The organism is Clostridium sp. RTP31139st1_H3_RTP31139_211217, from assembly GCF_040227035.1.
Classification (GTDB): domain Bacteria; phylum Bacillota; class Clostridia; order Clostridiales; family Clostridiaceae; genus Clostridium; species Clostridium saudiense.
Window position 1 is genome coordinate 1 of sequence record NZ_JBCOAB010000001.1, and the last position, 115,343, is coordinate 115,343.

Here is a 115,343-nt window from a genome sequence, read left to right on the forward strand (position 1 = left end):
TTTCAAACTCTTTTGTGGTTGTAACCTTAACTATAAATTTTCTCATTTTTATTTCTCCTTTTACTAACTCGCAATAACTTCAAATTGCCTCCTAACTATTTAAATAATTGGCTCTATCCCAAGCTATAAGGCTACGTATTGCTTCTATATTGCTTCTCTCATTTCTTAGCCTATCTTTGCATATCTCATATTCAATATCTGCTATATCTCGCTTATATCTTAATTCTGCTTCTTGTCCTCTAGCTATATCATATACAAGGTTTGCTGGATAGTTATTGCCTCTTCCTCTTAGTTCTATTTCCTTCTTTGCTAAAGCCATTCTATACTCTCTCTCCGCCATAGCCTTAGCATAGCCACGTTTCCTTAACTCTATTGTTAGAGAGTCTAAAGTTTTCTTAGACTTCTCCAACAATTCTAATTTCTCTGCTATATCCATATTAGTTTTCCCTGAAAGTAAAGACTGCTTGTAATTCAGCTATTTCTCTTTCAAATTTCTCTAATTGCTCTTTCTTATAAATTTCTACTGCAGCTAGATCTTTAAATGTGATGTCTTCTCTTGTAACTCCATTTTCATCAGCAATATATTTACCAAACTCACCCTCAAGTTCTCTTGAAACAACTTTTACAACCTCATTAATGATTTTTAAATTACTCATTTTCTTCTCCCTTACTACTTTATTAAACTCTTTTAAAAATTCTGCTCCTGCTTTTCCCACTTCAACTATAGCTTCTTTAACTTTTTCTTCTGGTTTCTGTTCCTTTTTAGCAACTTCTTTTTTAGACTTTCTTTTTTCAGCTGCTCTCTTATCACTTTCAGAACCAACATAAGGAACATTAGTATAATCTTCATACTTTGGTTTCATGAACTCATCTTTCCCTAATATGAATAAGCCCCTTAAATCGCTATCTGAAATCTTTGGATATTCAATTTTAAGTAAATTTATTATTCCTTCTGACTTTTGATTGTCATTTAAATACTTGCTTATTTTCTCAATTATTTCTGGTTCAACTTCTTTTATATAATTTTTATAATTTTCATAAGTTCTTTGGTACACATTATTAATTTCTGGCGATACTAATCCTACACCTTTATAATCTTCTCTGATTTGTTTAATTATTTGAATCTTGCTTTTACCTTCAGTAATCCAGTTTTCTATTTTCCCTACTATTTCCTTTTCTAATCCTTGTAACATTTTTAATCTCTTCTCCTTCCCATATTTACTAACCACAAATCTATACTCTGCATAATATTTTCCAAATGCTGAATTAAACTCGAATGACTCCTGCCAATCCATATCAGTTCTTTCAAATAGAACTCCTGTTAATATCTTGTCTACTGCTTCAATACACTCTATTTCTGCATCTACTTTAGCTTCTCTTAACATTGTGTCTATAACCTTCTTTTGCCAAGGAAGTAAAGTATCTAACCATTTAGTTTGTGCATTATATTGAGCTACTTCTTTACCTTGCTCTCTTTCTAACTTTCTTCTTTGACTTCTATTCATCTGCTAACCTCTCAATAATAAAGTTTTTAAACTTGTCCAATTTTCTTCAACTCTTACATCAATATTGTTATCTGCTAATATTGCCCCTATATTGAATGATTCTCTATAATCAACACCCTTGTAAGTTACAACAATCACTCTATTTGTTACATCTGTTATAACTCCATCTTTAGCGTTTAACTTACTTCTTTTATCACCTGTAAAAACTCTTACTTTTAATCCTTTAAATAAATTTAATTTATTCATGCTCCACCTCATATAATTCAACTTTAATCAAGGGCTTATCCGCATAATGCTTGTCTATTCTTAAGCTAACAACTTGGCTATCATCTTTGTATGCTAGTCCATTTAAACTATCTAGGACAATCTTAGCAATGTTATCTAGATCAGGTTTTTTAGTTGGTCTCAACTTGCCATGATAAACCTTTTCTCTATTAGATTTACTCATACTTTTAGGTATTCCATAGTAACAAGTAATTCTTGCTTCAACTTATTTTTCTGTATACTTGTCACCAACTAATGCTTGATATTGCATCTTAACTAAATTTTCATAATTAATAGTATCTCCTGGTGTATAAGTTCTACCTGTTTTTGTATTAAATCTCGGTCTACCTTTACCTTTTGGTTCACCTGGAACTATAAATGCTACTCTAAATCTCTCCATTATTTCCTCCTAATTATTAAATTGAATCTGACTATTAGCACCGGTAATCATGTATCCTAGTTCTTTACTAGGCTCCCACTTCTCAATGTACTTAATTGCCTCTTCATAATCCTTCTTAGCTGTATCTTTATAACTTGCAACATGAAATACTTGCTTGTACCTTTTCCAAAGGTTAGAAAACACTTTCTTACTAAGTTCTCTATATGCTGGAGTATCTTTTCCACCTAAAACTTGTACCATTCTTTCCTTAGCAATTCTATGAATTACTTCTTGTTGTGAATAATCAATAGTCATTGTATTACTTAAAACTTCTAACTTTTCATCTACTTCCTCAAACTTCTTATCATGATCCTTTAGAACCTTAAATTGTAGTTCCATCATTTCCATTGGTGATAATTGCTTTTGTGGTTCTCTCAATGCCTGCTCCATTTTATTAAATGCTTCTATATATTTAAGCTTCCATTGAAGTGCTTTACTACCTGTAAACCCCATTACTAATAAACTGAATCCATCTCTTGTTAATAAAAACTCTTTTCTTTTTTCACCCTTTGCATCAACATAGAAACTATTAATAAAGTAACGAGCGGAATTTTCCGTTAGTTCTATTTCTCTGATTAATCCACTAATTTTATCTAGTACATCACTATGTCTTTTTTCAAAATCTTCTGCAACTTGTCTACTTGTTACAACTAGCTCTCCATTATTATTTCTTGTTACTACAACATCTTTATGTTGATGCTTTTCAATTTTATTTTCCATTTTTACCTCTCCTTTTATGATATTGAGTTTCATATGAGAATGAGCACCTAAAACCACGCTGCAATAACTGCTCATTCTCCCCCTATTTATTTATTCAATGCTTTTATACAAACTTTACAAACTTCCTTACCTTGCCATTTAACTGTATTTTTAGAACTTCCACAGAAAATACAACCAGTTACTTGTGGTTCATATTTCTTTAAAATTATTTGTTCATCCTCTGTATATATTTCTAGAGCATCCTTTTCATTTATATCTAGAGTTCTTCTCAACTCCTTAGGTATTACTATTCTCCCTAACTCATCTACTTTTCTTACAATTCCCGTTGCTTTCATTTCTTATTCCTCCATCCTTATATTTATTTCTATTGCTTTAATATCATTCTCTAGCATTACAACTAGCTTTCCAGTTGCACTTTGATAATTCTTAACCGCTTCAAAATTATCAAATATTTCTATAATCTTATCTCTCTTAGAGCTTGTTATAATTCCATATCCATAGGCTTCATCAATTGACTTAATATCTGGATAATCATTCTTTAACTCTTCTATTTTTTTATTATGCTTTTCTATCTCTGTATTAAGTTTCTTCTCATACTTAGCTTTAAGCTTTTCTAATTCTGCTTTATACATTTCTAAAGCTTTTTTATTCATTTTCAAAGCTCCTTTCCGGTTTCTGGATCATACCCTAACTTATTTCTTACACTCGCAAATCCCCAAGCACACTTTCCAGTTCTATCTTGATATTCATCTGCTACACACTTCTTATATATCCATACATCATGTGCTGTAATATCTGTACTACCTAATGTTTCATTTGCTATTTTAGCAATTTCCCTATTAAGCTTTTGCTTACCGGCTTTACTTCGTGCATTAAAGAAAATATCAGTTTTATCCCTAGTAATAAATTCAGTTCTTATAGCTGCTCTTATTGCTCCAAGATGATATTTTGTATACTTCTTAGTGCCTCTAGCATTCATATAAGCTAAAATATTATCTGCTACAGTCATAACTATTCCTCACTTTGAACAACTTCTAATATTTCAACTGCATCATAATTATCTGCATACCACTTACCCAAATCTTCAAATCTATAAAATATTAATCCTTGTTTCTTACAAGTATCCTTATCAATAAAATCTACTTGAATTTCTACTAAACCTTCTGCTAAATTTCTAACCTCTTCTACTCTTGACATATGAATCACTCCTTAAATCTATTTAATGAAAATATTTATAATCTTTTTTTCTTTCCATCCTCTGTTTACTAGTTTTTTATTATGTCTACTAAATAATTTGTTGATGTCAAAACCTTCTTTTGCTAATAAAATTAATCCTCTAATAACTATCTGTTGTACATCTAACAACTCCTCAGCTATGTGTAGCTTGTCAGAACGCTCTCTAATAGCTTCTCGTACTTCTAGGTATTCTTCTTCAAGCTTGTTAGAAATCTTCTCCCAAGAGTCGTTATCGTTGTTCTCTGATGTCTTTACATTCCTATCAAGTATCATTAACTTTAATTTCATGCTAAAACCCCTTTACTTGACTAATATGAACTGATAATTTAACACTATCTTCAGCAGGTACTCCAGTTTCATTAAGCATTACTGCAACTTCTGCTAAATCATTAATTCTTCTATTCATTCTTCTTAGATTTCTTATTATCTCTTCAAGTTTTGCTATTCTATATTCTTTAGCCTTAACTACTTGCTTAAGATATATATTTTCAACTATTGGATCTTTGAGCATTTCAGCTAAAACTTCTTGGTCTAACTCTTCACTTGCTGCAATAGTTTCTTTTGCATTTAATCCTAAATTATCAATGCAATGATACATCTTATCTTTATTCACTTTTACATCCCCCTTTAATCAAACTATCTAATAAGTTTTTTCAATATATCAACTTTTTCCTTACCCTTTTGAGCCCTTATACTCTTACCATCACTAAGTACTGGTGTACACATCTCCATTAATCTGTCATAAGTTCTTTTGTGATACATTTCCTCTAAATCAGAAACTTTGATATTTGTTGTAACTATTATAGGTAACTCGTTTCTATACCTAGCATCTATAATGTTGTATATCTTAGCTTGGCTCCATTCACTAATTTGTTCGGTCCCTAAATCATCTATTATAAGTAAATCAGCGTTAGAAAAGCTTCTTAAGACTGTTTCTTCGCCCTCTTTTCCATAAGAGTTATAAGTTTCTTTTATTCTTTCTAGCATTTTACTTATACTTACACAAACTACTGGTACCCCTTTTTCTAATAAATAATTAGCAATACAAGATACAGCATGTGTTTTTCCGTTACCAGGTTCTCCATGTATTAGTAATCCTAAGTTATTATCTTTAGCTATTTTGAAGTTATCTGCATATTTACTACATATTTCAAAAACTTTTTCTGAACCTTTATTGTGGTCCCAATTTTTAAAAGTACACTTTAAAAACTTTTCATCAAGTAAACTATTTTTAAATATGCTATTTAACCTTATTTGCTTTTCTTTATTTTCATCTTCAATAGCTTTTTGTTCTAGTTCTTTCTTTCTACAACTACAAACTATAGGAACTCTTCTAAGAACATTTAGAATTACAATATCTTTTTGAATTGGATCTCCACACTTTTCACAAGTTTTTATAGGTACATCATAGGCCAATCCATTCTTCAGATTCTTCTCTATTGTTTTTGCTAGTAGCTCCATTTCCATTACTTTCATTCCTTCCATTTGAAGTCCAATTCTGTAATATACCTAACACATACTTATAATTATTAATCTTTCCTCTATTCATCGCTTCAGTTGCTGCATCCATTAACCATTTAGCTGTATAAACTTCTATATCTGCTGATATTTGTTCCATTAATATTGCTGTTACTATGAATCCACATTTTTCAAAATGTTTAAATATATCAAGATTAGAAAAATTACTACTACAATTGCCATTCTCTTCTTGTCTACTCTTATCTATACTATTCTCTTCTAATCTATTCTTATCTAATCTATTCTGGGTATCCAATTTGTCACCCGTTGGTATACCATTTGACATACCATTTTGAGACAAACTTATTAATGGTGTACAATCCTTATTTTCTACTAAAAGTGAATAAGCTTTATTTTTCTCAATTCCTAACATTGATTTTTCTTCTATATAATTAGTTTCTTTATATCTATCAGTTCTTATATAGTTGTGTATTCTCCAATGCTTAATTACTACTATTCCACTTTCAAATGGTATTAAGAATTTCTTTGCCATCAACAATTTTAGATCATCATCTCCGCATCCTGTTAACCTTTGAATTTTTTTTGGATTATTTACAAATCCATCATCATCTGCTCGCATGCTTAAATGAAAATACAAAGCTTGACTCGATAAAGGCATATCTAAAAAAGCATCTGAATCAATTATCGTTTTTGAAAACATTCTTTTTTCAGCCATCCCTAATTCCTCCTATGATAGCAAGGAGCCTAAGCTCCAAGCTTATTTGTTTAATATTAATTCTGCTGCTCTCCTCATAATTCCATCTTTGGTGTTGTTATATATCCATTCAATATACTCAGGCTTTTCCTCATAAACTTTCCCCATATTCTTCCCTTTATGAGCTCCAAATCCTATAATTACTTTCTTAGCCTCATCAATATTCATATTAGCTGCACCTGCATTTTGCTCTTGCTGTACAAACTCTTTCATATCCTCTATATCTTGTGTAAATACATCCGATAAACTTGCGACTTGTAATACTGCATCAATAAACGCCCTCTTCTTAGCCATTTTCAATATAGTATTTACTAAATCTGCTATCTTTGGATTAGGTATTTTATATTGAATCTTTCCATATTTAGTTGTTTTCTTTTCAAATACCATGCTTTCATCAAATCCTTCTGGAAGTTCATAAGCATTTATATAAGCATATTTACTTTCTTTTGAATTACAGTTGCCTACACCTTGACTTACCGGATTTCCATTTCTATAAAGAGTACACTTTATGTTATAAGCAAAGAAGCCTTCTTTATAATCTTCTGTCTTTTCCAAAAAATCATATTCTGGATTAAGACCAAACATCATGCAGATTTTCTCACCACCTGGTTTTAATAATGTTGGCTTACTTCCTGCACCTGCTATAACCCCAAAATCATGATCTTGTTTTAAATTCTTTTGAATAACAGTTTGGAATGTATTTATTTTTTGCATTGTTCCTGCAATTGCACCAATATCTACACTATCAATAAGACTAGTCACACTATTTTGTTGAACCATAATTTCATTATCCATCTTAAACTCCTCCTTCAACTTTAACTGTAATACTATCAATTTCTTCTATAGTTATTCCTGGTATATACTCTCCTGTTTCAGTATTAATACCATCTTTGAAAGTCTTTTTAATTGCAGCTTTATCTAATTCTTCTTTAATTCTTATAAAAGGCAACTCTTCATCTTTAACATAAGCTTTAACAACCTCTTCATCATAAGTCCATTTTTTTATCTTTCTAGATGTTACCTTTCCGTATGGAGTACTTAATTTAAATTTTCTATCCTTAGCTCTTTCCTTAACATAATAATCATTAAGTAATCCTTCAAAATATGCTTTATCTTCCTCTAACGATTTAGTCTCACCTGCAAGCCATGCAGTAACTCTATCAATTTCTATAGCTGCTACACTTGTAACTTCCTCAATCTTTTCCTCTATTGCTCTCAATTTTCTGAAACACCATGTTGCTCCTTGTAAATCTGAAACCTCAAATCCTTCTTTAACTGCATACAAATCATTTTCTAGTAAAATATTACTCATTTACATTCCTCCTACCTTGATTTTTTAATACTATTTGTTATACTATACTTGAATGTTTTTCTATTGTTATTACCTCATTAATGAGCGCCAACTCGAGGTAATAACATTTAAAAATCTTTTTTAACTTTGAATTGGTCTACATATTCATTTATACAGTTTTCACATACACACTCATTAGTAAATACATAGTGGTCTTGATGTGTGTAAATTGTTTCTCCACATTCTATACAAGTACCTGCGACTACTGGTTCATCGTCCTTTTCATATCTATAAGATAAATCTTCTCTATAGTCATACATACAATCTGGTAATTCATTCATATTTACGATTCTCCTTTTTTAAAATTTCTTTTAATTTCTTTTATACTTACTAGCATTAAAGTTATACTTCCAACTAAAATTGCAACTACCATCGGCATTACAAAAAAGAATATTCCCCAATAATTAACCCCCATAATTAACCCTCCATACATTCTATTAATGAACCTAAAGCATTTTGTGCTTCTTCAGCTCCCCAGTATAAGTTTGACTTACCAGTTCCCTCTATACTTTCTTTGAATCCTTTCAAAAGTTCATAAAGTTCGTTAGCTTTTGTTAATATTTCCTCTTCCATTCCCCATCACCCCCTTTACAGAAGTAAATTATGTTAAGTTAACTTGTAAAGGCAAATTCGCCTATTATCATCTGTATTAATTATTATTAAATCCCAACAACTTTTGCGCTTTCTGATAATATATTTGAAAGCACTGCTCGTAACTTTTCATTTTCGGCTCTTAATTTTTCAAGTTCAATTTCTAACCTCTTACGTTCTAAAGGTGAAAATTGATTAAGGTTTTTAATTCCTTCTATAGATTGTATGTGCTCTACAGAATATCTAGGGGTAGGAATGCCATCTATCCTTTGGATGACTTTATTCTGTTCCCACTTATCAATTGTTCTTACATCAACACTCCATCTTTCAGCTAATTCAGCTTTTGTTAATACTGTTTTCATTGAATCCTCTCCTGTAGTTCTATAAATTAAATCTAGTTTGTTCGTAAGGTCTTTCCATTTTTATTACACGTATACTTTCGTCTATAATATCTATGGATTCTTTAAATGTATCAATGTCTATATCTTCCCATTTGGTAACATTAAGTAATAGAAATACTCTATCTTTAACTTGATGATATTCATCATTAGCTTTATTAATGCCCAGCCTTCTTTTTATATACTGGCTTACATCATACTTCTTAGCCGCATTGATTTTATAAAATTCTGAACATTTATCTTCTACTTCATTTATTTTTTCAGATACTATATCATTTACCATCGCTATTACTTGACCCTTAAATTCTGACAAAGCAAGTTGATTATTAGGTGAATATCCACCTGTTTTTCTTATCTGTGGTAATACTTCTGCTGTTACCCATCTTTTAAACTGTTTTGCTTTTGGCATCTCACTTCTAAGTATTAACGAATAAAATCCACTTTCATTTATTAAAATAACTTCCCTATTTTGACCTGACAGAACGATTCGTTCACTCAGCTTATCTTCAATATCAACATGATCCCTAATAGCTTTTGCAGTATTTGAGTATCCTAAAACTTCTGCAACATCTTTACCAACTAACCACCCTTCTCCATTAATCTCTATTGCTCTTACTTCAAGTTCTAATTCTTTATTAATAAATAATTGAACATCTTTTCTTCTTTGATGTTTTTTATTCTCCATTCTCCCACCATCCTATTTTTTAAATAAAATTATTTAGTTTACTTTTTAAGTTTTCTATTATTTCTTCCCAACCAAGTAATTCATTAGGTGTAATTCCAAGCGCTAAACTTAATCGAATTATTTTACTTTCAGTAGCTTCATATTTACCCTTTTCAAGTTCACTTAAGTAACTAGTGCTTATACTTGAAATACTACTTAGTTTTGATAATGTTAATCCCTTTTCTTTTCTTATGTTTTTAAGATTCATATTTCCCAACTCCTTTATTCTCAAAATGAGAACATTTTACTTAAAAAAAATTTCATCTATTGTATGCTTTGGATTGTACTCTTTAAAAATATTAGTAAGTTCAATCATCTCAGTTTTATTCCAATCTTTCTTACCATTTTCTTTTTCTCTTACAGATTTTCTAGAAGTTTTTAGCTTTTTAGCTATTTCTTCTTGTGAAATTCCATAACCTCTTCTTAAAAAAAGCACCTTGTTCATTTTGTTACCTCCTCTCGTTTTGTGACTATATTTATATAATAATCTCATAATGAGAATATGTCAACGCTTTTTGATAAAAAAAATCTCTTTTTGAGATTAAATTAATTTTAAAGTTCTCAATTTGATATACTAATAACGAGGTGTGATTAATGGATATAAAACAATTAGATACAATTGGTAAACGTATTGCTTTTATTTTAGATATTAAAAATTTAAAAAATATAGATTTAGCAAAAGCAATAAATAAAGCTCCAAATACTATTAGTAATTATATAAATGGTGAACGTACGCCAGATGCATTTACTTTAAGAGATATTGCAGATTTTTTAAATGTTAATCTCGATTTTCTTTTAATGAGATCTGATAATTATCAAACTTATATAAAGAAAGAAATAGATGGAGAAGTTTTTGAAATTGAATTTGATGATGAAAAATTGCATTTGTCTCAAAAAGATATAGAAGACCTATTTAAAAAATTAAAAAATGTTGGTTTTGATGTAAAAAAACTTTTATAGGTGAAAGGATTGAAAATTATCTTTCAAAATCGGCTAAGGGAAATGTTGACATTGTTGATATTTTCCATATTTTTTACACCTCTATCGAACATATGTTTTATTTCGGCATACCGAAAAAAATAAGAACGTGTGTATACTAAAGATAAAAAATATAATGGGATCAAAGGAAAAGGGGTTAATAAACGTGATTGATAAAATTGCTTCAATCAAGAAGAATGGAAAGGAAATTTATACTAAGGAGGGAACCAAAAATGGATCTGCAATACAATATAACTTATCGTCAAAAGGATAAGGGCTGGCAGTACATTATATCTTATAAAGTAGACAGTAAATGGAGGCAAAAAGCTAAACAAGGATATAGAACTAAGCAAGAGGCAAAAAAAGCTTCTGATAAAGCTTTAAGCGAGTTAAAAGAGTACTTACTAGAAAATCGTGTGATTAATCATGATTATAACAACATAACATTTAAAGAATTTTATGAAATATATAATTATGATAATAAATTATATATAACAGCATCTACAGCTGAAAATCTGAAATACAGTGTTAATAATTTCAAACTTATACATGATAAAAAATTAAAAGATATTACAACAAGTGATATACAAGTTGTTATAGATAATATGTATAGAGAAAATAGAAAACAAACTACAGTAAGATCTAGACTTGCATATATTAATATTCTATTTAATGCTGCAGTAAATAAATACAATATTATAACTGAATCTCCTGCAGCTGATGTAAAGTTAAAAAAGAACATTGATAAACCAGAGCGTAGAGCTCTTGACAAAAAAGAAGTTGATGATTTATTAGAAGCTTTAAAGAATGATAAGCTAAGTTATTACATAGTTGCATTAACTGCAAGCACAACTGGCATGCGTATTGGTGAGATTCTAGGATTAACTAAGGGGGATATTGGAGAAGATACAATTAACGTAAATAAGCAATATAAAATGATTGGAGATAATGTTTTCGGCTTAGGTCCTCTTAAGTCAAAAAATTCTAATCGAATAATACCAGTTCCAAAAACAACAATAGATGCTATTAACTCTTTTATGGTTTTATACTCTCCTGCTCCAGATGGAAGAATATTCAACTTTGGAGTTAAGAGGAGTTTTCAAACTTCTTTAAATCGCAGACTAAAAGAACTAGGATTTAATGTGTGTATGCATGAATTAAGGCACACTTATGCTACCAATTTAATTGCGAGTGGTGTAGACCTAAAAACTGCAGCTTATATTTTAGGACATGATATGAAGATGACAATGAATGTTTATAGTCATGTTAATAATTCAATGCTGAATGATGCTAAAGATAAGATTAATAATTTATTTAAATAGTTTTTGACGTTTTTTTGCCGAACGGCATAAACAAACGTATAAAGTATTGATTTTACTAGGAATAAGGGGTATATGTTTCATCATCGGTGTCAATGCCATGATAGTTACCTCCATTAATTATATTATAAAGCCTATTTTTTAGCTGTTTATCATGTATTATACAACATATTTTTAATATTATAAAGTAAGAGTATAGGTAAGATAAAATAATTAAGATTTAAGAGATTTTGATTAAAACCACAGCTTTTCTTAACTTTTACTTCCTATATTATATTTATAATTCTATAGACGTTAAAATAAGGATAACTCTAGTATTAAGAGCTATCCTTATTGTACTTATTTTACTACTTCACCAACTAATGAGAAGTTTTGTGCTTTAGTAACTTTAACATTTACTATATCACCAACTTTTACATTATCTCCAGTAAAGTTAACTAATCTTCCGTTTCTAGTTCTTCCAGAAAGTTTACTTTCATCATTTTTACTAGTACCTTCTACTAATACTTCAACAATCTTACCATCATAAGCTTTGTTTTTAGCTATAACTCCAGCATTAACTGCTTCAACTAATCTATTAAATCTATGATGTTTATCTTCTTCAGAAACTTGATCTAACATCATATCAGCTGGTGTATTATTTCTTCTTGAATATATGAAAGTAAATGCTGAATCATATTGAACTTCTTTTACTAATTCTAAAGTATCTAAGAAGTCTTCCTCAGTTTCACCAGGGAATCCAACAATTATATCAGTTGTTAATGAAACATCTGGGATTTCCTTCTTGATTTTATTAACTAAAGACATATAGTATTCTCTAGTATAATGTCTATTCATTTTCTTTAAGATTCTATCAGAACCACTTTGAACTGGTAAATGAATTTGTTCACATAGCTTTCCACATTCTTTAACAGCCATAATAACATCATCATTTAAGTCTTTTGGATGAGAAGTCATAAATCTTAATCTTTCTAATCCTTCTATTTCATTAATCATTCTTAAAAGATCTGCAAATGATACTTCCTCTTCTAGACCTTTACCATAAGAGTTAACATTTTGACCTAATAAAGTTATTTCTTTATATCCTTGAGATACAAGTCCCTTTATTTCTTTAATTATATCTTCAGGTTTTCTAGATCTTTCTCTTCCTCTAACATAAGGAACTATACAATAAGTACAGAAGTTGTTGCATCCGTACATAATAGTTACAAATGCTTTAACATCACTTTGTCTATCAATTGGTAATCCTTCAACAATTTCTTCTTCCTTATTGAATATTTCTTTTATTTGAACACCTTCAGTTCTAACTCTATTTAAATACTCTGGGAACTTATAAGCATTATGTGTACCAAATATTATATTAACATAAGGGAATTGACTTAATATTTTATCAGCCATTCCTTCTTGTTGCATCATACAACCACAAATACCAATTATTAAATCAGGATTTTTTTCTTTTAATTTTTTTAATTGACCTAAGTTACCAAATACCTTATTTTCAGCATTTTCTCTTACACAACAAGTGTTAAATAAAATTATACTTGCTTCATTTTTATCTTCAGTTCTAGTATAGCCTAATCTTTTAAGCATTCCAGAAAGTTTTTCAGAATCCTCTTCATTCATTTGACAACCATATGTATGAATATAATAGTGTTTCATTTCTTTAGTATCAGTTTCTTTCATATTATCTAATAATTTATAATCAAATTCTTTAGCCATTACTAATTCCTCCATTGTTATTTATGTAAAATCAAATCTCAATGTATTATAACATAAAATTTTGTAAAAAATAAAGAGTAAAAGCTTTAATAGCTTATACTCTTTTACTCATAATTAAAAAAAATAATTAAAATCATATAATTTTATCTATCTTTCCCACTTATTAATAATAGATTTAGATTTAAATCCTATCCAATTATACAATTTTAGGGCACTATAATTATTTTCTTCTACTCTAATAAACAATTCATTAATTTGCATTTTTTTTGCGGCATTAATCAATTCATTTAATAGTATTTTACCAAATCCATATCCTCTAAATTCTTTAAGTATTCCAAAATTAACTACAGTATACATATCACGATTAAATATTATTTGGCCATAACCTATTGCAATATTATTTAATTTTATAAACAAAGATAAGTCTTCCATATAATAATCTTGTTCAATGTCATTTTGTATATCCTCTACTTCTAGAGGAATCCTTGTTGTAGCTGAAAAAACTGAATTTTGAATTTTACATCTTAACTCTTCATCTCTATCTAATAGTACTTTTTCAGTAGTAATATTAATGTTTCTTATATTCCCATTATATAAGTTATTTAAAGAGTTAATTACATTAGAATTATGTTCTAAGCTATTTTTTAAAAGAGCAACTTGAGCTGCTTTATTATAATTACTTAATTCAATATTCATTAATAAAGAGGGTTTAACTTTTTTAAATCCTAAATTTATAAGCATTCTATTAGTATCTTCATCATTACATGTTTCATAAGAGAGAATAGTATTGTTAAAGCTTTTTAAAATTTCTGGACTTAACAAATCAATATATTCAGGTTTAATATATAAAGACCAAACTCTCACTGGCATTTCTACTGGAATTTCATACCATATATAACCTATAACTTCTTTTCTATAAATAAATAGCTTAACAAATTTCTTTAAAAAAATTTTTAGAAAAAATTTTTCGTTTTCATAGTATTCAAAAAAGTTTTTATCATAATTTTCTTTACTAAATCTCTCTAAATTTAAGTTTTTAAAATTCTCAAAATTATTACTGGATAACCTTTCTAATAATACCATACATAACCCCTAAACTTAACTTTCTAATAATCCCCTTATAGATAAAAAGATTACACTTATATATATGTGTAATCTTTCTTTATATTGCTAAAATTATTGTGCATCTTTAATGCTTAAAGCAATTCTTTTGTTTTCTTTATCAATACTTAATATTATGCATTTTACTTCTTCGTTAATGCTTAATACTTCAGATGGATGTTTAATATGGTCATGACTTATTTTTGATATATGAACTAATCCATCAATACCTGGTTCTAATTCTACAAATGCACCAAAATCATTGATTCTTACAACTTTTCCTAAAACAGCTGAATTTACAGCATATTTTTCATCTACTACGCTCCATGGTTCTGGAGTTAAAGCTTTTATACTTAATGATAATTTCTTTTCAGCCTTATCTAAGCTTAGTATTTTAACATCAACAATTTCACCAATTTTTAATACTTCTTCACATGAGTTAATATGTTTCCAAGAAATTTGTGATAAGTGAATTAATCCGTCAATTCCGTTGATTTCAGCAAAAGCACCAAATTTTGTAAATCTCTTAATTTCTGCTTTTACTATATCTCCTTCATGTAATGATTCCCATGCTGCAGCTTCTTTTTCTGCTTTAGCTTCTTCTAAAATTACTTTTCTTGAAGCTACAATCTTTGAAAGATTATCTCTTGAAAAGTCTATTAATCTTACATTTAATGTTTTTCCAACTAAGCTTTCTTTATCTTCAACATATTTAATATCTATTTGTGAAGCTGGTATAAATATTCTAACAACATTATAATAAGCAACTAAGCCTTTTTCTTTAGCATCTTTTATAACAACTTCAAATTCAGCTTTTGTATTGAATAGCTCTTCAAGCTTTTCTAAAGTAGATTCCTTTTCATATTCTAATCTTGATAATACAACGTAATTATCTTCATTTTTTAATTTTATAACTTTGGCTTTAATTTTGTCGCCTACTTTTAAGTTTTCTAAAACTGAATTTATTCTGTCCTCAGATGCTAATTCTTTAAAAGGAATAACACCATCAGATTTATATCCTACTAAAGATATTTGTAATTGACTATCTTTAATTGAAAGTATTTCACCTTCAACTTCATCACCTATACGAAATCTTCTATCCATTTCATTCATTAAAATTAATTGTTCTTCCATTTTTAAAATCCCTCCATAATATTGATTACTTCTTTTATAATCCAATCTGGAGTTGATGCTCCAGCTGTTACCCCTATAGTTTTTATATCTTTATCTTTTAAAATATCTTTTGAGATTTCTTTAGCATTTTCAATGTGAATAGTATTTTCACAATTTTTCTTAGCTATTTCATATAACTTTGTTGTGTTTGAGCTATGTTTTCCACCTACTACAACCATAAAATCAACTTTTTTTGATAATTCATAAACACTTTTTTGTCTTTCTTCTGTTGCTGCACAAATAGTATTAAATGATTTTAAATCATCATAAGTATTTATTGATAGGTTATTAATAGTTTTATCCCAATTTTCTTCTTTTTCGGTAGTTTGAGATACAACACATACTTTTCCAGATAATTTTTCATTAAAACTACCATCTTTTGTAATGATAGCAGAATCATTACACCAGCCATTAATTCCTATTACTTCTGGATGATTTTCATCTCCTAAAATAACAATTTTGTAACCTTCACTTGAAAATTTATTTACTTTCTTTTGAATATTAGTTACGAAAGGACATGTTGCATTAATAACAATAAGTCCTTTATCAGTTAAATAATCAAAAACTTTTTTTGATACACCATGAGATCTTATTAAAATAACATCTCCTTCATTTAGTGTATCAACATCGGTAATATCTATAGCATATATATTATTTTCTTCTAAATAATTAACTACATCACTATTGTGAATTAACGGACCTAATGTATATATTTTTTTATTATACTTATTTTGAGTTTTGATTGCTTCATCTACAGCAAGCTTAACTCCAAAGCAAAAACCAGCATTTTCAGCTAATAATACTTTCATAATATTTCTCCTATGTTTAAAATATTCTTCTTATCTATTGTAAGGCATTTTCTATAAAATTACAAATTATTTCAGTTACTTCATTAATATTATAGTTTGAACTATCAATTTCTATTGCATCATCAGCTTTTCTTAAAGGGTCTACTTCTCTATTACTATCAATATAGTCTCTTTTGATGATATCTTCTAGTAGCTTGTCATAACTAACGTCTAAACCTCTATTAACTAATTCTATAAATCTTCTTCTAGCTCTTTCTTCTGGTGTTGCAGTTAAGAAAAATTTGAATTTTGAGTTTTTAAGTACTACAGTACCAATATCTCTACCATCCATAATTACATCATATTTTTCAGACATCTTTCTTTGTAAGTTTACAAGCTTAGCTCTTACTTCAGGAATAGAAGCATATTCAGAAACAATTTCACTTATTTCTGGAAGTGTAATTTCATCTTGAATATTAACGCCATCTAATATTAAATCGTCATTTTCAAAATGCATCTCCATTTTATCAATCATATTCATTAACGCATCAACGTCAGTTGTTTTAATATTGTTTCTTTTAGCTAATAAAGCCACAGCTCTATACATTGCACCTGTATTTATATACATTAAATCGAATTTTTTACCTACTAATTTTGCAATTGTACTTTTCCCCGCTCCTGCTGGTCCATCTATCGCTACAGATATTCTCATAATAATTATCCACCTTTCAAACATTTACATCTATCTTATGTACTAGTACATTATAATATTAAAAATAAAATTTCTCAATAATAAAGGAAATTAGACTCACTTAATTGGAATTTTAAGTAAGTTTAATTTAATAAGTTAAAGATTTAAAATCTAGCTTAAATGCTACTTCCTGCTATATATCCTGTTGATAATGCGATTTGCACATTATATCCTCCAGTAAAGGCATCAACGTCAATAACTTCACCTGCAAATGATAAATTTGATATTATTTTTGACTTCATCGTTGATGGATCAATTTCTAATGTATTTACACCACCGGCAGTCACTATTGCTTCTTCTATAGGGCGAAGGCCTTTAATTTTAGCTTTAAGATTTTTAAGAAGGTAAACAAGATTCTTTCTTTCTTCTTTTGTAATTACATTGACTTTCTTATTTTCAGGTATATTTGAGAGTTTAATAATTAAAGGAATCATTTTTTGTGGTAATAAATCATCTAAAGAATTTTTAAATTCTTTATTTTGATATTTTAAGAAATCCTTTTGTAATCTCTTATCAAGTTCACTTTCATTTAAAGCTGGCTTTAAATCTAACGAAACTTCATAATTACCATCATTTTTTACATATCTTGACCCACTTAATACTAATGGCCCTGACATTCCGTAATTAGTAAACATCATTTCACCTTGATTTTTATAGACTACTTTATTATTTTTTAAAATACTTAAAGATATATTTTTAAGAGATAATCCCATTAACTCCTTAAGCCATGGCTCATTTAGTTCAATTGGAACTAAAGAAGGTTTTAAATCTATAATTGTATGTCCAAGAGATTTAGCAAACTTTTGCCCTTCACCTCTAGAACCTGTTAGTGGATAAGAAGCACCACCAGTAGCTAATATGAAATGATCTCCATTTAACTTTGTGGTATTATTTATCTCTACTCCAGTTATTTTATCATTATTATAAATGATATTAGTTACTTTTGAATTTAATTTAACTTGTACATTAGCTTCTTTTAAGCCAATTGAAAGTCCCTTAATTATGTCAGAAGATTTATCTGACATTGGGAAAATACGACCACCACGTTCAGTTTTTAATTTAATTCCTGCATTTTCAAAGAAATTTATAGTATCTTCATTTGTATATGAATATAAAGCACTATATAAAAAATGAGGATTACCTGGAATATAGTCGAAAAATTCACTTATATCCTTTGCATTTGTAACATTACATCTTCCCTTTCCAGTAATAAATAACTTTTTACCTATTCTATCATTACCATCTAAAAGAATTACATTATGTTTTTTTGATGCGTGAATTGCTGCCATTATTCCAGCAGGACCAGCACCTATAACTATGACTTTTGCCATTTAAAGTCCTCCTATATTATTTGTTTATAATAACTAAAGGAATTAACAAATGTTAATTCCTTTTTATTGAAATTTAATCATCACCAACATTACGATTATTGTATGAATAAACATTATATTCTTGCCATATTTCTTCAAGACTGTTAAACGTTGATGAAATATTATCTTTTTCTCTCATTCCCACTGCAATTATTAATGCATTTATTACTGATAATGGAGCAACTAATGAATCAACAAAAGATGCCATATTACTTTGTGCAATTAGTGCATAATCTGCTCTAGTTGCTAGTGGAGATAAAAAGCTATCAGTAACTGCAACTACTCTTGCACCTCTATCTTGTGCAAAAGCTAATGCATCTATAGTTCTGCTTGCATAACGTGGGAACCCTATTCCTATAACTAAATCGCCTTCACCTACATTAATCATTTGTTCAAAAATATCGGAAATACCATATCCAACAGTTTTTACATTTTGTAGGATAATATTTAAGTAAAACCCTAAAAATTCAGCTAATGCCATAGAACTTCTTAATCCTATAATATAAATTCTTTTTGCTGCAAAAATATTATTTACTACATCTTCAAATGTATTATAATCTATTTTTTCCATTGTAGCTCTTATATTTTCCATGTCAGCTTTTAATACACCTTTTAAAGCATGACCTTCAGTAATATAATCACTAGATAATTCTAATCTTTGTACTGTAGTTAATTTATTTTTAATTAACTCTTGAAGCGATTTTTGAAGTTTAGGATATCCTGAAAAACCTAATTCTATTGCAAATCTTACTACAGTAGATTCTGAAACTCCAACTGAAACACCTAGTTTTGCGGCAGTCATAAATGCTGCTTTATCATAATTTTTTAATATGTATTCAGCAATTAGCTTTTGCCCTTTACTAAGCCTTGGAAATCTCATTTGAATTAATTTCATTAAATCCTTTGATTCATCGTTGTTAGTTCTTTCCATTATTTCATTCTCCTATTTCAATTAACTTCAATCATTTTAGCATTTTTTATTAATATAATCAATGAAATAATTAATCTGAAATACAAAAAAATGCAAGTAAAATAAATTGAAATTCAAATAATAATTATTTTTTCTCAATTATCATTAATAGTGGTGATGTGCTAGATCTATTTATACATTCATGTATCATTACACCATACTTGCTTTTAGGCAAATTCTTGGCAAAGTTAATAATGCAATTTTCCTCATCTTTACCTTCATTATGCCCCCTGTAAATAGCTATTGATATAATACCATTTGATGTTAGTAAATCTAATGATTTTTTTATACTTTCTAAGCTTGATTCTGCAAGTGTAGTTATGTTTTTATCTCCACCTGGAAGATATCCTAAATTATAGCAAACACAATTTATTTGTTCTTTCACAAAGCTATCGATTTTGGCATGTGATTCATTTATAATTGTTACATTATTATTCTTATCAACATATTTATCACAAGCACTCTTTTGAATTTCAAAAGCATACACTTTCTTAAAATTATTTGATAAAAAGTCACAATCATAACCATTTCCTAATGTAGCATCTACAGCTATATCTTTAGTTGTAATATACTCTTTAATAATATTGTGAGAAAGTAAACTCACATCAGATACATATTTAAACATAAAAAACTCCTATAAACTTTTTATATAATTTAACTCTTCAGAAGTTAAATTTCTCCATTGACCTTTTTTTAAGTATCCAAGTTTTATATTTCCTATAGAAACTCTTTTTAAGCTTATTACTTCATGATTTAAAGAAGCGCACATCTTTCTTATTTGTCTGTTCTTTCCTTCATGTATTGATATTTCAACAGTAGATATAATTTCGTTGCTATTCTTTCTTGAATTAAAAGATTTTTCTTCCGAAATTACATCTATTTCAGCCTCTGCAGTTACATATCCTCCAATATCTATTCCGGATTTAAATTTCTTTAAATCACTTTCAGTAAATTTTCCTCTACATTCAGCTATATACTTTTTCTTTATAGCTACTCTAGGATGAATTATATTATTGTATATACTTCCGTCATTAGTTAATAAAAGCAAACCAGAACTATCATAATCTAATCTCCCGATTGGGTAAATTCTTTCATCTACATTCACTATATCTAATACAGTTTTACGACCTTTTTCATCTTTAGCAGAAGTAATATAACCTTCTGGTTTATTAAGCATAATATATACTTTTTTTTCTTCTATTTTTATAATTTTATCATTAAACTCTACAGTATCTTTTTCTGGATCAATTTTTGTACCTAATTCCTTAACCACAACTCCATTAACCTTAACTTTACCTTCTAAGATTATTTCTTCACATTTTCTTCTAGAAGCTACACCACATTGAGCCATGTACTTTTGTAATCTTTCTTCCATCATTTTCACTCCGTCTCTTAATATTCAAGGTAATTATATATTTAATATTAAATTAATACAACTATATCTTTAATTACATAAAGAAAAGTTGAGCTAAAGTATATTTTATGTAAAAATAATCGATTAATGGATTATTTTATGATAATATATAATTATTACTATTTTTATAAATATTAGTTATGAAAGAAAAGGGGCTAGATATTATGCATTTAGAAAGAATTATAAATGTAAGAGAAAACATAAAGGATACAGTTGTAAAAACACCATTATTATATAGTAATATTTTTAGCGAAATGTGTAAAAATAATGTTTATATGAAATGTGAAAATTTACAATTAACTGGTGCATATAAGTTAAGAGGTGCATTAAATAAAATAATATCATTAAATGAAGTAGAAAAATCAAGAGGTGTTATTTGTTCTTCTGCTGGAAATCATGCACAAGGAGTTGCATATGCTTCTTTATTAGCTGGTGTTAATGCAACCATAGTAATGCCTGAAACTACACCATACTTAAAAGTAGAATCAACTAAAAATTATGGTGGAAATGTTATTTTACATGGAAAGTGCTACGATGATGCATTTATGAAAGCTAAGTCTTTAGAAGAAGAGGAAAAAAGAGTATTTATACATCCTTTTGATGATATGGACGTAATTTATGGACAAGGAACAATTGCCTTAGAGATTTTTGAGGATATAAATGATTTTGATTATTTAATAGCTCCAATTGGTGGAGGTGGATTAATAAGTGGACTTAGTCTTGCTGCAAAAGAACTAAATCCAAATATTAAAATAATTGGGGTCCAAGCCGAAGGAGCTCCTTCAATGGCATTAAGTATAAAAAACAATAAAATTTGTACATTAGATTCTGTAAATACACTTGCAGATGGTATTTCTGTTAAGACACCTGGGAATCGAACATTTGAAATAGTAAAAGATTATGTTGATGAGATTATTACTGTTTCTGAAAGTGAAATAGTTGAAGCATTTCTTTTGTTAGCTGAAAAGCATAAATTATTAGCTGAAGCTTCAGGAGTAGTTACTTTAGCAGCACTTAATAAATTAAATGTTCAAGATAAAAAGGTATGTTGTATTATAAGTGGAGGTAACATAGATATGTTAACTATATCATCACTTATCAATAATGGCTTAGTATCTAAGGGTAGATTACTTTGTTTTTCTGTTGAGCTTAAAAATGTTCCAGGTGAATTACTAAAAATATCTGAGATTTTAGCTAAAGAAAATGCAAATGTAGTGAAACTTGAACATAATCAATTTAAAGCAATTAATAGAATTCATAATGTATTATTAGAAGTAACAGTTGAAACTAATGGACATGAACATATACAAAATATCTTAAGTGCTTTTAAGCAAAATGATTATCAAATAAATGTTATGTATTAAAAAATAGGATAATGTTTTTACATTATCCTATTTTTTATTAAACACCGTATTTTTTATAATATTCTGCTATAGCCTCTTTAATAGTATCGTCAATATATATAGTTCCGTCTATTTCTCTATTATATAAATATTCAACTACTTCTGCCATAGTTACTATTGGATAAGTTGTTATACCGAAAGCTTCTTTGATTTCTGATTGAGCAGATTGTTCTCCCTTTCCTTTTTCCATTCTATCTACTGAAATAACTAATCCACATATTTCAACATCGCCTTGAGCCTTTAATATTGGTGCAGTTTCATAAATTGAAGTTCCTGCAGTCATAACATCTTCAACTATAACTACTTTTTTTGTATTATCTAATTTTGCTCCTAGTAAAATACCACCTTCACCGTGATCTTTAACTTCTTTTCTATTAGAGCAATACTCTACATTAGTTCCATATAATTTATTCATAGCTATAGCTGTTGTAACAGTTAATGGAATTCCTTTATAAGCAGGTCCGAACAATACATCAACTTCTGTACCTATACGTTCTTTAATTGTTTGAGCATAGAACTCCCCTAGTTTCTCAAGTTGTTCTCCAGTTGTATAATTTCCAGTGTTAATAAAGAAAGGTGTTTGACGACCACTCTTTGTAACGAATTCCCCAAATCTTAAAACATTACTTTTAACCATAAATTCTATAAATTCTTGTTTATATTTTTGCATAGAAAACAACTCCTCTTATATGTATATTTTTCTTAAATATTGTAACATTATTCGTAAAAAAAAGCCAATAAAATTTATATGATTTTAATATTTAGAGAATTTATGGCAATAATTCTATATATAACTATATATCGGAGGAGTCTATGAGAAAAAAAAGAACATTATTTATTATAATTATTTTAATAACTTTAATTATAGGAGTTTTAAATTCAATACGTTTTAAGTTTTTATATGAGGTTCTTAAATTAAGTAATAGTTTAGCAACTATATCAAGCGATTTTTATAGTGAACCTATAAAAGATATAACCTATAAGGATATTATTTATAAAAGGAATGATGGTGAAACACTAAAATTGGATTTGTATATTAATGAAGAAATAAAGGATCCAAAGCCTGTAATTATTTATGTATTTGGAAACGGATGGGTGTATGGAGATAAGGTTATACCAGAGGCTATTTCATCAATAATTGATTTGCTAAAAGATGAAGGGTTTGCTGTTATAAGTACATCTTATGAATTAATGGATGATGAAGTGATATTTGATAAGCAAATATCAGATGTAAAAGATACAATAAGATGGGTGTATAAAAACAAAGATAAATATAATTTTGATGTAGATAATATTGGACTTATTGGACCATCAGCTGGTGCACAATTATCAATGATTGCAGCTTTTTCCGATGATGATGAATTTGTCGGAGACGTTTCACTAAAAGAATATCCATCAAAGGTAAAATATATAGTTGATTTATTTGGACCTTCGGATTTAAGTAAAATTAATTTAAGTGCAGGGCCAAGCGAGATTGTTGATAACTTTACTGCAGAAGATATAGAAAGTTATTCGAAATTATATAGTCCTATTAATTATATTAAAGAGGATTTGCCAGATACTTTGATAATACATAGTAAAAAAGACAATATAGTTCCATACGATACTTCCGTTGAATTATATGAAAGTGGAATAGAGTTAAACAATAAATTTGATTTTTATACCTTAGAAAATTGTACTCACTATTTAGAAAACTTATCTAATAAGGAAGCTTTAGGACTTTATATGAATATTATTGATTTTATTCTTTCTGAAAGCAAATAATCAAATAAGAAGTCATTATATTTCTTAACGACTTCTTATTTTTATTTAAAAGAAATTGTTTATATAATCATACTTATTGGGACAACTAGTAAAGACTCCCCTGGAACTTTAAATCGTGGTTGTTCTGGTAAATAAATTCCATTGCTGGACAATTTCTGCATTAAGGGAGAACAACAGCTTAAAAAGTTTTCATAAAAATTTGCTTGTCCTGATTTTCTTAGTAAATGAATACAATGATTACTATCACATTTTCGTATAACTTTTCCTACTACTGTACAAGGACATTCTTCCCCCTCATAAATATTTGCATAAGTACTAACAAAATTATTATTATTTACTGTTAGAACAACATCTATATTTCCACATTTAATAATCATATCTTGACTGTTATTAACAGTTAAAAGTGATTTTAAGTAATCCACTTGTTTATACATGGTATTATAATTAATCAGTGAATTATTTAATTCATTAGAAGAATTACATATACAATTTAAATTATCAGTTCCTAAACTAGAAAGTAAATTTGATAGGCTATCTATGTATGACACCATAGATTCATTAGTAATATTACCACTTAATTTAATATAATCTCCAGCACTTATACTATCAATTGAAGAATATTCGGAGAATTCTTTAATTAAATTAGCTTCATTTAAACCTTGTAATAATTGCTGATGAATTTCAAAAGTTGTATATATTCGTGTCAACTCTTCTTCACGTCTAATAAATCTTCTACCTTCAACAGATTGATTATCCTTATTTAATGTTGTTACAGTATCTGCTTCAGTAAAATTTTTCCCTTTATATCCATCACGCTCGTCGCGAATACATCTATCTTCTCCATAATGTTGGTTAGATCCTTCATTTCCAGTTTTAGCACTTAAGGTTCTATCTTCAATAAATTTAGAAGTTCTTTTTTCTATATAACCATCAATAACTAGTGAATTTAAATTCTTAGTTAATGCTTCGTCTAAATAAATAAGTAAATCAAGAGCATCTGCCAAAGAAGTTACCTCCTTATTAATTAAAAAGCCTCATAGTATCTTATTCTAAAGTAGATAATTAAGTACATAATAATGAAAATAAAATACTAACTAGTAATATAATTGCTATTACGAGCAGTGAAACCATTGTTGAAATAGTTATTCCAAAGAATGCTATAAATAATTTTACTCCTGTAAACATTAAAATAAATGCCACTCCATATTTTATATATTTAAACATACTATTTAATTTAGCTAAAAGAAAATATAGGCTTCTTAAGCCTAATATGGCAAAGATATTAGAACTATAAACTATATAAGGATTGGTAGTGATAGAAAAAATAGCAGGTATTGAATCCATAGCAAAAATAATATCTGAACTTTCAATTAATACTAAAATTAATAATAATGGAGTTGCATGCAAAACTCCATTTTTACGTACAAAAAAACATTCACCATATAAATCATCAGTGACAGGAATTATCTTTTTCATAATTTTTAATACTTTACTATCTGAAAAATCAACAGCTTCTTCTTTGTTGAATAGTATTTTTAAACCACTACAAAATAAGAAAAATCCAAAAATATATAGTATCCAGTGAAATGTATTTACAATTGCAACTCCTAAGAAAATAAACATAAATCTTAAGACTATAGCACCAAATATTCCATATGTTAGAACTCTTTTTTGGTATGAGATTGGTATATTAAAAGATGTAAAGACAAGTAAAAATAGAAATAAATTATCTACACTTAAACTTAATTCTATTATGTATCCACCAAGAAACTCTAATCCAGGTTCTGAGCCAAAAATAATATAAATAAAAATATTAACTACAATTGCTAGGCTTACCCATAAAACAAAATTTTTTAATGCACTTCTCGCTTTCAAAATATTTCTCCTTTATAATTAATTCACAGAATAAATATATGATTAAAAGAAGTATTTTATTTGTTAATAATTCAAAAAGTAAGATTAAAATGAAATTTAATCTTACTTTCTACTTTTAATTATCAAATTATAATTATTTTTTAGATTTAACAAAAGTTGATATTATTACATAAAATCATTATTGAATATGACCTTAAACCTGGGATTTGATTGTTAAAAACAGTATTCAAGATTTTCATTCCAGCACTATTTTCATTTGCAATGATATTCCAATAGCCACTACTTGAAGATGGAACATAAGAGTTTACGTCATAATTATCAATATTGGTTCCATTATAAATAACAACAACTTCACCTTTATCATAATTATTTAAATTGATATGCTGTATTAAAACACCACAATTTTCACTATTACCAGCAAAGATAAAATTAATATTATTCTTTATCAGTTCTGTATCTCTAAGTCTAAAATGTGGTAAACTTCTTCTGATTTCAATTAACCCTTTATTATAATTAAATACATCAATAAATTTTTCCTTATCATACCACTTGATGGAGTTTATGTCATCATTACTTTTATAGCTATTATGATCACCTTGTTTTGTTTTTAAAAATTCGGCTCCATATTGGATAAATGGAATACCTTGGGATGAAAATATGATGGACATACCTAAAAGATCTTGTCTAACAAGACTTGAGTTTAAAGGATGATTAGGGATATTTTTTCTATAATCACCAAAGTTCAAGTTTGGATTTTGACTTTTTTCTATTTGATCCCAAAGTGTATAATTATCATGAGCATCGATATAATTAATACTTTCATTTGGGTTTGATGTTAATGTATATATAGAACCTTTCAATCCTTCTATTATGCTCCAAGCAAAATCAGAGTTGCAAGAATTACCATTTATAAATCCACAAGAAGGATTATTATTTCCTCTAATTGCATCCCTAAAAGTATCATTAAATACAGAAAAATTTTCATTTTTTTGTGACCCTTTATAAGTACCATTAACTAATGGTGAACTACCACCTTTCCATGGCTCGCCATATATTAAAAAGTTTTTATCTATCTTAGTTGCTTTACGTACAATTTCCTTTGTAGTGTCAATATCTAATAGTTCCATTAAGTCAAATCTTATTCCATCTATTTTATAGTTTTTAATCCAATGCATGCATGAATCAATAATAAACTTTCTAACCATAGGCTTTTCGGAAGCAAGTTCGTTTCCGCAACCTGAACCATTTGTATATCGTCCTAAATGATCTGTTCTAAAATAATAGCCTGGAACTATATTATCCATGTTAATAGTGCACATCATATGGTTATAAACCATATCCATTACTACTCTTATTCCTTTTTCATGAAATTTCATAATCATTTGTCTTAATTCTATTATTCTTGTTACAGGATTATAAGGATTACTGCAATAACTGCCTTCAGGTGCATTGAAGTTTTTAGGATCATATCCCCAATTTCGGTTATTAGAACTTGGAAAACGTTCATCTACAGAACCAAAATCAAATACAGGCATTAAATGAACATGTGTTACTCCTAACTCACATAAGTGATCTATTCCTGTCTTAATAGATTTAGCACTATAAGGATTTCTATATACTGTATTTTCTTCTGCTGCTCCTAAATAAGTACCTCTCAGGCCATCAATTACACCTGAACTTTTATCGATAGTAAAATCCCTAATATGCATTTCATAAATAATAGAATCATCTTTATTAATTAATGGAGGAATATTATGATTAATAAATCCTATAGGTTTAGTATTTCTTTCATTAATATCTAATACATATCCTTTATCACCATTTACAGAAACTGAATTTGCATAAGGATCAACTGCATAAGTTACATTTTCTACAATTTCTCCATTTACATCTACATCCCTAAAATAAAGTTTATATAAATAATACAAACCATCTGCATCTTCTTTATTTATAACTGTAGAATAAACTCCTGTTTTATAATCATAAGTCATTTGATATTTAGTTACATCATCTTCATGACTTATATACCAATCCTCAAATAATAATAATTCTACCTTTATGCTTGTGGGAGCCCATATTTTAAATGAAATTGAATCATTTAAATAAGTAACTCCAAGATCATCTTTAGAATAATAAAATTTATCTAAGTAATCACGCATAATAACTTTATAAGGCCTATAAGCGTTAGTGGCTGATACTAACAATAAGTCATTTGCATGAATATGACGAGGGAGATTTGTTATAATTATTTTATTTCCTCTTATAATTGAAGAGGTACCCTCTATCTTTTCACCATTTAAATAAAGTTCAAAATCAATGCCTAATAAAGGCTCGCTAGTAAGATAAATTTTAACTTTATTAGCATTATCCATTACGGCAAATTTTATATTAGTTTGACTTGCAACTAATGCATCTCTAAGTGATTTATAACTTCTGTTATCTCCATGGATAATGTAAATATCCTTATAATTACCTTTTAAATCATAAGTAATGGTTTGTTCTGACCAATAATTTATCCAATTATTACCCCACTGCTTTTTTCTTACAATTAAGTAATCATCATTAATATATGTTGAAAAGCCAAAGTCTGTATTATAATTAAAATTTTTCTCTTCACCAGAAGAATTCTCGCTAAAGCTCCAACAATTCCAAATAAAATCATTTCCTTGATAATTGCTATCTTCTATATAAAAATGAACTAAAGTACCTTCATAATTATTATTTTTAACCTTAATTTTTTTAGTTGAATTGTACTCATTATTTATAGAAGTTCCATTAATAATAATTTCATATCCTTCTGGAACATTTTTATCAACAAATAAATAATTATTTTTGATTTCTATGCCAGGATAACTATTTTCTATGGACCAATTCATTTCTGTAAGAGAAATTCTACCGTATAGTCCACTACAAACCCCTAGTAATTCTACGGGTCTTTTATAAGTTACTACATTACTAGAAGAATAAATTTTTAAGACGTCCTTTATAGGTTCCCAAATAAAACTAAAGCTATTTTTTTCGCTACCTTCTGAATCTACCCATAATTCATTTCCATCAGTGTCAATTAAAATATATTTATATTTATATTTTCCAGGTTTCAATTTATTTGGAAATTTAACTTCTTTCATCATTTTTAATAAACCATCACGTGTATCTAATTGCCATGTTAGCTTATATTCATCAGATTTATTCCAATTATTAAAATCACCAACTACATATGCATAAATACATCCATCATATTGTGCTGTAAAACGTATAGTATTGGAAATAGGACATAAATCAATTGAATACGTACCTTTAGGATTATCGTTTATTTCAATTTTTTCAATATAATCTGTACTTTTCATATATTACCTCTCAAATTAATTCTCGACTAAAGTTCAATATTTAATACTTATGAACAATAATTTTATTTTATTAAATATTCTCTAAAATAATTGTACCATTTTTTCTATTTTTTTCATATATAATAAAAAACAAGATAAATTACTATTTTATCTTGTTTTTTATTTAAATTTAATAATTGATTATTCGACTTGTGTTAATAATCTTCTCATTACATCTTTTAATTTATTATTTCCAAGTTCTTCATTAGCCATAACAAATACTGCTTTAATATCATTATCAGATGGTTCCCATTTATAAGCTTTAAAGTCCATAATTGAGTCTTCAGGTAAGTATTCTTCTAATTCAAACCCAAGTTCCTCTGTTGTTGCCATATACTCTTCAAATAAAGAATCTTCATCTTCTTCATTAATATTTATACTTTCACTTATTTCTTCATTTAACATATCAATACTAACACTTAAGTTAAAGGCAACAATATCCTCTCTTTTAGAACCTTTACTCATATCTTTAATAACTTTAAATTCAGTATTTTCTTCAATAATATTTTTTATATCATTGCTATCTAAAACTCTATTTCCAAATGCAATATACATAATATTTCCTCCTTAGATTAATGCTTAATTATATAAATAATAATTTCATATCTAATATATTAAACACATAAAATATTATTTATAATGTATCAAAAGCAAGAGTAAATTTCAATATAAATAAAATATATTATAAAAATAAAGAGCAAATATGCTAATATATTTGCTCTTTTAGAAATTATACAGTTAAAACCCTTTTTAATGATACATTAATAGCATGATATAGAATAAATCCACCTATTGTATTAATTACTAAAGCAGGTATTACAACTGTAACAAAAAGAAGTGAGAAACTTGCTGGTAATCCTACTATAAATTTTGCTGATAATAAAAATGTAGTGCCACTAACTAATGTTCCAATTGGAAAAACTAATAAAACCAAGATGTTTTTTTCAAGTTTAGTGTTTAGTTTAGTTAAATGTGATATTTTATTTATTATTATAATAACTAAAAACATTACATTTACAGTTACTATTTTATCTATAATATTTGGTAATTGACCTCCAGGAAACTTAGTTGTTAATGCTGTAAATACTCCTGTTATTATAGCGCAAATAAGAGATGTTTTATAATCATTATCATTTATAATCATTATAATAAATAACATTGCTAATGCAAAATCAGGTTGCATTGGTAAACCTAGAGCTGGAGTAATTTGATGTAATATGGCACCTATTGCTAATAGTAGTGCATTCATAACCATTTTTTTTGTATTTAAATTTCTTTTCATTTTGAATTCCCCCTAAACATAAATAACTTTTATTAAGATTTTTTACTATTATGAATTTAACAAAACTTCATGCCATATTAATCACCTCCTTATAAGCAATAAAAAAACTCCGTCCTAAAAATAGGACGGAGTATATAATCCGCGGTACCACCTAATTTATGAAATTTAAGTATATAAATTTCATCACTTAATCCAAGTACTATCATACTTGTCCTACTATAACGTGTAGGTTACGGTTTCCGGTACTAAGCATTGCTTTCCCTTTACTTCTCAAAGGCCCATTCATATAACTCCTTCTTGTTAAGATCTCACCATCCTTAACTCTCTTTAATGAAGCTAAGATATATTACTATCCCTTATCTATGAATTTTAAAATTTAAATTTAATACTATTATATCCATAATTTAGAAAAAGGTCAATGGTTATTAAAAAACTATTTTATAGTTATATTTGATGTTGTTGGAAATAAATTATTATAAAATTTATCAAAACCATCATCTTCTATAATAACCTCTTCTTTATCATTAACATAAAACTTATTCATTGTACTTATAATTAAATCAAATTTCTTTAAGTTATTTTCTTCAAGTAAAACAGTGTAAAGATATGATAAATGATTTTGCATGTACTTTTGTAGATTTGTTGCTTCTTCTTCAGTAATCTTACCTTCTTTAACTAATTCCTTAATTGGACCGTTATTTAAGGCAAAATAAGCAGAAGCTTTAGAAATATTAGCTATGTATTCTTGTGGTTTCTTTGTATTCATCTTTTTTATCCTTTCTAACCCAGCTTAAAATAATTATATTAATCGATATAAAATATTTTATATTACTATTAAATATCTTACAATAGTAATTAATAAATAAAGCTAGGTGACTTATTATATTCTATTTAGAGCTTCTTCTATTTCATTAATATGATTATTCATTATATATATAAACCAAAAGGTATATATTTGAGGATTTAGTTTTATGTCTTTCTTTAACTCATTTAGTGAAATCCATTTGTAATTCTCAACTTCATTTGTATTAAAATTAATAGAACCATTGTATTTTCCAAAGAAAACATGATCAAATTCATGTTCTATTAATTCATTATCAAACTTAACATAATAAATAAATGAAAATACTTCATCAATATCTGTAGAAAAGCCCATTTCCTCTTTCAGTCTTCTATTAGCTGCATCTTTAGTTTTTTCACCTTTGTTAGGATGAGTACAGCATGTGTTTGTCCAAAGACTAGGTGAATGATATTTTCCACTAAATCTTTTTTGAAGGAGTAATTCTTTGTTATCATTAAATATAAAAACAGAAATAGCTCTATGAAGAATTCCTCTAATATGAGCATCCATTTTTTCTATGAAACCAATTTCCTTATCATTTTTATCTACACAAATAATAATTTCTTTCATTTATACTCTCCTAAAGTTTTTTATATTTAAATATTAAAATAAAGCATAAGCGCCGATATTATTAACGGCGCTTATTCAAAACACATAAATGTTTTATTTTCTCCTAAGTAAAAGATATAATCCAACACAACCAACTAATGCTCCTATACTGGCACCTACTATAACTTTTGAATCTAAGTTTTTTAATTTTTCTATCATGCAATTATCATCACAGCCACAATTACATTCATTATCTATATCACTTTTATCCTCATCTAGATAATCAAAGTTCTTATCATAATTTAAATCACTTTCATCACAATCAGATTTATAAAAATTTAATATTTCATCTTCACAGTTATTGCATGATTTGTAATAATTTCTTTGAGTAATAGCAGGAATTTTGATTCTTTTTGTTGCTGTATCCAAACTTTTACTTAGGTTTATTCCTATACTTTGGTACATAAGTATCACCTCAACCTTAGTATAAGCACTTTTTAATAAGTTAATTCAAATTTATAATTTTTCTATCTCTGCAATTTCTTTTATATATAATTCGTTAGTACTATCTGCTTGATGAACTATTTGTAGATAACTTAATGCATCTTCATATTGTTTTAAGGCTTTATAGCACATTGCTATTCCAAAGTAAACATCTATAGTACCTTCTTGTAAATCTATAGCTTTTTCATAATTTATTAAAGCATCAGTATATTCATGAATACTATAATAATATTCTCCTAATCCTATATATGCTCTACCTAAATTTTCATCTATATTAAGTGCATCTTTAAAATAAGTAAATGATTTTTCTAAGTTATTTTTATATTTTAAATATATCCAACCTATATTTACTAAAATATATGCAGTATCATTGTTGTTTAATATTTTAGATTTTAAAATTTCTTCGCCTAATTCTATGGCATAATCATATTTTTCTAAATAAATATTTATATCCATTAAATAAGCTATTACAAAAAAACTATTAGGGTTTTCTTTTTTTAGTTCTAAGAAAATATTATTACTTTCTTTAAAATCTCCCAAATAGAAATAAGATTCACCTAAAAGACTTTTTACAAAGCTTATATTATTGCAGTTTTCATTTAATGCTAATTTTAATGTTTGTATTGAATTATCATAATCTTCTAATGACATATAACAATCTGCTATGTATGCATAAAAATCTGGATTATTGCTTTCTTTTAAGCAGTTAATAGAAAAGTTTAATGCCTTTTCAACATCTTCATTCATTAAATCATTGTATTTTTCTAAAAATTCTTTATTTAAGTCCATTTGTTCTCCTTATAGTTATTTATTTAAATAAATTTAGTATTTCATCTTCTGATAAATCAAATATATGATTATTTTTAAGTGATTTATCATCTAATATATTATTAATTAATTCTTTTTTTTCATTTTGTAATTTGATCACTTTTTCCTCTATTGTATCTTTAGCAATAAGTTTAATTACTTCAACTATTTTTTTCTGTCCAATCCTATGTGCTCTATCACTTGCTTGCGCTTCTATTGCTGGATTCCACCATGGATCAAAGTGAATAACAATATCTGCACTTTGAAGATTCAAACCAACTCCCCCAGCCTTTAAACTTATTAAAAATATAGATGAATCACTATTATTAAATTTAAATACTTCTTCATCTCTTTTTTTCTGGGATAGAGATCCATCTAAGTAGCAATAAGTTAAATTTTCTACTTCAAGTCGTTTCTTTATACTACTTAAAACTGAAGTGAATTGAGAAAATACAAGAATTTTATGATTTTCTTCTACAGCTACATTTAGTATATCTATTAATGCATCTATTTTACCACTTCCACCATGATAATTATCTAAAACTACACTTGGATCTAAAACTATTTGTCTTAGTTTCGTTATATAAGACAATATTTCGATTTTCCTAGATGAAAATTCATCATTTACTATTTTCTTTTCAATTAAGTCTATAACAGTATTAGTATATACACCATATACATCTTGCTGCTCCTTTGGAAGTTCAATTTCTATTATCTTTTCAATTTTTGATGGAAGTTCTTTCAATACATCACTTTTTATTCTTCTAAGAATAAAAGGTTTTATCAATTTTTTAAATTCATCTGAAAGTTCTTTACAGTCTAAATATCTTCTATAATACTTAACAATAAAAGTATCTCTATCAAATAAATATCCAGGCATTATAAAGTCAAAAATAGACCATAATTCAAGTAATGAATTTTCAATTGGTGTTCCTGTTAAAGCAAATCTATTTTTAGCATTAAGCATTTTAACACTTATTGCATTTTGTGAATTGTAGTTCTTTATATTTTGTGCTTCATCTAATATTATAGTTTCAAATTCAATATTAGCATATTCATTAATATCATTTCTTAATAGTGAATATGTAGTGATTAATACATCGTAATTATTTGCATTATTTATAATTTTACTTCGATATTCTTTTGTACTATTTACTAAGGCTACATTTAATGAAGGTGCAAATTTAGAAAACTCTTGTTTCCAATTAAATACTAAAGAAGAGGGAGCCACTATTAATGATGTTTTGCATTTATATGATGATAAAAAAGCTATAGTTTGTATTGTCTTACCAAGGCCCATTTCATCTGCAAGTATTCCACCAAAACCAAGCTGGGATAATGTTTTTAAATAACAATACCCTTTATATTGATAATTTCTAAGTTCTCCAACAAATTCTTTTGGCACTTCAAATGTTAATTTATCTATATTATTAAATTGCGATTTTAAGCTTTTTAAATTATTCACGCCTTTTAAAAACTTAATTTTATTTTCTTTTATAAAGTCATTTGTATAAAGTCCTTTGCTTTTATGAAATTCAATAGTATTATGTTCTATTATATTATCAGAGTTTAAATTATCTATTAATTTTAAGAAGTTATTTAGCTCTAATTCTTCTAAATCTAAAAATTCTCCGTTTTCGAGTTTATAATATTTTAAGTTATCCCTAAATGCTCTTAAAATATTATTTATTTCAAATTGCGGAATATCCTTTATTTCAAATTTTAATTCAAAATAATCATATTTACCAACGGAAATATGGCCTATAATACTCTTGTTATTAATAACTTTAATCCCTTTAAAATTTTCAGAATAATATACTGTACCTATGTTTTGAAGATCATAAATTTTATTTTTAAAGAAATTAAAAATATAGTTATCACCAAAGGTTAAATAGAATTTACCATTAACATGATCAAAGCCAAGAGATTTTAAAAGTGAAATTACTTGACTCTCTTTATTATAATCTCGATATATTACTTTTTGATCATACTCATTAAATATATTAAATTCATATTTATCATATTGCACTTTTAATGTCATTAATATGAAATTATCTTCCTTATCAAAATAAAAATTAAATAATGGTTTTGCTAAAACTACTTTTTCTTGTATATTTGAAGATAATATTAAATTATCACTTAAACTATTTAAAGTAGGAATAAGTTGTTTTAAAATTCTATCCTCTTCTTCTTTTGGGAAAATAACCTTAGTGTGATTTGAAAATATTTCATAGTAAGGTTTAATTTTATTTATGAAATCTTTAGTTGGTAAAAGTATAGTTGTACCATTAATCATAATATTAAAGTTATCATTTAACGTTAATGGTAAATCAGAAAGTAACTTTAGTATATATTCATTATTCTTATATTCTAAATTCATTTCTAAATAAGGATTACCCGTTTGTATTTCACAATCAACTGGACGGCTAAAAAAATTATCATTAAAATATACTCTATGATCTTTTATAGTATTAAAAAATTCTTTCATTAAATATTTGGGTGGGTATATATATTTTCCATCAATAGTTCTGTCCTTTGGTTTAATATGCTTAAATTTTGATCCATCTATTTCTAAAAGTTCATATATATAATTGATTAATGCTAAATCCTTACTAGAAAAAAATTGTTTATTAATATCAAATATAAAATCTTTGCTATATTTTAAAGGAATATGATTTTCATAATAAACAAGAAATTGATGTATGTCTTTTATTATATTAAGTTTATTAGATGATGTTTTCTTTAATCCAATTTTAAATTCTACGGAAATTTTACTATTATAATCAATCTTATTTAAATATACTTCAATTTTTAATTCATCTTTATCTTCATTATTAAGAAGAATATCCAATATATTTGTTCCTTTATTGTTGCACATTACTCTACTCCTTTTCAAAAATTAATTATAGCATATAAAATAACTATAGTAATACTAGAATAAAAGAGGTTGTATCAAATTTTCTGATACAACCTCTTAATAAGTTATTTACTTTCAATTTTGTCTAACTTTTTATTATATAAAAACATATATAATGATACACTAAAGATTACGAGATATCCTATTATACTTAAATAATCAGGCAATACTCCAAATAAAATGAAGCTAATTATTGCAGAGAATATAATATTACTGTAATCAAAGATTGAAATTTCTTTAGCCTTAGCATACTTATAGGCAATAGTAATTCCAAATTGTCCTATACTTGCAAAAATTCCAGCTAGTATTAAATATAAGAATTGTACTAGTGTCATTTTTTCATAAACCATTAACATAAAAGGTAATATTACTATAGTTGAGAAAAAAGAAAAGTAAAATACAATTGTATAATATTTTTCTCTACTACCAAGTACACGTAAGCATGTATAAGCAGCTGCTGCACAAATAGCACCACAAACTCCAATTAATGATGGAATAATATCGAAGTTAAACTGTGGTTTTATGATAAACAGAGCTCCAATAAACGCTATGATGATAGCTAGTCCTTGTTTGAAATTTATTTTTTCCTTTAAGAATAAAGCACTAAAAATAATAACAAAGAAAGGGCTAAGTTTATTAAGCATATTAGCATCAGATAATACTAACTTATCAATTGCATAAAAATTAAATACTATTCCTAATGTACCAAACAAAGAACGTAAAATTAGTATTTTTTGATTTTCTAATTTGCCAAAGAAACTTTCTTTTTTTACTAAAATGATTCCAAAAGCAATTATACAAGATGTTATATTTCTAAAAAAAGTTTTTTGAAATGATGGCAAATCTCCAGATAATTTAACAAAAGCAGACATCATTGCAAAACCAAAAGCAGACATTATAATAAATAAAACGCCTTTAGTTCTATTACTTAATGTTAAGTTTTTCATAGTACCTCCTAGAATTTTTATTCAATATATAGATTATCATAAATGATAATAATCCTCTAGTGATAATTTAAATTAACAAAAAAATAAACAAGATTAAAAATCTTGTTTATTAAAAGATTAGAACTTTATACTTGATACTTGTCTTACCATATTTAGTTCATTTTCAGATTCAACTTGAACTAAGGTTTCATTCCAATCCTTATCAAATTTAATTTTAAATATTTCTACATCATTTTTATTGGTAACTGGTGCCATTGCAACATACTCAGTTTTGTTTATTAGTTTTTGTTCTAAGATAGCATACTCTACTTTGTTGCCTTGCTCATCTGTAAATTTCATTGTTTTTTCATTCATTATTAAATCGCTCCTTCTTTTAACATAATATTAGTATTCTATAAAAAGGAGGAAATTATGAATGTGTATTACAATAATATTATTATAAGTTGAAAATTAATTATTATAGATATGTTTTTCAATAATTTTCCCACTATCCATAGAGACAATTTTATCTGAAACAAGTTTAGCAAATTCCATATCATGTGTAATTATAAGCATTGACATTCCTTCTTTACTTAAATTTCTTATTAATTTTGCAACATCTAAAGTAAGAGAAGGATCTAGTGCTGACGTAGGTTCATCAAAACACATCAATTTAGGATTAAGTGCTAATGCCCTACCAATTGCAACTCTTTGCTTTTGACCACCAGATAATTCACATGGATAATTGTTAGCTTTATGACTTAAGCCTAGAAAATTAAGAATTTCTAAAGCTTTATTTATTGCATTTTCCTTTTTTTCTCCTAAAACACGTATTGGAGCTTCTATTATATTTTCTAAGACTGATTTGTGCGGAAATAAATTAAAACTTTGAAAAACTAGACCAACATCTTTTCTTATAATATTAGCAGTCTTTTTATCACAATACTTTCCATCCTTACAAAGAGTATTTCCTGAAATCTCAATACTTCCATCATCACATTTTTCAAGTCCAGTTATTATTCTTAGTAAAGTTGTTTTTCCACCACCAGATGGACCTACAACAACAACAATTTCACCTTCTAAAATATCTAAATCAACACCTTTAAGAACTAAAGTGTTTCCAAATGTTTTTTTCAATCCCCTTATTTTTAACATATAAGCACCTCTTAACTGTAATATTGATATTTTTTTTCAAGCTTGTCCAATAGCTTAGTGAATATTCCAATTAGAATTAGATAAACAAGTCCTATAATCAAAAGTGGTAATAAAGATGAATCTCTATTACATGCTATTTTACCAACTCTTAATAGTTCATCTAAACCAATTACATAAACTAAAGCAGTATCTTTAACTAAAGTTACAATTTCATTAGCTACTGGAGGTAAAACTGTTTTAAATGCCTGTGGTAGAATTATTCTAAAAAATGTATCAGTTTTAGATAATCCCAATACTTGTGCTGCTTCATTTTGACCAACATCAACAGAAGAAATACCAGCTCTGAAAATTTCTCCAAAATATGCCCCATAATTTAAAGTAAATGCGATAATTGCAGCTGGAAATCTATCTATAACAATATTTAAGTTTGGTAGTCCAAAAAATATAAATACAATTTGTAAAAGAAGAGGAGTTCCACGCATTATTAAAACATAAAAACTTGTTATTTTATTTATTATTTTTATCTTTGATAATCTCCCTAATGCTACAATAAAACCTAGTGGAATAGATAAGGCTAATGTTAAGGTAAATATTTCTAGTGTTGACTTTAATCCTACTATAACTTGAGGCATCAATGTAGCTGTATAATTAAGTATATCCTTTAAAAAAGTTATTATATTTTCCAATTTAGATTCTCCTCTCTTTAAAATTAGTTTTCCTTGATAGTTATATCTTCACCAAACCACTTTATAGATATTTCTGCTAATGTTCCTTCATCTTGTAGTTCTTTATATGCCTTATTAAATGCTTCTAGCATTTCAGTGTCACCTTTTCTAATACCCACACCATATTCTTCTTCACCAAAATTTTCATCTAATATATTAAATTTATCTTCACCCTTTAAACTTATATAGTATCTTACTAAAATTTCATCTGCTACTACAGCATCAATTCTACCAGCTTCTAAATCCATTAAAGCTTGGTTATTATCCTCAAATGTAATTGCACTTCCACCATTAAAGCTACTATATAACTCTGCTTCTTTTTCCATTGCACTTATAGCAGAAGATTCGTTTTGGGCACCAACTTTTTTACCATTTAAATCATTCTTAGTTTTTATATCGCTATTACCTAATGTAACAATAACTTGTTGATTTTTTAGATATGGCACTGAGAAATCAACCTTCTTTTTTCTATCATCGTTAATTGTATATCCGTTCCATATTAAATCAATATTACCTGAATTAAGTTCAGTTTCTTTCATTGTCCAATCTATTGGTTGAAATTCAACTTCTTTATCTAACTTAGTAGCTAAAGCTTTAGCTAAATCAACGTCAAACCCTGTAATTTCACCATTTTCATCTTTAAAGACCATTGGAGCAAATGCATCATCCATTCCAACTATTAAAGTATCTTTACTTAAAGTACTTTCTATTTCATTTGATTTTGAACATCCAAATAATGATATGCTTAAAGATAATATACTTCCCCCTAAAATTATATTGCTTATTATTTTTTTTACTTTCATAATGTACCCCCTATTTATCACTTTCTTTATTTAATACTTTAACACATTAAAGTATTAAAAGCAACAGTTTTCTATTTTTTTGTAAAAAAAGAAGAATAAGATATCTTATTCTTCTTTTCTATAAATTATTACCCTAATATTTCAGTTAGATATTTTCTTAGTTCAATGTCTAATGAATTATCTCTTAAATAAAGTAATTTGCTATTAATTTCTTCATCTTTATCATGTAAAGAATAAAAACTTAATGCGGCTTTTAGTCTTAAATCTTCTGAAACTGAAGATAAATCAAACTCACCATCTTCATCCTTTAATATTAATGATAATTCTAAAACTTCATCACTTAATGCTACTGCTTTTAAGAATATTAATTGCTCTCTTGTGAATGTACCAACATTATTTATTATGCTTAAAGTTATATCATACGCTGATTCAATATTATTATCATAAATGTATTTTTTAAAGTATACTTCTAAAGTTTTTAAAACTTTATTATTGTTTTTTACTTGTGATAAAAATCCTAAAGTTGATAATATATTTTCATCACTAAAATTATCCATAATATAAATTATAGAATCTATAATTTTATCTTCTTCTATTCCTTTTGCAGCCATTTTACAAAGTAAATTAACAGCTTTTATGCTATTAGCAGATTTATCATTGGCTATTTTTAATAATTCATCAACACTATATTCATTAAAAGAATATAGTATAGTTAATACAGCATTTTTTACAGCTGTAGGCCATGCTCCTAAACCATTATATCTTCCTTTTAAATATGATGGTTTTGAAATTCCACCGTATAAAAATTCTGTTAAGGCTGATATATTTTCAATTCCTATTTCCTTTGCAGCTTCTTTAGAATATAGCTCCATTGAATCAAAGTTTTGAGACTTATCAACTACTTTTAATATTTCACCAGTTATAAGAGATTTTAATTCTTCTGGAGAAAGCTCTTTAGTATTATGATACTCTTCAACATGATCAATAACAAAATTATAATTAAAAGTATTTTCATTAACTTCTTCTGAATTCATTTGACCATTAAATTCGCCTTCATTAATTTCTTTTATATTTAAAGCTTCATCTAAAGCTATCTCATCATTTTCTTCTTTTTTTCTTTTAAAAAAATCAAATATACCCATTTATATTACCTCCTAAATCCTTTTCACTAATCACTTCTATAGATGCTTCTTTTAAAATTTTTGCTGTAATACCCATTCCAGGTATTTTAGTGCCATTAAAGTTTCCGTCATATATGTAATTAACGCCACAAGAAGGACTTCCTTCTTTTAATATTGCTTTTTTTATATTTAATTTCTTTGCAATATTTAATACCTCTTGTGCACCTTTAATAAATTCCTTGCTAACATTATCTCCATTTTTATTTATAATAGTAATGTCTTTTTGTGAGTTTTCTTTAGAATAGTTTATTATCTCACTTGGAATACGAGGTGTAGGCAATCCCCCTAATTGTTCAGGACAGACTAATATTGCTTTTCCTGAAGAAAATAACTTATCGCATATTTCATTATAATTATTAGCTCCATTATATTTACAATTAACACCACATAAACATGCGCTTATAAGATACATAAAATCCCTCCTTAGTCTGCTTTAATTATAGCATAATAAGGAGGGGTTTCAACTGAATTTACATTAATAATTTATGGTTATTTTAATTCAACAATAGTAACACCATCTCCACCTTCACCATAGACACCAAGTCTATAAGATTTAACATGTGGATGTCTTTTTAACATATCATTAATAGCTTTTCTTAAGACACCAGTTCCTTTACCATGAACTATTGTTACTTCACCTAAGTTACCTAGATAAGCTTCATCTAAATATTTATCAGTTCTATAACAAGCTTCTTCAGAATCCATTCCTCTTAAGTCAATTCTGCTATCAACTGATTTTAAGTTTAATTTAACTTCTCTCTTTTTCTTTTCCTTTTTCTTAGGCTCTTCTGGTACTTTACGTAGATCCTTCAATTTAACATTGATTTTCATTATACCAGCTTCTACTTGTACTTCCCCTTTATTATCAGGATTAGATACTATAATAACTCTTTGATTTAATGAAGGTAAAAATGCTTCCATACCTAAATTAACTTTAGTAATAGCTTCTCCACTATTTTCTCTTGATTTAAACATAGCAGCTTCTTTTTCTTCAAGACTAGCTTTTAATTTTCTTCTTTCTTCTTCTAATCTATTTCTTCCGCCTTCTGCAATTCCCATTTTCTCAAGCTCTCTCATAGCCTTAACTATTTCATCAGCTTCATCCTTGGCTCTAGAAACAATATCTTTTGCTTCTTGTCTTGCTTCATCATAAACTTTATCTCTAACTGTATCTAATTTTTTTAATTTTTCTTCATATTTTGCTTTTAATTTTTCAGCTTCTTCTTTTATATGTTTTGCTTCTCTAGCATCCCTATTAGCTATAATACTCTTTTCTTGTAAATCTCTAATTAAGTCTTCGAATTGTAAATTTTCTTCAGACATAAAGTTTTTAGCATTAGCTATTACAGCATCATTTAAGCCTAATCTTTTTGAAATTTCAAATGCATTAGACTTGCCAGGAACACCAATCAATAATCTATAAGTAGGTCGTAATGTTTCTACATCAAATTCAACAGAAGCATTTTCTACTCCAACTGTACGAAGTGCATATCCTTTTAATTCACTATAGTGAGTTGTAGCTATTATTCGAGATCCTCTTTTAGTTAAAGTTTCAATGATTGCTACTGCTAAAGCAGCTCCTTCAGTTGGATCTGTACCAGAACCTAATTCATCAAATAGTACTAAAGAATTAGCATCTGCATCATCTAAAATTGACACGATATTTGTCATATGAGATGAAAAAGTAGATAAAGATTGTTCTATACTTTGCTCATCACCTATATCAGCAAATATATCTTTAAAAAATCCAATTGCAGAACCATCTTTAGCAGGTATTAAAAGTCCACTTAATGCCATTAGGTGTAATAAACCAACTGTCTTTAATGTAACTGTTTTACCACCTGTATTTGGACCTGTAATCATTAAAGTTGTAAATTCTTCACCTAGATAAATATCAGAAGGAACTACAATTTTTGGATCTATTAATGGATGTTTTCCGCCAATGATATCAAAACTTCTATCTGTTCTTACAGATGGTTTAATAGCATTTAAAGATGATGCATATTTTCCTTTTGCAAATATAAAATCAAGTTCTCTTAATATATCTGCATTGCTTCTTAGAATGTCTATATTATCATACACTTTGGCTGAAAGTTCACTTAGTATTCTCTCTATTTCAGCTTTTTCTTTTAGCATTAATTCTTTTATTTCATTATTTAAGTTTACTAGGCTAATTGGCTCGATAAATAAAGTAGCACCTGTTGAACTTTGATCATGAACTAAGCCAGGAACAGCTCCCTTATATTCAGCTTTAACTGGTATTACATATCTATCTCCTCTCATAGTGTAAAGAGAGTCTTGTAAATACTTTGAATTACTTCTAACAATAGAATTAATCTTTTCTCTAACAGAAGAATTTTTTTCCTTTAGACTTCTTCTAATGTTATATAATGTACCACTTGCTTTGTCGCTTATTTCTTCTTCAGAAATAATAGCAGTATCTATTTCTGTTTCTAAACTTTTTAATGGAGCTAAAATATAAGCTAAGTCTTCAAGATTTTTATACCCAATCTCATCATCTTTTCTTGCAACGTATTCTTTAAATCTTCTTGAGCATCTAAGCATATTTCCTATTTTCATTAATTGCCCAGGATTAAGAGTTCCACCTTTTCCTGCTCTCTCTAGTTCCTCTTTAGTTTCGTGTAATCCCTCAAATGGAGGCGTTCCTTTACGAATTAATATATCTAAAGCTTCATTAGTTTCTTCAAGTTTCTTTTCTACTTCAAAAACAGAACCATATGGTGTAAGGGAATCAATAAGTTCCTTACCCCCACTAGTTACTGCATATCCTCTTAATTTATTTTTAATTTTATTAAATTCTAAAATTCTTAAAGTTCTTTCCTTCATAAATTTCTCCTATACAAATGCTATTTTTTTAATTCTTTATTTAGCTTTTGATTATTAATAATTAATGATATTGTAACTATTGCACTTATAGTTAGTAATGCAATATTAATTATATCTTCATGATTATGATTTTTACCAATAAATGATGAAATTAAAATAAGCATTTCACAAATAGTAATAGCTAATAGTATTATACTTCTTTTCCAGTTTGCTTTAACTTTCCCTGTAGTATTTATTTTTTCATTATAACTCAAACTTTTAAACCAATCTGTTTTTAGTACAGAAGAAGAGCTTCTCATTTGGAAAACACCAAAAATAAATATAATAATTAAAAATACTATGTTTAATATTCTCATAATAACCCTCCTAAAATTATTCTATACCTCTTCTAAATTGACCTTTTGTATAGTTTGCTTTATCATATTCCATTTTACCTACATACATATTTAAAACATTTTTTACTTCATTATATGTTTCATCTCTAAAATCAAATCTAAAAGTTTTTATACCTATATCTTTTAAGTAATTAACTTCATCAAATAAATTTAGAGGTACAGGATTTAAAATGTAGCTTCTACAGAACAAATCTGTCATTACTCTTAATCTTTCATTTACACGATCTATTAAAGTAAATTTATCTCTAGTACAAATTGCATTGCAATCAACATTGGTTTTTCTACCACCAAATGTACTTCCTATTGGACAGTATTCACTTATCATTAATTCGGGTTTACCATAAATCACATAGGCATTGTTGCCATGATTTTTACGTAGTATTTCTTTGATTTCACCTCTATTAAGTTCCATACTTAAAGTTGGAATAGAAATTTCTGATTGATAAAATTCTAAGCTTTGTGTATTCATTATATTAAGTTTATAATCACCTATAATTTGAAGGGAATTTCTATATAGGTTTATTAATCCTACATTAGATGTTATTATTCCTTTTATATAAGGTTTAACTTTTTCTATAACACTACAAACCTTATTAAATTCACCTTTAATTATAGATGAGGTCTTTATATATAAGTTAATATTTCCGTTATACTTTTCAAATGTTTCAATTATATCTGAAAATCTTAATGCATTTTCTTCTCTACTAAAAATATCAAAGGCAATATTATTTATATTACAATCTAGCAATGCATTTAATTGATTTTTTGTAATACAGCTATAAAGCTCTTTAGGAGTATCATCTGTAGCCTTAGGTTTTTCATTTGAAGATGATTTTTTTGTAGGACGTTTTCTTCTTGATTCTTTACAAATGCTTTTTATAAGGCTTTCTATAGAATCTCTTCTTAAGTTGTTTAAATCAGCAACTCTCATAAATCCATCTTCAAACTCTGTAAATTCAACAATGTTTAATTTAAATGGTACATCACCAGATTTAATTAATGCTTCTTTTATTCTTTCTTTATCTAAAGGACGCTTTTCAGCTTTTTGTACAACTTCACCAGCAAAGCAATAATCTTTTCCTTTATATTTTATATTTAATTCTATAGGAGAACCTACAACAAATTTAACAGAGGCATTTAAGGATATTTTTTTAGCATATGGTTTAATATAATCTTCTAACTCATCAAAAAGCTCTTTATTCAAACTTTTATATAGCTGTTCACCATTTTTATAATTAATAGGGAAAATTTTAACTATGTCACCTCTTTTAGCATTACTTTGCTCTTTGCCATTAATTAATATTTTACTTACAGTGAAGCCTTTATCTGCATGACGTATACCATCACCTAATGCAATATCTGCTTTAAGTTTAATTTCTCCATTTTTTTCTACTTGACCTAGAGGTACACCAGTATTTTTTGGAGAATTAAAGCTCATCATATCTTTACCAGTATTACTTTTTAAGTATGCATTAGTAAAACCACTTCTATTAAATAATTGTAATAATTGTCCCTTACCTTCTTGTTCATTATATTTTTTCTTTAATATAACTTTATCTACAGCTTTTCTGTAATTATCAACTACACCAGCTACATATTCAGGTCTTTTCATTCTTCCTTCTATCTTTAATGAGAATGTACCAGTGTCAATAATATCTTTAACATCTTCTATTGTGCACATATCTTTTGGACTAAGTAAATATCCTCTTTGTTCACCTGATTTTTCTCCTTGAAGAGTATATTCCATTCTACAAGGTTGAGCACATCTGCCTCTATTTCCACTTCTTCCACCAATTATAGAACTCATTAAGCATTGTCCTGAATAGCTTATACAAATTGCACCATGTACAAACATTTCAGTTTCAATCATTAATTCTTTAGAAATATGTTTAATTTCATCTAGGGACATTTCCCTTGATAAAACTACTCTGTGAAATCCCTTTTCTTTGAAGTAAATGGCTGCTTCACCATTATGTATTGTCATTTGTGTTGAAGCGTGAATTTCTAAATCATTATATTCTTCTTTTATTCTTTTAAATAATCCTAGATCTTGAATTATTAATGCATCTGCACCTATTTCATATAGATAACCTACATATCTAACAGCTTCATCAATTTCATTTTCTTTTAATATAGTGTTTAATGTAACATATATTTTTACTCCATAACTATGAGCATAATCAATTGCCTTTTTCATATTTTCGTTATCAAAATTTGAAGCATATGCTCTAGCTGAAAATTTATTTCCGCCTAGATACACTGCATCTGCACCTTTATTAATTGCCGCATATAAGCTTTCCATACTGCCAGCAGGTGCTAAAATTTCAATTTTATTCATAAAAATCTCTCCTAAGTTTCAATAATAATGTTATCATTTGTAAAAAATGAATTAGTAAATTAAATTTATAAACATTATTTTACTATTCAACTAATAATCAATTTAGTTAATAATCTCTACTAATAAATTAAAATATAGATTATTATTAAATTTTTAATTACTTCTATTTAGTATTCTTATACTTATAAAATAAACTACTTATTGTTATAACATAATTAAATATGTTTTTCTACATTAATTAAAATAAGCCTGCTCATGATTGAACAGACTTATCTTAATAGTGGGTTTTTTTCTCTTTTTTCAACCGCTAAATTGAATTGACTATCCATTAACTTCTTTTCTAAATCTAATACCTTGTATTTGAAGTTTTGTAATTGGAAATTAATTTCCTTATTACGAGATTTGAATAGCTCTTTTTTATTTAATGCATCTTGCAAATCATTTTCTAAAATAGAAATTTTATTTTCTAATATATTTTTTTCTTCTAAGCTTTGTTTAATATTAAGTTCTTTAAATTCTTTAAGCTCAGCTTCTTTAAATTTAATACACTCATTTAGAGTTGATATATTTTCCTGTAGTTCTGTATTTTGATTAGTATAATCTTTAATTTTTAAATTGAAACTTTCTATTTTTTCTTTTAAATCATCATTTTCATCGCTAAGCATAACATTTATTTTTTGAGTTTTTTGTAACTTATTTGAAAGTTCATCATACTCTTCTATAGCAACTCTACTATTTATTTCTTCTGTACAATTTTTAATGGTTGTTTCTAATTTTATATTATCAGAACTTAATTTTTGAACTTCTTCATTTAAGGTATTATTTTCAAATGTTAAATCATTATTTAATTTAGTTAATTCTTCGATTTTTTTCATTAATTCTGAATTAAGTGTTTTAATTTCTTCGTGTTCTTTTAACTTTTCTTCCATTTGGAATATCATTGAATTTAAGGAATCTACCTCGGCAGCTCTAGCTTTTGCAGTCTCATCTATATCAACTTTTAATTCTCTTAAACGTTCTTTAAGTGTTAAATGACGTTCTTCAAGAGAATTTTTTTTCTTAGTTATATTTCCAATTTCTAAATCACATTTAAAAAGTTCATCTGCTATATTAACAGCAGTTAAAACAGCTGCAGAACTTGTACTAAGTTTTTTATTACTTCCAGAAATTTCTCTAATTTTAGTATCAACGTAAGCTGCAACGTCTAACAAATATTTTTCGTCTTCTTTTCCTCTTAAGTTGTATTCGACACCATTTATTATAACCGTTACCGTATTCATCTTACACCTCTCAACATTTTGATTATGAGTCAATTATACCACAAATAGCAGGAAATAACTATATAATACCTTAAATTGATTAATTCATTATAAATTGCTATACTTTTAATAACTATCTTTTCATTTTATAGTCGAAAGAGTTTATTAACTGAATTAAAAACATGAATTTCACTTATGAGGTGTTAAATATGAATGATATAAATTTATTAAATAGTTGTAATTTATGTATTAGAAATTGCAAAGTAAATAGAAATCAAAATGTTATGGGAGTATGCAAAACATATAATAAAATTAAGATTGCACGAGCTGATTTGCATTTCTGGGAAGAACCTTGTATTTCAGGAGAAAATGGTTCGGGGGCAGTATTTTTTTCAAATTGCAATTTGAAATGTGTATTTTGTCAAAACTCTAAAATATCCCAAAATGGATATGGTAAGGAAATCACTATAAATAGACTTGCAGAAATATTTATGGAATTACAAAATAAAGGAGCAAATAATATTAATTTAGTCACACCAACTCATTATGTTCCTATGATTATTGAATCCATAAAAATAGCAAAAAAAAATGGGCTAGCCTTGCCAATAGTTTATAATACAAATTCTATTGATACTATAGATACTATTAAATCATTAGAAGGATATATTGATATTTATTTACCTGATTTCAAATATTTTAGTGATAAATATTCATTGAAATATTCAAAGGTAAATAACTATTCAAAAAATGCAATCGAAATAATATCAGAAATGGTTAGACAAGTAGGTCCTCCTGTGTTTGATAATAACGGAATAATGAAAAAAGGAGTAATTGTTAGGCATTTAATGTTACCAGGGTTACTTTTTGATTCAAAAAAAGTTATAGATTTAATTTATAATACATTTAATGATAAGGTATATATTTCATTGATGAATCAATATACTCCATTGTATAATGCAAAGGATTATCCCGAAATTAACAAATCAATAAATCCTAAAGTTTATGATTCTTTAATAAATTATGCATTATCTATTGGTGTTAAAAATGGTTTTATCCAAGATGCCGGAACTGATACAGAAGATTTTGTACCTGACTTTAACAATAAAGGTGTTTAAGGGATAGTATTAAACTATCCCTACTTTACTAACTACACCATCTACTATTTGTTTTCTTTTTTGATTTAAATATTCTCCATAAAGATGTTCTTGCTCATCTAAATCAGTAATATTTTCTATATTATTAACACTAGATAACACTAATTTATTTATATCAAGTCTATAAGTCTTATTTATGCTTGCATAAATTTTATTATATTCCTCTAATCCTCTTGTCTTTTTATACTTTCTAATTAATGAATCTAATGATGTATCGTACTTCTTTATTTTATATACAATTGAATTTAATGTTGTTAGTTTATTTCTCAAGAAATGTTTTTCATATTCTTGTTTAAGTTGAATTAATTCGTTAATTGTATATTCTGAATCATTTATAGTAAACTTTAAAGTTTCACCTTTAAAAGCCATATCTAAGATATCATTTATAATTTCATCATTAGTTTTATTGTATAAATTTTCATTTGCCCCAACAATTTCAAGGCCTTTTTTTAATTGATTGATTTTCTCATTTAATAAATTATTATTTATATTCATAATATCCCTCCACATTATATTACTACTTTTTCTTTGGTATTTGCATAAATATATGCAAAGTTGATTATACAAGATAATAATAGGAGTTGTAAAATATATTTATGTAAATAATATAATTTCCTACTAAAAAGTATTATTAAATTCATATGAAATTCCAATTTCATTTTTATGGATTTTGTCCTATAATATAGGCAAAAGGGTTAGGGAGGAATTAAATATGATTTTAAGATGTATAAATAATAATTTATGCGATAGTTTAACTTTAAACAAGGAATATTATGTTATTGAGGAGACTTCTGATTATTATGTAGTAATCGATGATTCGCAAAATGAAACTACTTGTAAAAAATCTAGATTTACAATTGTTGAAGACAATGACTTATCTAAGAAATGTAAGGCAACTATTAATGAATTAGCTTATCAGTTAGATAATGAATTTAAAGACATAAAGAATTTTACAATTAGAAAAAATTCTAAAGGTGAAATTAAGGAAATTAGTGTTAAATTTAAATATGAATAATAAAAAGAATGTTATTAGAGTTATTTCTAATAACATTCTTTTTCGTTGTTAAGGGAATATTATAAATATTACCTGGGAAATTTTTCAATAACTATTTCATTAATTTACAGATGTCGTTAGTAAATTCAACTGGATCTGATATGCTTAATCCTTCAATTAATAATGCTTGATTATATAAAATATTAGTATATAAATTCAATTTATCTTTATCATTTTCATAGGCATCCTTTAATGCTTTAAAAACTTCATGATTAGCATTTACTTCAAGTACCTTATCTGCTTTTACACCTTGTGCATTAGGCATTTGATTTAATACCTTTTCCATTTCAATTGATAAATCTCCTTCATTTGATAAACAAACAGGATGATTTTTTAATCTCTTAGAAATCTTAACAGCACTAATCTTTCCATTTAAGATATCTTTCATTGAATCAAATAATGCTTTGTTTTCTGCATCATTTTCCTCTTCTTTTATTTCTGCATCATTATTTTCAATACCTAAATCACTGCTTGACACTGATTTAAATTCTTTATCTTTATACTTCATAAGCATTTTAATAGCAAATTCATCAATATCATCAGTAAAGTATAATATTTCATATCCTTTATCAAGTAATAATTCTGTTTGAGGAAGTTTTTCTATTCTATCAATAGATTCTCCAGCAGCATAATAAATATACTTTTGGTCATCAGACATTCTTGTTACATATTCATCTAAAGTAGTCATCTTCTTTTCTTTTGATGAATAGAACATTAGTAAGTCTTGAAGAACATCTTTTTCTGCACCAAAGTTATCATACACACCAAATTTAAGTGTTCTTCCAAAAGCAGTATAGAACTTTTCATAGCTTTCTCTATCATTTCTAAGCATTTTTTCAAGTTCGCTTTTTATTTTATTTTTTATATTTTTTGCAATAAATCTTAATTGTCTATCATGTTGTAATATTTCTCTTGAAATATTTAATGATAAATCTTCAGAGTCAACTATACCTTTTACAAATCCAAAGTAGTCAGGTAATAAATCAGAACATTTATTCATGATCATTACTCCATTAGAATAAAGCTCTAACCCCTTTTCATAATCCTTTGTATAAAAATCATAAGGCATATTTTCCGGAATATATAAAATTGCATTATAGCTAACTGTTCCATCAACACTTAAATGAATATGTTTTAAAGGTTTATCGAAGCCATAGTGTTTTTCTTTATAGAAGTTATCATAGTCTTCTGTAGTAAGTTCATTTTTGTTTTTTCTCCAAATAGGAACCATGCTGTTTACTACTTTTTCTTCTATAATATCTTCATATTCGTTTTCTGAACCTTCTTTAAGTCTTCTTTCAGTTATATCCATTTTAATTGGATAACGAATAAAGTCAGAGTATTTCTTAATTAATGTTCTAATTTTATATTCTTCTAAATATTCATAAAAATTTTCATCTTCACTATTTTCTTTTACATGTAAAATTATATCTGTACCAATAGAATCTTTATAACATGGTTCTATTGTATATCCATCAACACCACATGATTCCCATTTATACGCTTCATTGCTTCCATATGCTTTACTTATAACAGTAACTTTATCTGCAATTAAGAAAGATGAATAGAATCCTACACCAAATTGTCCTATGATATCATAACCATCTTTAATTTCATTTTCTTTTTTAAATTTTAATGAACCACTTTTAGCTATAACACCTAAGTTATCATCAAGCTCTTCTTTAGTCATACCTATACCAGTATCACTAATTTTTATTGTTCTTGAATCCTTATCAAGAGTTACTTTGATGAAATAATTATCTTTGTCAAAGTTTATATTTTCATCTACTAATGCTTTGTAATATATTTTGTCAATTGCATCACTTGCATTTGATATTAACTCTCTTAAGAAGATCTCTCTATGAGTGTAAATTGAATTAATCATTAAATCTAATAATCTTTTTGATTCTGCTTTAAATTGTTTTGTTTCCATAAAACTCTCTCCTTTTTTAATCTCATAAGTTATTGTTAGCACTCAATAACAATGAGTGCTAACACTATAATAATTATTTTACTACTTTAATTTTCATTGTCAATATTATTAATAAAGTATTTACAAAAAAGTAAAAACAATGATAATACTTTATTAATATAAATAATATACTTTACTATATTATTTATATTTGGAGGAATTATTACGGATAAAAGCCATTTAAAGATAAATAGTATTTCATGTGTATTAGAAAATAGATTGATTATAATTTCTGTATATGTAATACCAATACTTTTACTATTTCATTCAAAGTTATGTTATGTTAACTGGTTATATCCAATAATTGTTTATTATTTTAATTCTAACAAGAAGCATATTAAGTATTACTGTAAAAAAGCATTTATACTGCAATTTATTTATTTTATACTCAATATATTTTTTATAATATTAATAAAATATTTAATTAATTATGCTTTAAGAATTCCATATCCTATTTATACACTAAAATTAATTAGTACATTTATGCCACCAATTATATTTATTAATACTGCAATATTTGTAATATTATCGTTTTCATATATAATTAATGCTTATAATGAAAAGTATTAACTAAAATTAAAACTACACAAATTATAAATAGATTTTATGATGATTTATAATTTATGTAGCTTTATTTTTTTATTCTTCTTCTTTTAATATTTTACTACTAAAGGCTGGTATAGAAATGTTTAATTTATAGTCTTTTACATTTAGTTTTTCAGTTTTATCTAGTAGATTAATTAATGTACTATTTGCAAAAGGTACATTAAATTGTAAAATTTCTTCTTTATTATCAAGGTTCAAAGCAATCAAAATCCATTTATCATTATATCCTCTTCCAAAAACAAATTGTTTATTTTTGACTAAAATTTCTTTATAACATCCTTGTGTTAATTCTATATTTTTAGTTCTAATAGATATTAAGTTAGAAATGAACTTTTCTATATTTTTTGCATCAATATCATTTTCAAAATCCTCTAAAAATAATTCTGGTCTTAGGTTTAAATCACTTATCTTTCTATCACCTTCTATTGCCCACTCGCTTCCATAGTAAATTGATGGTATTCCAGGAATAGTAAATAGTATTGTATAAATATTTTTTAAATATTCCTTTGTATTAACCATTGAAGCAATTCTATTTACATCATGGTTATCAACAAAATTATACAAGTCTATATTTTTATAAATACCATAATCACCAAATTCTCTATTTAAAGAATAAGCGATTTCAAAATAATTTTTTTCATTATGACCTGAATATAAACCTTTATATAGTTCATAATTGGTTGCTGAGTGTAACATTTCTGGTGAAGCTATACTATTATAGTCACCATGAATCATTTCGCCCATTAGCCAAAAATCATTTTTAAATTGAGTTGTTTTTTCTCTAAGTTCTTTTAAGAATTCTTTAGGTAATAAATATGCAACATCAAGTCGTATTCCATCTATTTCAAATTCATTTATCCACTTTTCAATTACTTCAAAAAGATAATTTTTAACCTCTTTGTTATATAAGTTAAGTTTGACTAAATCATAATGTCCTTCCCATCCTTCATAATAGAAGCCATCATTATAGTTACTATTTCCATTAAAATTAATATTAAACCATGATGTATATGGTGATTGAGATTTTTTATCTATAACATCTTTAAATGCCCAAAATTCACGTCCAACGTGGTTAAAGACTCCATCAACAATAACGCTAATATTATTATCGTGTAATTTTCTAACTAATTGTTTAAAGTCTGCGTTTGTTCCTAAACGATCATCTATTTTTAAATAATCAATGGTATCATATCCATGATAGGTAGATTGAAATAATGGTCCGAAGTAAATTGAATTTATTCCAAGTTGAGTGAAATGATTTATCCATTTATCATCAATCTTTGATAATCCAGCTTTTTTTGTATAATTTTTTTTATTATTTATCACACCGCAAAACCCTAATGGATATATGTGATAAAATACTGAAGATTTTATTGAATTAATCATGTTATACCCTCCTAAAATTAAATTATTAGTAATCATAATTTAAAACTTCTACCATATAATATATAATATCAAAAAACTCATAATATTCTCCTATATATATAGCCTTTCAGCTTATAATTATTATATTTGTCTGAAAGGCTCAATTTTATAACTATAAAAAAAATATTTTTAGTGTATAAAATGGAAAAAGTGGCAATAATTATTAATGTAAGATACATTTTGTGTATTGAGCTACACATACCTCTGTATAATTACCTTAAAAAATAAAGGAACAGGTTAAATAAATAACTTGTTCCTTTATTTTAATAAAATTTTCTATAACGTTCATACCTTTGATTAATAAGTTCATTTACATCCATTGATTTTAAATCATTTATTTCTGATATTAATGATTTTTTTAAATCATTCGCTACTGATTTAATATCTGTTTGAGCACCACCAGTAGGCTCATTTATTATTTTTTCAATTACACCGTTAGAAAGCAGATCATAAGCTGTTATTCCCATTACATCTGCTACCTCTTTAGCTTTTGATGAATCTTTTAATAAAATTGATGCAAAACCTTCAGGTGATAAAATAGAATAAACGGAATTTTCTAAAGCCCAAACTCTATCACCACAAGCTAATGCAATGGCACCACCACTTCCACCTTCACCAATAATAATAGAAATAATAGGTGTTTTGATTTGTGAAATTTCAAAAAGATTTCTTGCAATGGCTTCTCCTTGACCTCTTTCTTCAGCTTCAACTCCGCAGTAGGCTCCAGAAGTATTAATAAAACAAATTACTGGTCTATTAAATTTCTCAGCTTCCTTTATTAATCTAAGTGCTTTTCTATAACCTTCTGGATAAGGAGAACCAAAATTTCTTTCCATATTTTCTTTTAAATTTTTTCCTTTTTGGATTCCTATTATAGTGACAGGAGTATTTTCAAGCTTTCCTATACCCCCAATTATAGCTTTATCATCTCCATAGTATCTATCTCCATGTAATTCAAAAAAATTATCAAATATTAATTTTATATAATCCTCTGCGTTTGGTCTATCAATCATTCTAGCTATAGATAATCTATCCCAAGCTTTAATTGCTTTTGTCAATAGAATCACCTCCTGCTTGATTATGCAACCCTAATAGAAGCGATAAAACATTTTTCATTTCATCTCTTTTTACAATATTATCAACAAATCCTTTTTCTAATAAAAATTCAGCACTTTGAAAGTCTTCAGGTAACTGTTCTTTTATTGTGCCTTCAATTACTCTTCTTCCTGCAAAACCAACTAAAGCATGAGGTTCAGCTAAAATTATATCACCTAACATTGCAAAGCTTGCTGTTACACCTCCAGTAGTTGGATCTGTTAAGACAGTTATATAAAGTAATCCGGCTTTACTATGACGAGCAAGAGCTGCACTTACTTTTGCCATTTGCATTAATGATAAAATTCCTTCTTGCATTCTAGCTCCACCTGAGGCAGTGAAAATTATTATTGGCAAATGTTCTTCAATAGCTTTTTCTACAGCTAATGTAATTTTCTCTCCAACAACAGTTCCCATACTTCCCATCATAAAATGAGAATCCATTACACATATCACAGATTTATTACCATTAATTAAACCAGTACCAGTTATAACAGCTTCTGTAATTCCAGAACTATCTTTATATTTAGCTATTTTCTTTTCATAGCCTGGAAATTTCATAGGATTGTTTGTTTCCATATTTCTATTAAATTCTATAAATGAATCTTGATCACATATCAAGTTAATTCTATCGTGAGCTGATAATCTAAAATAATGATTGCAGTTGTTACACATGTAGTAATTTTCTTCTAAGTTTTTCTTATATAATATTTTGCCACAATGGTCACATTTAACCCAGGCTCCATCTGGTACTATTGGGATATCTTTGTTATCAATAAAAGGAACATTTATAACTCCATATTTTTTCTTTTTAAAAATTCTCATAATATCACCAACTTATAGTTTAAATTCATTGCTTATAAAACTAGTATCATAATTTCCTAAGCGAAATAATTCATTATTTAATATACTAATTTGAAAATCTATATTATTATCAACACCATCTATGACAAATTCATCTAATGCTCGTAACATTTTTCTTATAGCTTCTTCTCTAGTTTTTCCATGAGCTATAAGCTTAGCAATCATTGAATCATAAGTAGGTGGAATACTATACCCATTATAAACAGCAGTATCTACTCTTATTCCATTTCCACCAGGAATATTTAAAAAATTTATTTTACCTGGGCATGGAGCAAAACCTTTATTAGGATTTTCAGCATTAATTCTACATTCAATTGCATGACCTTCAATTACAATATCATCCTGAGATAATGATAATTCTTTACCATTTGCTATATTTAATTGTTCCTTTACAATATCTACATTTGTTATCATTTCTGTAACTGGATGCTCAACTTGTATTCTAGTGTTCATTTCCATAAAATAAAAATCACCATGTTTATCAAGTAAAAATTCTATAGTTCCTGCATTTATATAGTTAACTGCTTTTGCTGCATTAACTGCAGCTATTCCCATTTTTTCTCTTAATTTATTACTTAAAATTATAGATGGTGCTTCTTCAAGCACCTTTTGATTTCTTCTTTGAATTGTACAATCTCTTTCACCTAAATGAATTACATTTCCGAAGGAATCAGCTAAAATTTGAAATTCAATATGCCTTGGATTTTCAATAAATTTTTCCATATAAACAGAGTCATCGCCAAAATTATTTTTAGCTTCTGTTTTAGCAGTAAAATATGCATTTTCCAATTCAGATTCGTTAGGTACAATTCTTATTCCTTTACCTCCACCACCTGAAGAGGCCTTTATCATTATAGGGTATCCTATTTTTTTTGCTTCTATTTTAGCTTCTTCAATATTATTTATAAGTCCATCGCTTCCAGGAATAACTGGAACATTTGCTTTTTTCATTATCTCACGTGCCATTGATTTGTTGCCCATTATGCTAATTGTTTCACTACTAGGGCCAATGAATTTTATATTACATTCTTCACACATACTTGCGAAACTTGCCTTTTCTGATAAAAAGCCAAATCCAGGGTGAATGGCATTACAACCAGTAACTACGGCAGCACTCAATATATTACTTTCATTAAGATAAGAATCTTTAGATTTTGAAGTTCCAACACAAATAGCTTCATCTGCAAGTTCTGTATGCATGGCATCTTTATCAATCTCAGAGAAAATAGCAACAGTTTTTATTCCAAGCTCTCTACAAGCACGAATAATTCTTACAGCAATTTCGCCTCTATTAGCTATTAAAACTTTTCTAATCATAAAAATACCTCCATTAACCTACCATAAAGGTTAATTCTCCTTCGCATACCTTTTTATCATCTACATAAGCTATACCATATCCTACTCCAGCTCTACCACGTAACTTTGTAAGTTCAACTTCTAATCTTAATGTATCACCAGGTACAACCTTTCTTCTAAATTTAGCTTTATCTATACCTGCAAAATAAGCAATTTTACCTTTAAATTCATCTTTACTTAATATTGCTACTGCCCCCGTTTGAGCTAAAGCTTCGATTATTAATACACCTGGCATTACAGGCTCTATAGGAAAATGACCTTGAAAATAATTTTCGTTAGCAGTAACATTTTTGATTGCAACTATTTTATTTCCATCTATACTTATAACCCTGTCTATTAATAGAAAAGGATATCTATGGGGTAATATTTCTTTTATTTGATTTATATCCATAAAAATTTCTCCTTATTAACTTATGAAGTATTGTTAAACTATTTTGAAAAGCTCCATTCCAAATTCTACAATATCTTCATCTTCTCTTAATACTTCGATTATCTTTCCATCTACTTCAGCAGTTATTTCATTCATTATTTTCATCGCCTCAATAATGCATAACACATCTCCTTTTTTTACTGTCGTACCTACTTCAACATATGGTGTTCCACCAGGAGTTGAAGAGGAATAATATGTGCCTACTAAAGGTGACTTAACAATTGTTACATTTTCATCAATAATTGGTATATTGTCATTTCTATCTGACATGATTGTATTATTATTAACATTATTTAAGCTTTTAACTAAATCCTCTTGCTGAATATCATTTATAGTTTCATTAATACAGTTAGTAGTATTATTTTTACTTAGTTTTAACTTAATATCACTATCTTCTAATTCAAAAACTCTTAATGACGAGGAATCTATTTCCTTTATCAAATCTTTAATTTGGTTATAGTCTAACAATTTAAGCTACCTCCATTTTTTAAATATAAGAGTTGCATTATGACCACCAAAGCCTAATGAATTTGACATAGAATACTCAATGTTACTTTCTTTACCTTCATTTACTATTAGGTTTATGTCGCAATCAGGATCAGGATGAACATAATTTATTGTTGGTGGCACAAAGTTATCTTCTACTGCTTTAATAGATGCAATTGCTTCTATTGCACCAGCTGCACCTAATAAATGACCAGTCATTGACTTTGTAGAGCTAACATATGGCTTCATATAGTTATCTCCAAAAGCTTTCTTTATTGCTAATGTTTCAACTTTATCATTGATTTCAGTTGCAGTTCCATGTGCATTAATATAAGAGATTTTACTAGGTTCAACATCTGCATCCAACATTGCATCTCTCATAGCTCTATAAGCACCATCTCCATCAGGACAAGGTGAAGTTATATGATATGCATCACAAGTAGAACCATAGCCAACAATTTCACAATAGATATGAGCACCTCTTTTTAAAGCACTTTCAAGTTCTTCTAATATTAATACTCCTGCACCTTCCCCCATTACAAATCCATTTCTCTCTAAATCAAATGGGATAGAGGCTCTATTTCTGTCTTCACTTTTACTTAATGCAGTTAATGATTGGAATGAAGAAATACCAAATTCACAAATTGAAGCTTCTGCTCCACCAGCGAAAATAACATCACAATAACCATCCTTAATGTTTCTATATGCTTCACCTATACAATGAGTTGCTGATGCACATGCTGATGTTATACTAAAGCTGCTACCTAGTAAACCAAATTTAATAGCTATTGTTCCAGAGGCTATATTTGATATTGACATTGGTATAGTTAATGGTGAAACTCTACTAGGTCCTTTAACTACTAAAGTTCTTATTTGAGATTCAAGTGTTGATAACCCTCCAATTCCAGAACCAAAAAAAACACCTATTTTTTCTCTATTAGCTTCATCAAGATTAATTTTACTATCATTTAAAGCTTCAGTAGCCGCAGCTATTGTAAATTGAGTATATCTATCCATTCTTTTTGATTCTTTTTTATCCATATATAATGTAGGATCAAAGTTTTTAACTTCTCCTGCCATTTTAACTTTTAAATTTTCATGATTAAATAATGTAATTTCATCTATTCCATTTTTAGCTGATTTTATTCCAGACCAAAAACTTTCAACATCATTTCCAATTGGTGTTACAGCACCAAGACCTGTTACTACTACTCTTCTTTTCAAAGTAAAACCTCCTTTTAAGCCATTACCATTCCACCATCAACATTTATTACTTGACCAGTAATATAGTCAGATAAACTTGATGATAAAAATAATACTAAATTAGCAACTTCTTTAGGATTACCCATTTTTTTCATAGGTATACTTTTTAATATTTCATCTTTTACTTTATCAGGTAAGCTTTTTGTCATATCAGTATCAATATATCCAGGAGCAACGACATTAACGTTTATGTTTCTAGAAGCTAGCTCTCTAGCCACTGATTTAGAAAAGCCTATTACTCCAGCTTTAGATGCGGCATAATTACATTGTCCTGCATTTCCTACAATACCAACAACTGAAGATATATTAATAATCTTTCCATGCTTTTGTTTAATCATTATTGGTGATATTGATTTTGTAGTATTAAATGTTCCTTTTAAATTTACATCTAAAACACTATTAAAATCTTCATCTTTCATTCTTAATAATAATCCATCTTTAGTTATTCCAGCATTATTTACTAATACATCTATTGAACTAAAATGATTTTTAACTTCAGATATAAAGTTATCTACTTCATCCGATTTACTAACATCACATTTTACAGCAATAGCATCTACTCCAAATTCTTTTATTGAATTAATTAGTTCTTCTACTTCTTCATTATAATTTCTATAGTTTATAGCAATATTAGCACCATTTTGAGCTAATGTTAGTGCTATTTCTTTCCCAATTCCTCTAGTAGCTCCTGTTACTATAATATTTTTATCTTTTAACATTTAGTTTCAACTCCTTCTAATGTCTTATTAAGTGAAGTTAAGTCTTCTACATTAAAGATGTTTACTTTAATTTTTTTACCTCTGCTTATTTCTTTAACGAAGCTACTTAATGTTTTGGAAGGTCCGATTTCTATAAAAGTATCAATGCCTTCATCAATCATTTTTTCAATTGTATTGCTCCATTTAACAGATGATTTCACTTGTTTTTCTAATAAACTTTTAATTTCATCTTTATTTTTAATGAAATCACCTGTTACGTTTGTAATAACTTTTACTTTTGGTTCGTTAAAGACAGTATCATTTAAATGTAACGCTAATTTTTTTGAAGCTTCATTTAACATAGATGTATGAAAAGGACCAGAAACTTTTAATGGGATTACTCTTCTTGCACCTGCTTCTTTTAAAGAATTTTGTGCTAACTCTACAGCTTCCTTCTCGCCTCCAATTACAATTTGATTAGGTGTGTTATAATTAGCAATTTCAACAATACCTTTATTAGATATACTATCTAAATTAGATTTTATTATATCTTCATTCAATCCTATAACAGCTGCCATTGCACCAAGTCCAGGAGGTACAGCTTCCTGCATTAATTGACCCCTTTTCCTAACAAGTTTTAATGCACTTTCAAAGTCAATGGAATTACTTGCTACTAAAGCAGAGTATTCTCCTAAACTTAGACCTGCAACAATTTCAGGTTCAATACCTTTTTCATTTAATATTCTTAAGATTGCAATAGAAGTAGTTAGTATTGCTGGTTGAGTATTTTCTGTAATATCTAATTCTTCTTTATTACCATTAAAAATCATATTTTTAATATCAAATTGTAAGATTTCATTTGCTTTATTAAAAACATCCCTACAAACAGGATAGTTATCATATAATTCCTTGCCCATTCCAATATATTGTGAACCTTGGCCTGAAAAAATAAAAGCTATTCTCATAATTCCTCCATTTGTTTATGAATTAAAATTGCACTTAATATTGTCATATTCATTAAACATTTCTTCAATTATTTCTTTTACACTTTGTATTTTATTTACCATTCCAGATATTTGACCTGCCATTAATGAACCATTATCAATATCTCCATCTATAACAGCTTTTTTCAAAGCACCTTTTCCTAATTCTTCGAGCTCCTCGATATTTACATTGTTATTTTCAAGCTTTAAATACTCTTTAGCTAATTTATTTTTTATAACTTGAACAGGATGCCCTGTAGATCTTCCGGTTACTACAGTATCAATATCTTTAGCTTTAACTACTGCATTTTTATAGTTTTGATGTATTTGACACTCCTCTGAAGCTAAGAATCTTGTTCCAACTTGAACAGCACTTGCTCCAAGAGTGAAAGCAGCAGCAATACCTCTACCGTCTGCAATTCCTCCAGCTCCGATTACTGGAATATTAACAGCATCACATACTTGTGGAAGTAAAACTATTGTTGTTAATTTACCAACATGACCACCTGATTCACATCCTTCAGCAATTACAGCATCTACTCCACTTCTTTCCATTCTCTTAGCCAGTGCTACAGAAGCTACTACTGGAATAACTATAATACCTGCGTTTTTCCATTTTTCGATGTACTTACCAGGATTCCCAGCACCAGTAGTTATAACTTTAACACCTTCTTCAATTGCTATATCTGCTAGCTCATCAGCATTATCAGATAAAAGCATAATATTCAATCCAAATGGTTTATCTGTCAATTTTTTTGTTTTTCTGATTTCTTCTCGTATATGGCTAGCAGGAGCATTAGCTCCTGCTATAATTCCTAATCCTCCTGCATTTGAAACAGCAGCAGCTAAATTACTTTCAGAAACCCAGGCCATGCCTCCTTGAAAAATAGGATACTTAATACCTATAAGATTACATATATCCTTTTTCATAGTTTTTACCTCCAATACTAATTAGCTGTTGCTTTTTCAATAAATGATACAGCATCTGAAACTGTTTTTATATTTTCAACATCTTCTACTTTTACATTAAAAGTATCTTCAAGTTCCATGATAACTTGGAATAAATCTAAAGAATCAGCATCTAAATCTTCTATAAATCTAGTTTCTAATTGTACATCTTCTTCATTAACTCCTAATTGTTCTACTATTATTTCCTTTATTTTATCGAATATCATATTACTTCCTCCAAAAATTCTTTATTTTTACAATATATATTATTATTGACATTTTAAATAAATTTAATTAGTCATTTCTATTTATTTTTTAAATTACCATTCTAATAATATTCCACTCCAAGTAAGGCCACCACCAAAAGCAACTAATATTACCTTATCACCTTTATTAATAAGCCCTTTATCTATAGATTCACTTAATACTATTGGAACACTTGCTGCAGAGGTGTTACCATATTGTTCAAGATTCATTAAGAACTTGTCCCTACTTAAATTTAATTTTTTAGCAGCATCATCTATAATTCTAGAGTTAGCTTGGTGTGGTATTATATACTTTATATTCTCAATATTTTCATTAGATTTTTGCAATAAATCATTTACTACTTTTGGGATTATTGATATTGCAAACTTAAATACTTCTCTGCCATCCATTTCTATAAATTCTTTTCTTTCTAAAGTAGAATCAGAAAAAGGGGTTTTAATTGGAAATTGATTAGACGATAATGCCTTCAATCCATTAGTTCCATCAGAACCAACACAGGTACTTATTATTCCAGAACTATCATTAGAAGTTTCTAGTATAGCTGCACCTGCCCCATCTCCGAACAATACACATGTATTACGATCAGTCCAATCTACTATTCTTGAAAGAACTTCGCTTCCAATTACTAAAGCTCTTTTACCTTCTCCACATTTTAATAATGAATTAGCTATTACTGATGAATATAAAAAACCTGAGCATGCTGCACTTATATCGAAAGCCGCTGCATTTATACATCCTAATCTTTGCTGTACACTACATGCAGTTGATGGCATAAGCCTATCTGGTGATGTTGTAGCTACAATAATAAAATCAATACTTTCAGGAGTACAATTAGCCATTTTCATAGCATTTTTAGCTGCATTAACTGCTAAATCAACAGTTCCTTCACCACTTGAAATTCTTCTTTGAGATATTCCAGTTCTTTTAATGATCCATTCATGTGACGTGTCAACAATTTCTGATAATTGATTGTTTGTTACGATATTTTCAGGACAATAATGCCCAACTCCTATAAACTTCACTAAACTCATCTTAACACCTTTGTTTTTAAAATATAATTATTTGATAATCAAATTAAAATGTTAAAAATATAAAATATTAAGTAATTTAATATTTTTATCTTAAGCAACTTATAATAAATAATAAGTTATATTTTTCCCTTGTATGTTTTATCGAGTTTTCCTTTTGTTTTATATAAATAATAATAAATAATTTCTAATTAATAATTTTATAAAATAAAAAAAATGCTTTTAAAAAATGTTAAATATTTCACTCCTTTCTCAAATATTTTGACCATCAAACATCTTTATCATAATTCTACTTTTAAATTTTGTCAATAATTTTTTTGTTTATTGCCTTTTTAGATAATTTATATTATACTTTGAAATATATTTTGATTATCAAAGTATTTTTCGTAGAAGGAGTAAAAAAAATGAAATTGAAAGAATTAAAAATTGGAAACATATTGTCGAAATTACCTATTATACAAGGTGGTATGGGAGTTGGAATTTCACTTTCTAACTTGGCTGGTAATGTTGCTAAAAATGGGGCTATTGGAATTATTTCAGCTGCACATCCTGGATATCGTGAAAAGGATTTCGAAACTAATACATTAGAAGCTAATATTAGAGCTTTAAAAAAGCATATACTTAAAGCAAAGGAAATTAGTAATAATGGAATTATAGGAGTTAATTTAATGGTTGCTATGAATAATTACAAAGAATTAGTTGAAGCAACTATTGAAGGTGGTGCTGATTTAATTATTTCAGGAGCTGGATTACCATTGAAATTACCAGAATATACAAAAGATAGTTCTATAAAAATATTGCCAATAGTGTCATCTACAAAAGCTACTAAATTAATATTAACTTATTGGAAAAAACATTATAATAAAATTGCAGATGGGATTATCATTGAAGGGCCAAAGGCAGGCGGACATCTAGGATTTAAGGGTGATAAAATTGAAAGCGAAATTGAAAAATTTGATGATAATGTAATTGATATCTTAAAAACTGTTAAAGAATTTGAAGAAGAAAATAATCAAGATATTCCTGTAATTGTTGGTGGTGGCGTTTTTGATAATAATGATATAAAGAAATATATGAATTTAGGGGCTAGCGGTGTGCAAATTGGTACAAGATTCGTAGCTACTAATGAATGTGATGCTGATATAAGATATAAAAATGCATATGTTAACTGTACTAAAAAAGATATACAAATTGTAAAAAGTCCTGTTGGTATGCCTGGAAGAGCTATTAAAAATAAATTTTTAGAAAAGATAGCAAGTGAAGGTGAAAAAATAACAAAATGTTACAATTGTCTTGTTCCATGTAATCCATCAACTACACCATATTGTATTAGCAAGGCTCTTATAAATGCAGCTTATGGCGATATTGATAATGGTTTGATTTTTTGTGGATCTAATGCATATAGAATAGATAAAATAGTTCCAGTATCTCAACTAATAGATGAACTAATTTCATAGAGAAATATCTATTATTTTATATTATGGGTAAGGTGTTTTAGTAAAATACCTTACCCTCTAATTTTAGATTAAATAATTAAAAATTCAAATTTTGTTTTTCTTCTGGGGATAATTCACCTAAAATGAAAGGTAAAACTTCATCTACTTTGATATTTAATACTAATGCAAATTCTTCATGCAAAAGCTTTTCAGCTTCATTCATAATTTTTTCATCTCCAGCATTAAGTTTCTTACCCTCTTCTTTTTTTCTTAGCTTTTCCATATATAGTGTCTTAATAAGCTTAACTATATCTTTCTTATTACCCTTTTTTAATATTTCATTGTACGTTTCTTTTCTTAAATTCATATCATCAATCCAGATAGTTTCATTATCAGGCATTGTTTTGATTAAATCGTATACCTCTTCTTTAGTCATAATTTTTCTAATGCTAATTTTGTCGTTATCAATTGGTGCATATATAGTTGAATTAGTATCATATGCTGGTTTTAGAATGTAATATTCTCTTTCTTTATTAAATCCAAATTTCTTTTTAACAATATCGATTATTTTACAAACACCTGTTGATCCATAAATGATATATTCATTTTTTGAAAACATAAACTTTTCCTCCTAACAAAAAAAGTGTAATTTATCGGCAACTGGACTTACGTTGAACATCGACAAACTACACGTTGTATTTTAAATTTATTATGATATTTAATTTTATATTATAGTATAATTATACATCTTTAAAAAATTAATTTCAAATGAGAAATTAATTTTAAGTTTAAGTAAAAATATTATTGGAATTTTTTCGTTTCTTATAATGATATCTTTATTTTTATTTAATAAATCTTTATAATATTATCATAATAATTTTTAGGAGAGATACGCTTTTTATGAAAAAAATATTAACTGAATCAAATATTAAAAAATTACAAGAAGAATTAGAATATAGAATGACTGTTCGTAGAGCAGAAATTGCTAAAGAAAAATTAATTGCAGCAGCTCATGGTGATAGATCAGAAAATGCAGAATATAAAGCTGCATGTGAAGAATATAGAGAAAATGATAATAGGATACAACACTTATTAACATTAATTACAACATCAACTATTATTGATGATGAACGAATGGATAAATCTATTATTGGAATAAATACAAAAGCTAAAATTAAATTTTTAGATGATGATTTCGAAGATACAATTACCCTAGTTACTACGTTAGATGCAAAGCCAGAAGATATGTTAATTAGTATTGAATCTGACTTAGGAAAAGCTCTAGTTGGAAAAAAAGCTGGGGATATAGCTGAAGTAATGGCACCTGGTGAAAATTATAAGGTGGAAATACTTGAAATTTTATAATAAATAAAAATGGTAGTATAATTGCTACCATTTTTATTTTAAGTTTATATTTATTTCATCTAAATTTGGAAATTCATATTCATTAATTTCAATTTCTTTAAGAAGATTAATTACATCATTAAAATTTTTAACTAAATTTATATTTTTATGTCTTAAGAGTGACTCTAAAGAAGAATTTTCCCACTCTATCCATCTGATATAATTATCTCTTTCTTCTTTATACTTTTTAAAAGTAGACTCTTCTATAAGGTTATCAGTTATTTCATCACATAAAAAAAAGTTACAAATATAAGTTCTATATTTTTTATTTAATGTACAACCTTGACCATCTATTACAAAGGGACAAGCTCGAAAGAACATAGAAACATCATTTATAACTCTAGGTTTTTTTATACTATTATTTTTATCTGAATCATATTCATTATATTCTTCATATATATAATATTCATCATTTTCAGAAATAATTTCACTTCTGACTTCTTTAATTTGTTCCTCTGTTGCATATGGTAATTCACATGTCCCATTATTTTTTATATATTTATCATGACTATCGTAATCAAAATATCCAACTGCATGAATATAGTAATTATATATTTTAATATTAGGCAGTTTTAAAATCCTATTTAAAGTAGAAATCCCTTCTTCACTTTTTATCATCTTCTGTATATCATATAAAGTAAACTTGGGGAAATACCAACAACAACCTCTATTTTTAACTTTACATAAGCTTTTCCCAAAAATGCTATTACATTTATAGCATAAGCTACATCCAAATTGAGGTGTGCCTTCAGTATTAGTTATAAAAATTTTTTCCATTGGTACAATCTCCTATAAAAATAAATTTGATTTTTGCTAATATTATATCATTATAAATAATTATAAATAAAGATAACTTTTCTTATAGCAAATTCAATTTTTTATAGATTTCTTTTACATATTCTGATTTTAGCTTAATATATGTTTCAATATTATTTGGATATAAATTAGCTGCTTCAAGTTTAATATTGTTATATTTATTAAGACTGTCTTTATTTTCTTTTAAATAGGCTTTAAACGCTAAATGTCTTTTTAATTCTTTTGACTTTCTTGAACATATAAATAAATTGTGATCCATTAAATTAGTATTACCAACATATTTGAATATTTTCATATCTTTATTACTTTTATTTTCTTCATAAGTATAACCAAGTTTTTTTAATTTTTTTAATAATATGTTAAAACAATCGTAAGTTGGAATTACAATATCGATATCTATCACAGGATTTGAAGCTAATCCTTCAACCGATGTACTACCAACATGTTCTACATCAATAATTATATCAGCTAAAGATAAAACTATAATGTTCTTTATTTTTTCAAATTCTATTCTCCATTTTTTATCATAAGGTAAAACTTCAACTTGTTTAGTTTTCATTTTTCCTCCTAAAAAATTACTAATTGGATATACGTAATGTATAAATTGTTTAAACATAAATAGAACAAAAAAGATAAATATATCTTTAATGTTACTTTTTTTATAAATATATATAACTTTAATTCCTTATGTTTATTTATATTTTATAACTCATTAATATATTCAATAAAATTATGATTATATAATATATTAGTAATTAAGAGCACTATTATATAGTTTAATTATAAATTAATATGTTATTAAATATTGAGTTATGCTTTAATTGAAAATATTATAATTAATGAAACTAAAAAACTATTATTATGCTTTTAAGATAAAATCATAATAATAGTTTTGTGAACTAATGTTTAAGTAAATCTTAATTATCATTTTTTAATATTGATACAAATCTTAATAAATCAACTAAAAGATTTAAAAAGCTTATAAAAATTGAGAAAGAAAAAGTAACAATTTCACTTTCAGATAAAATACTATACTTACACCTACTTTGTATTGATTTCATAATTACTAATGCATAAACTGAATAAATTACTATTCCTATTGCAGAAATAATTAAATCAAATGTTCCAAACTTAAAGAAAAATATATTTATAAATTCTAATATTAGTAGCACCAGTATTCCAATTGTTATCATTGGTCCTAATCGAAAAATAGTTTCTTCACTTTGATTTAATGCTACTAAATAAGAAATACCAAAAATAAGAACTACACCTATAACTATTGAAATAAATGTACCTGCTCCTAAATTATAAAAATAATATACATATGTCGATCCGGTTAATATTCCTAAAATAAAGGCATAAATGTTCATACTCACTTTATTAGGAACAAATCCGCCTCTTCTTGTAAAGGCTGATACCAATATTAAAATGAAAAATGCTATATTTAACATATATCTAATACTATAAGGTATAAAATTTACTCCAATAAAGGACCCAAGTGCTAAGAAAACTAAAGCAATAAAAAATGTTTTTAAAATTTCTAAATAATTTTTCTTTGCAATACTATCCAAAAAAATCACCTTCTTAGTTATTATATTTTTTTTATATTTTACTTTAGTTTTATTTACTGTACTTCTTCAGTATTATCAGTATTATTTGATATTTCATTCATAGCTTTTTTAAATTGAATGTAAAACAATATTGCAGTAGTTGAAACAGCAATGAAATCTGCTACGGGTTCAGCCATAAATACAGCTGTTGTTTTGTCTGAAATAAATATTGGCATAATATATATTAATGGAATTAATAATATTATTTTTCTTAATAAAGCTAAAAATAATGAAGTTTTTGCATTTCCTAAAGCAATAAATGATTGCTGACAAGCTATTTGTATTCCAAATATACCAGATAAGGCCATATATATTCTTAAGGCATTACTTGTAAAATCTAATAGTTCAGGATCATTATTAAATATTAGTACAAATGATTTTGGCGTTATCATTGCTAAAGCCCATAATATCATAGAATAAGTTACACATGATATAAGCAATATTTTAAATGCCTTTTTTACACGTTCTGGATTTTTTGCACCGTAATTATAGCTAAGAATCGGTTGTCCTCCTTGTGTCAAACCATTAAGAGGAAGCATTGAAAATTGCATAACACTAGTTAAAATAGTCATTGCTCCAACTGCAATATCTCCACCATACTTTAAAAGTGATGAATTAAAGCAAACAGCTATTAAACTTTCAGTTGCTTGCATGATAAATGGTGCTAAACCTAATGCAATAGAAGGTAAAACAATGTTTTTTGATAAAGATAAATTTTTTCTTTTAATTTTTAATGTTGTTTTCTTACCTGTTAAGAATTTTAAAATCCATAGCATTGATAATGCTTGAGAAATTATCGTTGCTAGTGCAGCACCTGATACTCCCATATTAAATCCAAAAATTAAAATTGGATCAAGTACTATGTTAAAAATCGCGCCAATTAAGACAGTCATCATGCTTACTTTTGCAAATCCTTGAGCACTGATGAAAGCATTTAATCCTAATGTTAATTGTACAAATATAGTACCTATACTATAAATTTTCATATAACTAGTTGCATACTCTATTGTGTTTTCACTTGCACCGAAAATTAATAATAGATCTTCAGCAAAGAAAAAGAAAATTAAAGTTAATATAATTGATATAATTACTAATAATGAGAAAGAATTTCCTAAAGTTTTTTCAGCATTATCTTTTTCTCCTTTTCCTAAGAAGATGGATGCTCTAGGTGCTGCCCCCATACTTACTAATGCTGCAAAAGCAGAAATAAGCATAATAAGTGGTAAACACACTCCTACCCCAGTAAGGGCTAACTTACCAACTTCGGCTATATGGCCTATATACATTCTATCAACTAAATTATATAATAAGTTGATTATTTGTGCGGCAATTGCAGGAACTGCTAATTTGAAAAGTAATTTGCCGACACTACAAGTTCCTAATTCTTCTGTTTGATTTTGTTGCATTATAAATTCTCCTTTAAAATAAATTGACAAATATATAATATTCACATAAAATAGTTTATAAAGAAACTGTTTTTCTGTCAACTATATTGGAGGATTATTATGATATATAATTTAAATATTACAAAAATGCTATATTCATTTAAGCATATTAATGAGTTATACTATAAACTTTCTTGTGAAGCAGCTAAAAAATGTGGTATTACAAAACCAGAAGCAGATATTTTAGCATTTCTATTTAATAATCCAAAGTGTGATACTGCTAAAGATATTGTTCAATTAAAAGGGTTTTCTAAGGCTTATGTTTCAAAAGCTGTAGAACCATTATTAAAAAAGGGATTTATTTCAATAGAAGTTGATAAATCTGATAGAAGATGTCAGCATTTAAAATTAACTTCTCAATCCGAAGAAATTGTTGGTGAATTACACAAGATGCAGATGGAATTCCTCAAGAAATTAACAAATAATATTCCAGAAGAAGATATATTAACATTTCTTGAGGTAACAGAAAAGTTTGCAAATAATTCAAACTTATAACATTCAATAAATAAAAGAACATTTTTAATATATGTTCTTTTATTTTTTTAATACAAAACAAATATTAGGAATTACAGAGAGTTCTCTTAAACTCATACCATTTACACCAATTATTTTTCATAAATGATTTTGGACATTTCTTTCTTGAAGCATCATAATGTCGAACTACATTATTAATAGAAATATTATATTTTTTCATTAAAAATTTGATTAATTCTAATGTTGATTGTAAAGTTGCTTCAGTAGGATTCCCATCTTTTTCAATACATATCTCTATACCCAAAGAATTTTGATTAGTTATTCCGTACTTTCCATGACCATCACCGCAATGCCAGCTATAATTAACATCACTGTCAACTGTTTGAATAATTTGTTTTGAATCTACAAAGAAATCTGCACTAGCATTTTTATTTTCGCTATTAAAGTAATTATAATGGTATTCAGCATCTAAGCCTGGGTTATCAGTATCGTGTATCACAATGTATTTAGGTTTTTCATTTCTTTTTGTGAAATTAAATTTAATAAATCTTTGTTTTATTAAAATCATTACCTATCACCTACTTTTAAAAATTTATCATATTTATGTTTATTTATATAAGTAATCAAAATTTATTATGCTATAATAAAATTGACTAATTTCAAAAATTAGAAAGGATACAAATGATGGAAAAATATATTTCAAATATAAAAACACCTAAAATAAGTATTGCTCCAATGGTTGACAAATCACATAGACATTTTAGATATTTCTGCAGATTAATGAATAAAGAAATTCTATTATATACAGAAATGGTAACAGCACAAGCAATACTAAATGGTGAATTAGATAAAATTCTTTATTTTAGAGAAGAAGAAGGTAATGTTGCACTGCAAATTGCTGCATCTAATCCTGAAGATGCTTATAAAGCAGTTAAGAAAGCAAATTCATATAATTATTCTGAAATAAATTTAAATTGTGGCTGTCCATCTGATAGGGTTTCAGGAAATTTAATGGGTGCCGCATTAATGTCAGATAGAAAATTAGTATATGAAATATTACTTGCTATGAAAGAAGCTACAAATAAACCAATAACTATTAAGCATAGAATAGGAATTGATGGCACAGGAATAATTCAAGATAAAAATGCTAAAGTAATAATGGATGGATACGATGATTTATTAGAATTTTTAGATACTGTATCTAAAGCAAAACCAGATAGATACACTGTTCATGCTCGTTCAGCAATTTTAAAAGGATTAAGTCCAAAAGATAATAGAGAAATACCTCCTCTAGATTATGATATGGTTTATAGATTAAAAAAAGATTTTGATTATTTAAATATTGAAATCAATGGTGGATTTAAAACAGTTGAATCAATTAAAGATGCTCTTACTAAAGTTGATGGGGTTATGATTGGTAGAGCTGCATATGAGGATTGTTATCTATTAGCTAATTTACAAAAAGTTGATAATGAAAATTTAAAACCTATTTCGCGTGGAGAAATAATAAAATCATATATTCCATATGTTAAAGAAGAAATCGCTAATGGCAGTAATGTGCATCTACTAGCTGCTCCACTACATAGCTTATTTCAAGGTCAACCTGGAAGTAAACAATATAAACAGCTTTTATCATCTGGAAATATAAAAAAGGATACTTTTGTTCAAATTTTATATAATATTTTAGAAAGCATGCCAGAGAATAGTCTTTGGTGCTAAATGTAAAAGTTAAAACTCTCTTAAAAGATATTAAATCAATTAAGAGAGTTTTTATTATTTTTTAAGTATAAATCTTTCAATTCCAGTTGCTACACCATCATCGTGTATTGATGTTGTGATTTCATTTGCATATTTCTTAATACTATCGCATGCATTACCCATAGCTATTCCACATCCAACAGTTTCTAACATTTCGATATCATTTTTACCATCACCGAAAGCATAACTATTATTTATATCAATATCTAAGTATTCTAAAGCTTTAATTATACCAGTTGCTTTTGTATTTTTCTTTGAATACAATTCAAATGATTTTAATGCTATGCTATTAACATAATCATAATCCTCATTTCTTTGAACTATATTTAAGCATTTTTCTACTGTTTCATCATTAGGACACATCATTTCAATTTTATATATTCCAATATCATCTAAAGAATAGTTAACTTTAAACAATTCTTTTGAAACTCCTACTGTGTCATAAAAGTCATGAAATTCTTTAAAACACTCTTTCATATATGAGTGATATTCACCTTCCAACACATATTGAATATTAAGATTTTCTAATTCATCTACTAAATTGCTAACAAAAGATTTATCTAGATATTCACTAAAAATAGTTTTATTTTTAATAATGACATGTGCTCCATTAGCTAGCACAAATCCATCAAACCCAAAATCTAATATTGATTTACTTAAAAAGGCATATGGTCTACCAGTTGCTATAAAAACATAATGCCCTTCTTCTTGTAAGGAATGAATAGCTTGTTTAACTTTTGGTGTTATATCAACAATTCCATTCATATAATCTAATAATGTTCCATCTATATCGAAAAATATAGCTTTTTTCATTTAATCCCCTCCATCCTATTCATGCCTATTTTATCCTATGATAATTATACTGTAAATATTTTTAATAAAGAAATTGCATAAAGACCTATATACTTATCTAGTAGTAAGAATATAGGTCTTTATGCAATTTAAACAAGCCTTTTATTTTTCCATTTACCACTTCTATATCTATATATAAAGAAAAATGCACGGATGAACCAATCAACAATCATTGCTAACCATACACCAACAAGTCCTAAAGCTAATGTTCTACCTAAATAAAAACTCAATAAGTATCTAAATGTCCACATTGAACATATAGATACGATCATAGTGAATTTTGCATCATTTGCAGCACGCAAGGCATTTGGAAGTGTAAAGGATATAGGCCAAATTATCATTCCAGCAAGACCATGAATTAAAATACATTTTGTTGCTAAGGAAGTAGATTCTTCTGATAAAGAATACATTTTTAAAAGGATTGGAGATAAAATGATAGCAGATAAGCTTAGTATTATCATCCACACATAAGCTTGCTTCATTAAACGCTTTATATAATAAACAGCTTGATCATATTCCTCTGCCCCGATACATTGTCCAACTATTGTTACTAATGCCAATCCAATTGCAGAGCCTGGTATAATCATCATTTGTGCAATATTATTACTAACGGCATTAGCAGCAATTGCATAAGTACCAAATGTTGCTACTAAACTTTGTACTAGTATTTTCCCAAGTTGAAACATACCATTTTCTAATCCAGATGGAATACCGATAAGAAGTATTTTTTTTATATAAAATCCATTCCATTTAAAACTATGATAATTATCAATATACATAAGATTCTTTTTGCTTTTTAACATAATTAATATAATTATACTAGTTACTATTCTGGCAATTAATGTTGCAATTGCAGCACCAAAAACTCCTAATCCACAACCAAATATAAATACTGCATTTAATATAATGTTGATTACGTTCATTATTGCAGCATTTATCATAGAAATTTTTGAGTTTCCTATTGCTCTAAACAATCCTGCTCCAGAATTATATAGTGCTATAAAGGGATATGAAATTGCAGTTACATAAAAATATGTTTGAGCTTTAGACATTACGTCAGTATCAATAGTTCCAAAAATTAAATTTAATAATGGTTTATTTAATATTAAGCATGCAATCATTATAAAAAATGATAATAATCCAGTTATTAAAATTAGCTGTTTAGCTGATTCACGTGCTTTTTTTCTTGAGTCTTGTCCAATAAATTGTGCTGTAACCACTGCACCACCTGTTCCTAATGCAGCAAAAATATTTATTAACAAAATATTGATGGTATCAACTAATGAAACTGCAGAAACAGCTGTTTCACCAATATTTGAAACCATTATAGTATCTGCAAATCCTACTGTTACAGCTAATAGTTGCTCAATTATCAAAGGAATTATTAATTTTTTTAGATTTTTATTTGAAAAGCGTCTTTTTACTTCAACCATTTTAAGTATTAAATTTAATTATTCCAAAGTATTTTTTCCCTTTGATATTTTTAAACTTAATAATAGTTGGTTTGTATAATATAGATTCATTTAGTCTCATTATTACTCCTCCTTTATTAAGAAATAATTCCTAAATAATTATACCATATTTTAACACATTGTTTACAAATATAACCTGCATTTTAAAAATAAAAAAATAAACTATAAATAAAATATTTATCTATAGTTTATTTTTAATAAATACTTAGCTTATATGGTGTTTTGAAAGTAATTGTTACTTAATATAATAACCCTTAATTTAACCCACAGTTTTATTATTACTTTATATTAAAATTTATAATGGTAATATTTATAAAGCTATAGCATTTTTTAGTATGTTTTCTTTTTTTTAATTTACATTAATACCTAATCATATCTCGTGTTATTTCATTTATTGAATATGCTCCACACATAGCCATTGTGTCTTCAAGTTCACTTGCTAATTTTTCAATATAAGATTTAACACCAGCTTCTTCGCCACCATAAAGAGCTGTTACAAAAGTTCTGCATATAAGCACGCCATCAGCACCTAAAGCTAAAGCTTTAAACACATCAACTCCTGAACGTATTCCACCATCTACAAATACTTTCATAGAATCACCAACAGCTTTTACTATATCTTCTAAAACTTCTGCTGTTGAAGGACATTGATCTAAGACTCTGCCACCATGGTTAGATACCACTATAGCATATGCCCCTGCTTCTTTAGCTTTTAAAGCTCCTTTTACAGTCATTACTCCCTTTACTATAAATGGTAAATTTGAAATTTTAATTATTTCCTTTAATTCATCTACTGATTTTGCTCCTGCTGGAGGATTCATATTTTTTAAAAATGGAAGACCAGCAGCATCAATATCCATAGCCACTGCAATTGCATTACTTTTCTTTACTAGTTCTATTTTTTCTTTAATAGTATCAATATTCCATGGTTTAATCGTTGGAATACCTAAACCTCCTACATTTTTTATAGCAGTCGTAGCACCTTTCATAACATCTGGATTGGTTCCATCTCCCGTAAATGCTAAGATACCTTCATTAGCACATGCTGAAACTAATAAATTATTGTAAGTCATATCATCATATTTTTCACCATAATGTAAATTAACAGCACCTACTGGTCCTGCAAAAAAAGGATACTTAAATTTCCTATCAAATAAATTACAACTCATATCTACAGGTTTATTTTCAGTTAATGTATCCATATTAACTCTTATTTCTTTCCATTTATCATAATTTCTAATTGCAGTATCTCCAACACCTTTTGCACCGGGTCCGGGAATTTGATTTTTACATGCTTTTCCATTACATTCAACACAGGCCTTACAATATTGACCAATACAACTTTTAGCATTAATTAAAACATCTTTATAATTCATTTAAGCACACCTTTCTTTTTTATATTAAATTTAATATCTTCTATTTAGTATTATAGTAACATATTTATTTCACATTATCTTTATTATATTAAATCAATTGATTTATAATATTGTATCAAATTTATTTATAAACAAAATAAGTTGCTAAAACAAAATGAAATAGCAACTTATTTATCCAAATATTTTGTATGATAATTAGAAGGTATATATTAACATTCATTATTTCTACTTAATATAAATTCAAATTTTTCTTTTAGTTCTTTAGCAGCAGCTTTAATTTCATCTCTATTTTGCTTATCAAGTATATTTTCAAATTTTCTTAAATAAAATTCAACCTCTCTTCGAGTTTCTCCAACACTTTGTTCGTAAATACTTTCACCCATAGAAAGTATAAGTTTATTTTCTTCCTGTTCTCTAGGTGGTATTTTAAGCTCAGATAATTCTTTAAATCTTTCTTGAATTTCTTCGTCACTCATATCATTATCACTCTTTTTTATAATTAGATGTTTCTTAAGTTTAGTAGATACAACTGTAACTTCAACCTCTAAAATAGAGTTAATATCATAAGTATAAGTAACATCAACAGCTTGTTCACCTGCTTTGCCTATTGGTACAGGAGTGTTTATCTCGCCTAAGTAAACATTATTTTTAGCAAACCTACTTTCACCTTGTAATATTTCTACTTTAATAGAAGATTGATTATCATGAATTGTGTATAATCGTTCTGTTCTACTTACTGGAACTACAGTATTTCTTTCAATTATTGGACAAAAATGCCCACCTTCATAATATTCTCCTTCTTTTAATACAGATATTTCAGTTCCTAATGTATATGGACATACATCTGTTAAAACAATATCCTTTATTAGTTCATTTCTTTCCTTCATAGCACCTTGTATACCAGCTCCAAGAGCTACAGCTTCTTCAGGATTAATAGATATATTTGGTAAACGCCCAAAAAGCTTACCAACGAAATTTCGTATAATAGGAAGCTTTGTAGCACCACCTATTAAAAGTATTTCATCTATATCATGTAATTTAATTTCCGCATCTTTTAATGCTCTTTCAATTGGTTTACGTATTTTAGCTAATAGTAATTCACAGTTTTTTTCATAATCATCTAATGATATTTTATATTTAAGTATCTCATCATTAACTTTACATTTAATTATTACTTCTTTTTGTTTAGAAAACATTTTTTTTGCTTCTTCTGCTTGTTTTTTTATAATAGCAATTGTTGTAGAATCAAGATTACATGCTTCTAATTCATTAGCCCTTAAAAACATATTAACTAATATCTCGGTAAAATCATCTCCACCTAAATAATTATCACCAGCAATAGCATGAACTTCCATTATATTTTTATAAACTTCGAGAATTGACACATCGAAGGTACCACCCCCTAAGTCAAATACTAAAAATTTAGTGTTAGTATTTCTATTTTGCAATCCATAAGCTATAGCAGCTGCAGTAGGTTCATTTACTATTCTTTCAACCTTTAGTCCAGCTAGTTTTCCAGCCAATTGAGTTGCTTTACGTTGCTTATCATTAAAATATGCTGGCACACTTATTATAGCCTCATTAACTTCACTTCCTAAATACTCTTCAGCATCTTCCTTTAAAGATCTTATAATAAACGAAGATAATTCTTCAGCAGTAAATTTATTTTCATTTATTATAAACTCTTTTTTACTGCCCATACTTCTTTTAAAAAGTTCTTTTGTACTTTCTGGATGAGTAATCATTCTTTCTTTAGCTACTTTCCCAACATAAACTTCTCCATTATCTCCAAAACTTACAACTGATGGTGTTAGCTTTTCTCCAAATCTATTTGGTATAATTACTGTTCCTTTTTCACTAAAATAAGATACTAAGCTGTTTGTAGTACCAAGATCAATTCCTATTATCATATTCATAGACTACAAATTAAATTAAATTATATTAATATTTTAATTTAATCGTAGCCATATCCCTCCCAACTAAAATTTAATATTATAAATAACTATTTAGCTTTTGCTGCAACTTAAAAATCTCTTCTTTTGCATTTGGGTAATCTGGGTCAATTTCTAATACTTTATTAAAGTAACTTATTGCAATTCTATATTTACCAATTTCTTTGAATATAAGTGCGCATTGATAATATGAAAATGCTATATTTTCATTATTATTGATTATAAAATTATAATCATTTAATGCTAGATTGTATTCAAAAATACACCTATAAATATATGCTCTTAAATAATAACTATCTAAATCTTTATAATTAAAAGAGATTGCTTCATTAATTAATTCTAAAGCAAAATTAAAATTATCTTTATTTAATTCATTCAGTGAAAGTAAGTAAAAAGCCTTACATTTTATTTCATTATTTTCTTCATTAGAGTCATTAATATTTATTAATAAATTTTTAATTAAATCTTCAGCCTCTTCTCCTCTATTTAATTTTATTAAGGCCTCACATTTGCATAATACAATTTCACTATCATTGATTTTGTATTTGTTTGCTTCATTAGAAACCATCAATACTTCTTCATTTTCTTGATTATCTAATAATATTTTCATTTTAATAATATAAGGAGCACTAATGTATGGGCAAAGATTAATGCATCTATTAGCAGAATCCAATGCTTCTTTTAAATATCCTAAATTATATAATGATTCAGCTCTAAAACTGTAAATAAGTGAATCATTTTTATCTACTTCTATACCAATATCACTTAATTCTAAACATTCTTCATATTTACCTAACTTAATTAATGTATTGCACTTACAATTTATATAATAGATATTATTAGGCATTAAGTTCAAAACTTTATCAAAGAATTTAAGTGCCTCATCATATCTTTTTAATTTTGAATATATTCGACCAAGTTTATTGTATATACTGATAAGCTCAATTTCATTATTTTTAGTTTTTTTGTTTTTTAAAAGTTCATGAAAATATTTTAATGCAGTATCATAAGATCCCATATCAAAGTATGAGTTGCCTAAAATATCATACTTTTGAATAATTTCACTTCTATCATTACACTTAATTTTCAAAACTAAATTTATGGCTTTTTCATAATTGAAATTTTCATAATAGCACCAAGCTAATTTAAATTTTAATTTATTATTATCTGGGTTTGTTTTTAACTGATTATCTAGCTTATCAATCAAAAGGCTATTTATATATGAAACTCTTTCTCGAAGATAATCATAATATGGATCAATATTAATTAAATCAATAAATATATTCTTAGATTTTTCTAATTCACCAAGTTCTAAAAGTACATCAGCAAGTCCTACTTTTGCATTAAAATTATTTGGAGAAATATCTAAGCAGTGCTCATATAATTCTTTAGCATGTTTATAATTCTTTTCCACCCATTTTAATTCTGCTGCATAATAATTTATAGCCATATCATTTGGATAATTTTTTAGTAAATTAGAAATTATATTTTTTGAAATAGTGTAATCTCCTAAAGCCATATGATATCTACACTGAAGCAAATCAAAATATGGATGATATATGTTAAAACTTTGTAATTGCTCTAAATATGTTTTAACTACTTCTATGTTATTATTGTTTAGCTCCTGTATTGTATTAAAATATAAATTAATCCATGAATCATAATCTTTATTATCTTCAACTTTAAAAAGGTAATAATTTATAATATCATTGTTTTCAATTCTATCAATAATAAAATCAATATATTCTTTTGGAAATTGTTCATAAAGTTCTTTTTTTCTTTCATTTATTTCGAAATGTGAATCAATTAATCTCCATACTTCGCATGGAATATTAATATTATTAATTAAATATTGAAGTAATTTTTCACAGGCCACATCTTTAGTTTCTAAAGAAAAACTTATATCTTCATTGAGTAATTTATTCCATTCATTTATGTCTATTCTTAATGAAAATGACTTATAAATAGTTTTAACTTTTTCAATCCATTTTTCTAAGTCAGAATTATCCTCATCAATATTTTCATTTTTAGCATATTCAAGAGCTTTTTCATATGCAGCTCTTAGAATTTTAAAGCCTTCTGGATTATCTTCTGGATTTACTTTGGTTAACAAATCGAAATACCTATCTTTTATTAAGGACTTATCTTTAGTTTTATCTATTCCTAAAACCATCCAAGTATCCATTTTTCCTCCTATATTATGATTTAACTACCATATTATATAATATGTAATAATAATTGGATTATTATCTCAAAGCAAAAATAATTTATATAAAAAATAAGCTGAGACTTATAAATCTCAGCTTATTTAAAATGGTTATTTTTTAATTTCAAGTTTATTATTACAAGATTTCGCTTGAGAGCATCCGGAACAATGACATCCACAACTCTTATTATTCTTAACTATTTTTCTAATAGCTAAAATTAATAGCACTAAAACTATTCCACCAATAATAAAGTTTGCCATACTATTCACTTCCTTAATGAGTATAATAAATTATCTTAGTTGGCATTTGTTACTTTTTTCTTGCTTTTTATATCTCTACCTGATAATACTGCTATAGAAATTGCGAATACTGCAATTAAAACAGAACCAATTGCACCAATTAAGCTACCAGTACCTAAAATAAAACTACCTATTTGATTAATCATTAAAGCAACAATATAAGCAGTAAGTGTTTGGAATCCTATAGTAATCCACATCCATTTCCATGATCCCATTTCTCTTCTAATTGCACCTATAGCTGCAAAACAAGGAGCATTTAACATGTTAAATGCAATAAATGCTAATCCACTAGCAGCTGTAAACATTGATCCTATTTGAGTTAATAATACAGGAGTATCTTCTGCTGCTTCTGCTATTCCAAATAATACTCCAAAGGTACCAACTACATTTTCTTTAGCAACAAAGCCTGTTAATGTTGAAACTGCTGATTGCCAATTTCCAAATCCAAGTGGTGCAAATATAGGGGCTATTACTTTTCCTATGCTTGCAAGAATACTATCTTGAGCATCTACCATTTGTAATGTCCAGCTAAATGAACTTGTAAACCAAATTACTGCACAAGCTACAAATATAATTGTTCCTGCCTTAACAATAAAGGCTTTTGCTCTGTCCCACATATGAAGTATTACACCTTTAAAACTTGGAATATGGTATTGTGGTAGTTCCATTACAAAAGGAGCAGGTTCACCTTTAAACACTTTTGTTTTATTTAATATAATTCCACAAATTATAATCATGAAAATTCCTAAGAAATATACAGAAGGCGCTACCCATGATGCTCCTCCAAATATTGCCCCAGCAAATAAGGCAATTATAGGAAGCTTTGCTCCACAAGGAATAAATGTTGTAAGCATTATTGTAATTCTTCTATCTTTATCATTTTCCATTGTTCTAGTAGCCATTATACCAGGAACCCCACAACCAGAACTTATAAGAACTGGAATAAATGATTTTCCAGAAAGACCAAACTTACGGAAAATTCTATCCATAATAAAAGCTATTCTAGCCATATAACCACAATCTTCTAATATCGCTAATAAGAAAAATAATAACATAATTTGAGGAACAAATCCTAATACAGCACCAACACCGCCTATTATTCCGTCATTAATTAATCCTTGTAACCAAGGTGCAGTTCCTATATTTTCTAAAAATGCAGCTACATTTTCTCCAATAATTTCACCAAATAGCGTATCATTAGTCCAATCAGTAAGTATTGCTCCTAATGAACTAACAGAAATATAGTAAACTCCCCACATTATTAAAGCGAAAATAGGTAATGCAAGTATTCTATTTGTAACAACCTTATCAATTTTATCTGAAATTGTATGCTTAGAGTTATCTTTTTTCTTTATAATCTTTGAAACAATAGAACCTATGAATTCATATCTTTCTGCTGTAATTATACCTTCAGCATCATCATCAAACTCTTTTTCACATTTACTAATGATATTTTCAATTTTATTATTTACTTCATTACTAATAGTTACTTTTTCTAATAAGTTGCTATCTCTTTCAAAAAGTTTTATTGCCATCCAATTATCGTTAATATCGCTTTTTTTCAATTTTTCACTGCTTATTAATGCTTTTATTTCATTAAGTGCAGATTTTACTTCTTGAGAAAAATTCATATTAAAATTATTAGAAGTTTTATTTTTAGCTATTTCAATTGCTTTTAAAGCAACTTCTTTAGTTCCAGTTCCTTTTAAGGCACTAGTCTTAATTACTGGACACCCTAAAATTTGTGATATTTTATCTAAATTTATAATATCACCACGTTTTTCAACTACATCAATCATATTTAATGCAATAACCGTTGGTATACCTAATTCTAATATTTGAGTTGTTAAATATAAATTTCTTTCAATGTTTGAAGCATCAATTATATTTATAATTGCATCTGGTTTATCATCAATCATAAAGTTTCTTGTTACTACCTCTTCTAGAGTATATGGTGATAAAGAATAAACTCCCGGCAAATCTACAATCTCAACATCATTATACCCCTTTAATTTACCAACCTTTTTTTCAACTGTTACTCCTGGCCAATTACCTACATATTGCTTTGCACCTGTAAGATTATTAAACATTGTTGTTTTACCGCAATTTGGATTACCAGCTAATCCAATTTTAATTGACATAGTTTTTCCCCCTTATTTGTTCAATTATATAATTACTCAATTACAATCATTTCTGCATCAAATTTTCTAAGTGATAACTCATATCCTCTTATATTAATTTCAATTGGATCACCTAATGGAGCAACTTTACGAACATAAATTTCACTTCCTTTAGTTATTCCCATATCCATTATCCTTCTACGAATTGGACCTGCACCTTCTACTTTTTTAACTTTTACTGTTTGTCCACATTTAACATCCTTTAATGTAGTCATATTTAATCCCCCTAAACTAAGATTCTACTAGCCATTCCCTTATCTAGTGCTATTCTAGCTCCTTTAATATTTACAATTAAATTTCCACCTAAATCAGATACTATTGTTATTCCTTCTCCAATTACAAAACCTAAGCTATTAAGAAATTTTTTTGTTTCAGCATTGCCTGTTATTTTTTTTATCGTTACTTCTTGTCCTACTTGAGATAAAATTAAAGACATTTCTACACCTTCTTTTATTGATAATGATTATCATTGTTTATAATTACATTATATCCTTTTTTTAGAATTTGTAAATATATTTAGAAGAATTTCTAAATATTTTTATAAACAAATCTAAATATAATAAAAAAGAACCACAAATAATCAACTTATATTATTTGTGGTTCTCTAAATTTATATTTGTAATTAATGTAAGGTATAATTATTTGAAATCAAGATAAGTTGTATTTTCAGGTACTCCTGTTATTGAAGCATTATACCCTTCATCTAATGAATTAATCGCGTTCATATCTTCAGTAGAAAGTTCAAAATCAAAAATATCTAAGTTTTCTTTTATTCTTCCTTCATTTGAAGACTTAGGTATAGGAATTACCTCTCTTTGTATATGCCATCTTAATGTTATTTGTGCTATAGATTTCTTATATTTTTCTGCTAATTTTAACATTAACTCATTAGTAAATAACTTCCCTCTCATAATTGGGCTCCAAGCAACAAGTTGAATATTATTTTCCTCACAGTATCTTAGCATATCATTTTTAGAACTTTGAGGATGTACTTCTACTTGATTTACCATAGGCATTATTTCAGCAGTTTTCTTTAATTCCTCTAAATGTCCTATCTTGAAATTACATACTCCTATAGTTTTCACTTTACCTATTTTATAAAGATACTCAAAGGCCTTCCATGTTTCAGAATTTAGTTTATTTGGCCAATGAATTAGATATAAATCTAAATAATCAACTTGTAATCTTTCTAAAGATTTGTTAAATGCTTCGATTGTTTTATCATATCCATGATCATCATTCCAAAGTTTGGTAACTAAAAATAAGTCTTCCCTTTTAATTCCACTTTCTTTTATACCATTACCAATTCCAACTTCATTTCCATAAAATGAAGCAGTATCTATTTGTCTATATCCAGCTTCTAATGCGTACTTAACAATTTTAGCTGTTTCTTCATCACTTCCAGATTTATATGTTCCAAATCCTATAGATGGCATATTTACACCATTACTTAATACTTTAAAATTTTTTATCATTTTACATAACCTACCTTTCAACTTCTATTAATCTTACTTTATCTTCACTTGCAACAATAGCTTTTGTTGCTATATTATAAAATAAAGAGGTATCTAAAACTCCAACTATCTTTTTTAAATTATCATTTAGCAATGAAATATCTTTTATATCATCTTTATTAAACTCAACATCCATCAAATATAAACCATTATCACTTATAGTAATACCATCTTTTGAAGGGCTTGTTCTCATTTTAGGTATTCCTCCTAAGTTTTTAACTTCCTTTTCAACAAGAGCCTTACTTTCTGGAAGAATTTCTAATACAATTGGATATTTAAACTCTAATCTTTTTACAACCTTACTTTCATCTACAAGTAAAATATAATCATCTGCCATAGTTGCAATTATTTTTTCCTTTGTATGTATTCCGCCACCACTTTTTAAAGCTATAAGATTTTCATCTACTTCATCACAACCATCAAATGCAACAGATATTTTATTAACTGACCATGTTGGAAGAACTTTTAATCCATTTTCTATACAAAGACTAGCGGTTTTAAAAGATGGTGTTACTACTTCAATATTTAAACCTGCTTCTTTTATAAAAGATATAAGGTATGAAATAGTACTTCCACCACCTAAACCTATAATGGTATTGTCTTTAATATATCTCAATGCTTCATTTGCACATCTTTTCTTCATTAATTTCACTCCTATAATTAAATTTTACTATCTGCAATAGATTGCTCATGTTTACTTAAATTTTTGTAAACATCAGGTTTTCCTACTGTTAAGAATAAATATAATATTTCTATTACAGTCATGGCAGATATTCGTGAAAAATAATATTCTTCCAAAAATAATTTTTCACGTGTTGCAGTTTTAATATGATAATCTGAAATTTTAGCAATTGGGGAATTATTGCTGTTTGTAATAGAGACAATATAAGCCTCCTTAGCTTTTGCAGCTTCAATTACATCAATTAGTCTTTTAGATGATCCTGAATTTGATATTATTATAACAACATCACCTTTTGATAAATTAAATGTATAAGCTATTTGCGTTTCCCATATTGGATTTGTAACAGAAGGTATCCCAATTTGATTGAATTTATAACATCCATCAAGCGCTACAGGTATTGTATTTCCTACAGCAGCAAACTGTACATTTCGAGCATTTCTAATTAAATTTAATATTTCACTTAATTCTTTTTCATCTATCATAGAAACTGTTTGTTTTAATTCTTCAACTTTATTAGCTAATATATTACTTAATGATTCTTTTATATTACTTTCACTTACATCACCTGAAATTTTCACATCATCTTTTTTAGATTCAACAAGTTCTCTTGCTAAAGTTATTTTTAAATGATGAAATCCTTTCATATGACATTTCTTACAAAACCTCGTAACTGTTGCATCACTTGCTCCAGCAGATTCTGCTAATTCTGAGATTGTCATATCAATTACTTTTTGCGTATTGTTAACAATATAATCAGCTATTTTCTTTTCAGCTTCATAAAAGTTATTATATTCAGCAAAAATTATGTCAATTACAGATTTATTTTTTTTCATGGTATGTCCTCCTTTCTATAGATAACTCCATTAATTAAAATATAACAACAAAAATTAATTTTGTAAATAATTGATTGTGCGAAAATAATTTTCGTGTTAAAAAAATAAAATACTATCATCAATATTATGATGATAGCACTTTATTTTTTTTCTATTATTTATGCTATTTACGCTATTACTAAAGATTCAACCTCTTCGAAATCATTAGCAGTTACAACAAGTATATCTTTAGGCTTTATTACTGTATTACCATTTGGTACTATTACTTTATCATTTCGCTTAATCATAACTATTAATATATCTTTATTTATATTTGAATCTTTTATTGATTTATTAGCAATACTACTATCACTATTTACAGAAATCTCTACTAAATTTGTACTTTTTCCTTCTTTATAATATTCAAAATTGGCAAGAGTATTACCTGATAGGACTAAAGTATCTCCGGGTAAAATTACTGTTGATCCATTAGGAACTAATACATCGCCTTTACGTTTTATCATAACAACTAGTATATCTTCAGGAATATTTGAGTCCATAATACTTTTATTTGCAATAGGACTATTTTCACTAATTGTGAATTCTATCAATTTAGTACTTTTATTTTCCTTATAGTCGTTAAAAGTTTTTAAAACAGATTGATCATCATCTATTAAGTCAAGCTTTCTTGCCACCTTTGGAATAAGTGTCCCTTGAACTGATACTGAAAATAATGCTATAAAGAATATTATGTGAAATATATCCTAATTTATATGAACATCATATGTTACAGCAAATATTGCAAAAACAATTGATGCTGCACCTCTTATTCCTACCCATGATATAAAAAGTTGCTCTTTAATAGGAACTTTAAACCAGCTTAATATGCTGAATGTTGCAATAGGTCTTGCTATTAAAATCATAAATATTGATATTGATATTCCTTTAAACATAACTGATGGCATTTGTGATGGAAATGCTAATAATCCAAGTAAGAAGAATAATAAAATTTGCATTAACCATGATACTCCATCAAAGAATTGGAAAATACTCTTTTTATGAGGTATTTTACTATTTCCAATTATTATACCTGTTATATAAACACTTAGGTATCCATTACCACCAAAATATTCACTTAATGAATAAGCGAGTATAGCTATTGCAGTAATGAAAATAGGATAAAAACCTTCTATCTCAAACATTACATTTCTTAATAAATAAACTGATAGTTTTGCCAATACTATTGAAGCTAGAATTCCTACGATGATTTGATTTAATAGCATTGGAACTATTGATCCATATCCTTGATTTGACATTAATCCTAAAATAATAATTGTAAGCATATATGCAAAAGGATCATTGCTACCACTTTCTATTTCTAATATAGAAGCTATTGATCCCTTTAAATTCAACTTTTGTGAACGTAATATTGCAAAGACAGCAGCTGCATCTGTGGATGCAATTACAGCTCCTATTAGTAAACCCTCTAATAAGGAGGTTTTAAAAACTATTGAAGAAAATAATCCAGTTAAACCAGCAGTTATAACAACACCTAATGATGACATAAGTATTGATTGAACTGCTATAGGCTTGGCCATCTTCCAATTAGTACCGAATCCACCATAGAACATAATAAATATTAATGCTATAGAACATATATCACTTGCAAGTTCATAATTATCAAAGTATATACCTACAATTCCATCTGAACCAAAAAGCATTCCTAGTACTATAAATATTAAAAGTATAGGAACTCCAAATTTATATAATATTTTTGTAGATGTTATACAGATTAATAAAACTAATGAGCAAATAATCATTAAACTTATCATATTTCATTCCCTTTTTGCTAAAATTTATATTTTTTCATCTTTATAGCACTATAATTTGGTAATATCATCAATGATAACCAATGTTAAATTTAAGTAAAATTTAATCACTAATTATTTAATAATACTAATTTAGGATTTGGAAATTAACTAGTATTCTTAAATAAATACATATTTTACTTTTAAATATTTAAAAAAGGGCTTCAATGAACTGCTTATTTATTTTGCATAAATCAGTTCAAAGAGCCCTTTTGGTATGATTACTTTTATATTATTTATTTTCTGCTCTAGATTTTAAATCAGACACTATTTCGTCGAATTCTTTATCTAAATTATAGAATTTTAAGATAATTAGTACTAAAGCATAAATTACTATTGGAACTATTACATATACTAATCGAATTGAAAAAATTGCTGAAGAGGACTGTGTTGCTGATTGAGCCATATATCCACCAATTGCAAGTATCCATCCTAGTACTGCTGAACCAAGTCCATTACCAACCTTATATCCAAAGCTTGCAGCACTATTAGCTAATCCTTCTGTTCTATATCCTGTTTTCCATTCTCCATACTCAATTGTATCAGATAACATAGCCCACATAGTAGCACCAGAACAAGCATTACCAATACCACGAATTATGCTTGAAATCATAACTGTAGCATAACCAATTCCAGGAATAGCAATCATTATTGTTCCTAGTATTGTTATAATGAAACCAATTGCCATTACATTTCTCTTTCCTAATTTTTTAACAAAGCCAGCAATTAAGAACATGCAAATTATTTGAGAAATATTCATAACTGAGTTAATAGTATCAGCTAAGTAAATATCACCTAATATAAATTCTGTATAGAATGTTGTTGAACCATAAGTTAAAGCCATACCAATAAATAAAAGTAAAAGGATTAATGTAACTTGTATCCAGTATTTATTCTTAAATAAGGCCTTAAATCCTTCTTTTATTGGAATTTCATTAGCTTTTTCAGCATTTGCTGCAACTACTCTTTCTTTAGTTCCATAAAAAGTTATAAGGAATGCTATTAAAGATAAAGCTCCTAATAATACAAATGTTTTAGTCCAAGCACTTGCATTGTTACCAAAAAAGGTAACCAATCTTAATGTACAAGAGTTTATTATTAAAGTACCAGCTGTTGCTAATAAATTTCTATAAACACTTAAAACTGATCTTTCATAAGGATTTTGTGTCATTAAAGCATTTAATGTTGAATATGGTACGTTTATTGCTGTATATATTACAGTAGATACTAAATTATAAGTTATGAATACGTAAACAAGCTTTGCAGCAGTTCCCCATGAAGTTGGAACAGCAAATAATAATATTCCTGATACAGCAAATGGTATTGCCATTCTTAAAATCCAAGGCCTTGCTTTACCATGTTTTGATTTAGTTCTATCAACTATGATTCCCATTATAAGATCACTTACACCATCAAATAATCTAGATATTAACATTATTGTACCAACTGCTGCAGCACTTACGCCAGCATAATCTACATAGTATTTTAATAAAAACACTGACATTGCAGTATAAATTATATTACAACCAAAATCTCCGCATCCATATGCAAAACGCTCAAATATTGATAACCCTTTGTTTGTTGATTTTTTATTTTCCATTACTCCTTGCATAACTCTCAAACCTACCTTTTATATATTTTACTCTACATTTTTTGATTCATCAGCTTTATAATCAAAGAAATCAAAATCTGCATAATGTTTATGAAGAACTCTATCTGCACAAGTAATTCCTACAAATGTACCTGTAAATTCACCATATTTACAATACTCATCAGAGAATTTAGTTGTATCAAATACTTTACCTATTCTTTCGTAATTTTCACCATTATAAGACCATTCAAAGTATGAACTTCTTCCATTAATTTTTAATCTAAAATAAATAGGAGAATCATCTACTTTTACTCTAGTATTAATAAACTCTGTCTTTTCACCATTTTCTAAATGAATTATTGAAATAGCACTACTATTTAAAGTATCACTATAATATTTTCTTAAATAAATGTAATTCATATTATCATAATACATTATTAATCCAGCACTATGTTGATGTACTTCAGGCTTAAATTCCATCTTTGTTGTTATAGTTGCATATACAGAAGTTAACTTTCTAGCTAATATACTAACTTTATTTAAGGAGCATCTAGATTCTTGTCCCCTTATTCTAACATAACCTGGTCTAGATTTTACATCTGCAAATGAAGTTGGCATAATTCTTGGTGAATAATATTGTATTCCAAGTTCCCCGCTATCAAAATCATCAAAGCTAGGAATTTGGGGTAATTTATATTCTGGAAGTTTACTTTCTTCAATAAACTCTTTTGCTAAATTAGAGCCATCAGCCATTCTTAACCACCCATCATCTGTCCAAATCATCTTCTGAATAGCTGTTTCACGCCCTAGAGTACATCTTAACTCTGGAACAAATGGTCTTGCTGTAAGATGAACTAAATATACTTCACCTAACTGTGTCTCAACATAGCTACCATGACCAGATTTTTGTAAAATAGATTCTGGATTATAGTATTTGGGTTTTAAATGATCCGGATCATGTCTTTCATAAAAATCCCCTGGTATTGATGTTACTATTGGGTTAGTAGGATCACCTTCATATGGGCCCCAGACATTTTTTGATCTTCCCATAGTAACACTGTGTCCATAGCCTGTCCCACCTTCAGCGCACATTATATAATAATACTCTCCACGTTTTGTTAAGTGTGGAGCTTCAATACATCCTCTATTAGTTCCACCACTCCAAATTCGTTTTGGATATCCTATAATTTCTTTCTTTTCAGGGCAATATTCAACCATACAAATTGCACCTGGTTTTTCGTATCCTTCTCTAGTTTCCCATTCTAATGAAACTATATATTTTCTACCATCATCATCATGTAAAATTGATGCATCAAACCCTGATGAATGTATATATACAGGTTCACTCCAAGGACCTTCTATATTTTTTGATGTTATTACAAAATTATCAACATCAAAATACCTAGCATTCATGGAATTCATCACTCCATACACTACATAAAATAAATCTTCTTTTTCACAATAAGTTAAGCAAGGGGCCCAAATCCCCTTTGCTGAAGGTAATTTTTTCAAATCTACAGATGTATCATTTGTTAAAACATGAGTTAATAGCTCCCAATTTTTTAAATCTTTCGAATGATATACAGGAATTCCTGGAAACCACTCAAAAGAAGAGACAGCCATATAATAATCATCACCTTTTCTACAAATACATGGATCTGGATTAAATCCAGGCAAAATAGGATTTCTAATCATATTATTTCTCCTTTTATTAATATAATTTTTTTAATAGTTCATAATTTATCTTGTACTAACATTAATTACTTTATATAATGTCAGTACTTTATAATGTCTAATTTTTTTCAATAGGATACCAATCTTGTGCTACACATTTTCCTAAGTCCCAACTATCCCAACCAATCCATCCTGGTTCATTAACTGTATCTAAAAGTAATTTATAATTCCAATAAAAATGTCCACTTCCTTTTTTCCAGGCATTTAATTGAGCTTTAGCAATAGTACTATATAATTCTTTCTTTTCATCAGAAGAAAGAATTTCCGTATTTGCTTCTACACCATTTAATGGAGATTGTCCTCCTTTGGTATCTACTCCTGTACCATAAGAATTAAATAAACTCCACTCTCCACAAATTACTGGGAAATATTTTTGCATTTCTTCAACATCTTTTTCAAAATTTTCTTGAATATATTTCACATAAGCTTCAAGATTTTTTTCACAACCGTTAGCTTCTGCAACCATTAAGTATTGATGTGTATCTAAAACAACATTTTTAAACTCTTCTTCTCTCATAAAATCTTTCCATGATTTTAAATCGAAACCATCATGAAATACTACAGCTTTATCTTCTGGCATATGCTTACGCATAACCCTATAAGCATCAATATAAAAACTACGTAAAAACTTTAATGAAATAGGACCACTTCCTTTAGCCATTTCTTCATCAACTGGCTTATACCTATTTTGGATATCAAATAAATCCCACATCTTTTCTGTTATAGGCTCGTTTAATATTTGTATTCCATAAAGACCTTTTCTTTTTCCGTATCTTTCTGCTAACCTTTCTAATAAGCTCAAGGTAAATTGAACACTTTCAGGTTGTTTGGCCCACTTACATACTCCTGATATCCCACCATTGTCAAACCCATTTTGGCTACCTGGAACAGTATGCAAATCGATTAGAATACTTAATTCATACTTTTCAGCCCAATTAAAAGCCTTGTCTAACTCTTCTATACACCCTATAAAAGGTTTACAATCACCAAAAATAAAATAAGGAACTGGAATACGAACTGCATTAAGTCCAAAAGATTTTATAGTGGCAAAATCTCTTTCAGTTATATACTCGCTACGATGAATTTTTATTCTAGATTCATATACATCTTGAGGTAAACTTCTTGGAAGATAATACTCATCTTCTGCATCTGTTCCATAAAATAATGTTGGACTCATCCACTTTTCTAATACTAACCAATTTCCTAAATTAACTCCATTTATATACATAAGTATTCCCCCTCATATTACAATCAATAATATGTCTATATTGATTTATTTATAATATCATATATTATTCAACCAATGAATAAAATAATGTTTTTCACTTGGTATGCTTATATTGTATACTTTTACATTGTGTTATAAAAGTATCATTATTGTCTAATTTATTAGTCAATATTATCTTTTTTATAAATTGAATTAATAAGAATATTAACATATAATTTAATAAAGGGAGGTTATAACTATGGCTATAAAAGGATTTACTCATGAAATTATACAACCTACAGAAAATTTAGATGTTTATATTGAATTGTTTAATGATGAAGGACGATATGTATCAAGTCATTGGCATAATTCCATTGAAATAATATATCTTACATCTGGAACATTACAATTAGATATTGGTGAATATAAATATAATTTAAAAGAAGATGACTGCATATTAATTAACTCAGGGGTTGTTCATTCAACTCATTCAATTGAGGGAAATACATCTATTATGATTCAAATTCCAACTGCTTTATTAAATAAATATATTCCAAACTATAAAAACTTTTATTTTGATGTTTATTCAAATACAAAGAATGAAGAATATTTAAAGAAAGCTAATAACTTAAAATATATATTGAAAGAAATGGAATCAATAGAAAAGTCACCTTCAGATGCTGGTAGATTAAAATTTACAAGTTTAGTATTTGAACTGCTTTATGAACTATATACAAATTTTAGAACAACTCTTGGTTCTAAGCAAATACAACATAGCAGCTCATCACTTTCAAGATTTGAACCTATATTAGAATACACTAAACTAAACTATAATAAAGCTATTTCTATTCAAGAAATAGCTAATGTTGCACACTTGCAACCAGAATATTTTTGTAGAAAATTTAAGCAATATATGGGACAAACATTTTTAGAATATTTAAATGAAATACGACTTGCACACATATATAAGGATTTAATTAATACTAATAATCCACTTTGTGATATATTAGAAACACACGGATTTACAAATACTAAATTATTTTATAAAACATTTAAGATGAAATTCAATTGTACACCTAAAGAAGTTAGAAAAACAATGAAAAAAGATGATTTCAAATAGAAATCATCTTTTTATTAATTATTCTTTGTATGCACCTTGTAAGTAAACTGTACCTAATACAGAAACTTGGATACCCTTAACATTTTCATTCCAACCCATAACAGTTGTATAGTAGTAAATTGGAAGTATAGGCATATCATCCATTAAGATATCTTCTGCTTCTCTTAATTGTTCTTTTCTCTTATCTGGATCTGTTTCTACTTTTGCTGCAGCAATTAAAGCATCGTATTCTGGATTGCTGTAACCTGAATCATTGTTACCACCACCAGTTACAAATAAATCTAAGAATGTCATTGGATCACTATAATCACCTATCCAACCTTGTCTTGCAATTTCATATCCACCTTGTTGTCTAGTATTTAAGAATACAGCCCATTCTTGGTTAGCTAATTCAATATTGATACCAATCTTAGCTAGGTTTTCTTGAAGTATTTGGCAGATATCTTTATGAGCACCTTCTGAGTTATACATTAATTCTATTGTAGGAAGACCTTCACCATTTTCATAGCCAGCTTCTTTTAATAATTCTTTAGCTTTTTCTATATTTCCATCCATGTCAGAAGGATCATAATATTCTTTATCTGCGAATTCAGTACCATCTGGATTATAGATACCTTCTGGTACAAAGCTATAAGCTGCAACTTGTTCAGCTTTACCAACATTATCAATAATTTCTTGTCTGTCAATTGCTAAATTAATAGCTTGTCTTACTAATTTATTACTTAATGCTGTTTTTACATCTTCCGCCATATCATCTTGCTTACCAACGTTAATACCAAAATAATATGTTCCTAATTTAGGTGAAACATGAACTAAACCAGCTTCTTGACCAGGTTCAATTTCATTTGTTGGAACAGAGTTAACAACATCAAAGTTTCCTGCTTGTAATTCTGAGTATGCTGTAGTGTCATCAGTTACAAGTTTAAAAGTTAATTTATCTAATTTAATACTATCCTTATTCCAATAATTTTCATTTTTTTCGAATACTAATTGATCTTTCATATCCCATTGAACTAATTTAAATGCACCATTAGTTACATAAGTTTCAGGTTTTGTAGCCCATCCTTCTGGATCAGCACTAACAATATCTTCTCTTAATGGAGCATATGTTGGAAATGCTAATAATTGAGGGAAGTATGTTGTTGGAGCTTCTAAAGTTACTTCTAAAGTATAATCATCAATAACATTAATTCCTAATTCATCAGCAGTTGCTTCACCATTATAGTATTTTTCAGCATTTTTAATATAATATAATTGATAAGCATATTCTGCAGCATTTTCCTTAGTAAGCGCTCTTACCCAAGAGTACTTAAAGTTATCAGCTACAACTGGTTCCCCATCTGACCATTTACCATCTTTTCTTAACTTAATAGTATATACTAAACCATCATCTGATACTTCAACACTTTCTGCTGCACCTTCAACTGCATTATCATTTTCATCAAGTGTCATAATACATTCAAAAGCATTAAGAATAACTGTTGATGCTTCTGAAGCAGTATTAATTGTAGGATCGATTGTTTCTGGATCAGCTCCTAAATTAAATACTAATTCCTGTTTAACTGTATCACTGGCATTACTATTACCTTTGCTTGAAGTACTACCATCATTTGAGCTTCCACAGCCAATGAATAAGGTTGTACTAATTGTTGCTGCCATTATAACAGCACATAGTTTTTTTAGTTTTGAACTTTTCATCTTAAATTTGCCCCCTTTGTAATATATATAAACTGCTTTAAGCAATTTATCCTATTAGAATTATGAATTATATCAATTAAAAACTAATAGCAAACTTTTTGTATAATTATAAATATATTGATTTAATTAGTCATAATTTAAATACCAAGTATTAACTATTTAATTATTTATTGTTAATTAATAATTTAATTATACTTGCTTTTTTTACTTTGTCAAAACATATCGTTAATATAAGTTATATTTTTTTAATATATTCTTAACTTTTTTCTAAGGTTTTAATCAATTTAATAATATTTTCATTTTAGTTAGTTAACGTTTCCAAGGGCTTGTTTACACGCTTTCAGAAATTAATCTAGGAATATTTATACATTATTTTAGTAGTAAAATTATAAAAATAATAAATTTCTAATAATTTACTATTCGCAGACAAATTCCAATATTTATACCATTATAGAAAAACATTCCAATCCATATTATTTATCTTTAAATTAAAAAAATCTACAATTTGTTATAAATTATTAGCAAATTGTAGACTATAAATTATTATAATATTTTATTTATATTATCTTTTAAGCTTACTATTATTTCATATGCAAGCTTTACTGTTGCTTCTATATCGGCTTTAGCACAAAAATTATAATGACTATGGACATAACGTGAAGGGATCCCTAATACTAAAACAGGTACAGCCTTATTAAATAAACTTATTTTAGCTGCATTTGTTGATCCACCCCTTCTTACTGCATTTTGAAATTTAATATGTTTTTCTTCGGCTATGTCTTCTGCATACCTGATGAATTTATGATTACCAATATATCCTTGATCTAGATTTCGTATTTGTGTTCCATTTTTTAATACACTTTGAGCTATTCCTTTAGAATAATATAAGTCATCAGCAGGAGATCCTTCAAATACGATAGCTAAGTCAGGCTTTACTACTTGTGAAGTTATTTGAGCTCCCCTAGTGCCAACTTCTTCTTGTGCTGCAAAGGCACCAATTATATCAAAACCTAAGTCTTTTTCTCGTGAAAGAAGCTTTAATGTTTCAATTATGCAAAAACAACCGACTCTATTATCAAAAGCTTTTCCATAACATACTTCTAATTCTTTGTTATAATCGAATTCTACTTTAGGTGCAATTGGATCTCCAACTCGTATATTAAAAGTATTTACTACTTCATCTTTACTAGTTGCACCTACATCTACGTAAATATCTTCAATTTCTAAAGTATTATTAGCTCTTTCTGATGCTGTCATAAAATGTACAGGTTTAGAAGTTGTAATTCCTTTAATAAGTTTACCATCTCTATTTTTTATATATACAGTATGTGCAGGAATATTAGTTATATGCCATCCACCTAATTGTACTATACTTAATAGTCCATTTTCATTAATAGCTTGTACCATAAAACCTACTTCATCAGTATGTGCATCTAACATTATAACAGGTCTTTTTTTGTTGTTATTCTTTAATTCAACATAAACATTATTCATAGCATCTATATTAACATCCATTTCTCTACAATGTTTTTGAATTATTTTAGTAACATCATCTTCAAAACCAGATGGTCCGAATGAATTTGATAACTCCTCAAGAATACTTAAATTAATCACATTAATCCCCCTTTTATATATTTGCAATACAATATAAATTATTACTTTTTTTACATTATACATTTATAAAATAATTTTGTCTATTAACTTTAGTCTTTATTTTACATATTTTACTTTATTATGAGTTTTTTTAAATTATAATATATATTATATATTTGATATTGAGGGGGCTATCCATATGAAAATACCTAAGATCGCAATTGCGGGTGGATTAACTAAAGATTTTAGAGTTGAATTTGCCGGGGATTATTATACAAAAGTGAATAACAATTATCCTAATGCTATATTTAATGCAGGTGGAATACCTATAATTTTGCCATTAATTAATGATATTAATATAATACAAGAACAATTATCATGTTGTGATGGATTATTATTACCAGGTGGCATAGATGTTAATCCTTTATCTTACGAAGAACTTCCTAAGCCTTTACTTGGAAATACTAACTCATTAGTTGATTGGTATCATATAAGCTTAGTTAAAAAGGCATTTGAGATGGATATACCTATTTTAGGAATATGTAGGGGATGTCAAGTTATTAATGTTGCCTTTGGTGGTACACTTTATCAAGATATATCTTATGCAACAGAAACTCAAATTCTTCATAAACAAGATAGTCATTTATCAGAAAGATGTCATCCTATTTTCATTGAAAAAAATAGCTTTATATACGATATATTTGGAAGTAACTATCTAGTTAATAGTGCTCATCATCAATCTGTTAAGCGAATAGCTCCTAATTTTAAAACTACAGCAGTATCTCCAGATGGAATTATTGAAGCAATAGAATTAGTAGATGAAAAAATAGTAATAGGTATACAGTGGCATCCAGAAATGATGGCTTCTAATGACGAAATTACTCTTAAATTATTTAGAAAGTTTATTGATTGTTGTAAATAAAAAAACTCACTGAACCTTTTAGGGTTGAATAAGCCCCTGTCTACTTAACGGGGCTCTTCAATTTCAGTGAGTTTTTTCCATTTATTATTTAGCTATTTTATATGCATTTTTGAAATATACTTTTCCCAGTGCTGTAACAAGTACTCCTTCTACGTCATCATTCCATGCCATAACAGTTGTATAAAAATATACTGGTATAACTGGCATTTCATCCATTAATATATCTTCAGCCTGCCTTAATAACTCTTCTCTTTTTTTAGTATCAGTTTCTACTTTTGCTTCTGCAATAAGAGAGTCATATTCAGAATTACTAAATCCACAATCATTATTTCCTCCGCCTGTTACCCACATATCTAGGAATGTCATAGGATCACTATAATCACCTATCCAGCCGTGTCTAGCAATTTGATACTCTCCATTTTGTCTTGTACTTAAAAATACAGCCCATTCTTGATTTGTTAACTCTACATTAACTCCAATCTTAGCTAAATTTTCTTGAACTATCTGACATACATCTTTATGAGCACCTTCAGTATTGTACATTAATTCAATGGTTGGTAAACCTTCACCATTTTCATAACCAGCTTCCTTCAATAATTCTTTTGCTTTTTCAATATTTCCATCCATATCAGAGGGATCATAATATTCCTTACTTGAGAATTCATTACCATCTGATGTTGTAATACCAAGAGGAACAAAGCTGTAAGCTGCTACTTGATCTGCTTTACCAACATTATCTATTATTTCTTGTCTATCAATTGCTAATGCAAGAGCTTGTCTAACTAATTTGTTACTTAGTGCGTTTTTAACGTTCTCTGACATACTATCTTGTTTACCTACGTTTATAGCAAAAAAGTATGTTCCAAGCTTAGGGAATATTTTCACTAACCCATCATTTTTACCAGGCTCAATTTCATTAGTTGGAACAGAGTTAACAACATCAAAATTACCTGCTTTAAGCTCCGAATAAGCTGTAGTTTCATCTGTTACTAATTTATATGTTATCTTTTCTAATTTTACATTATCTGCATCCCAATAATTATCATTCTTTTCAAAGACTAATTGATCTTTCATATCCCATCGAACTAATTTAAATGGACCATTTCCAATATAAGTATCAGGACTAGTAGCCCATGTATCTGGATTAGCTGTAACTATATCTTCTCTTACTGGAGAATAAGTTTGATGTGCTAATAATTGTGTATAATAAGCTGTTGGAGCTTCTAAGGTAATTTCTAATGTATAATCATCTAAAACCTTTAATCCAACCTCATCAGCTGTTGCTTCACCATTGTAATACTTTTCTCCATTTTTAATATAAAAGAATTGATAACAGTATTCAGCCGCTGTTTCTTTATTTAGACCTCTCATCCATGCATAATAGAAATCATTAGCAGTAACAGGTTCACCATCTGACCATTTTCCATCTTTTCTAAGTTTGAACGTATAAACCAATCCATCATCAGATACTTCATAGCTTTCTGCAGCACCAGGAACAGCCTCATTGTTTTCATTTAACACCATTAAACATTCAAATGCATTAACAATAACATTAGATCCATCAATGGCCGTATTTAACAAAGGATCAATTGTTTGAGGATCGGCACCTAAATTATAAACAATTTCTTGTTTCACCTCATTAGTTATAGTATTTCCGTCAGTTTTTGATTTTTCATTTCCACTACACCCTATAAACAATGTAGTACTCAGCGTCATCGCTAGAATTAATGAAAATATTTTTTTTAGTTTTGAAGTTTTCATAAACTTTGCCCCCTTTAAAAGTAATAATTTAATACTAGTCATCTTATAAAAGTAAATAGTCATATATTTTAAAATCCCCAATACATATAAATTTACTTTATATGTATTATGACTAGATATTACTATAAATGTAAAATAAATTAATTATTTCCTCTATTATAATATTATTTTGGGGCTAAGAGAAGTAAAAATGTAAAATTTGTTTATAAATTTATTAAATATTTAAATTGCTTTATTTAATTTTAGTATATAAATCAACATATTTAGTTCTTTTTATTTACTTTGCTCATTTTATTTAAAGCAGTAATAACTAATGCTGATATAATTACAATCCAAATAAAAAAATTACTAGCACCTAAGAAATTATTTCTTTCTTTCATATAAGTAAGAAAAGCTGAAATCTCAGCTTCTGAAAATATCAAATTTGTTTTAAAAATAATAGTATAAATAAGCATTATTATAATACCAGCTATTAAAGTTTTTATAATTAATAATCTTTTCATCATTTCCCCCAAACAGAATTTTTTCTTATATTAATGTATGTATACAAAAGTATTTATATGTTTAGGATATTAAAAACACATATAACACTATCCTGGTTATATGTGTTTTATAAATTATTTAATTTTCTAATTTGTATTCTCTGTGTAGAACCCAAGTATTATTTTGCCATTTATAGATACAAATATTATCAAACATACAATCAAAACAACAGGGAATCGTATTTACATAATCCCATAATTGCTTATATATTTTTTGTATTTTTTTTGAGCTTAAAGTAACATGAAAAATTTTATCTTTACCTTCATTATTTTTAAAATTTATATATGAAATAGTACTAAGTTTATCTATAAGTTCATCATGTACTTTTTTTGCTTCTTTGGACATATTTACATCCATATATATTACTCTATCATCAAAATGATTATATCCATCTATTTTATAAGGTGTAGCTTTTTCTTTTTTACTTATTTCTTCTATACAATTTTCTAAATCAGTTATATTTTCGTTATATTCAAATGGTGCTTTTATTGTAAAATGTGCAGGTAATTTAGAAGATTTAGCTTTATATTTACTAAAGATATCTTTTCTTAAATTATTATTAAAATCTCCTGCAGGACCTTTTACAATGCTTACAATTACATATCTCATCACTCTATTTCCTTTCTAATTTATTTTTAATATTTATTTTATGTTTTCATCTGTATTTTGTTTTTATTTTATTCTCATTTACGAGTATATTATATAAGAGTCTTGTGCTTATAAGAGAAATAATTTTTAATATATTTTCATATAAATCAATAAAAGAGTATAATATGGAGGAGCTATTATGCCAAATTTAACAACTCATATTAATTTTATAAAGTACCTAACAAATAAAAAATATAATAATTATGATTTAAATTATTTAGTTCTGGGCAGTATTGCTCCAGATTATTATTTTATTTTTAATAATGAAAAAAAAGGTTGCCTTTCTCATTTTGAAGAAACAATTAATGATGAATCTAATTTAGATATATTTAATTCTAAAATACTTAAATTAAACGTAAATCACTTCGAAAAATCATATATTGTTGGGTATTACTCTCACCTTTGGTTAGACAATTATTTTTATAATAATTGCGATAAATTCACTATAATAAATAATAATTTTAGTACTACTTTATTAAGAAAATTTCTTAAAGAAAATATTAAAATATATGATTTAAAATCAACAAGGGAGCTTATTAATTCTATTTCAATATCTCCTAACAATAGTGATTTTAATGATATATTACCTATTAGCTTAAATAAATCAATTCATCTTTTAAATGATCTTAAGTTTAAAAGTTTAATTAGTCCACTTGAATTATCATGCCCAACTGTTATTGAAAATAGTAGTTATAATAAATTTTTATTAGAAGCCGCTAATAGCTTTTATCTTCCTTAAAAAGAATACCAAAAATAAATAAGGCTGCCTTAAAAAGACAACCTTATTTTACACTAATTGTTTTCAAATATTTCTAAGCTTCTATCTAAAATTCCATTTAAGTAAGCTAATACAACTCCATAATTTGTAATGGCTACTTTTTCTTTATTACAAATCTCAATTCTATTAACTATAGTTTTCCTATTAATCATACATCCACCACAGTGAATTATTAAATCATATTTATTAATATCTTCTGGAAAATCATGACCAACTTTGAATTCATAATTAAGTTTAGTACCAACATATTTATTAAGAAGCTTTGGAATTTTAATTCTACCTATATCCTCGTGAGATACATTGTGGGTACAGCTTTCACAAATTAGAATTTTAGAATCTTTATTTAAATCATTTATTTTTCTAGCTCCAGCAACAAATGATTTTAAATCTCCCTTATGATTAGCAAAAAGTATTGAAAAACCTGTTAATTTTATATTTTTAGGAACTATTTCACTTACTTTTTTAAATGCCTGAGAATCAGTTACTACCAAATCAACATCCTGTATATCTTCTAAAGCTGAAGCTAATTCTGTATCTCTAACTACATATGTTTTAATTCCATTATCTAAACAATCTCTAATACATTGAACCTGTGGAAGAATAATTCTCCCCTTTGGTGCTTCTGAATCTATTGGAACTACTAATATGACCTTTCCTCCATATGGAACTAAATTACCTATTATAGGCATTTCATTTTCACTATCTTGTAGCTTTGCTACTAATTCATTTTTAAGTTCATCAATACCTTCTTTACTATAAGTAGATACAAACTTTGCTTCTTTATATTTACTTTTTAATTCATCAAGCTTTGATTTTTCGGTATCTTCTATTTTGTTAATAATCAACATATAAGGCATGTTATATTTTTTAAATTCTAACTTTATTTCTTCATAATCACTATCATCTATATTATTAACGTCCATCACATATAAAGCAAAATCAGTTCTTTTCATCATTTCCTTAGTTTTTTTTATTCTTAGTTTACCAACTTCACTTTTATCATCAAGACCAGCTGTATCTATAAATAAAACTGGCCCTATTGATATTAACTCCATTGCTTTAAATACAGGATCCGTTGTTGTTCCTGCTATTTTTGATACAATTGCAATTTCTTGTCCACAAATACTATTTATTAAAGATGATTTACCTGCATTTGTCTTACCGAATATAGCTACGTGTTTTCTATTAGCATTTGGTGTACTATTCATACTTTCCTCCTAAATATAAATATCTCTTTTACCGTCCTTCAATTTTACTATTCCTTCAATGACAAACTTTCTTATTGCTTCATTATTGATTTTAATTATTTCTTCATTCACCAATTTTTCAGCTTTTTCACAGGTTTCTTTATCACCATAATCTAATGCATATTCCATTAAAGTCATTAACGCATTTGGTTCACACATATTTTGAATTTCTCCACTTTTAGCTAACCCCATAAAAGTTTCACCAGTTCTACATTTTCTATAGCATGCTGTACAATAGCTTGGAATATATCCTTCATCTAATAACCAATTTAATACTTCTAATGGTGTTCTTTCATCTGAAGTCTTAAATTGTTCAATGCTTTTTCCTTCTTCCCTTTGCTTATATCCACCTACTCCTGTTGAAGATCCAGAGCTAACTTGAGTTACTCCAAATTTAAGAGCATCTCTTCTCATTTCCTCATCTTCTCTAGTAGACATGATTATTCCTGTAAATGGTACTGCAATTCTTATAATTGCTACTACCTTTTTAAACATTTCATCACTTAAAAGATGTGGAAAATTCTCTAAAGTAACACCTTCAGCTTGCCTTATTCTTGGAACTGAAATTGTATGGAATCCAACTCCGAATTTTTTTTCAAGATGTTCATTGTGCATCATTAATGATAAAACTTCAAATTTAGGATCAGCTAATCCAAATAAAACTCCCCCACCAACATCTTCAATTCCACCTTCCATTGCTCTATCAAAAGCATTTAAATGATATTCGTAACTTGACTTTAATGAATGTGGATGCATAATTTCGTATGTTGGTTTATGATATGTTTCTTGAAATAATATATAAGTTCCTATATTAGCTTCTTTAAGTTTTTTATAATTTTCAACTGTTGTTGCTGCAATATTTACATTAACTCTTCTAATATTTCCATTTTCATTTTGAGTTTTATAAATAGTATCAAGACTTTCTAAAACATATTCAATTGGAGCATTTACAGGGTCTTCTCCAAGCTCTAATGCTAATCTTTTATGTCCCATTTTTTCTAATATTTTAACTTCTTCTCTTATTTCATCTTGTGTAAGCTTTCTTCTTTTAAAAGTATTGCACTTTTTATATCCACAATAAACACAATTATTAACACAAAAATCACTAATATAAAGTGGTGCAAATAAAACTACTCTTTTTCCATAAATGGACTTTTTAATTTCACCAGCAACTTTAAACATTTCATTTAATAATTCTTTATCTTCTAATTGTAATAATACGGCAATATCCCTATGAGAAATTCCATTTTTTTCTCTTGCTTTATTTAAAATTTTTAAAACATCGTCCCTAGTAGCATTTTTACCATCTTCTAATAATCTACAGACTTCTTCATGATTAATATACATAATCTATTCTCCTACCCTTTTTTTACTAAACTTATATTATCTAAATTTTCTTTAATAATTTTTTCTATTTTAATATTTTTATTTATATTATTAATTTCCTCTTCTGATAATACTAAGCTGTCACCTCTACTAATATTTAATTTGAAACCTGCTTTATTAATTCTTTTTTCTATACAAGCTCTACATTCTGCTGCTTCATCACCAGTACATATTTTTCCATCATACAATAAATACTTTTCCCTAACATTTGTAGGTGAAAGATTTGGCATTACAACATTTCCACCTGCTTTTAATCCTTTTTCTCTACCAAGAGGATCTATACTACCAAGCGCTGTTGTTGCTGGCAATAAAACTTTAGGTAACATTAACCTAACTAAGGCTAACATCGTAATAGTTTTTTCTAATGTTCCACAGTTTTCATTATAAAGAGGTGTATCTTTATGGGGGATAAATGGACCTATTCCGCACATATGTGGATTTAATTCTTTTAAATATAACAAATCATTAACTAAATCATTATTTGTTTGCTTTGGAAGTCCTACCATAAATCCAGCCCCTATTTGATAACCAATTTTCTTTAAATTTTCAAGACACTTTCTTCTATTTTCAAAGCTAGAATTTGGATGTAAAGATTCATATAATTCTTTACTTGCTGTTTCATGTCTTAATAAATATCTGTCTGCACCTGCTTTAAACATCCTTTCATATGATTCATATGAACGTTCACCTAAAGATAAAGTAATTGCATTATATGGATATTTTCCTTTTATCTTTTTAATTATTTCAACCATTATTTCATCAGTAAAATATGGATCTTCCCCACCTTGAAGTACAAATGTCTTATATCCTAATTTATCTCCAAGTTCAGCACTTTCTAATATTTGCTCAATACTAAGCCTATATCTATCTGCTTTATTATTTGATTTCCTAATACCACAGTATTTACAATCTCTAATACAGTAATTTGTAAATTCTATAAGACCTCTAATATAAACATTATTACCATAATTATTTAAAGCTATTTCATGAGACTTTTCTATTAAATACTCTTTATCTTTTTTTGTTAAATTATCTAGTAAATAATTAAGTTCTTCTCTAGTTGCAGTACTTGTATTATATAGCTTGTTTATAATTTCTATAACACTCATACCTTTTATTAAATCTCCCTTTTAGCAATTGCTGTTTTCACTACAACACCCTGTATATTTCCAAGCTTCCCAGTTAAACTATTTATTTCTTCTAATGTTCCTGTTACAGTAATGCTTATAACTGATATTCCTTCTTCAAATGGTATTCCCATTCTTCCTTTTATACTTCCTCTAAAGCTAGAAACTACATTATTGAATCTTTCTTGACATTCTTTCGGTTCTTCTAATATTGCACTTATTACAGCTATTTTTTTCAAAATTCTCATCCCCTTATTTATCTAATAAAAAAAAGCTAGCTTCTAATAAAAGAAAGCTAGCTAAATAAAATATATAAACTTATAGAGGCGCTTATATATTTTTAACAAAACTATTAATTACTCTCTTTTAGATTAGATTTAACTTTTCTATCAGATCGAAATATATCCTATATTTGTAAATTAAATTATGATTAAATCATATTCCTATTTGTAATTAATGTCAATAATATTATTTTTTTTACTTAAACTAAAAATATTTATTTTATTCTTTTTGCTATTTCCTTAAAATATATATTATCTGTACCACAACAGCCACCAAAAATCTAAAAGTTAAACTCTTCTTCTAATCTAATAATACTATTAGCAAGATAAATAAACTGAGGGAAATTATCTCCCCTCAGTTTATTAAATGTACTTTACTTATAGCTTAATATATTAGGTAATGATTTTTCTAACTCTTCTAATGTACATCCACATCTTTTTGCATAATCTTCTGCTTGATCTTTATCTATATAGTTTGAGTTAAAATATCTAGAATCTTCTGAAGCAAAATATAATCCACAAACAGATGATACAGGATCCATCATATAACTTTCAGTAAGTTTAACCCCAGTTACTTTTTCACCATCTAAAATATTAAATAATTTTTTCATTTGGCTTTGATCAATAAGTGACGGATAGCCAAATGCAGGTCTTATTCCTCTATAACTTGCCTTAAATATTTCTTTCATAGATAAGTTTTCGTCTGGATCATACCCCCAATAAATTTTCCTAATGTCTTCATGAAGCTTTTCAGCAAATGCTTCTGCCAATCTATCACAAACAAGCTTTAACATAATTGCGTTATAAGAATCACCTTCATCTTCAAGTTTTTTAGCATAAGCATCTGCTCCTAATCCTGCTGTTACAATAAATCCACCTAAGTAATCTTCCTTACCACTTTCTTTTGGTGCAACGAAATCTGAAAGGCATAAGTACTCACCATTGCTTTTTTCTCTTTGTTCTCTAAGTAAATTGAATATAGTTGTTTGTGATTTATCTTTAGTATAAACCTCAATATTATCTCCATTAGAATTAGCTTCAAAAATTCCAAAAACACCTTTAATATCAATAATATTATTTTCTTCAATAAAGTCTAACATTTTGTTAGCATCATCAAAAATCTTTTTAGCTTCTTTTCCATAAACTGAATCTTCTAATATATCTGGATATAACTTTTTCATTTCCCATGCTATAAAGAAGAATGTCCAATCAATATATGGTCTTAAATCAGATACTGAATAATCCTTAACTTCTTTTATTCCTATAAAGTTTGGCTTTGAAATTTCTCTATTAACCCAGTCAATCTTAAAACTATTTTCTTTTGCTTTCTCTAAAGAAATCATCTTATTTTCATGACTATTATAATTTTTTCTTACTTCTTCATATTCATCTTTAATAGCCTTAATATATTCATTTTTATTAGTTCCTAATAAATTCTTTGATATTTCAACTGTTTTAGAAGCATCATATCCATAAATAACTGCTCCACTATAATTAGGATCAATTTTAAGAGCTGTATGAGCTTTTGAAGTAGTAGCTCCACCAATAATTAAAGGAATATTCATTTTTCTCTTTTCCATTTCAATAGCCACATGGCACATTTCATCTAAAGATGGTGTTATTAGTCCACTTAATCCAATTATATCAACATTTTCTTTAATAGCTTTATCTAGTATTTCTTCACACGGAACCATTACTCCCAAATCTATTATTTCAAAGTTATTACAAGCAAGAACTACACCTACAATGTTTTTACCTATATCATGAACATCACCTTTTACAGTTGCTAAAAGAATTTTTCCAGCACTTGATGTTTCACCTTGCTTTTTTTCTTTTTCTATATATGGAAGTAAATATGATACAGCCTTTTTCATAACACGTGCTGATTTTACAACTTGTGGTAAGAACATTTTTCCATCACCAAATAATTTTCCTACTCTAGTCATTCCATCCATTAAAGGCCCTTCAATTATACTTAAAGGCTTAGGATATTCTTTAATAGCTTGCCCTAAGTCTTCCTCTAAATATTCTGTTATACCCTTAACCAAAGCATAACTTAATCTATCATTTAAACTATTTTCTCTCCATAAATTTTTATTTGTATTATTAACAACATTGCCTGTTTTATAATCTTCAGCTTTATCTAATAATCTTTCTGCTGCATCCTTGTGTTTATTTAAGACAACATCTTCAACTAATCTTAATAAATCCTTTGGTATATCGTCATAAATTTGAATCATTCCTGGATTTACAATTCCCATATCCATTCCAGCCTCAATTGCATGATATAAAAATACAGAATGCATAGCTTCTCTTATTGTGTTATTTCCTCTAAATGAGAAAGATAAATTTGATACTCCACCTGAAACTTTTGCATATGGTAAATTTTCTTTAATCCATTTGGTTGCATTAATATAATCAACTGCATAATTATCATGATTCTCAATACCAGTTGCTATAGCTAAAATATTAGGATCAAAAATTATATCTTCTGGTGGGAAATTTAATTTATTTACTAATAAATCATAAGCCCTTTTGCAAATGGATATTTTTCTTTCATAAGTATCAGCCTGTCCATTTTCATCAAATGCCATTACTACAACTGCAGCACCAAAGTCCTTAACAACCTTAGCATGATTTAAAAATTCTTGCTCACCATTTTTTAATGAAATTGAATTTACTATTGGTTTACCTTGAATACTTCTAAGACCGGCTTCAACAACTTCCCATCTTGAAGAATCAATCATTATAGGTCTTGAAGCTATATCTGGTTCTGAAGCTATAAGTCTTAAGAAATATTCCATTTCCTTAGCACTATCTAATAAACCATCATCAAAATTTACATCAATTATTTGAGCTCCATTTTCTACTTGCTCCTTTGCAATAGATAAAGCTTCTTCGTATTTCTTTTCCCTTATAAGTCTTGCAAATTTTGCAGAACCTGCAACATTAGTTCTTTCACCTATATTTATAAAGTTATTTTCTTTATTACTTCTTACAATTTCAAGTCCACAATAAATACTTTCTTTTTTTATATTAGGAATGGTTCTTGGCTCTACACCTTCAACTACTTCTGCAATTGCTTTAATATGTTCTGCTGTAGTTCCACAACATCCCCCTACTATATTAACATTTTTTTCACTTGCTAATTCTTTAATATATTTAGCTGTTATGCTTGGAATTTCATCATACTCCCCTAAAACATTAGGTAATCCAGCATTAGGATAACATGATATATATAAATCCTGTGTATCAGCTAATTCTTTAATAAAAGGTATCAAATCTGCACCACCAAAAGAACAGTTTAATCCTATAGAAATTACATTTTCATTTCTAACTGATTGAGCAAAAGCTTCTAATTTTTGCCCTGCTAATGTTCTTCCTGATTTGTCTGTTAATGTACCTGAAATCATTATTGGTAAAGTAAATCCTTTTAATTTATATACATTGTTTGCCGCAACTATTGCTGCTCTACAGTTTAATGTATCAAAAACAGTTTCTATTAATAAACAATCTACTCCACCATCTACTAATGCCCCTATTTGCTCACTATAAGAATCAACTAAATCATCAAATGTTATATTTCTATAACCTGGATTTTCAACATCTGGTGATAATGACGCTGTTTTATTCGTTGGTCCAATAGAACCTGCAACAAATCTTGGCTTATCAGGATTCATTGCTGTAAATTCATCTGCAACTTCTCTTGCTATTTTAGCTGAATGATAATTTAAATCATAAACTAAATGTGCTAAATCGTAATCTTCTTGAGAAATACTTGTTGAATTAAATGAGTTTGTTTCAATTATATCTGAACCTGCCTCTAAGAAGCTTCTGTGTATTTCTTTTATTACTTCTGGTTTTGTTATAGATAATATATCATTATTACCTTTTTGATCTTTATGAAAATCCTTTAGTAAATCCCCTCTAAAGTCCTTTTCATTTAAATTATAATTTTGTATACTTGTTCCCATAGCTCCATCAAGAACTACTATTTTCTTTTTTAAAATTTCAATTAAATTGCCCCTATTCATTTGCTTTCCTGCCTTTACTTCTAAATGTTTTAGAATAATTATACAATTTTTTAGCATTATTTACAATATAATATAAATGCTTACTATTATAACTCTGTATATTTTTTACTATTACCTTTTGCTTTCTCTACTGGATACTTCTTTTCATTTTTATCCATTTTCTTATTTATTATCTCTGAGATATCCACATTTAAAGCATCTGCCATATGTATGCAATATACCATAACATCAGCTAATTCTTCTTCTACATTTTGTTTATTATAATTTTCGTTATCCCATAAGAATTCTTCTAATAGTTCTGCTGCTTCTATAGAAATTGCCTTTGATAAATTTGAAGGTGTATGAAACTGCTCCCATTCTCTATCTTTTCTAAATTTTCTTATTCTATTTATTGTTTTTTCCATAGTTAGTGTACTCCTTTATATTTTTCTATATTTTATCATAATTTATTTTAATTAACTATTTTTATCATTCTAAATTTACAATATTGCTCATTTGGTTTTATATTAAAAATTTATATGTACCATATTAATATGCTGAAGAATAAATTAATATATGTAGAATTTTATCTATTTATAGTAGTAAAAAATAATATTAATAATTTAGGAGGTTTAATGGACAGTAATTATTATAGAATTACAAATAGAAATATTAAACACTGTTGTACATCACACCAAGTAATTTATGAATATTGTTATAAATGTCCCTATTATTCATGTTGTCCATATATAGTTCCTTCACCACCGGTATTAATATCAATTACAGGTGTTACAGGTGTTACTGGTGCTACTGGAGATATAGGACCTATTGGCTTAGCTGGACCTACTGGTGCTACTGGAGATACAGGGCCTATTGGCTTAACTGGACCTACTGGTGCTACTGGAGATACAGGGCCTATTGGCTTGACTGGGCCTACTGGTGCTACTGGAGATACAGGGCCTATTGGCTTGACTGGGCCTACTGGTGCTACTGGTGATATCGGTCCTATTGGTTTGACTGGCCCTACTGGCCCTACTGGAGATACAGGGCCTATTGGCTTGACTGGCCCTACTGGTGCTACTGGTGATATCGGTCCTATTGGTTTGACTGGCCCTACTGGTGCTACTGGTGATATCGGTCCTATTGGTTTGACTGGCCCTACTGGCCCTACTGGTCCTTATCTAAATTCATATGATGTATATACTATATATGATATTGATCTAAAATCTCAAGATTATGTTACTTTTTTTAAAAGAATAAATATTGGTGGACTTACTAGTTTATCTGATAATGACAGTACAATTATAAATCTTACTGACGGATATGTTTATTTTATAAGTTATATTGTCTCAGCAAATGTAGGTGCAAATAGTTATTTTCAAATAGCTCCTTTTATAGATAATATATTTGAATTTTCATATAATACTACAGCTACTTCAAATTCTGCAAGTAATGGTAATGCTACTGTATCAGCCGGATTCATTGTTCAAGCAAAAAAAGAAGACACATCTTTAACAATGCCTTTTTATTTAAAATTTACAACTAATAGTACTGATATTGGTGAAGTAACAGGGTCAGTTTCAATTTTTCCTTTTGCAATACTTTAAAATATATCCCTTCAAATACTTCTATTATTAATACTAATAAAAAGATCAGCATAAATAATATTGAAAATTTATATTTTTTATGCTGATCCATATCTTTTACTTACCATATTTAAAATAATTTTATCAATCTAAATACATAATTTACCTCTCTATTATCTTATATCATAAACACTTCTAACTTTTAACCCCTTAGGTTCTCCTTTAATAATTTTCACCTTATGAATACCACTATTAATATCAAAGTAATTATCTTCTAAAAGCAAATTATCCTCTTCATTAATCACTTCAATACTTCTTGCATAAGAATCACTTAAAATTGTTATTTCATCACCATTAACACTTATATTTAAATTAGGATTTATAAATTTAAAGTGTTTTGGAGCACAAAAAATAGTTGTACCTGAAGAAATTACTTTATTATCTTTAATCATTTCATAACTTATATATTCATCATAAAGTGATAATTCTGGTAAGGTTATCTTCTCAAGCCATACACTTGATAATTTTTTTATTTCAACTTTATAACTTTTTTCTTTTATAATTTCTCCAGTATTTTTTCTATGTTTCCAATTTACTATTACAACTTCATCATACATGCTTTCATTAGAAATACATAAATGAATTGATTTTTTAACCTCAAAAGGCTCTGGATTTGGATTAATATCTTGAGTTAATATACCCTCTTCATCACAAGATAACATTAATGGTGCAAAAAATCTTTTAGCATAATAATGTAGAGCTTTCCACCTTCCATAATAATCAATTGATGACCATGAGGCAACAGGCCAGCAATCATTTAATTGCCATATTATAGCCCCCATACAAATTCCACGATTTCTTCTAAAATGCTCAACCCCATATCTTATTGCTTCTGCTTGAAGTAATTGGGATGCATATAATAACGTATCAAAATTAGTAGGATATAAAAAGGTTTGCTCCATATAATTCATTATTTTCCCATTTGCTGTTGCATTTCTTTGATGTTTTTCCATTATATAAGAAAAAATATTCCTATCTTCAGGTTCCGTGAACATTTCTACAGACTTCAATGATGGAAAAGATTGAAATCCAAATTCTGATACATATCTAAATAAAAACTTTCTATATTCTGTAATAGGCTTATTTCCATGCCATACATCCCAATAATGAACGTCTCCTCGTTTATCATCGTTGGGATTATCAAAACTTCCGCCAGAAGAAGGACTTGCTGGCCAGTAAAAAGTTTGTGGATCTTCCTTATTTAAAAGCTTAGGAATTATATATTCATATAATTTAATATAATCAGCTTTTAATCTTTTTTCACTTGTCCACAAATTATTATCCATGAACATCTCCATTTCATTATTTCCACACCATAATGCTAAACAAGCATGGTGACGGATTCTCCTTATATTATCTATAAATTCATTAGTTATATTTTCTTCAAATTCATCATTTAATTCATAAACTGCACAAGCAAACATAAAATCTTGCCAAACCATGAGACCTAATTCATCACATATATTAAAGAAATCATCATAAGGATAATTACCACCACCCCATACTCTTATAATATTAAAATTTACATCTTTACATTGTTTTAAAAGATTATAAGTTCTTTCTTTATTAACATAAGCTAATATATTATCTTCTGGAATATAATCTGCTCCCATAGCAAAAATCTTAACTCCATTTACAACATGAGCAAAACTCTCTCCATAATCATCTTTTTCTCTACTAATGGTTAATGTCCTTAATCCTATTTTATTTTCCCACTTATCTATCACTACATCATCTTTTATTAATTCAATAAGAATATTATATAAATTTTGATCACCATACCCATTGGGCCACCATAACTTTGGATTATCTATTATTATTTCATTTATTGAATCATTATAAACTATTATCTCATTATCAGGTGATGTTATTGTTACTTTATATCTAAAATCATAGTCACTTATTTCTTTATCTACGCCAAATCTCAAAGTATTACTTTTATCATTAATTTTTATATCTACTTTAAAGTTTAAACTTACTTTTTTCTCTTTATGATTTTGTGATATATATACGTTATCAATTCTACCTTCATTAACCCCTAAAATCCCTAAACTTCTCCATATACCAGCATCAGGTAACCTTGGCCCCCAATCCCATCCAAACATACAATGTGCTTTTCTTATATGTGGAAATCCATTCATTGCGTCACTACTACCATTAAGTGGATTTTTTTCATAGGCTTCTTTTATAAATTTAGTTGAATGATTTTTCACGCATACAAATTCTCACCTCTTTAATTACTATTTATATATAAACATAAAATTGACAATTAATAATGTTTATTTAATATTATTAATTGTCAATTTAATCATTATACAGTAGAAAGATCCCACTCTTCATAAATCTTAGGAACATCACTTATAAGCCTCTTTGTATAAGGAGCTTTGGGATGTAAAATTACGTCTTCAGCACTACCATGCTCAACAAATTTTCCATGTTCCATAATATATACATTATCTGAAACATAATATGCTAATCCTATATCGTGAGTTATAAAAATAATTGTCATATTTGTTTCTTCTCTTAATTTCATAAGCATATCAAGTATTGTAGCTCTTGAACAAGCATCAATCATTGAGGTTGGCTCATCTGCAAGCAGTATTTTAGGTTTAAGTAAAAATATTCTTGCAATCATCAAACGTTGCATTTGTCCTCCGGACAATTCAAATGGATATTTATTGGTTAATTCATCAAATTTTAAATTAACGAAACTACATGCTTCGGTCATCATTTCTACTTTCTTTTCATAAGGTAATTTTTTACCTCCACGCATATTAATACAATCCAATAAAACTGAATCTATTTTATTAAAAACATTAAAAGATGAAAATGGATCTTGAAATATAGCTTGTATTCCCTTCCAATATTCTTTTTTCTTACTTCTTGTTTTTATATCTCTAGGTTTTCCTTGAAAAAAAACTTCACCTTCAGTAACACTTATTAATCCTAATAACATCTTTGATAAAGTAGTTTTTCCTGAACCACTTTCTCCAACTATTGAAATTATTTCACCTTCATGAAATTCAAAATCAACATGATCAACAGCAACAGTTTTTGTATCACCTATACCAAAAATCTTAGTTAAACCTTTACCACTTAAGCATAAAGCATGTTTATCATTCATTGCTATACACCTTCCTTAATTCTGATTCAGTAAATCTACATCTAAACATTCTTCCATTTTCAAGATTTGTTTCAAGAATTTTTTCTACATTACACTCTTTACTTCTATATTTACATCTTTCAGCAAATCTACATCCTTCCGGAGGATGCTTTAAATTTGGAGGAGTACCTGGAATAGCTGTTAACTTAATATTTTTCACTCCCTCTTCAGGAACAATTATTGACCCCATTAACCCTTTAGAATATGGATGAATTGGATCAAATACCATTTCTTTTGATTTACCTTCTTCAATTAATTGTCCTGCATACATAACAACAATATCATCAGTAACATTGTATAATAAAGGTAATTCATGCGTTATAAAAATCATTGATTTTATAAAACCTTTTTCCATTAAATTACGCATCATTTTTATAACCATCTTTTGAGAAGTAACATCGAGAGCTGAAGAAGGCTCATCTGCTATTAAAACCTTAGGTGATAAAATTGTTGAAATTGCAATTACTGTACGTTGCTTCATACCTCCTGATAATTCAACTGCATGTTTTTGCAATACTGATTCTGGTAAACCTAAGATTTCAAACCTTTCTTTTGCTAAATCATATATATCTTTTTTAGTTGCTTTTGGATTATGAGCATGTATTACATCTTCTATAAACTTTATAATTTTTTGTGTTGGATTCAATGCATTCATTGCAGCTTGAGGAATATATGCAATTTCATTTCCAAGTATTTTTTTTCGAACATCATCTGGATTCATTTTAGTTATATTTATTCCATCTACAATTATACTTCCACTTTGATAATATAATGGTGCAAAATAATATCCCATCAAACTTAAAGCTAGTGTTGATTTTCCACAACCTGATTCACCTGCGATACCTAACGATTTCCCTTCCTCTATTTTTAAGGAAACTCCATCAACGGCATATACATCTTCACCATGTCTTGTAATATATTTAGTCTTTAAATCTTTTACTTCTAACATAACTTTTCCCATATAAAGTTCCTCCTAATCTCTAAGTTGTGGATTAAATACTTGATCTAGTCCTGTATTCATTAAATTCAAAGAAAATGAAATCAATGCAATTGATAAAATCACTGGTACAAAAGCCCACCAAGCATTTGATAATGGAG

Annotated in this window: 117 protein-coding genes, 2 pseudogenes and 1 other annotated feature (1 of these 120 running past the window's edge); of the genes and pseudogenes, 14 read left to right on the plus strand and 105 right to left on the minus strand. The window is 27.4% G+C overall.

Going from position 1 to position 115,343, the window contains the following annotated elements:
• Positions 1-91: 91 nt before the first annotated feature.
• The 22 genes and pseudogenes from ABUA17_RS00005 to ABUA17_RS00110 form a co-directional block, all read right to left on the minus strand.
• Positions 92-436, minus strand: a complete 345-nt coding sequence (locus ABUA17_RS00005) for a hypothetical protein (RefSeq protein ID WP_055290790.1) — start codon at positions 434-436, stop codon at positions 92-94.
• A 1-nt stretch (position 437) separates the two neighbouring features.
• A complete protein-coding gene (locus ABUA17_RS00010) occupies positions 438-1,505 on the minus strand; it encodes a hypothetical protein (protein ID WP_349817879.1) in 1,068 nt (355 codons plus the stop codon).
• Between the two features lie 3 nt (positions 1,506-1,508).
• Entirely contained in the window at positions 1,509-1,751 is a 243-nt protein-coding gene (locus ABUA17_RS00015; RefSeq protein ID WP_349817880.1) for a hypothetical protein, read from the minus strand.
• Positions 1,744-2,169: pseudogene (locus ABUA17_RS00020) on the minus strand (RusA family crossover junction endodeoxyribonuclease). Before ABUA17_RS00020 ends, ABUA17_RS00015 begins: the two are co-directional and overlap by 8 nt.
• Positions 2,170-2,178: 9 nt before the next feature.
• On the minus strand, positions 2,179-2,928 hold the full coding sequence (locus ABUA17_RS00025; RefSeq protein ID WP_349817881.1) for a Rha family transcriptional regulator: 750 nt from the start codon (positions 2,926-2,928) through the stop codon (positions 2,179-2,181).
• A gap of 86 nt (positions 2,929-3,014) precedes the next feature.
• The gene (locus ABUA17_RS00030; RefSeq protein WP_195951195.1) at positions 3,015-3,263 is read right to left on the minus strand and encodes an AbrB/MazE/SpoVT family DNA-binding domain-containing protein; all 249 of its coding nucleotides are present in this window, start codon (positions 3,261-3,263) and stop codon (positions 3,015-3,017) included.
• Positions 3,264-3,266: 3 nt separating this feature from the next.
• Positions 3,267-3,581 (minus strand): hypothetical protein, encoded by a 315-nt coding sequence (locus ABUA17_RS00035; protein ID WP_055290804.1) that lies wholly within the window; start codon positions 3,579-3,581, stop codon positions 3,267-3,269.
• A gap of 2 nt (positions 3,582-3,583) precedes the next feature.
• Entirely contained in the window at positions 3,584-3,937 is a 354-nt protein-coding gene (locus tag ABUA17_RS00040) for a hypothetical protein (RefSeq protein ID WP_055290806.1), read from the minus strand.
• Positions 3,938-3,939: 2 nt separating this feature from the next.
• On the minus strand, positions 3,940-4,125 hold the full coding sequence (locus ABUA17_RS00045) for a hypothetical protein (protein ID WP_302782671.1): 186 nt from the start codon (positions 4,123-4,125) through the stop codon (positions 3,940-3,942).
• Positions 4,126-4,143: 18 nt separating this feature from the next.
• On the minus strand, positions 4,144-4,452 hold the full coding sequence (locus ABUA17_RS00050) for a MazG nucleotide pyrophosphohydrolase domain-containing protein (protein ID WP_349817882.1): 309 nt from the start codon (positions 4,450-4,452) through the stop codon (positions 4,144-4,146).
• A 1-nt stretch (position 4,453) separates the two neighbouring features.
• The gene (locus ABUA17_RS00055; RefSeq protein WP_349817883.1) at positions 4,454-4,777 is read right to left on the minus strand and encodes a hypothetical protein; all 324 of its coding nucleotides are present in this window, start codon (positions 4,775-4,777) and stop codon (positions 4,454-4,456) included.
• Between the two features lie 23 nt (positions 4,778-4,800).
• Positions 4,801-5,649, minus strand: a complete 849-nt coding sequence (locus ABUA17_RS00060; protein WP_349817884.1) for an ATP-binding protein — start codon at positions 5,647-5,649, stop codon at positions 4,801-4,803.
• The gene (locus tag ABUA17_RS00065; protein WP_349817885.1) at positions 5,570-6,358 is read right to left on the minus strand and encodes a DnaD domain-containing protein; all 789 of its coding nucleotides are present in this window, start codon (positions 6,356-6,358) and stop codon (positions 5,570-5,572) included. Before ABUA17_RS00065 ends, ABUA17_RS00060 begins: the two co-directional genes overlap by 80 nt.
• 42 nt (positions 6,359-6,400) lie before the next feature.
• The gene (locus ABUA17_RS00070; RefSeq protein ID WP_349817886.1) at positions 6,401-7,192 is read right to left on the minus strand and encodes a hypothetical protein; all 792 of its coding nucleotides are present in this window, start codon (positions 7,190-7,192) and stop codon (positions 6,401-6,403) included.
• A gap of 1 nt (position 7,193) precedes the next feature.
• Positions 7,194-7,709: a host-nuclease inhibitor Gam family protein gene (locus ABUA17_RS00075; RefSeq protein WP_349817887.1), complete on the minus strand. Its 516-nt coding sequence runs from the start codon at positions 7,707-7,709 to the stop codon at positions 7,194-7,196.
• Between the two features lie 107 nt (positions 7,710-7,816).
• Complete coding sequence (locus tag ABUA17_RS00080) at positions 7,817-8,029, minus strand: hypothetical protein (protein WP_349817888.1); 213 nt, start codon at positions 8,027-8,029, stop codon at positions 7,817-7,819.
• 2 nt (positions 8,030-8,031) lie between these two features.
• Positions 8,032-8,163, minus strand: a complete 132-nt coding sequence (locus ABUA17_RS00085) for a hypothetical protein (RefSeq protein ID WP_278336470.1) — start codon at positions 8,161-8,163, stop codon at positions 8,032-8,034.
• 2 nt (positions 8,164-8,165) lie between these two features.
• A complete protein-coding gene (locus ABUA17_RS00090; RefSeq protein ID WP_349817889.1) occupies positions 8,166-8,321 on the minus strand; it encodes a hypothetical protein in 156 nt (51 codons plus the stop codon).
• A gap of 86 nt (positions 8,322-8,407) precedes the next feature.
• A complete protein-coding gene (locus tag ABUA17_RS00095) occupies positions 8,408-8,701 on the minus strand; it encodes a histidine kinase (protein ID WP_195952336.1) in 294 nt (97 codons plus the stop codon).
• Positions 8,702-8,720: 19 nt separating this feature from the next.
• Complete coding sequence (locus tag ABUA17_RS00100; RefSeq protein ID WP_349817890.1) at positions 8,721-9,422, minus strand: BRO-N domain-containing protein; 702 nt, start codon at positions 9,420-9,422, stop codon at positions 8,721-8,723.
• Positions 9,423-9,441: 19 nt separating this feature from the next.
• On the minus strand, positions 9,442-9,669 hold the full coding sequence (locus ABUA17_RS00105) for a helix-turn-helix domain-containing protein (RefSeq protein WP_195951182.1): 228 nt from the start codon (positions 9,667-9,669) through the stop codon (positions 9,442-9,444).
• 36 nt (positions 9,670-9,705) lie between these two features.
• The gene (locus ABUA17_RS00110) at positions 9,706-9,906 is read right to left on the minus strand and encodes a helix-turn-helix domain-containing protein (RefSeq protein WP_195951181.1); all 201 of its coding nucleotides are present in this window, start codon (positions 9,904-9,906) and stop codon (positions 9,706-9,708) included.
• A gap of 149 nt (positions 9,907-10,055) precedes the next feature.
• Between ABUA17_RS00110 and ABUA17_RS00115 the strand changes: the two genes are divergently transcribed.
• Entirely contained in the window at positions 10,056-10,421 is a 366-nt protein-coding gene (locus ABUA17_RS00115; protein WP_195951180.1) for a helix-turn-helix domain-containing protein, read from the plus strand.
• A 251-nt stretch (positions 10,422-10,672) separates the two neighbouring features.
• Complete coding sequence (locus ABUA17_RS00120; RefSeq protein WP_195951179.1) at positions 10,673-11,761, plus strand: site-specific integrase; 1,089 nt, start codon at positions 10,673-10,675, stop codon at positions 11,759-11,761.
• Between the two features lie 336 nt (positions 11,762-12,097).
• Here the strand turns inward: ABUA17_RS00120 and miaB are convergent, their stop codons facing one another.
• The 9 genes from miaB to ABUA17_RS00165 form a co-directional block, all read right to left on the minus strand.
• On the minus strand, positions 12,098-13,441 hold the full coding sequence (miaB, locus tag ABUA17_RS00125; RefSeq protein ID WP_055275999.1) for a tRNA (N6-isopentenyl adenosine(37)-C2)-methylthiotransferase MiaB: 1,344 nt from the start codon (positions 13,439-13,441) through the stop codon (positions 12,098-12,100).
• A gap of 183 nt (positions 13,442-13,624) precedes the next feature.
• Positions 13,625-14,560 carry a GNAT family N-acetyltransferase gene (locus ABUA17_RS00130; RefSeq protein WP_052330671.1) on the minus strand — a complete coding sequence of 312 codons (936 nt, stop codon included), beginning with the start codon at positions 14,558-14,560 and terminating at the stop codon, positions 13,625-13,627.
• Between the two features lie 93 nt (positions 14,561-14,653).
• The gene (locus ABUA17_RS00135) at positions 14,654-15,712 is read right to left on the minus strand and encodes a S1 RNA-binding domain-containing protein (RefSeq protein WP_042398732.1); all 1,059 of its coding nucleotides are present in this window, start codon (positions 15,710-15,712) and stop codon (positions 14,654-14,656) included.
• A 2-nt stretch (positions 15,713-15,714) separates the two neighbouring features.
• Complete coding sequence (locus ABUA17_RS00140; protein ID WP_195951178.1) at positions 15,715-16,560, minus strand: 4-hydroxy-3-methylbut-2-enyl diphosphate reductase; 846 nt, start codon at positions 16,558-16,560, stop codon at positions 15,715-15,717.
• Between the two features lie 34 nt (positions 16,561-16,594).
• The gene (gene cmk, locus ABUA17_RS00145; protein WP_042398739.1) at positions 16,595-17,251 is read right to left on the minus strand and encodes a (d)CMP kinase; all 657 of its coding nucleotides are present in this window, start codon (positions 17,249-17,251) and stop codon (positions 16,595-16,597) included.
• Between the two features lie 155 nt (positions 17,252-17,406).
• Entirely contained in the window at positions 17,407-18,621 is a 1,215-nt protein-coding gene (locus tag ABUA17_RS00150) for a BaiN/RdsA family NAD(P)/FAD-dependent oxidoreductase (RefSeq protein ID WP_042398745.1), read from the minus strand.
• A gap of 73 nt (positions 18,622-18,694) precedes the next feature.
• Positions 18,695-19,591: a MurR/RpiR family transcriptional regulator gene (locus ABUA17_RS00155; RefSeq protein WP_042398747.1), complete on the minus strand. Its 897-nt coding sequence runs from the start codon at positions 19,589-19,591 to the stop codon at positions 18,695-18,697.
• Positions 19,592-19,715: 124 nt separating this feature from the next.
• Complete coding sequence (mnmM, locus tag ABUA17_RS00160) at positions 19,716-20,255, minus strand: tRNA 5-(aminomethyl)-2-thiouridylate-methyltransferase MnmM (RefSeq protein WP_055275944.1); 540 nt, start codon at positions 20,253-20,255, stop codon at positions 19,716-19,718.
• A gap of 9 nt (positions 20,256-20,264) precedes the next feature.
• Positions 20,265-21,005, minus strand: a complete 741-nt coding sequence (locus ABUA17_RS00165) for a pseudouridine synthase (RefSeq protein ID WP_042398753.1) — start codon at positions 21,003-21,005, stop codon at positions 20,265-20,267.
• 203 nt (positions 21,006-21,208) lie between these two features.
• Between ABUA17_RS00165 and ilvA the strand changes: the two genes are divergently transcribed.
• Positions 21,209-22,408: a threonine ammonia-lyase gene (gene ilvA, locus ABUA17_RS00170; RefSeq protein ID WP_082423853.1), complete on the plus strand. Its 1,200-nt coding sequence runs from the start codon at positions 21,209-21,211 to the stop codon at positions 22,406-22,408.
• Positions 22,409-22,445: 37 nt separating this feature from the next.
• On the opposite strand, the gene pyrE is transcribed toward ilvA, so the two are convergent.
• Positions 22,446-23,117, minus strand: coding sequence for an orotate phosphoribosyltransferase (gene pyrE / locus ABUA17_RS00175; protein ID WP_042398759.1), 672 nt, complete (start codon positions 23,115-23,117; stop codon positions 22,446-22,448).
• A 143-nt stretch (positions 23,118-23,260) separates the two neighbouring features.
• On the opposite strand from pyrE, the gene ABUA17_RS00180 reads away from it, so the two are divergent.
• Positions 23,261-24,211, plus strand: coding sequence for an alpha/beta hydrolase (locus ABUA17_RS00180; protein WP_055275949.1), 951 nt, complete (start codon positions 23,261-23,263; stop codon positions 24,209-24,211).
• 59 nt (positions 24,212-24,270) lie between these two features.
• On the opposite strand, the gene ABUA17_RS00185 is transcribed toward ABUA17_RS00180, so the two are convergent.
• The 21 genes from ABUA17_RS00185 to ABUA17_RS00285 all read right to left on the minus strand — a co-directional run bounded on the left by ABUA17_RS00185 (position 24,271) and on the right by ABUA17_RS00285 (position 48,022).
• A complete protein-coding gene (locus ABUA17_RS00185; protein WP_042398763.1) occupies positions 24,271-25,215 on the minus strand; it encodes a DUF6414 family protein in 945 nt (314 codons plus the stop codon).
• A gap of 58 nt (positions 25,216-25,273) precedes the next feature.
• A complete protein-coding gene (locus tag ABUA17_RS00190; protein WP_052330672.1) occupies positions 25,274-26,086 on the minus strand; it encodes a TerC/Alx family metal homeostasis membrane protein in 813 nt (270 codons plus the stop codon).
• 146 nt (positions 26,087-26,232) lie between these two features.
• Entirely contained in the window at positions 26,233-29,433 is a 3,201-nt protein-coding gene (gene pulA / locus ABUA17_RS00195; RefSeq protein WP_042398764.1) for a type I pullulanase, read from the minus strand.
• Positions 29,434-29,613: 180 nt separating this feature from the next.
• Entirely contained in the window at positions 29,614-30,027 is a 414-nt protein-coding gene (locus tag ABUA17_RS00200) for a hypothetical protein (RefSeq protein WP_042398765.1), read from the minus strand.
• A gap of 175 nt (positions 30,028-30,202) precedes the next feature.
• The gene (locus tag ABUA17_RS00205) at positions 30,203-30,754 is read right to left on the minus strand and encodes a tryptophan transporter (RefSeq protein ID WP_042398769.1); all 552 of its coding nucleotides are present in this window, start codon (positions 30,752-30,754) and stop codon (positions 30,203-30,205) included.
• 118 nt (positions 30,755-30,872) lie between these two features.
• Positions 30,873-31,126, minus strand: a binding site (T-box leader).
• Between the two features lie 61 nt (positions 31,127-31,187).
• Positions 31,188-31,520, minus strand: coding sequence for a hypothetical protein (locus ABUA17_RS00210; protein WP_195951177.1), 333 nt, complete (start codon positions 31,518-31,520; stop codon positions 31,188-31,190).
• 114 nt (positions 31,521-31,634) lie between these two features.
• On the minus strand, positions 31,635-32,165 hold the full coding sequence (idi, locus tag ABUA17_RS00215; protein ID WP_042398776.1) for an isopentenyl-diphosphate Delta-isomerase: 531 nt from the start codon (positions 32,163-32,165) through the stop codon (positions 31,635-31,637).
• Positions 32,166-32,258: 93 nt separating this feature from the next.
• Positions 32,259-32,609, minus strand: a complete 351-nt coding sequence (locus tag ABUA17_RS00220) for a hypothetical protein (RefSeq protein ID WP_195951176.1) — start codon at positions 32,607-32,609, stop codon at positions 32,259-32,261.
• A gap of 51 nt (positions 32,610-32,660) precedes the next feature.
• Entirely contained in the window at positions 32,661-33,437 is a 777-nt protein-coding gene (locus ABUA17_RS00225; RefSeq protein WP_195951175.1) for a tetratricopeptide repeat protein, read from the minus strand.
• Between the two features lie 19 nt (positions 33,438-33,456).
• Positions 33,457-36,333 carry a DEAD/DEAH box helicase gene (locus ABUA17_RS00230; protein ID WP_349817893.1) on the minus strand — a complete coding sequence of 959 codons (2,877 nt, stop codon included), beginning with the start codon at positions 36,331-36,333 and terminating at the stop codon, positions 33,457-33,459.
• Positions 36,334-36,437: 104 nt separating this feature from the next.
• A complete protein-coding gene (locus ABUA17_RS00235; RefSeq protein ID WP_042398789.1) occupies positions 36,438-37,319 on the minus strand; it encodes a DMT family transporter in 882 nt (293 codons plus the stop codon).
• 117 nt (positions 37,320-37,436) lie between these two features.
• Positions 37,437-37,673 carry a DUF1292 domain-containing protein gene (locus tag ABUA17_RS00240; protein ID WP_042400295.1) on the minus strand — a complete coding sequence of 79 codons (237 nt, stop codon included), beginning with the start codon at positions 37,671-37,673 and terminating at the stop codon, positions 37,437-37,439.
• A 96-nt stretch (positions 37,674-37,769) separates the two neighbouring features.
• Complete coding sequence (locus tag ABUA17_RS00245; protein WP_042400299.1) at positions 37,770-38,453, minus strand: amino acid ABC transporter ATP-binding protein; 684 nt, start codon at positions 38,451-38,453, stop codon at positions 37,770-37,772.
• A gap of 11 nt (positions 38,454-38,464) precedes the next feature.
• A complete protein-coding gene (locus ABUA17_RS00250) occupies positions 38,465-39,085 on the minus strand; it encodes an amino acid ABC transporter permease (protein ID WP_195951204.1) in 621 nt (206 codons plus the stop codon).
• Between the two features lie 77 nt (positions 39,086-39,162).
• Positions 39,163-39,981: an amino acid ABC transporter substrate-binding protein gene (locus ABUA17_RS00255; protein WP_195951173.1), complete on the minus strand. Its 819-nt coding sequence runs from the start codon at positions 39,979-39,981 to the stop codon at positions 39,163-39,165.
• 128 nt (positions 39,982-40,109) lie between these two features.
• On the minus strand, positions 40,110-41,123 hold the full coding sequence (locus tag ABUA17_RS00260; RefSeq protein WP_042400305.1) for a hypothetical protein: 1,014 nt from the start codon (positions 41,121-41,123) through the stop codon (positions 40,110-40,112).
• Positions 41,110-41,574 (minus strand): 2-thiouracil desulfurase family protein, encoded by a 465-nt coding sequence (locus tag ABUA17_RS00265; RefSeq protein WP_042400308.1) that lies wholly within the window; start codon positions 41,572-41,574, stop codon positions 41,110-41,112. Before ABUA17_RS00265 ends, ABUA17_RS00260 begins: the two co-directional genes overlap by 14 nt.
• Positions 41,575-41,651: 77 nt before the next feature.
• Entirely contained in the window at positions 41,652-44,009 is a 2,358-nt protein-coding gene (locus ABUA17_RS00270) for an endonuclease MutS2 (RefSeq protein ID WP_042400311.1), read from the minus strand.
• A 20-nt stretch (positions 44,010-44,029) separates the two neighbouring features.
• Positions 44,030-44,365 carry a hypothetical protein gene (locus tag ABUA17_RS00275; RefSeq protein WP_042400314.1) on the minus strand — a complete coding sequence of 112 codons (336 nt, stop codon included), beginning with the start codon at positions 44,363-44,365 and terminating at the stop codon, positions 44,030-44,032.
• A gap of 16 nt (positions 44,366-44,381) precedes the next feature.
• Positions 44,382-46,742, minus strand: coding sequence for a U32 family peptidase (locus ABUA17_RS00280; protein ID WP_042400316.1), 2,361 nt, complete (start codon positions 46,740-46,742; stop codon positions 44,382-44,384).
• Between the two features lie 269 nt (positions 46,743-47,011).
• Entirely contained in the window at positions 47,012-48,022 is a 1,011-nt protein-coding gene (locus ABUA17_RS00285) for a cell division protein ZapA (protein WP_349817896.1), read from the minus strand.
• 188 nt (positions 48,023-48,210) lie between these two features.
• Between ABUA17_RS00285 and ABUA17_RS00290 the strand changes: the two genes are divergently transcribed.
• Complete coding sequence (locus tag ABUA17_RS00290; RefSeq protein ID WP_349817897.1) at positions 48,211-49,116, plus strand: radical SAM protein; 906 nt, start codon at positions 48,211-48,213, stop codon at positions 49,114-49,116.
• 9 nt (positions 49,117-49,125) lie between these two features.
• On the opposite strand, the gene ABUA17_RS00295 is transcribed toward ABUA17_RS00290, so the two are convergent.
• The gene (locus tag ABUA17_RS00295) at positions 49,126-49,650 is read right to left on the minus strand and encodes a hypothetical protein (RefSeq protein WP_042400322.1); all 525 of its coding nucleotides are present in this window, start codon (positions 49,648-49,650) and stop codon (positions 49,126-49,128) included.
• A gap of 217 nt (positions 49,651-49,867) precedes the next feature.
• On the opposite strand from ABUA17_RS00295, the gene ABUA17_RS00300 reads away from it, so the two are divergent.
• Positions 49,868-50,170, plus strand: a complete 303-nt coding sequence (locus tag ABUA17_RS00300; RefSeq protein WP_042400324.1) for a hypothetical protein — start codon at positions 49,868-49,870, stop codon at positions 50,168-50,170.
• Positions 50,171-50,261: 91 nt separating this feature from the next.
• On the opposite strand, the gene htpG is transcribed toward ABUA17_RS00300, so the two are convergent.
• From htpG to ABUA17_RS00365, 13 genes are all read right to left on the minus strand, one after another.
• Positions 50,262-52,142: a molecular chaperone HtpG gene (htpG, locus tag ABUA17_RS00305; protein WP_195951172.1), complete on the minus strand. Its 1,881-nt coding sequence runs from the start codon at positions 52,140-52,142 to the stop codon at positions 50,262-50,264.
• Positions 52,143-52,820: 678 nt separating this feature from the next.
• Positions 52,821-54,173: an alpha-amylase family glycosyl hydrolase gene (locus tag ABUA17_RS00310; protein ID WP_055275965.1), complete on the minus strand. Its 1,353-nt coding sequence runs from the start codon at positions 54,171-54,173 to the stop codon at positions 52,821-52,823.
• Between the two features lie 302 nt (positions 54,174-54,475).
• The gene (locus ABUA17_RS00315; RefSeq protein ID WP_154820878.1) at positions 54,476-55,270 is read right to left on the minus strand and encodes an acetyl-CoA carboxylase carboxyltransferase subunit alpha; all 795 of its coding nucleotides are present in this window, start codon (positions 55,268-55,270) and stop codon (positions 54,476-54,478) included.
• Positions 55,254-56,132 carry an acetyl-CoA carboxylase, carboxyltransferase subunit beta gene (accD, locus tag ABUA17_RS00320; RefSeq protein ID WP_055275967.1) on the minus strand — a complete coding sequence of 293 codons (879 nt, stop codon included), beginning with the start codon at positions 56,130-56,132 and terminating at the stop codon, positions 55,254-55,256. The genes ABUA17_RS00315 and accD overlap by 17 nt, the downstream gene beginning before the upstream one ends.
• Positions 56,133-56,144: 12 nt before the next feature.
• On the minus strand, positions 56,145-57,488 hold the full coding sequence (locus tag ABUA17_RS00325) for an acetyl-CoA carboxylase biotin carboxylase subunit (RefSeq protein ID WP_042400333.1): 1,344 nt from the start codon (positions 57,486-57,488) through the stop codon (positions 56,145-56,147).
• Positions 57,489-57,501: 13 nt separating this feature from the next.
• The gene (gene fabZ, locus ABUA17_RS00330) at positions 57,502-57,918 is read right to left on the minus strand and encodes a 3-hydroxyacyl-ACP dehydratase FabZ (protein ID WP_042400336.1); all 417 of its coding nucleotides are present in this window, start codon (positions 57,916-57,918) and stop codon (positions 57,502-57,504) included.
• A gap of 33 nt (positions 57,919-57,951) precedes the next feature.
• Complete coding sequence (gene accB, locus ABUA17_RS00335; protein ID WP_055275969.1) at positions 57,952-58,425, minus strand: acetyl-CoA carboxylase biotin carboxyl carrier protein; 474 nt, start codon at positions 58,423-58,425, stop codon at positions 57,952-57,954.
• A gap of 6 nt (positions 58,426-58,431) precedes the next feature.
• Complete coding sequence (gene fabF / locus ABUA17_RS00340; RefSeq protein WP_055290851.1) at positions 58,432-59,667, minus strand: beta-ketoacyl-ACP synthase II; 1,236 nt, start codon at positions 59,665-59,667, stop codon at positions 58,432-58,434.
• A 14-nt stretch (positions 59,668-59,681) separates the two neighbouring features.
• Positions 59,682-60,425 carry a 3-oxoacyl-[acyl-carrier-protein] reductase gene (gene fabG / locus ABUA17_RS00345; protein ID WP_042400344.1) on the minus strand — a complete coding sequence of 248 codons (744 nt, stop codon included), beginning with the start codon at positions 60,423-60,425 and terminating at the stop codon, positions 59,682-59,684.
• Positions 60,419-61,372: an ACP S-malonyltransferase gene (fabD, locus tag ABUA17_RS00350; RefSeq protein ID WP_055275974.1), complete on the minus strand. Its 954-nt coding sequence runs from the start codon at positions 61,370-61,372 to the stop codon at positions 60,419-60,421. The genes fabG and fabD overlap by 7 nt, the downstream gene beginning before the upstream one ends.
• Before the next feature lie 12 nt (positions 61,373-61,384).
• A complete protein-coding gene (fabK, locus tag ABUA17_RS00355; RefSeq protein WP_055275976.1) occupies positions 61,385-62,317 on the minus strand; it encodes an enoyl-[acyl-carrier-protein] reductase FabK in 933 nt (310 codons plus the stop codon).
• Between the two features lie 17 nt (positions 62,318-62,334).
• A complete protein-coding gene (gene acpP / locus ABUA17_RS00360; RefSeq protein ID WP_042400349.1) occupies positions 62,335-62,562 on the minus strand; it encodes an acyl carrier protein in 228 nt (75 codons plus the stop codon).
• A gap of 93 nt (positions 62,563-62,655) precedes the next feature.
• Positions 62,656-63,633 (minus strand): beta-ketoacyl-ACP synthase III, encoded by a 978-nt coding sequence (locus tag ABUA17_RS00365; protein WP_042400351.1) that lies wholly within the window; start codon positions 63,631-63,633, stop codon positions 62,656-62,658.
• Positions 63,634-64,034: 401 nt separating this feature from the next.
• Here ABUA17_RS00365 and ABUA17_RS00370 point away from each other — a divergent pair, with 401 nt between their 5' ends.
• Positions 64,035-65,087, plus strand: a complete 1,053-nt coding sequence (locus ABUA17_RS00370) for an NAD(P)H-dependent flavin oxidoreductase (protein WP_055275979.1) — start codon at positions 64,035-64,037, stop codon at positions 65,085-65,087.
• Between the two features lie 76 nt (positions 65,088-65,163).
• On the opposite strand, the gene ABUA17_RS00375 is transcribed toward ABUA17_RS00370, so the two are convergent.
• Positions 65,164-65,685, minus strand: coding sequence for a CarD family transcriptional regulator (locus ABUA17_RS00375; protein ID WP_042400356.1), 522 nt, complete (start codon positions 65,683-65,685; stop codon positions 65,164-65,166).
• Between the two features lie 281 nt (positions 65,686-65,966).
• On the opposite strand from ABUA17_RS00375, the gene greA reads away from it, so the two are divergent.
• On the plus strand, positions 65,967-66,431 hold the full coding sequence (greA, locus tag ABUA17_RS00380) for a transcription elongation factor GreA (RefSeq protein WP_042400359.1): 465 nt from the start codon (positions 65,967-65,969) through the stop codon (positions 66,429-66,431).
• A 33-nt stretch (positions 66,432-66,464) separates the two neighbouring features.
• Here the strand turns inward: greA and ABUA17_RS00385 are convergent, their stop codons facing one another.
• The 4 genes from ABUA17_RS00385 to ABUA17_RS00400 form a co-directional block, all read right to left on the minus strand.
• Positions 66,465-67,247: a hypothetical protein gene (locus ABUA17_RS00385; RefSeq protein ID WP_042400362.1), complete on the minus strand. Its 783-nt coding sequence runs from the start codon at positions 67,245-67,247 to the stop codon at positions 66,465-66,467.
• 82 nt (positions 67,248-67,329) lie between these two features.
• Entirely contained in the window at positions 67,330-67,845 is a 516-nt protein-coding gene (locus ABUA17_RS00390; protein ID WP_042400365.1) for a GrpB family protein, read from the minus strand.
• Between the two features lie 358 nt (positions 67,846-68,203).
• Positions 68,204-68,857 carry a Bax inhibitor-1 family protein gene (locus ABUA17_RS00395; protein ID WP_042400368.1) on the minus strand — a complete coding sequence of 218 codons (654 nt, stop codon included), beginning with the start codon at positions 68,855-68,857 and terminating at the stop codon, positions 68,204-68,206.
• Positions 68,858-68,910: 53 nt separating this feature from the next.
• Entirely contained in the window at positions 68,911-70,302 is a 1,392-nt protein-coding gene (locus ABUA17_RS00400; RefSeq protein WP_042400370.1) for an MATE family efflux transporter, read from the minus strand.
• A 99-nt stretch (positions 70,303-70,401) separates the two neighbouring features.
• On the opposite strand from ABUA17_RS00400, the gene ABUA17_RS00405 reads away from it, so the two are divergent.
• On the plus strand, positions 70,402-70,836 hold the full coding sequence (locus ABUA17_RS00405; RefSeq protein ID WP_154820874.1) for a MarR family winged helix-turn-helix transcriptional regulator: 435 nt from the start codon (positions 70,402-70,404) through the stop codon (positions 70,834-70,836).
• A gap of 64 nt (positions 70,837-70,900) precedes the next feature.
• Here ABUA17_RS00405 and ABUA17_RS00410 read toward each other — a convergent pair whose 3' ends face one another.
• Positions 70,901-71,383, minus strand: a complete 483-nt coding sequence (locus ABUA17_RS00410; RefSeq protein ID WP_198133999.1) for a peptidoglycan recognition protein family protein — start codon at positions 71,381-71,383, stop codon at positions 70,901-70,903.
• 113 nt (positions 71,384-71,496) lie between these two features.
• Here ABUA17_RS00410 and dusA point away from each other — a divergent pair, with 113 nt between their 5' ends.
• Positions 71,497-72,534: a tRNA dihydrouridine(20/20a) synthase DusA gene (gene dusA / locus ABUA17_RS00415; RefSeq protein ID WP_042400373.1), complete on the plus strand. Its 1,038-nt coding sequence runs from the start codon at positions 71,497-71,499 to the stop codon at positions 72,532-72,534.
• A gap of 54 nt (positions 72,535-72,588) precedes the next feature.
• On the opposite strand, the gene ABUA17_RS00420 is transcribed toward dusA, so the two are convergent.
• From ABUA17_RS00420 to ABUA17_RS00500, 17 genes and pseudogenes are all read right to left on the minus strand, one after another.
• On the minus strand, positions 72,589-73,386 hold the full coding sequence (locus ABUA17_RS00420; protein ID WP_042400375.1) for a Cof-type HAD-IIB family hydrolase: 798 nt from the start codon (positions 73,384-73,386) through the stop codon (positions 72,589-72,591).
• A 128-nt stretch (positions 73,387-73,514) separates the two neighbouring features.
• Positions 73,515-74,858 (minus strand): MATE family efflux transporter, encoded by a 1,344-nt coding sequence (locus tag ABUA17_RS00425; RefSeq protein ID WP_042400378.1) that lies wholly within the window; start codon positions 74,856-74,858, stop codon positions 73,515-73,517.
• 398 nt (positions 74,859-75,256) lie between these two features.
• Positions 75,257-76,273 (minus strand): alpha-hydroxy-acid oxidizing protein, encoded by a 1,017-nt coding sequence (locus tag ABUA17_RS00430; RefSeq protein WP_042400381.1) that lies wholly within the window; start codon positions 76,271-76,273, stop codon positions 75,257-75,259.
• Positions 76,274-76,482: 209 nt separating this feature from the next.
• Positions 76,483-78,183, minus strand: coding sequence for a molecular chaperone HscC (locus ABUA17_RS00435; protein ID WP_042400384.1), 1,701 nt, complete (start codon positions 78,181-78,183; stop codon positions 76,483-76,485).
• 82 nt (positions 78,184-78,265) lie between these two features.
• Positions 78,266-80,410, minus strand: coding sequence for a tetratricopeptide repeat protein (locus ABUA17_RS00440; RefSeq protein WP_195951171.1), 2,145 nt, complete (start codon positions 80,408-80,410; stop codon positions 78,266-78,268).
• Positions 80,411-80,542: 132 nt separating this feature from the next.
• Positions 80,543-80,692 (minus strand): FeoB-associated Cys-rich membrane protein, encoded by a 150-nt coding sequence (locus tag ABUA17_RS00445; protein ID WP_074431760.1) that lies wholly within the window; start codon positions 80,690-80,692, stop codon positions 80,543-80,545.
• A gap of 35 nt (positions 80,693-80,727) precedes the next feature.
• On the minus strand, positions 80,728-82,872 hold the full coding sequence (gene feoB, locus ABUA17_RS00450; RefSeq protein WP_055275987.1) for a ferrous iron transport protein B: 2,145 nt from the start codon (positions 82,870-82,872) through the stop codon (positions 80,728-80,730).
• Positions 82,873-82,904: 32 nt separating this feature from the next.
• Positions 82,905-83,126: a FeoA family protein gene (locus ABUA17_RS00455; protein WP_042400389.1), complete on the minus strand. Its 222-nt coding sequence runs from the start codon at positions 83,124-83,126 to the stop codon at positions 82,905-82,907.
• Positions 83,127-83,137: 11 nt separating this feature from the next.
• Positions 83,138-83,347, minus strand: coding sequence for a FeoA family protein (locus ABUA17_RS00460; RefSeq protein ID WP_042400391.1), 210 nt, complete (start codon positions 83,345-83,347; stop codon positions 83,138-83,140).
• A gap of 202 nt (positions 83,348-83,549) precedes the next feature.
• Entirely contained in the window at positions 83,550-84,386 is an 837-nt protein-coding gene (locus ABUA17_RS00465; RefSeq protein ID WP_195951291.1) for an aldo/keto reductase, read from the minus strand.
• A gap of 10 nt (positions 84,387-84,396) precedes the next feature.
• Positions 84,397-85,068, minus strand: a complete 672-nt coding sequence (gene rpiA, locus ABUA17_RS00470; RefSeq protein WP_042402214.1) for a ribose 5-phosphate isomerase A — start codon at positions 85,066-85,068, stop codon at positions 84,397-84,399.
• Between the two features lie 17 nt (positions 85,069-85,085).
• Complete coding sequence (locus ABUA17_RS00475) at positions 85,086-85,940, minus strand: MurR/RpiR family transcriptional regulator (RefSeq protein ID WP_042402212.1); 855 nt, start codon at positions 85,938-85,940, stop codon at positions 85,086-85,088.
• A gap of 167 nt (positions 85,941-86,107) precedes the next feature.
• Entirely contained in the window at positions 86,108-86,305 is a 198-nt protein-coding gene (locus ABUA17_RS00480; RefSeq protein WP_242858777.1) for a TrkA C-terminal domain-containing protein, read from the minus strand.
• A 54-nt stretch (positions 86,306-86,359) separates the two neighbouring features.
• Positions 86,360-87,751: pseudogene (locus ABUA17_RS00485) on the minus strand (potassium/proton antiporter); the annotation flags it as partial.
• 268 nt (positions 87,752-88,019) lie between these two features.
• Positions 88,020-89,399 carry an MFS transporter gene (locus ABUA17_RS00490; protein ID WP_055290859.1) on the minus strand — a complete coding sequence of 460 codons (1,380 nt, stop codon included), beginning with the start codon at positions 89,397-89,399 and terminating at the stop codon, positions 88,020-88,022.
• Positions 89,400-89,426: 27 nt separating this feature from the next.
• Entirely contained in the window at positions 89,427-91,073 is a 1,647-nt protein-coding gene (locus tag ABUA17_RS00495; RefSeq protein ID WP_195951289.1) for a glycoside hydrolase family 43 protein, read from the minus strand.
• Positions 91,074-91,170: 97 nt separating this feature from the next.
• A complete protein-coding gene (locus tag ABUA17_RS00500) occupies positions 91,171-92,340 on the minus strand; it encodes a glycoside hydrolase family 5 protein (RefSeq protein ID WP_042402202.1) in 1,170 nt (389 codons plus the stop codon).
• A gap of 238 nt (positions 92,341-92,578) precedes the next feature.
• Here ABUA17_RS00500 and ABUA17_RS00505 point away from each other — a divergent pair, with 238 nt between their 5' ends.
• On the plus strand, positions 92,579-93,439 hold the full coding sequence (locus tag ABUA17_RS00505; protein WP_042402198.1) for an AraC family transcriptional regulator: 861 nt from the start codon (positions 92,579-92,581) through the stop codon (positions 93,437-93,439).
• A gap of 18 nt (positions 93,440-93,457) precedes the next feature.
• Here ABUA17_RS00505 and ABUA17_RS00510 read toward each other — a convergent pair whose 3' ends face one another.
• Complete coding sequence (locus ABUA17_RS00510) at positions 93,458-95,137, minus strand: peptide ABC transporter substrate-binding protein (protein ID WP_042402196.1); 1,680 nt, start codon at positions 95,135-95,137, stop codon at positions 93,458-93,460.
• Positions 95,138-95,680: 543 nt separating this feature from the next.
• Positions 95,681-96,751, minus strand: a complete 1,071-nt coding sequence (locus tag ABUA17_RS00515) for a M42 family metallopeptidase (RefSeq protein ID WP_042402192.1) — start codon at positions 96,749-96,751, stop codon at positions 95,681-95,683.
• Positions 96,752-96,929: 178 nt separating this feature from the next.
• Here ABUA17_RS00515 and ABUA17_RS00520 point away from each other — a divergent pair, with 178 nt between their 5' ends.
• Positions 96,930-97,652, plus strand: a complete 723-nt coding sequence (locus ABUA17_RS00520; protein WP_055277758.1) for a gamma-glutamyl-gamma-aminobutyrate hydrolase family protein — start codon at positions 96,930-96,932, stop codon at positions 97,650-97,652.
• 84 nt (positions 97,653-97,736) lie between these two features.
• Here ABUA17_RS00520 and ABUA17_RS00525 read toward each other — a convergent pair whose 3' ends face one another.
• From ABUA17_RS00525 to ABUA17_RS00535, 3 genes are all read right to left on the minus strand, one after another.
• Positions 97,737-99,413, minus strand: a complete 1,677-nt coding sequence (locus ABUA17_RS00525; protein WP_195952723.1) for a peptide ABC transporter substrate-binding protein — start codon at positions 99,411-99,413, stop codon at positions 97,737-97,739.
• 263 nt (positions 99,414-99,676) lie between these two features.
• Positions 99,677-99,916, minus strand: coding sequence for a hypothetical protein (locus ABUA17_RS00530; protein WP_055277760.1), 240 nt, complete (start codon positions 99,914-99,916; stop codon positions 99,677-99,679).
• Between the two features lie 118 nt (positions 99,917-100,034).
• Entirely contained in the window at positions 100,035-100,565 is a 531-nt protein-coding gene (locus ABUA17_RS00535; protein WP_042402655.1) for a 2'-5' RNA ligase family protein, read from the minus strand.
• Between the two features lie 178 nt (positions 100,566-100,743).
• On the opposite strand from ABUA17_RS00535, the gene ABUA17_RS00540 reads away from it, so the two are divergent.
• Positions 100,744-101,343: a hypothetical protein gene (locus ABUA17_RS00540; protein WP_042402658.1), complete on the plus strand. Its 600-nt coding sequence runs from the start codon at positions 100,744-100,746 to the stop codon at positions 101,341-101,343.
• 53 nt (positions 101,344-101,396) lie between these two features.
• Here ABUA17_RS00540 and hydF read toward each other — a convergent pair whose 3' ends face one another.
• The 6 genes from hydF to ABUA17_RS00570 all read right to left on the minus strand — a co-directional run bounded on the left by hydF (position 101,397) and on the right by ABUA17_RS00570 (position 109,861).
• Entirely contained in the window at positions 101,397-102,590 is a 1,194-nt protein-coding gene (hydF, locus tag ABUA17_RS00545; protein ID WP_055290865.1) for a [FeFe] hydrogenase H-cluster maturation GTPase HydF, read from the minus strand.
• A 9-nt stretch (positions 102,591-102,599) separates the two neighbouring features.
• Entirely contained in the window at positions 102,600-103,976 is a 1,377-nt protein-coding gene (hydG, locus tag ABUA17_RS00550) for a [FeFe] hydrogenase H-cluster radical SAM maturase HydG (protein ID WP_055290867.1), read from the minus strand.
• Positions 103,977-103,987: 11 nt separating this feature from the next.
• Positions 103,988-105,124 (minus strand): [FeFe] hydrogenase H-cluster radical SAM maturase HydE, encoded by a 1,137-nt coding sequence (gene hydE, locus ABUA17_RS00555; RefSeq protein WP_195951287.1) that lies wholly within the window; start codon positions 105,122-105,124, stop codon positions 103,988-103,990.
• Between the two features lie 8 nt (positions 105,125-105,132).
• On the minus strand, positions 105,133-105,381 hold the full coding sequence (locus ABUA17_RS00560; RefSeq protein ID WP_042402670.1) for a TM1266 family iron-only hydrogenase system putative regulator: 249 nt from the start codon (positions 105,379-105,381) through the stop codon (positions 105,133-105,135).
• Positions 105,382-105,797: 416 nt separating this feature from the next.
• Positions 105,798-109,457, minus strand: a complete 3,660-nt coding sequence (metH, locus tag ABUA17_RS00565) for a methionine synthase (RefSeq protein ID WP_195951286.1) — start codon at positions 109,455-109,457, stop codon at positions 105,798-105,800.
• Between the two features lie 86 nt (positions 109,458-109,543).
• Complete coding sequence (locus ABUA17_RS00570) at positions 109,544-109,861, minus strand: nucleotide pyrophosphohydrolase (RefSeq protein ID WP_042402677.1); 318 nt, start codon at positions 109,859-109,861, stop codon at positions 109,544-109,546.
• A 210-nt stretch (positions 109,862-110,071) separates the two neighbouring features.
• On the opposite strand from ABUA17_RS00570, the gene ABUA17_RS18795 reads away from it, so the two are divergent.
• Positions 110,072-111,043: a collagen-like domain-containing protein gene (locus ABUA17_RS18795; protein WP_433913799.1), complete on the plus strand. Its 972-nt coding sequence runs from the start codon at positions 110,072-110,074 to the stop codon at positions 111,041-111,043.
• A 152-nt stretch (positions 111,044-111,195) separates the two neighbouring features.
• Here the strand turns inward: ABUA17_RS18795 and ABUA17_RS00580 are convergent, their stop codons facing one another.
• The 4 genes from ABUA17_RS00580 to ABUA17_RS00595 all read right to left on the minus strand — a co-directional run.
• The gene (locus ABUA17_RS00580; protein WP_055290872.1) at positions 111,196-113,295 is read right to left on the minus strand and encodes a beta-mannosidase; all 2,100 of its coding nucleotides are present in this window, start codon (positions 113,293-113,295) and stop codon (positions 111,196-111,198) included.
• Positions 113,296-113,393: 98 nt separating this feature from the next.
• Positions 113,394-114,206, minus strand: a complete 813-nt coding sequence (locus ABUA17_RS00585; protein ID WP_042398349.1) for an ABC transporter ATP-binding protein — start codon at positions 114,204-114,206, stop codon at positions 113,394-113,396.
• Positions 114,199-115,206, minus strand: a complete 1,008-nt coding sequence (locus ABUA17_RS00590) for an ABC transporter ATP-binding protein (RefSeq protein ID WP_195951284.1) — start codon at positions 115,204-115,206, stop codon at positions 114,199-114,201. Before ABUA17_RS00590 ends, ABUA17_RS00585 begins: the two co-directional genes overlap by 8 nt.
• A gap of 12 nt (positions 115,207-115,218) precedes the next feature.
• Positions 115,219-115,343: the final stretch of an ABC transporter permease gene (locus tag ABUA17_RS00595; RefSeq protein WP_042398345.1), read on the minus strand. The gene runs 1,123 nt beyond the window's last position; the window shows 125 of its 1,248 coding nt (coding positions 1,124-1,248); its start codon lies beyond the right edge, outside the window; its stop codon occupies positions 115,219-115,221.

Excerpts from the sequence above, each read along its gene's own strand:
- ABUA17_RS00535 (WP_042402655.1), bottom strand. The coding sequence starts at position 100,565 with ATGAGATATGTAATTGTAAGCATTGTAAAAGGTCCTGCAGGAGATTTT.
- ABUA17_RS00285 (WP_349817896.1), bottom strand. The coding sequence starts at position 48,022 with ATGAATACGGTAACGGTTATAATAAATGGTGTCGAATACAACTTAAGA.
- ABUA17_RS00100 (WP_349817890.1), bottom strand. The coding sequence starts at position 9,422 with ATGGAGAATAAAAAACATCAAAGAAGAAAAGATGTTCAATTATTTATT.
- ABUA17_RS00280 (WP_042400316.1), bottom strand. The coding sequence starts at position 46,742 with ATGAATAAAATTGAAATTTTAGCACCTGCTGGCAGTATGGAAAGCTTA.
- cmk (WP_042398739.1), bottom strand. The coding sequence starts at position 17,251 with ATGAGAATATCTGTAGCGATAGATGGACCAGCAGGAGCGGGGAAAAGT.
- mnmM (WP_055275944.1), bottom strand. The coding sequence starts at position 20,255 with ATGTTTAAATATGTATCTGATGTGAGTTTACTTTCTCACAATATTATT.
- ABUA17_RS00585 (WP_042398349.1), bottom strand. The coding sequence starts at position 114,206 with ATGAATGATAAACATGCTTTATGCTTAAGTGGTAAAGGTTTAACTAAG.
- hydG (WP_055290867.1), bottom strand. The coding sequence starts at position 103,976 with ATGTATATTAATCATGAAGAAGTCTGTAGATTATTAGAAGATGGTAAA.
- ABUA17_RS00250 (WP_195951204.1), bottom strand. The coding sequence starts at position 39,085 with ATGCCTCAAGTTATAGTAGGATTAAAGTCAACACTAGAAATATTTACC.
- ABUA17_RS00495 (WP_195951289.1), bottom strand. The coding sequence starts at position 91,073 with ATGATTAGAAATCCTATTTTGCCTGGATTTAATCCAGATCCATGTATT.
- ABUA17_RS00210 (WP_195951177.1), bottom strand. The coding sequence starts at position 31,520 with ATGAATACAAAGAAACCACAAGAATACATAGCTAATATTTCTAAAGCT.
- ABUA17_RS00025 (WP_349817881.1), bottom strand. The coding sequence starts at position 2,928 with ATGGAAAATAAAATTGAAAAGCATCAACATAAAGATGTTGTAGTAACA.
- ABUA17_RS00445 (WP_074431760.1), bottom strand. The coding sequence starts at position 80,692 with ATGGCAAACTTTATTATTGGTGGAATAGTTTTAGTGCTATTAATTTTA.
- idi (WP_042398776.1), bottom strand. The coding sequence starts at position 32,165 with ATGAAAGAAATTATTATTTGTGTAGATAAAAATGATAAGGAAATTGGT.
- ABUA17_RS00255 (WP_195951173.1), bottom strand. The coding sequence starts at position 39,981 with ATGAAAGTAAAAAAAATAATAAGCAATATAATTTTAGGGGGAAGTATA.
- ABUA17_RS00105 (WP_195951182.1), bottom strand. The coding sequence starts at position 9,669 with ATGAATCTTAAAAACATAAGAAAAGAAAAGGGATTAACATTATCAAAA.
- ABUA17_RS00015 (WP_349817880.1), bottom strand. The coding sequence starts at position 1,751 with ATGAATAAATTAAATTTATTTAAAGGATTAAAAGTAAGAGTTTTTACA.
- ABUA17_RS00295 (WP_042400322.1), bottom strand. The coding sequence starts at position 49,650 with ATGAATATAAATAATAATTTATTAAATGAGAAAATCAATCAATTAAAA.
- ABUA17_RS00110 (WP_195951181.1), bottom strand. The coding sequence starts at position 9,906 with ATGAACAAGGTGCTTTTTTTAAGAAGAGGTTATGGAATTTCACAAGAA.
- ABUA17_RS00030 (WP_195951195.1), bottom strand. The coding sequence starts at position 3,263 with ATGAAAGCAACGGGAATTGTAAGAAAAGTAGATGAGTTAGGGAGAATA.
- ABUA17_RS00365 (WP_042400351.1), bottom strand. The coding sequence starts at position 63,633 with ATGAGTTTAGTGAAGTTTATAGGAGTTGGGCATTATTGTCCTGAAAAT.
- ABUA17_RS00085 (WP_278336470.1), bottom strand. The coding sequence starts at position 8,163 with ATGGGGGTTAATTATTGGGGAATATTCTTTTTTGTAATGCCGATGGTA.
- ABUA17_RS00425 (WP_042400378.1), bottom strand. The coding sequence starts at position 74,858 with ATGGTTGAAGTAAAAAGACGCTTTTCAAATAAAAATCTAAAAAAATTA.
- pulA (WP_042398764.1), bottom strand. The coding sequence starts at position 29,433 with ATGAAAAGTACAGATTATATTGAAAAAATTGAAATAAACGATAATCCT.
- ABUA17_RS00115 (WP_195951180.1), top strand. The coding sequence starts at position 10,056 with ATGGATATAAAACAATTAGATACAATTGGTAAACGTATTGCTTTTATT.
- accD (WP_055275967.1), bottom strand. The coding sequence starts at position 56,132 with ATGAGAATTTTTAAAAAGAAAAAATATGGAGTTATAAATGTTCCTTTT.
- ABUA17_RS00070 (WP_349817886.1), bottom strand. The coding sequence starts at position 7,192 with ATGGATAATGAAATTATGGTTCAACAAAATAGTGTGACTAGTCTTATT.
- hydF (WP_055290865.1), bottom strand. The coding sequence starts at position 102,590 with ATGAATAGTACACCAAATGCTAATAGAAAACACGTAGCTATATTCGGT.
- fabK (WP_055275976.1), bottom strand. The coding sequence starts at position 62,317 with ATGAAAAAGGATATATGTAATCTTATAGGTATTAAGTATCCTATTTTT.
- ABUA17_RS00150 (WP_042398745.1), bottom strand. The coding sequence starts at position 18,621 with ATGGCAAAAGTCATAGTTATAGGTGCTGGTCCTGCTGGAATAATGGCA.
- ABUA17_RS00275 (WP_042400314.1), bottom strand. The coding sequence starts at position 44,365 with ATGAGAATATTAAACATAGTATTTTTAATTATTATATTTATTTTTGGT.
- ABUA17_RS00230 (WP_349817893.1), bottom strand. The coding sequence starts at position 36,333 with ATGTGCAACAATAAAGGAACAAATATATTGGATATTCTTCTTAATAAT.
- ABUA17_RS00090 (WP_349817889.1), bottom strand. The coding sequence starts at position 8,321 with ATGGAAGAGGAAATATTAACAAAAGCTAACGAACTTTATGAACTTTTG.
- ABUA17_RS00540 (WP_042402658.1), top strand. The coding sequence starts at position 100,744 with ATGCCAAATTTAACAACTCATATTAATTTTATAAAGTACCTAACAAAT.
- fabG (WP_042400344.1), bottom strand. The coding sequence starts at position 60,425 with ATGTTAAAAGATAAAAATATTATAGTAACAGGAGCTACTAGAGGAATT.
- ABUA17_RS00310 (WP_055275965.1), bottom strand. The coding sequence starts at position 54,173 with ATGATTAATTCAATAAAATCTTCAGTATTTTATCACATATATCCATTA.
- ABUA17_RS00525 (WP_195952723.1), bottom strand. The coding sequence starts at position 99,413 with ATGAAAACTTCAAAACTAAAAAAAATATTTTCATTAATTCTAGCGATG.
- ABUA17_RS00570 (WP_042402677.1), bottom strand. The coding sequence starts at position 109,861 with ATGGAAAAAACAATAAATAGAATAAGAAAATTTAGAAAAGATAGAGAA.
- ABUA17_RS00270 (WP_042400311.1), bottom strand. The coding sequence starts at position 44,009 with ATGAAGGAAAGAACTTTAAGAATTTTAGAATTTAATAAAATTAAAAAT.
- ABUA17_RS00060 (WP_349817884.1), bottom strand. The coding sequence starts at position 5,649 with ATGGAAGGAATGAAAGTAATGGAAATGGAGCTACTAGCAAAAACAATA.
- ABUA17_RS00370 (WP_055275979.1), top strand. The coding sequence starts at position 64,035 with ATGAAATTGAAAGAATTAAAAATTGGAAACATATTGTCGAAATTACCT.
- pyrE (WP_042398759.1), bottom strand. The coding sequence starts at position 23,117 with ATGCAAAAATATAAACAAGAATTTATAGAATTTATGGTTAAAAGTAAT.
- ABUA17_RS00405 (WP_154820874.1), top strand. The coding sequence starts at position 70,402 with ATGATATATAATTTAAATATTACAAAAATGCTATATTCATTTAAGCAT.
- fabZ (WP_042400336.1), bottom strand. The coding sequence starts at position 57,918 with ATGGATATAAATCAAATAAAAGAAATATTACCCCATAGATATCCTTTT.
- ABUA17_RS00400 (WP_042400370.1), bottom strand. The coding sequence starts at position 70,302 with ATGCAACAAAATCAAACAGAAGAATTAGGAACTTGTAGTGTCGGCAAA.
- ABUA17_RS00240 (WP_042400295.1), bottom strand. The coding sequence starts at position 37,673 with ATGAATGAAAAAACAATGAAATTTACAGATGAGCAAGGCAACAAAGTA.
- ABUA17_RS00245 (WP_042400299.1), bottom strand. The coding sequence starts at position 38,453 with ATGTTAAAAATAAGGGGATTGAAAAAAACATTTGGAAACACTTTAGTT.
- rpiA (WP_042402214.1), bottom strand. The coding sequence starts at position 85,068 with ATGAAGAAAAGATGTGCAAATGAAGCATTGAGATATATTAAAGACAAT.
- ABUA17_RS00455 (WP_042400389.1), bottom strand. The coding sequence starts at position 83,126 with ATGACTACATTAAAGGATGTTAAATGTGGACAAACAGTAAAAGTTAAA.
- ABUA17_RS00460 (WP_042400391.1), bottom strand. The coding sequence starts at position 83,347 with ATGTCTTTAATTTTATCTCAAGTAGGACAAGAAGTAACGATAAAAAAA.
- metH (WP_195951286.1), bottom strand. The coding sequence starts at position 109,457 with ATGAATAGGGGCAATTTAATTGAAATTTTAAAAAAGAAAATAGTAGTT.
- ABUA17_RS00205 (WP_042398769.1), bottom strand. The coding sequence starts at position 30,754 with ATGAAAAGAAATTTAAATACAAAAAAAATGGTTATGAATGCACTACTA.
- ABUA17_RS00590 (WP_195951284.1), bottom strand. The coding sequence starts at position 115,206 with ATGGGAAAAGTTATGTTAGAAGTAAAAGATTTAAAGACTAAATATATT.
- hydE (WP_195951287.1), bottom strand. The coding sequence starts at position 105,124 with ATGAGTGTTATAGAAATTATAAACAAGCTATATAATACAAGTACTGCA.
- ABUA17_RS00140 (WP_195951178.1), bottom strand. The coding sequence starts at position 16,560 with ATGAAAGTATTATTAGCTGAAAATGCTGGTTTTTGCTTTGGAGTTAAG.
- ABUA17_RS00430 (WP_042400381.1), bottom strand. The coding sequence starts at position 76,273 with ATGAATTATAAAGATGTTTTAATTAATGCTAAAAGTTGTATTGGTCAA.
- ABUA17_RS00065 (WP_349817885.1), bottom strand. The coding sequence starts at position 6,358 with ATGGCTGAAAAAAGAATGTTTTCAAAAACGATAATTGATTCAGATGCT.
- ABUA17_RS18795 (WP_433913799.1), top strand. The coding sequence starts at position 110,072 with ATGGACAGTAATTATTATAGAATTACAAATAGAAATATTAAACACTGT.
- ABUA17_RS00225 (WP_195951175.1), bottom strand. The coding sequence starts at position 33,437 with ATGGACTTAAATAAAGAATTTTTAGAAAAATACAATGATTTAATGAAT.
- ABUA17_RS00500 (WP_042402202.1), bottom strand. The coding sequence starts at position 92,340 with ATGTATATAAATGGAGTTAATTTAGGAAATTGGTTAGTATTAGAAAAG.
- ABUA17_RS00440 (WP_195951171.1), bottom strand. The coding sequence starts at position 80,410 with ATGGATACTTGGATGGTTTTAGGAATAGATAAAACTAAAGATAAGTCC.
- ABUA17_RS00325 (WP_042400333.1), bottom strand. The coding sequence starts at position 57,488 with ATGATTAGAAAAGTTTTAATAGCTAATAGAGGCGAAATTGCTGTAAGA.
- ABUA17_RS00390 (WP_042400365.1), bottom strand. The coding sequence starts at position 67,845 with ATGAAAACTAAACAAGTTGAAGTTTTACCTTATGATAAAAAATGGAGA.
- ABUA17_RS00300 (WP_042400324.1), top strand. The coding sequence starts at position 49,868 with ATGATTTTAAGATGTATAAATAATAATTTATGCGATAGTTTAACTTTA.
- ABUA17_RS00045 (WP_302782671.1), bottom strand. The coding sequence starts at position 4,125 with ATGTCAAGAGTAGAAGAGGTTAGAAATTTAGCAGAAGGTTTAGTAGAA.
- ABUA17_RS00420 (WP_042400375.1), bottom strand. The coding sequence starts at position 73,386 with ATGAAAAAAGCTATATTTTTCGATATAGATGGAACATTATTAGATTAT.
- ABUA17_RS00050 (WP_349817882.1), bottom strand. The coding sequence starts at position 4,452 with ATGAAATTAAAGTTAATGATACTTGATAGGAATGTAAAGACATCAGAG.
- ABUA17_RS00505 (WP_042402198.1), top strand. The coding sequence starts at position 92,579 with ATGGCTATAAAAGGATTTACTCATGAAATTATACAACCTACAGAAAAT.
- ABUA17_RS00130 (WP_052330671.1), bottom strand. The coding sequence starts at position 14,560 with ATGGTATTATTAGAAAGGTTATCCAGTAATAATTTTGAGAATTTTAAA.
- ABUA17_RS00290 (WP_349817897.1), top strand. The coding sequence starts at position 48,211 with ATGAATGATATAAATTTATTAAATAGTTGTAATTTATGTATTAGAAAT.
- ABUA17_RS00005 (WP_055290790.1), bottom strand. The coding sequence starts at position 436 with ATGGATATAGCAGAGAAATTAGAATTGTTGGAGAAGTCTAAGAAAACT.
- ABUA17_RS00010 (WP_349817879.1), bottom strand. The coding sequence starts at position 1,505 with ATGAATAGAAGTCAAAGAAGAAAGTTAGAAAGAGAGCAAGGTAAAGAA.
- ABUA17_RS00435 (WP_042400384.1), bottom strand. The coding sequence starts at position 78,183 with ATGATAATAGGAATTGATCTTGGTACTACAAACAGCTTAGTATCTTAT.
- dusA (WP_042400373.1), top strand. The coding sequence starts at position 71,497 with ATGATGGAAAAATATATTTCAAATATAAAAACACCTAAAATAAGTATT.
- ABUA17_RS00200 (WP_042398765.1), bottom strand. The coding sequence starts at position 30,027 with ATGTATATTGCATTTGGAAATAGAGTTTTAGATAGCAATGATATAAAA.
- ABUA17_RS00375 (WP_042400356.1), bottom strand. The coding sequence starts at position 65,685 with ATGTTTTCAAAAAATGAATATATCATTTATGGATCAACAGGTGTTTGT.
- ABUA17_RS00035 (WP_055290804.1), bottom strand. The coding sequence starts at position 3,581 with ATGAATAAAAAAGCTTTAGAAATGTATAAAGCAGAATTAGAAAAGCTT.
- feoB (WP_055275987.1), bottom strand. The coding sequence starts at position 82,872 with ATGTCAATTAAAATTGGATTAGCTGGTAATCCAAATTGCGGTAAAACA.
- ABUA17_RS00135 (WP_042398732.1), bottom strand. The coding sequence starts at position 15,712 with ATGGAAGAACAATTAATTTTAATGAATGAAATGGATAGAAGATTTCGT.
- ABUA17_RS00520 (WP_055277758.1), top strand. The coding sequence starts at position 96,930 with ATGAAAATACCTAAGATCGCAATTGCGGGTGGATTAACTAAAGATTTT.
- ABUA17_RS00385 (WP_042400362.1), bottom strand. The coding sequence starts at position 67,247 with ATGGAAAAAATTTTTATAACTAATACTGAAGGCACACCTCAATTTGGA.
- ABUA17_RS00180 (WP_055275949.1), top strand. The coding sequence starts at position 23,261 with ATGAGAAAAAAAAGAACATTATTTATTATAATTATTTTAATAACTTTA.
- ABUA17_RS00080 (WP_349817888.1), bottom strand. The coding sequence starts at position 8,029 with ATGAATGAATTACCAGATTGTATGTATGACTATAGAGAAGATTTATCT.
- ABUA17_RS00530 (WP_055277760.1), bottom strand. The coding sequence starts at position 99,916 with ATGAAAAGATTATTAATTATAAAAACTTTAATAGCTGGTATTATAATA.
- ABUA17_RS00165 (WP_042398753.1), bottom strand. The coding sequence starts at position 21,005 with ATGGAAGAAAGATTACAAAAGTACATGGCTCAATGTGGTGTAGCTTCT.
- ABUA17_RS00410 (WP_198133999.1), bottom strand. The coding sequence starts at position 71,383 with ATGATTTTAATAAAACAAAGATTTATTAAATTTAATTTCACAAAAAGA.
- ABUA17_RS00075 (WP_349817887.1), bottom strand. The coding sequence starts at position 7,709 with ATGAGTAATATTTTACTAGAAAATGATTTGTATGCAGTTAAAGAAGGA.
- ABUA17_RS00155 (WP_042398747.1), bottom strand. The coding sequence starts at position 19,591 with ATGGAAAGAACTAACAACGATGAATCAAAGGATTTAATGAAATTAATT.
- ABUA17_RS00120 (WP_195951179.1), top strand. The coding sequence starts at position 10,673 with ATGGATCTGCAATACAATATAACTTATCGTCAAAAGGATAAGGGCTGG.
- greA (WP_042400359.1), top strand. The coding sequence starts at position 65,967 with ATGAAAAAAATATTAACTGAATCAAATATTAAAAAATTACAAGAAGAA.
- ABUA17_RS00265 (WP_042400308.1), bottom strand. The coding sequence starts at position 41,574 with ATGTATCTTATAAGCGCATGTTTATGTGGTGTTAATTGTAAATATAAT.
- ABUA17_RS00040 (WP_055290806.1), bottom strand. The coding sequence starts at position 3,937 with ATGACTGTAGCAGATAATATTTTAGCTTATATGAATGCTAGAGGCACT.
- ABUA17_RS00490 (WP_055290859.1), bottom strand. The coding sequence starts at position 89,399 with ATGCAAGGAGTAATGGAAAATAAAAAATCAACAAACAAAGGGTTATCA.
- ABUA17_RS00220 (WP_195951176.1), bottom strand. The coding sequence starts at position 32,609 with ATGTACCAAAGTATAGGAATAAACCTAAGTAAAAGTTTGGATACAGCA.
- ABUA17_RS00510 (WP_042402196.1), bottom strand. The coding sequence starts at position 95,137 with ATGAAAAGTTCAAAACTAAAAAAACTATGTGCTGTTATAATGGCAGCA.
- miaB (WP_055275999.1), bottom strand. The coding sequence starts at position 13,441 with ATGAAAGAAACTGATACTAAAGAAATGAAACACTATTATATTCATACA.
- ABUA17_RS00465 (WP_195951291.1), bottom strand. The coding sequence starts at position 84,386 with ATGATAAAAAATTTTAAAGTATTAAGTAATGGTGTAAATATGCCATCT.
- htpG (WP_195951172.1), bottom strand. The coding sequence starts at position 52,142 with ATGGAAACAAAACAATTTAAAGCAGAATCAAAAAGATTATTAGATTTA.
- acpP (WP_042400349.1), bottom strand. The coding sequence starts at position 62,562 with ATGATATTCGATAAAATAAAGGAAATAATAGTAGAACAATTAGGAGTT.
- ABUA17_RS00475 (WP_042402212.1), bottom strand. The coding sequence starts at position 85,940 with ATGAAAAAAAATAAATCTGTAATTGACATAATTTTTGCTGAATATAAT.
- ilvA (WP_082423853.1), top strand. The coding sequence starts at position 21,209 with ATGCATTTAGAAAGAATTATAAATGTAAGAGAAAACATAAAGGATACA.
- ABUA17_RS00260 (WP_042400305.1), bottom strand. The coding sequence starts at position 41,123 with ATGGGTATATTTGATTTTTTTAAAAGAAAAAAAGAAGAAAATGATGAG.
- ABUA17_RS00095 (WP_195952336.1), bottom strand. The coding sequence starts at position 8,701 with ATGAAAACAGTATTAACAAAAGCTGAATTAGCTGAAAGATGGAGTGTT.
- ABUA17_RS00235 (WP_042398789.1), bottom strand. The coding sequence starts at position 37,319 with ATGAAAAACTTAACATTAAGTAATAGAACTAAAGGCGTTTTATTTATT.